A 93,859-nucleotide genomic window follows, 5' to 3' on the forward strand; every position below is an offset into this window, starting at 1 on the left:
GTTTGATAGCGGGCCAGCCGGGTACGGCCCGGTGTCGAATCATGGCAAAGGCGAGTAACAACAGTCCGGCTGTCGTATTTCGAAGGGCCATGAACAGTAGAGCTGGAAAACCTGCCACCCCTATACGGGCAGCCAGATAGGTAGTGCCCCAGAGGAAACAGACGGTAGCCAGAGCTACATACGCTTTTTGAGTGTTTCGCATCGTCGTAGTCAGGAAAGTACGCCGCAAAACTCGGTTTTATTTGCTAGTAAAAACAGATGCAGATTTTTAAATTACAAGCATAACAGATTTAATAATTTTCTTCGAAAGTCTGTTGTATTATTCTCAGTATGAAGCGTATACTTTTATTGGATAGCTTTTACCTTTGCCCTCGTAACCGATTACCATCGCTGTTATTCATTTTCATGGCGAACACATCACTGACCGAAGAATTTCTATATGTTCAGGTAGCTGAGCGATTGGAAAAGCAAATGGAAAGCCAGATACTCAAGACTGGCGATAAACTTTTATCCCTGCGAGCCCTGAGTCTGGAACAGGGCATCAGTTTGAGTACCGCTTATAAAGCGTACGTCGAACTGGAAAACAAAGGCCTGATCGAAGCCCGACCCAAATCCGGGTATTTCGTCCGTTATACATCCACGCGGGTACCGCAGCTCTTGCCTTCGCCGCCTATTGATCGTTCCCTGGAAAAGGTCAGCGTTGACGCCATGATTCGCCGGGTGTACGAAAATCTTTCGCAGACGGACGTAGTCAAATTATCCGTAGCGACCCCGGCTCTGGAACTCTTACCGGAAGCCAAACTCAACAAGGCCATGCTGGAAGCCCTCCGGCAAAACCCCAGCAGTTGTACCGCCTACGAAGAACTGCGAGGCAACCTAACCTTACGCAAGCAGATTGCCAAACATGCCTTTAACTGGAATGGCAACCTTACCGAACACGAGGTTGTCACTACGCAGGGTTGTATGGAGGCTCTGGTCTTTTGCCTGAAGGCCGTTACCAAACCCGGCGATACGGTAGCCATCGAAAGCCCGACGTACTTTGGCATTTTCAACGTCATGAAGAGTCTGGGACTACGGGTTCTCGAAATTCCTACGGATCCTACCGAGGGTATTCGAATCGATTTACTGGAACAGGCTCTGGAAAAAACGCCCATTGCTGCCTGCCTGTTCGTTCCTAATTTCTGTAATCCCCTGGGAGCTTTGATGCCCGATCACCGCAAGAAACAACTGGTTAAACTGCTGGCTTCCCGGGAAATTCCGTTGATTGAAGACGACATTTACGGGGAAATGTACTTCGGTAAAACCCGGCCTCGTACCTGCAAGAGTTTCGATACGCAGGGGCTGGTCATGCTCTGCTCGTCGGTTTCTAAGACGCTGGCCCCGGGGTATCGGGTGGGCTGGTGCATTCCGGGCCGTTTTCTGGAACAGGTGCTGAATGTCAAACTCATGCATACCGTTTCATCCGCTACGCCCACGCAGGCGGCCATTGCTATCTTTTTTGAAACGGGCCGGTACGATTTACACATGCGAAACCTGCGAAAAGCCCTGCACACGCAATGTCTGCGGTACTTGCAGGCCATCGCCGACTATTTTCCAAGAAGCACAAAAGTCAGCCGTCCGCAGGGTGGGTACGTTTTATGGATTGAACTGGAAGCAGGAATCGATGCTTTCGAGGTATACGAAAAAGCCTGGCTCGAAAAGATCAGCATTGCTCCGGGTCATATCTTCAGTACGGACGCCCGCTTTACGAATTACCTGCGAATTACGTTCGGGGCTCCGTATACACCAGAAATTGATAAAAGTCTGAAAAAACTGGGACGCCTGATTGATTCCTTTCGAAGGTAATGGTCGCTTTGTTATACGCCTTTTACCTTCTTTATTCCGTTCTGAGCTTAACCACTGGCAATAACTACTCAGGCGACTGGATTGCCTACGAATCGGAAAGCGGTGCCGACGAGCCTCAGCACCGCTTTATTGCATCCGAATTGCTATGGACTCAAATTTCGGGATGACTCAGGTTTCCTATTCTGCTACTAACGAAGATCCATCAACTAACCACTACTACAAAATTCCTCCGCCCAGCATCAGTCGCACGAAGGCTACGATCAACACCAGAATGTTCAGATTTCGGCCCGTCTTATTTTCCGAAAGAAGGCCAATCCCCATACCGATGAAAGCAATGGGAAGAGCAACCCAGTTAACGATTCCAACGAAGGGAATCAAACCGGCCAGAGCAATGACGAACGCTACAATGCCAATGAAGATGGAGAGGAGATTAAGCATAGTTTTAAGGGCTTTTACGAGAATGACTTACCCAAAGAGAAAGCATTTTGAGTAATACTGAAAGCCACAATCCACCATCGGATTCAGGGTCTGAAGGACGCATGAAAAACCGGATGATAAAAGAAAAGGATGACTTCGCCTGAACGAAATCATCCTTTTAAAGCAGGGTATCGTATTGAATTACTTAAGAGCTTCGGCGTAGTTTTTCGCAGCGGCCTCCCAGTTTACTACGTCCCAGTAAGCTTTGATGTAATCAGGACGTTTGTTTTGATACTTCAGGTAATAAGCGTGTTCCCATACGTCCAGACCAATCACGGGCGTACCGGGCGTTTCAGCCAGTGCCATTAAGGGGTTATCCTGGTTAGGCGTAGATACAACCGCCAGTTTTTTATCAGGGGTAACAATCAGCCAGGCCCAGCCTGAACCAAAGCGGGTCGAAGCGGCTTTGTTGAATTCTTCCACGAATTTATCGTAGCTACCGAATGATTTGTTAATTGCTTCGGCTAAAGCTCCTGAGGGCTTACCGCCACGCTTGGGACCAATAGTATTCCAGAAAAACGTGTGATTCCAGTGTCCTCCACCATTGTTACGAATGGCAGGAGCCGTGTTTTTATCAATTTTCTTTACCACCTGAAAAATCGTCATCGAAGCTTCAGGCTTGCCTTCAACGGCTTTATTCAGGTTATCTACATAAGCCTTATGGTGCTTGCCGTAGTGAATTTCCATCGTTTGCTTATCAATACTCGGTTCCAGAGCATCCGTAGCGTAAGGTAGGGGAGCCTGAGTAAACTGGGCTGAAACCTGAAAGGCTGAGGCCATTAGTCCGGCAACAAGGAGAGTTTTGAAGTTCATGGTTGATAAATGGTTTCTAAGGTAAAGATGCTGCGAAGCATGCAGTTGAGGGGGCAAAAATATCCCCGCTGTGCAAGGTCGCAAGGATTTCTTAAATAAAGATTACTTTTTAAATAGAATAATTCTACGAACCAGGGTTAGGCCCATTCAATCGAGCGAAAGCCCTAAAGTACCTTATGTCTTTAAAAATTCATGCCTAGTCGATTACTCAGACTATTTTACATAATCGAGTCTAGATTCAGTGCTTTAATTTAAACCCAATCCGTTTGGGGGTGTCAGATTCTAATAGTACTTCAAAAAGGTTTTTCTCCATTTTCTTCTTAACACATCGCGTTATGACTTGCCTCTATTATGTATGTTACTCGCCGAATGATCGATTACAAGCCAAAAGCTCCAACAGGAGTGATTAGTTTTTAAACGGCTGGGATTTCCGTTTTTGAGATAAATTGGGTTTTAATTTAAATTTTTCCCGAAAACCACTGGAAATGAGAAAGTCACTGAACTTTTACGCCGATCTTTTCTCTTGTTTTCTTATTCCAGGCCACATTCCCTTGTTTCGCAGGTATTTATTGATTCCGTGTTAGACACTACTTTCTCTTGTTATGTGGATTGTCCGATTAGCCTTACAGCGGAAATACACCATTGCGGTGCTAGCTCTGCTGATTCTGATTTTAGGGGTGGTGTCGATTCGCCAGATGCCCACCGACATTTTCCCCCGTATTAATATTCCCGTTATTTCTGTGATCTGGACCTATCGCGGCCTTTCAACCGACGAGATGGAAAAGATGATTACCAACTTCTCTGAAACGTCAGTTATTAACAACGCTTCGGATATTCAGCGGGTAGAATCACAGACCTATAACGGCGTAGCGGTGCTGAAAATTTTTTTCCAGCCGACCGTAAAAATTGAAGAAGCCCTGGCGGCTATTACCGGGATTTCGCAGACCATCCGGGTGCGGATGCCACCCGGAACCCAGCCGCCGATTATCGTTCGGTATAATGCTACCGACGTTCCCATTATTCAGTTAAGTATCTCTTCGGATAGTTTAACGGAATCACAGATTACCGACTACATTACCACCCGGATTCGTCCGATGATTTCGACCGTGCCGGGTAGTCGCCTTTCGCAACCCTTCGGGGGAAAGGCCCGTCAGGTAATGGTAGATCTTGATCCTGAGCTATTAACCGCTCGCGGCGTGTCTCCCGAAGATGTGGTAAATGCCGTTTCTGGCCAAAACCTTACCTTGCCTTCTGGACAATTACGTCTGGAAGATCGGGAGTATAACGTTCGTCTGAATACCAAACCCGATGCCATTATTGCCCTGAATGATATTCCCGTAAAGACGCTGCCCGGTGGCGTAGTGATTCACCTGCGGGATGTGGCGAATGTGCATGATGGTTCGATTGTGCAGACGAACATTGTCAAGCAGGATGGTCTTCGGGGGGTATTATTAAACATCGTGAAAACGGGTAATGCCTCGACCACGGAAGTAGTCGATAAAATCAGAAATGAAGTATTACCCGCCGTTCGTGGAGCGGCTCCGGCTTCTTTACGCATTACGGAGCTTTTCGATCAATCGGTATTCGTACGGGCCTCGATTCATGGGGTAGTGGTGGAAGGTCTGATTGCGGCTTTATTAACGGCGGCGATGATTCTGCTCTTCCTCGGAAGCTGGCGGAGTACGCTGATTGTAGCCATTTCAATTCCGCTTTCCATTCTCTGCTCGCTCTCGGTGTTATACCTGATGGGAGAGACGCTTAACATTAATACCCTTGGCGGATTAGCTCTGGCAATTGGGATTCTGGTGGATGATGCAACCGTAACCATCGAGAATATTCACCGAAATGAAGAACTGGGCTTGCCGTTGCGAAAGGCAATTATGGTCGGAGCCCAGCAAATTGCTACGCCCACGCTGGTCGCTACGCTGACGATTTGTATCGTATTCGTTTCCGTGTTATTCCTCGAAGGCCCGGCTCGATTCCTGTTTGGCCCGCTGGCGTTGTCGGTCGTATTTGCCATGATTGCCTCGTACATTCTTTCCCGTACGCTGGTGCCCACCCTGGCTGATTTATTACTCAAACACGAACCCCATCACGCTGCCGATTACCAGCAGAATGGACAGGCTCGTCGTCCGAATCTTTTTGCCCGGATGTATCAGAGCTTCAACCGGGGATTTGATCGTTTCCAAGGCCGTTACCTCAACGTCCTGCAATGGAATCTGAAACACCGGAAGTCCGTGCTGGTGGTATTTTTATTGGTGGTCGGAGTTACCGCTGCGATGATTCCATTCGTGGGTCGTGACTTCTTCCCGTCGGTAGATGCCGGACAATTTAAGTTACACATGCGAGCTCCGGCGGGGTCGCGTCTGGAGGCTACCGAACGTACGGCATCCGAAGTGGAGAAAGTCATTCGCAGTATTATTCCCAAGGAAGAAATCGAAACCGTCATTAGTAACATCGGTCTGACGAGCGAGAGTTATAACATGGTTTTTCAGGATAACTCGTCCTTAGGTTCGGCGGATAGTGAAATTCTGGTGGCTTTGAAAAAAGAAAAATCACATCCAACGGATTATTACACCCGGGCCATTCGGGCCAAATTAGCGGAGGCCATGCCGGAAGTTACCTTCTTCTTTCAGCCCGCTGATATCGTTACCCAGATTCTGAACTTCGGGCTGACATCGCCCATCGATATTCAGGTGATGGGTTTTGACCGCAAGAATAACCTTCGTATTGCCAAAGAAATTCAGGCGAAAGTAGCCGAGATTCCGGGAACGGTTGATGTGCATTTGCATCAGGTCATGAACTCCCCTGAATTATACGTGAATATCGACCGCGAGCGGGCTAATCAGTTGGGCTTGAACGAAAGTAAGGTGGCCAGCAACATGATGATTTCGATGAGTGGAACGACGCAGGTAAACCCGAACTTCTGGCCTGATCCGGTTACGGGTTTCCCCTACCTGATTGCCGTTCAGACGCCTCCGTATAAACTCAATTCGATTGATAAACTCATGCAGACGCCGCTGGTAACTCAAACGGGCGAGTTAACTCCGCAGTCGCTGGCAAACGTGGCTAAAATTGAACGTCGAGTTACGCCTATGGTCGTGAACCGTCTCAATACGCAGCCGATGTACGACGTCTATGCCTCCGTGGAACGGACGGATCTGGGAAGCGTGTCGAGTAAGCTGGAATCGATCGTAAAAGAATACCAGAGCCAGTTGAAGCCGGGTAATAAAATTGAAGTTCGCGGTCAGGTAGAAAGTATGAATTCGGCCTTCGTGCGTCTGGGCATTGGTCTGATTTTCGCGGCGGTACTGGTGTATATGCTGATGGTCGTGAACTTCCAGTCTTTCCTCTATCCCTTCATTATCATTACTGCCTTACCCGGAGCGATGTGCGGGGTGGTCTGGTTATTATTCCTGACGCAAACCACGTTCAGTATTCCTTCGCTGATGGGAGCGATTATGAGCGTTGGGGTAGCTACGGCCAACTCCATTCTGTTGGTAAGTTTTGCTCAGGAACAGGTATTCGATCTACACTTTACGCCTTACGAAGCGGCGGTAGAAGCGGGAAGAACCCGTCTTCGTCCGATCCTGATGACGGCCTTGGCGATGATCATCGGTATGTTACCCATGTCTTTAGGTTTGGGTGAAGGAGGCGAGCAAAATGCTCCGCTGGGCCGGGCCGTGATTGGCGGTTTATTATTGGCGACGTTTACGACCTTATTATTCGTTCCCGTCGTATTCAGTTACCTAGCCAAAAACCGAACCGAAGCAGAATTAGCCGAAGAAAAAGAACTAGCTGAAATGGAAGTATAATTGAGTTGTTAGTTTTCGGTTTACCGTTTTCAGTTTTTGTAAAAGAACATTCATTGAAAACAGTAAATCGAAAACTGAAAACCAAAAAAGACTGAAAACGGCAAACTGATAACTGTAAACTAGTAAGAACATGAAAAGACTTTGGATATGGCTGATTCCGGTGGGATTGTTGGCTTTATTCTTCTTCGTGGGCATATTACCCCGAATTAAAAATCAGCAGGAGTTACACGCGGAAAGTGATTCCCAAAAAAACCGCACGACCTTGGTAAATACCGTAGTAGTGAAACGAGCGGCTGACACGACGGGCCTTACCCTTCCTGGGCAGATTATGCCGTATCGCGAAACGCAGGTATACGCTCGGACCCAGGGTTTTCTGCGTCAACGCTTTGTAGATATTGGCAGTAAAGTTCGTCGCGGAAGCCTATTAGCCACGATTGATGCTCCCGAATTGGATCAGGATATACTGAAAGCTCAGGCCGACCTGAAACTGGCTCAGTCTAATCTGGATCGCGTGAAAAGTGCGGGGATTCCCGGAGCTGTTTCACAACAGGATATTGATAACCGTCAGGCGGGTTTCGAAGTAGGTCGGGCTACGCTTCAGCGTTTACAGGCGTTGAAAGGCTTACAACAGGTTCGGGCACCGTTCAATGGCATCGTAACGGCTCGTAACGCCGATGTAGGAGCTCTGATTAATACCGGTAATATCTCTCTGTTTACCGTTTCCCAACTCGACACGCTTCGGGTGTATATCGACGTGCCACAGACGTATTACCGCATGGTTGCCATTGGTTTACCCGCAACGGTAAAGATTCCAGAGTTAGGTAAAACCTTCACAGGAAAAGTCGTTCGGACCTCGGGAACGCTGCGTTCCTCTTCGCGGACGTTATTAACCGAAGTAGCCATCCCCAATCATTCGGGTGAATTGGTAGCGGGTCTATACGGCCAGGTAACGCTGGACGTTCGGGCCGAAAATCCTCCCGTTCGTATTCCGGCCAATACGTTATTAGTTACGCCGGAAGGGCCAAGGGTTATCGTGGTTTCGGCTAACCATCAGGTAAAATACCAGCCCATTACCATCGGTCGCGATTTTGGTACTAGTCTGGAAATTCTGGAAGGCTTACAGGGCGACGAACGTCTGGTAACTAACCCCTCCGACGGCCTAAAAGACGGCCAGATAGTGCGAGTGAAATAGTTTTCTGTTGACCGTTTTCAGTTTTCAATTATTGAAAAAGTAGATAAGGAGTTCTTAGATCTGAAAAATGTCAAAGCTAAAGATGGAGTGAGAAACGAGGTTGAAGCTGGATCAGTGGAACGTCATTCACTCATTCTATCATTCACTCATTCAAAATTGCCTAACGCTTCCCAAGTTTTACCGAACGTTATGAATTGTATTGTTAAAATCAGTGGATTGGTGTTGCTGGCGGTTAGTACGTTGCGGGCACAGACACCAGCGAGCCGACCTTTCGTTGATCCAGAATTAGATAAATTAATAGAGGCAGGACTGAGCTTCAATCCCGATGTAAAAAATGCCCTGAGCCGGGTAGAAGAAGCTCGCATCCGAATTCGGGTGGCCGAATCGTATCTGCATCCTACCGTTCGGGGTAATCCCGGTATTCAGACGCAAAGTCTTTCGCCTAATCGCCCGGTGCAGTTCGTGAACGTGCGGGCCCAGCGGGTGCAACTGACCACGTTTCAGATTCCGGTTGATGCCAGTTTTGAGCTGGATTTATTCCGCCGACTCAGGCAGGGCGTACGGTTAAGCGAAATACAAACGCAAATTACCGAAGCCGATGTGCAAATTACTCGGCTGGCCGTGGCTTCTGAAATTGCCCGGCTGTATGCCCTGGTGCGTGCGAATGATGCCGAACAAACAGTTTTTGATCGAACCCTGACCGCCCGTGATTCGGTACTGGCCGTCGTTCGCGAACGCTTTCGGATTGGATTAACCAGCGAAATTGACGTACGCCGGGCAGAAACGGAGATTGGTAATCTCAAAACCCAGCAGTCGGCCCTGCAACGCAGTCGCCACGAGCTGGAAAATGGTCTGGCGATTTTAACCGGGCAAAGTCCGGAAGCTTTACGCTGGCTAGATCTGTTTTACCGATGTATCCAACGCCTGTTTACGCTACAATTACGCCCGAGCTTTTGAAAAATCGTCCTGATATTCAACAGACGGATTTACAGATTTCTGCCGCGGATGTGAACGCAGATATTGCCAGCAAGGCATTGAAACCCCGGGTTATTGCTGCGGGCTCCGGTGGATTAATCAGCGGTCGGGTAGGAGATGTGTTTTTACCTTCAAGTTATACCTATACGGTAGGAGCAACGGCCAGCTTCCCGATTTATGAGGGTCGCCGAAACCGCGAGAATATTAACCTCGCCCGTCAACAGGTGCAAACGGCTCGAACGGTGATAGATCAGCGATTAGTAAATGCCCAGCGGGAAGCGGAAGTAGCTCTGGACAACATTCGCGATCTGGAAACGCAGATTGCCAATCAGCAAAATGTGATAGAAACGGCGGGTAAAACCGAGTTACTGGTAAGAGACGTTTATAAAAAAGGGTTAACTACGTATCTGGATGTGCTGGATGCTCAGCGAACTTCGCTCGAAGCAGAACGACAGCTAGCCCAATTACAAGGTCAACGCCTGATTTACGCCGTAGCTCTCTGGAAAGCGTTAGGTGGTCAGTAAAAGATTAAAAGGCAAAAGAAGACACGTTTTCACGTGTCTTCTTTTGCTACGCCGTGGTTAGTGTCTCACCAACCACGGCGGGTAGTTTCGAATACTTCCGATTTATAACCCCAAAGAACAGGCGATCATACACGTAGAGACGCGACTTTATCGCGTCTGGGGTAAAGGCGTTTCTACTATTGGTTCTCATTCCCAGCCAGATGCGATAAAGTCGCGTCTCTACAGGAAGATTATCCCTAATAGTTCGTAAGGGGGTATTCACCGCCGTTTGGAATAATAAATCCGAAGGGGCGATTTAAAGCCATTTCGGATAACTTTTACCCCTTGTGGGCATATAAAAGAAAACGGAGACAATCGAAGTTCATCACTTTACGTTGGTTGACTCGGGAATAGTAAATACTTTTGCAGCCCAGAAACACAATGACGTCCGGCAAAGGAACCATTGGTAATGTTCTAACGAAGCAAACTTCCCATCTCTGAAAAAATTATCTTCAACCCCTTGATAGATTAACTAGTGCAATGCCAATTCTTACCGTCTTTTACATTAAAGTAATCCTGAGTATTTTCCTGACCTTAGGTGTGATTTTGACCATCTGGAAACCGACTGTAATCGCCGGGTGGCAACAGAAAAATGATACGTTGGCCTTTAGTCTGGGTTTCCTGTTGCTGCGTCTGATTCCCTGGATTGTCATTTTCATCCTCTTCAATCATGACCCTCGGGGAGACGTTCCTTTTTTCTATTATAAAGCTCAGGCCGCAAAAGCGGGCGGTTTCGTATACCGCGACTTCTGGTCCTATCACGCTCCCTTATTCGCTTATATCATTAGTTTACCGCTATGGATCTGGCATAATTCCCGTTCCATTGTGCTGTTCATGGTATTGATGGAGACGTTGATTCTCTGGCTAACGTATCGAACCTATAAAAAGGAAAAATCTAATGCTCTTCAGGCAACGTTCATTTACTGGCTGATACCAGCTTCGTTCATGTACATTCTGATTGATGGTCAGGAAGAAGTCTGGTTCTGGGGACTGGCTTTATTAATGTGGCGGCACGTAAAGAAAAATCCCGTTGATTATGAAGTAGGTCTGGGCGTAATCTTTGCTATTGCCTTATTAACCACGAAAGCTACCTTCGTTTTCTTTCTGCCACCGCTCCTGGTAAGCGTTCGCAAACCCATAAAAATGCTGCTGGTTATGGCCGCTATTGGCCTGCCTGCTCTGGCCTTTTTGTACTGGCAAATTGGTGACAGGTTCCTGATGCCCATTCAGCATACCGAGCAGTTAATGACGCCGAACCTGTTCTCCATTACCCGGCCATTTATAGAATTATTCGTACACATCGATCAAAAGAATTCTACTGCCGTAAACTGGATTGGGTTAATCATTACGATGCTGCTGGTATCGTATCTGGCGTATCGTGGGCGAGTAAACCCGCTGAGTCACACCTTACCTTCCCTTTTTATCGCCACGTTTGCCTGTATGATGATTTTTCAGGCGAGTGCACCCGGAGCGTACCTGATTGCGTATGTACTGGCAGTAGTTTTTGAAATCGTTGACCTGAGAAATAACAAACATCTGTTAATCTTGTTAGTACTAAGTTGGTTGACCGTCGTGCAGCCTTTTGTCAATGTATGGATTAAACAGCCCGATTACATTAGCTTCTCAATGTTAGCAAATTCTGCGTATTTGGGTGAGTTAGCGTTACAAGTGATGAACGTGGCCTGTTTCTTTTGGATTGTTACGAAAGCCGCCATTAAGATTGTGACTCCTAATTATTTAAGATCGGCATGAGTGTTGTTCTAGCCAAGTTGATCATTAGTCTGCTTTGCATTTTGCTGGTAAGCGTTGTGCTCTATTTCAGACCCCAGATCACCCTTGGATTAAAAAATAAAAGCGTCGTTGGCGTCTTAGGCACCAGTTGGGTATTGCTCCGCGTGTTGCCTTTTCTCTTGATTTATCTGTGGGCTGACTATCAGCCTACTTCCGATGTGAACGGCTTCTGGGACGAGGGTAGCAAGGCCTCGCAGGGCATGCTGGTATACAAGGATTTCTGGTCCCCGTATTCGCCTTTATATGCCTATTACTTAGGCCTTTGGCTGAAAATCTGGTATAGCCCGAAAATGATTATCCTCACCATGGCCGCTATGGACGGCCTGGCTCTGGCATTAACCTATCAGCTTTTTCGCTACAAGACCACAAAAGAGGATCTGCTCTTTAAATCTTTAGTGTACCTTTTGTTACCAGGATCGCTAGTGCTTTGCATTGTGGGTGCTCAGGAAGATATCTGGATGTGGCTTTTTGTCGTAGGGGCTTACTTAACCCGCAAACGCTATGGCGTAGTTGGTTTTAGCCTGGTCATGGCTCTGGGAGTGTTGATGACAAAGGCCATTTTCGGTCTGGCTCTGTTTCCTTTGTTTCTGATTGAAAAAGAAAAAATTCGTTTCCTGATTCCTATTTCTATCGTTGGGGCCATTTCGGTTGTGGTTCTGTACCTGACGGTTGGGATGGAGTTCATGCAGCCTCTCGATGAAGCTAACGTATTGCGAGCACCCAACATTCTGTCGGTTATTAACCCCTGGGCTTTCAATTTGGTAGGATTGGGTGCCAAAGCCTGGAACTGGATCGGGCTGGTCATTACTATTAGTGCGGGCTGTCTGACAGCCTGGCGATTACGCAAGCATGAATACCCCGTTATGCTGGCTCATTTATGGGTAACCATGTACGGACTGATGATGATTGCCCAGCAAAGTGCCTACAGTAATTATCTGTTTCTATTCCTATTACCCATGGTTTTCGAAATCATCGACTGGAACAATCGAAAACAAATCTTCTTGCTTTTTGTATTTAATGTGCTGGCCGTTATTCACCCTTCAATGTGGTGGCGGCAGGGTATGCCGATTTACCTGAGTCCAACCGATATTTTTGCCATTCCTGATCGTACGATAGATTATTTCATTCAGTTAGGAATCGTTTGTGTGACACTTTATTTTGTTTGGGGATCGTTTCCCCGAAAAAAAAAGTAGCTCAGAACGAACCGGAATTAGTAGTGGCCTAAGTTATATTTATACATCCCGAAACTAGAAAAAACAGTAGTTGGAATCTACCGCAAACAAATGGCCTGCGGAGGAGCAGTCCTCTGCGAAAAAAGCAATTCAGAAACGGAATTTTCCTAACCTGAATGGAGTACGCTGCATCGCAGCTATGTCGGTATTGATTCACCATCTGGAGCAGGCTAAACATACGTATGGAGTAGTTAACATCTACGAAATAACGGTAGTGAAGCACGCCGGTCGTCTGGGGGTTGGTTTGTTTTTTGTGTTAAGCGGATTTCTGATTACGTATCTACTATTGCAGGAAAAAGGCAATTTCGGGGACATTTCCGCTCCAAAATTTTACCTGCGAAGAGTCTTCCGAATCTGGCCTATTTATTACGTCATGGTCTTGCTGGCGGTCTTCGTATTTCCTAACTTCTCAATCTTCTATTATCCGGGTGTAACCGAGTTATTACAACGTAATTTTACGGAACGGCTTTCGCTGTTGATGCTGGTCTTACCTAATTATGCCTTTGTACTTTATGGCATTCCATACTGGGCTGCTCAGGCCTGGTCTATCGGTGTCGAAGAACAGTTTTATTACCTATGGCCCTGGATTATCAAATACCCTAAAAAAACGATAGGTATCGTTGCCATTTTTCTAACGGCTACCGTTGGATTATTAGCGTTGGGCATTTATTTTCTGGATGCCCCTGAAGTTAGAAAGATAGATGGAGTTCTGACCTTCATTGGGCAGTTTCGCCTGTTAATCATGGCTTTAGGGGGAGCAGGGGCGTATGCAGTTTATAAAAATAATACCAGAATACTCAATGTATTGTATCGAAAAGATTTACAGATTGGCGTCTACATACTCTTCCTGATCTGTTTCTTTTCCGGCATTCACATTCCGGCTTTTATGGAAGTGTATTCGCTGTTTTTCTGCTTCTTTATCTTAAATGTAGCCACCAATCCCAACAGTATTATTTCTCTGGAAACCCCTATTGTTAGTTACCTGGGCAAGATTTCTTACGGCTTATACCTTTATCACGTCGTGGTTTCCATCGTATTCATTAATCTGTTACGAATGTATGCTCCCGAATTATCCACGACGGTTTATAACCTGATTTTATATCCCTGCGTCATTGGATTTTCAGTACTGGTCTCGGGCCTGTCTTACGAGTATTTTGAGAAGCCCTTACTTCGTTTTAAGGATGAACGGTACGGACGTTAATCTTTCACGTTAGGTAAGTCAGACATACGGTAAAATTTCAGGTTTAATTCCTGGGCCGTCGCCAGAATTTTCTCCAGAAAACTAATATCAAATCCGTATTGCTTCGCCGTTGGGGGTGCTGATAAGGGCTCATGCCCGAACAACAAAACGGCTTTCCCTTTCTCCTTTGCCTTCACTAAAGCATCTTTCATTTCTTCCTGAGAAAGATTCGCACTGTAATCAATCAGCAGAGCATCCACTACGCGTTCCTGATCGAAGTCATAGTAAATCTGAGGTAAGTATTGGGGCGGAATATGGTAGAGTTTAAAGCCTTTGTAATGACGTTCCGCCAGGGCTACATCACGTAAAATCTGAAAACCTGAAGTGAGTAAGACGGAATCGACGCGGGTGTTATGATTGCCGCCGGGGTGAGCATAAGAGGTGGGGTAAAAACCGGCTTTATTCAGGTAAGAAAGTCCGGGACGGATTTCAGTATTAAGATAACCTTCTACGCCTAAATCCTGAATCATTTGCGTAGAAACGCCGTGAATAGTACCGTGGTAACCAATTTCATGACCTTCGTTCCGAAGTTGCTTTAGTAAAGTAATGTCTTCTGCAGAAAGCGAATCCGGGCAGTTAATGAAGAAAGTAACTTGGGCATTGTACTTCCTGAAAAGCGGTATTAACGCGGCCCATTCCTTCAGAAAATGATCGTCGAAAGATAAGGCAACGCCGGCCCGTTCAGGATGTTTCGGTGGCGTATCACATCCGAACAAACTCATAAGCAGCAGGAAGAATACTAGTAATTTATGAAAAGGCATACGGCGAATTTAATCAGGAAATGGCCTGAAAGATAACAATTATAAAAAGTAAACAGGTGATTGAAATTGTCTGGATACCTGAGAGGTTGAATTCGTACATCATGCAGAGATACGAGTTCATCCCAAAGCGATCCTTTACGGATTGTTACCGCCTTTTAACGGTAACATAACATTCTCTTAAAGCCCTTCTTTCCCCGATAATCTACTTTTGTGGCCTGAAAACTCTGAAAATAATTCATTGATTTTCAGAGTTTTATTTTTTACAGAAAAATCATTTTCTTCCCAAAGTTTAGTCTATGAAAAACTTGAACTGTTTTTCAGGTCAGGTAAAGTATGTCCTTGCGGGGCTATTTCTACTGAATCAACTTCCACAACGGGTGGTGGCATCACCCCACCTGCATAGTGTTTCCCCGAAGGAACTAACCATTACCGGCCAGGTAACGGATGCTCAAACCCGTGAAGTATTAACGGGTTGTACGGTCATGGTAAAAGGTACCTCGGTTGGTACGACTACGGGAGCCGATGGAAAGTATAGCATCAAAGTTCCCAATACAGAAGCTATACTGGTCTTTCAATTTGTGGGCTATGAGCCCATGGAAATGCCTGTGGGTCGTCAGACGACCATTAACGTTGAACTGAAAAACGACGCAGCAGATCTGTCTCAGGTAGTTGTGATTGGTTACGGTAGTACAGTGAAAAAGGACATGACCGGAGCCATTACTTCGCTGAAAAGCTCAGAGTTTAACAAAGGGATCATCAACTCGCCCGAGCAGTTATTACAGGGCAAGGTTTCTGGGGTAAATGTTACTTCAGCTACTGGTGAACCCGGTGGGACTCAGAATATCACCGTTCGCGGTCCCGGAGGAATTCGTACAGGAAGTACGCCGCTGTTCGTAGTGGATGGTCTGGCTCTGGATAACAGTAGTACGGGTGGAGCAACGAACCCGCTGGTATTCCTCAACCCACAGGATATTGAGTCCATTGATGTATTGAAAGATGCTTCAGCTACGGCCATTTACGGTTCTCGTGGTGCCAATGGCGTAGTTTTGATTACCACTAAGAAAGGCAAAGCCGGTCGCTCGACGTTGACTTACAACGGAAATATCGGGGTCTCAACGCTGGCAAATCCTTTGAATGTATTATCTGCTGATGAATTTCGTACGGAAGTTCCCAAGCTGGGGAACAGTTTGGTGGACAAGGGTGGTAATACCAATTGGCAGAAAGAAATTTCCCGCCGGGCCATTACTCAAAACCACAATGTGGCTCTGAGTGGTGGTTCAGAAAAACTGACGTATTATGCCTCATTCGGGTTACAGGATCAGCAGGGAATCCTGAAAAATAGCAATCTAAAGCGTTATACGGGCCGAATTAATGCGACGCAGAAATTACTTGAAGATCGCGTAAGTGTTGATATTAATCTGAATGTGACGAATACGGTTAACCAGCGGCCCCCCATTCAAAGTCTCATTGGAGGAGCACTAGCAGCTAACCCTACCTATCCGGCCTATGATGCGGATGGCAAGCCTTTTCAGTATGTAGATGGTACCAACCCTCTGATTCCACTTTCCCTGGAAAAGGACCTTACCAAAACGAACCGGGTGATTGCGAGTATCTCACCTTCAGTAACCCTTATCAAAGGACTGGTCTACAAACTCAATTTTGCCGTTGATCAGTCGAGTGCTGCTCAGGACCTTCAGTCCTTGCCAAATGAAGTGCCCTTCCAGGAAGGTCGTCTTGAAACCACCAATACGTACAATACTAACCGATTGATTGAAAATTACTTAACGTATTCATTCAACCGCAATGAGCACAATTTCTCTGCTCTGGCGGGGCATTCGTATCAGCGTATTTTTCTACAGGGTCGTACGAATAGTATCAATAAATTTCCTATTTCGGACATTGAGCCCATCTACAATCCAGGGTTAGGGCAAGACCTGACGCTGACGAACAACCGTCCGACGGGTTACGCGACGATCAATGAACTACAGTCATTTTTCTCGCGGGTCAATTACCAATGGAAAGACAAGTATCTGGCGACCCTGACGGTTCGGGCGGATGGTTCGTCGAAGTTTGGAGCTAACAATAAATACGGTATTTTCCCGTCAGCCTCGTTGGGCTGGCGTTTATCGGAAGAACCTTTCCTGAAACGCATTCCTGCCATTACAGAGCTGAAAATCAGGGCTGGTTGGGGACAAACGGGTAATCAGGAAATTCCCTCTAAAATTACTCAGGCCCGGTTTTCTACCAGCGTAACCGGAACTACCACTTACCCTCTGAATGGCTCCAATACCTATCCTTCTGGAGCTACGTACAATCGCCTGGCCAACCCGGATATTCAGTGGGAAGTTTCTACGCAAAGTAACTTTGGACTTGATTTTGCCTTCTTCGACGGATCATTAAGTGGTTCATTGGATCTATTCCGTAAAGTATCCAACAATATTCTGCTCGAAGTAATACCTGCCGATCCCGTGCAGCCTGTCCGCACTTTATGGACGAACGTGCATGACATGAAGATTACGAATCAGGGCTTGGAAATTGATCTGAATTACCGCAAGAGCTTTGCTAATGGGCTACGTTACTCCATTGGTGGTAATGTTACGTTCATCGGTAATAACGTAACGAACTCACCTTATTCCGTGCTTACTTCAGGAACCGCTTCGGGTTCGGGGTTATCCTCCGCAACGATAAACGGCTACGTGAATGGTCAGCCCATCGGTACGTTTTACCTGAAAAATTTCATCGGCTTTGATGACAAAGGAATTAATAAGTTTCAGGATGTCGACGGCGATGGCATTATTACGGATAACGATCGGGTAGCGGCTGGTTCGGCTTTACCGAAAAAGATGTTCAACATTAATGGTAGCATTGCTTACAAAGGCTTTGATCTGACGGCTAACCTGAATGGCGTTTCGGGTAACAAAGTCTATGATAACACGGCCAATGCGATGTTTTATAAGTTACGGTTGTCGAAAGGGCTCAACGTAACCCCCGAGGCCCTTCAATACGCTAATGAATCGGTTAATAACTCGGCTCCGGTATCTACACGCTTCCTGAAAAATGGTCAATTCTTACGTCTGAATAACCTGAGTTTGGGCTATAACGTCAATACGGTAGGTCTGGGAATGGACAAATGGGTGTCCAACATTCGCTTGTCAGTAACGGGTCAGAATCTCTTCGTGATTACCCCTTACAATGGCTACGACCCTGAGGTAAACAATGACCGCTCGGTGAATGGAGTTTCATCGTACGGGATTGATTATCTGAGTTATCCTAAAGCTCGTTCCGTGATTTTTGGATTAACCATTAGCTTATAATTCAACGACAATGAAACATAAATTTTCTGTTCTACTAGTGCTGTCCAGCCTACTGCTGGTGAGCAATGCCTGTACTGATTTAAATGAAAACGTGTTGGACGAAAGCTTCAACCCGACTCTGACACCGCAAGAAACGGCAGATGGACTCATTGCTCCGGTATACGCTCTGTTACCCGAAATTTATAAGCATACCAACTATTTTGCTTTACAGGAAATTTCTACGGACGAGGCTATTTTACCCTATCGGGGCGGTACCGACTGGGGAGACAATGGAATTTACCTCAACCTGCACGCTCACACAACCACGAGCACGGACCCCAACGTACGCACTACCTGGGATAACCTGGCAACGTCTATATCCCGGAGTATTGTAGCTATTAATTCCCTGGCTACGCTGAACAGTGCCAATGCCAATATGTATAAGGCAGAAGCTCGGGGGATGCGGGCTTTTTATAACCTGCTGATGTTGGATTTATTCGGTATTGCTTTCGTAAAAGACGACCCGAGGGAATATTCCAAAATCATTCGTGGGGACGAAGCTGTAAAGTACATTGAGAGTGAGTTTTTGGCGGTAGAAAATGCATTACCCGCGAAGGCAAACGTAGCCGCTGGGCGACTGACGCAGGGAGCTGTTTGGGGATTATTAGCAAAATTGTACCTTAACGCGGCAGTTTATCGGAATCGTTACGCGGATCAGTTCACCTTTACGGCGGAGGATATGGACAAGGTGATTTCGTATACTGACAAGGTCATTGCCTCGGGGCAGTATCAGTTGTCGAATGATTACTTCGGAATTTTCGGCAATAACAACCATAATAACCCCGAGTTAATCTTTGCTGTAGATCAGCGTCCTGAATTAAACGGACATAACCGTTTGGCGTATTTCTCGCTGTCGGGTGATCAGTTCCCGCTCGCAGCCTATCCCAGTGCAAACGGTACGGATGGCCCCGCTATAACGCCTGATTTTTACCGTACCTGGACTCAGGCCTACGGGAACGAAGATCCTAAACGCGATCCTCGTTTTTATCAGGAAAACATGAAAATTTATTCGAACGCAGCGGATACCTGCGTTTCGGCGGCGGATTATAAGATCAACCGCGGGATTCTTCGGGGGCAGCAATATGGTCTACTTCGTGTAAACGGCGTTTTCTTGAAATGTGCCAACGGACAGTTTAAGGTTGGAAAACTCTATAACTCCAGCCGCAACCGTTCGGATTTACCCGTAAACTTCACGGAGCAGATCGATTTTACAACTGCCGGAAGTAATTACAGCACAGGGTATCGCGTGGAAAAATACGAATTCAGCTCGTCGTCCAATACGGGTCGTAACCGTGGAGAAGCTGATATTTCTATCATTCGTCTGGCGGATATTTACTTGATGCGGGCGGAAGCGAAGCTTCGCAAAAGCAATGACGCGGCGGCAGCTTTGGCCGATGTAAACACGGTTCGGGCGGCTCGTAGTCTGACGCAGGCCCCGCCAGCTTTGACGGCCATGAATCTGGATTTACTTTTCCGCGAGCGAGGTTTTGAATTTTACTGGGAAATGCTTCGCCGTACGGATATGATTCGTTTTAATAAGTACGAAGGTAGCTGGACTGAGAAGACCAACACGGATAAGCGTAAACGGATTTTCCCTATTCCGCAAACTGCCATTGACGGTGCCTCAAACCGGGCCGGTTACCTAATGCAGAACGAAGGTTACTAGAGACTTACAGCTAGTTTGAAAAGGTTAGATTTTGTTGGAGTGGATAAGGGCGTTTTCGTTCTCAAACACTCTAACAAAATCTAACCTTTCTAAACACTACTCAAACCTCTCAAACTTCAACTCATTTCTATGGTGTACGCTGGGAAAATCTCTACCTTTACTGGACGAGCTTATTTTCTTTCCCATGATAAAAACCGTGATTTTTGATATGGACGGGGTGATCGTTGACACCGAACCCGTGCACCGTTACGCCTTTTTCAAACATTTTAACGAGTTAGGCATTCACATTACTGACGAAGAATATTCGACGTTTACGGGTTTATCCACCCGAAATGTATATCAGGGTTTAAAAGCAAAATATAACCTGGCCGATGAAGTAGAGGCGATGATTCAGCGGAAGCGGTCTATTTTTAATGATGCTTTTGACGAAAAAGAGGACCTAGACCTGCTTGAAGGCGTACGTACATTGATTGAAGATTTACATCAGCATGATTTTCAGTTAATTCTGGCTTCGTCAGCTTCGAAAGTAACCATTGCCCGTGTCTTCAAACGCTTTGGCTTGTCTCCTTACTTTACGCATATTGTCAGCGGAGAAGATTTCCCAAAATCAAAGCCCGATCCGGCCATCTTCGAGTATGCGGCTTCGCTTTCGGTAGCCCCTAAATCGCAATGCATCATCATTGAAGATTCGACCAACGGTGTAAAAGCCGCCAAAGGAGCGGGGATTTACTGCGTGGGTTATAACAGTGAGCATTCCGAAATGCAGGATTTAAGTCTGGCCGACCAGGTGATTAATCATTTCTCGGAATTAAACGCCGAAAAAATACGAGCTATCGAACCGTAGATGTACAATTCATTACGTCTGTCAAATAACTTCCCGAAAGTTTCAAACTTTCGGGAAGTTCCATTTTAGCCAAAGCTATTTATGGTATGAACTATTAAAATCTAGGCCGTGGCTGGTGTCCTCACCAGCCGCCATCAAGTGTCTGGTGAGGACACCAGCCAGGCTTGAGGCTTGAAGAATTACAAAATACCCATTCTTAAAACCCGCGTATTCTTCACCAAAATCAAGGGGAACCCTTATTTTTGATGTATGAAACGCTTCATTCCCCTGTGTGCGGCTGTACTGGCTTCACTTACCTCTTACGCTCAAAAACCTTTTCAGACGGGTAATCAACACTGGGCCGATTCGGTTTTTGCCCGCCTGACGCTCGACGAGAAAATCGGGCAGTTGATGATGCCCCGTGCTAATTTTACTAATCAGGCTTACGACCAGGAAAAGCTGAAAGGCTGGGTTCGTGACTATAAAGTCGGTGGATTGGTATGGTTTGCCAATCAGCCCACGCGACAGACGGCCATGATCAACGAGTTACAGGCAATTTCAGCCGTACCGATGATGATGGGAGAGGATCTGGAATGGGGCCTTACCATGCGACTGGACAGTGCTGTTCGGTATCCGTACGCTCTGACGCTCGGAGCCATCCGGCAAAATGACGACTGGTTTTACCGTATGGGGAAACAGATTGGCGAGCAGTGCCGCCGGGCAGGCATACACATTAACTACGCTCCCGTGGCGGATGTAAATAATAATCCGAATAACCCCGTCATCGGTTTTCGTTCGTTTGGGGAAAATCGGGAAGAAGTGCTTCGCAAAGCCAAAGCATACATGCGGGGCATGCAGGATGCCGGGTTAATCACCTCGGCTAAGCACTTTCCTGGTCACGGCGATACGGATGTAGATTCTCACGCAGATTTACCCGTGATTAACCATTCCCGGACCCGACTCGATTCGCTCGAATTATATCCCTTCCGGGAGTTAATTAAGCACGGTCTGAATGGCGTGATGATTGCTCACTTGAGCATTCCTGCTCTTGACCCTACGCCTAATCAGGCTTCGACGCTTTCCAGACCCATCGTAACCGATTTATTACGGAAGCAAATGGGTTTTGAAGGACTCATTTTTACGGATGCGATGGAGATGCAGGGCGTAGCCAAACATTATCCTCCGGGCGTAGCGGGCGTAAAGGCCTTATTAGCCGGAAATGACGTGCTGGAAACCTTCACGGATGTGCCCGTTATGTTTCAGGCTATTAAAAAAGCTCTGGTTTCAGGAGAAATTTCCCAGGCCGATCTGGACGATAAAGTACATCGCATCTTGCGGGCTAAGGCTTGGTTAGGGCTGGATAAGTATCAGGCGGCTCCTTTAACTAACTTACTGCAAGACCTCAACAAGCCCACCGCCGAAGCTTTATCACGCCGAATGTCGGAAGCTAGTTTGACGGTATTGAAAAACGAAAATGGGACATTACCCATCAAAAATCTGGCTACGGCAAAAGTTGCCGCCATTAGTGTAGGAACGCCCGCCCAGGGACCTGTCAAACCAACGGCTTTTCAGGGCATGTTGATGAATTACCTGCCGGTAGATACCTTCCAGGTAGATATAAAATCGTCGGCTCAGCAATTACAAGCCATTAAGGACAAGCTGGCTAAATATGATCTGGTAGTGGTAGCTCTGCACAGTCCGTTTTTACGCTCAGCCAATGCCTGGCCAGAGGCAAATCTGAAGCTGGCTCAGTCGTTTGTAGGCTTACCCAATGCCGCTTATCTGTTCTTCGGAAATCCTTACGTGTTGAATAAGTTACCCGGCATTGAAAAGTCAAAAGCTTTGGTAGTTACCTATCAGGAAACGACAGTCATGCAAGAGTTGGCTGCTCAGTTAGTAGGAGGGGGTATTGGAGCCAATGGGCAACTTCCAGTTACCGTGAATCAGGAGTTTAAGTTTGGAAATGGCTTACGGGTTGAACCACTGGGTCGTTTCAAATATGGAATGCCGGAATTAGCTGGAATAGATTCAAAAATACTGAATACCAAACTGGATTCCATTGTCAATCAGGGGTTACAGGAGAAAGCCTATCCCGGAGCTTCGGTGGTGGTAGCGAAAAACGGAATGGTAATTTTTAAGAAAGCCTACGGAACGCAGACGTATGAAAGCAAACAACCCGTGCGGGAAACGGATTTATACGATCTGGCTTCGGTAACGAAAGTCAGCACGTCTATTCTGGCTCTGATGCGTTTGCAGGATGAGGGTAAATTCCGGCTGGATATGACGCTCGGCGAGTTTTTCCCGAAATGGAAGAACTCAAATAAGGGTAAGCTAAAAATGATTGACATCCTGACCCACCAGTCGGGACTGAAAGCCTGGATTCCGTTCTGGATGACGGCTAGAGATTCAACGCGTGAAAGTGGCTGGAAACCCCGGACGTTTAGTAATGAGCAGAGTCGTCGTTATCCCATCGCCATTGCCGACCATTTATTTCTGCACCGTCGGTATCGTCGGGAGTTAATGCGTCAGATTGAAGAGTCTCCCGTAAATCCAAAACAGGGGTACGTCTACAGCGATCTTTCGTATTATCTCTATCCGCAGATTGTTGAGAAGATTACCGGAGAAAAATGGGAGGATTATCTGAAGAATACTTTCTATCGTCCGATGGGGGCTACGACCTTAACCTATAATCCCCGTGAACTATATGCATTGGATCGAATCGTACCGACGGAATATGATTCTTTATTTCGGAAAGAACTGATTCATGGTCGCGTACATGATGAAGGAGCAACCTTAATGGGAGGTATTTCTGGTCACGCGGGCTTATTTGGAGACGCCAATGATCTGGCGAAGTTATACCAGATGTATCTGAACGGAGGTATATACGGTAACCAGCGTTTTATCAGCGAAAAGACCATCAAACAATGGTCATCGTATCCATTCCCGGTTGAAATTAATAGTCGTCGCGGCATTGGTTTTGATAAGCCTGATCGTAACAAACCCGGCCTCTCTGGACCTCCTTCTGCAAGTGCTGAAAGTTTTGGTCACTCAGGTTTCACCGGAACCTTTGTGTGGGTAGAGCCGAAAGAAAAGATGTTATACATTTTCCTGGCAAACCGGGTATATCCCACTCGTAACAACTCCAAAATCAGCAAACTTAATACCCGAACGCAGTTTGGTGAAATGATTTACGAAGCCATTCGTAAGTCGAACGTACCTGGATTTTAGAGGATAGTTAGGGCTTAATGATTAATAGAGCATCCCGAAGACTGTATGGTTTTCGGGATGTTTTTGTTTGAAGCCCTAGAAGAGAAGATGGATTGTAATCAGACTAATGCCTTTCGAGAAGTCTTACTGCCGCTGCCATCATAGTGCTGCCAGCGGAAAAGCTGGCAGCACTATGTTACGTCCTTTGGGAAATTGTAACCTATTGATTCACTAAATATTAGGTAAGACCAAGGCAAAATGCTGCCAGCGGAAAAGCTGGCAGTAATGGGATTCAGCTTTTTAAAACAGAAATCTCTATAACTAAGTCCCTACCATCATGGCCGGGCCACAGGGGTAGCGGAAAATAACAAGCTCTTGTCTCTACGAATGGGAAGCGAATAGTAACTTTAATTACAGTGAAGAAATCTGAAGCAAACTATAAAGTCGCTCTCTGCCATGTAGTCCAATCAGCTTTTGTGCTAGGGTAAAACACCACACACTCCCTCTAAAAAAGAACTTCCCGAAAGTTTCAAAACTTTCGGGAAGTTGATAAACAACTGACAACACTATTTCACAATCTGGCTGCTTAGTCGGTATAATTCAATTTCAGACACCTTGGCGTTATACTGAGCCTGTAAAAGTCGAATTTCGGCGGCTACGAAATTTCGCTGAGCTTCCCGTAATTCCAGTGGGGCAGCTACGCCAATTTTATACCGTTCCAGAGCAATGTTTACGTTCTGCTGAGCCGTTTTGGTGTTAATAGATTCGAGGTCGAGTAGATTAAGATTATTCCGGTAGTTTTCGTAAGCCTGCCGTAAACCCGACTCGACCTGTACTCGCAGATCTTCTTCCTGAAGCTTAATAATCTCCTCGTTGATTCGGGCTCCCTGAATGCGTCGATGCTGATTCAGCCCATCAAAAATAACGGCTGTTACCTGTACTCCTCCCGTAATGTTACCAACTGTACCACTTCTTACCCCGAAACCAGAACCGCCGTTTCGAAGTCGGTTATAAGTATATCCTCCCAGCAAATTTACATTGGGCCACAGCAGAGCCTTCTGGTTCTTCACGTCCAGATTGGCAATGGTGCTGTTATGACGAGCCAGCATCAACTGAGGATTTTGTGATAAGGTTTGCTCTTTAAGGGTTTCGTAAATGAGGTCCCTGTTTACCAGTAAGGTATCCTGTGGGTTAAAATTGATGTCCAGCGATCGGGCCAGTAGCTGATTAAGCTGGGTTTTGGTATTGGTAAAGGACAATTGCTGGGCAATCAGGGTGGCTGTGTCGGCGTTGAAATCAACCTGTGCGGTCAGGTATTCCACTTTTGAACCCTGACCAATATCGTAGCGGTCTTTAGCCAGACGACGACGCTCCCGAGAGATGACCAGTGCATCTTCTAAAAAACGGGTCTGCTGTCCTTGTTGCACGGCGGCATAATACGCATTCGTAACCTGAGCAATCGTACTTTCGATGGTTACCTGAGCCTGAGATTCCCCCGCCCGAACGAGTTCTTCCAACCGATCTTTCGTAATGTACATACTTAAGCCATCAAAGATGGTCCAGGTGGCCGTAAGATTGCCCTGAACGTTACGGTTGAAGACGCCCCGTTGGACAAGTGGAGGGCGTACCGCATCGAAAAATCGCTGATTCGTGTAGTTAATCAAACCATTGGGTTGTACCACAGCTGTGACCAGCGGAAGCATACCCGCATTACCTCTGGTATTGTCATTTTCAGCCAGACGAACCTGGTTTTTAGCTACTTTAATCGCGTAGTTTTTATCTAAAGCGATGGTAATAGCATCTTCCAGCGTAAGATTTTCGGATACGGTCTGAGCAAAGAGAGAGAAATTAATAGCAAAACAGCAGAGGAAATAGGCTATTCTTCGACGCATGGAATTTTAATAGATTCGGGGGTTTCCAGAACGGAAAATAGGTAAATTATTCCCGTTGTTGGTCTCAATTCTCGTATAAAATACGACTACTTCTTACGAAGGTAACCGGGCAATGAGGGCACTTCAGATAATCTGAGATAAATCATGCAAAAGCCGCGACGAAGAAACGAAGCTAAAGGCTGATGGCACAAGAACTTAACTTTCCCTTACCGGGCCATTCACAGTCCAATCAGGGTAGTGCTTTTTACCTCTTCCATCACGAACGAACTACTCATGTGCGAGACGCTGCTCAGGACGCTCAGTTTACTTTGATAAAAGGTGTTATACGCTTCCATATCAGCGACGATTACTTTCAGTAAATAATCGAAATTACCGGATACGACGCTACATTCCAGCACCTCGGGTAGTTTTCGAATCGCTTCATTGAATTCCTGGAAACTTTCCTGACGCTGTTTATCCAGGGTAACGAAGCAATACACCATCATCCCGCGACCAATCCGTTTCCGATCGACCAGAGCCACGTATTTTTCAATGATCTTCTGGTTTTCCAACTTCTTAATCCGGTCGTGAACGGGGGTAATACTTAAGTGAACACGTTCAGCTAATTCACGAACCGTGAGAAGAGCATTGTCCTGAAGAAGATTAAGTAACTGCCGGTCAATTGCATCCAGTTCCATGGCTTTTATAGATTTTGAAGGTTGAAATAAATGACTGTATTTTTAAAGTAAATCTCTACTGAAAAGTTATGAAATAACAAAAATGACCTGCATCTGCAATCTTAAAGTGAGAAATAAATGATTAATAGGAAGCAAATAGGGTAAAAATGAACGTGCCGCTTTAGGGATAGCTGATCGATGCTTTTAAAAAAGGGGTACTGAGGCACAGAAATTTTTTCGGTTTTTAAAAAGGAATAGCTTTGATAACAGTAAAATAAACGAAAATATAATAATAAATCAAAACAAATTTCTTATTTATTTGATGAATAGCGAAATCTATTCTGAATGCATGAATTTTGTAGTCACAACGGGTACTCGTTGCAGCATTCATTTCATTAGCAGACTTCCTCCAAATTAAACTTGTTACGATCATGATTATTGGTGTTCCAAAGGAAATCAAGAACAACGAAAACCGCGTCGCACTAACGCCTGCGGGAGTAGCCGAATTCAAAAAACACGGTCACGAAGTCTACGTGCAGGCTACGGCTGGTGTTGGTAGTGGTATCAGCGACGAGGAATACGTTCAGGCTGGAGCAACCATTCTTCCTACTATCGAAGATGTGTATGACATCGCCGAGATGATTGTGAAGGTGAAAGAACCCATTGCTGCCGAATATCCGCTGATCAAAGCAAATCAATTACTGTTCACCTATTTCCACTTTGCTTCTTCGGAAGAGTTAACCTACGCCATGCTGAAAAGCGGAGCGGTTTGTTTAGCTTATGAAACGGTAGAGAAAAACGATCGTAGTCTGCCCCTGCTCGTTCCGATGAGTGAAGTAGCGGGTCGTATGGCGATTCAGGAAGGTGCAAAATACCTCGAAAAACCAATGGGTGGTCGTGGTATTCTGCTGGGTGGCGTTGCGGGCGTAAAACCTGCCAACGTATTAGTTTTAGGAGGTGGTATCGTAGGAACGCAGTCGGCGAAAATGGCCGCTGGTTTAGGAGCAAACGTAACGATTGTAGACATTAGCCTGCCTCGTCTGCGTTACCTGGAAGACATCATGCCCGCCAACGTAGATACCGTTATTTCCAATGAATATAACATTCGTCAGTTAATCCAGACAACTGATTTGATCATTGGTGGTGTGTTGATTCCTGGAGCTAAAGCTCCTTCGCTGGTCACCCGTGATATGTTAAATCTGATGCGTCCCGGAACCGTAATGGTTGACGTAGCTATCGACCAGGGGGGATGTTTTGAAACGTCTCACGCGACTACTCACCAGGATCCTACGTTTGTTGTAGAAGGAATCGTACATTACTGTGTAGCAAACATGCCCGGTGCGGTGCCTTATACGTCTACCTTAGCCTTAACGAATGCGACTTTACCTTATGCAATTCAACTGGCAAATAAAGGCTGGAAAAAAGCCTGTCGTGAAAACGAAGAGCTGAAAAAAGGTCTTAACGTAGTGAATGGCAAGACGGTATACGCTGGCGTAGCGGAAGCCTGGAGTTTACCATTAACTCCTGTAGAAGATGTACTGGGGAAAGTTATCGTCGCTTAGTCTCACTTCTGGGTAAGAATAATAACAAATATCAACAACTGAAAACTGGAAACCGCTCAACGTTTTGAGCGGTTTTTTTATGCCTCAGACGGACGAAACGTATATAAACAAAATTACCGGCCCGCAAAGCAGGCCGGTAATCATCGTTCAACCTTCAACCTATCTGTCTTTTCTTTTTTTTAAGCTTTTTTCCGATTAAAACTTTGTTCAGTGACAGTAATCAAATCATGTACGTTTCGTACTGTCGACAAGGAATGATCGGGAATATTAATGTCGAATTGTTGTTCAATCATTACAACTAACTCGGTCATTTCTAAACTATTAAACCCAAAATCATTTTTAAAAGTTCGATTCAACTGAAAATATTCAGGGTTTATAAAAAAATGCTCCGTAACTACTTTTCGGATCGCCTGAGCGATTGCATTTGTGGTTTTCATGGCTCTATGGGCGACTCAGTTATATAACGTATCTCCTAAGAAAATAGTTTGTATACGTTACATCAAAATTTCATACCAGCGTTAATAACTGTTAAGTTTTGGGTTGTGAGTTTTGTGTTTAGAGTTCACTATAAAAATAGTGTGCTTCGATGAATAGAAATGATCAAATAACTCCCAACTCTAAACTCGCAATCCCAAAACTCTACTACCAGATTTTTGTGCCTAGCAGTCGGTTTACTTCTAAACGTGCCAGGGCCTGCTGATATTGGTACTGGATACGTTGAAATTCTGCTTCTTCCAGAGCCGTTTGTGCGGACTGAATTTCCAGTTGGGTAATGACTCCGTTCTGGAAGCGAACGTCCGCCAGTTTCAGACCATACTTGGCTTCTTCTAGCTGGGTTTCTGAAAGTCGCAGTTTCTCAGAGGTTGAACGTAATTCTGATCGAGCCTGATCCAGTTGGGACTGGACAGCCACGGAAGCCGCTTCCGTGCCGTACTGACTCATTTGAAGATTTTTGCGGGCGATGTCTTCCTGAATGATATGACGCTTGCCGGAATAAATCGGAGCGGATAAATGGAAACCCAGGCCACCATTGAAACGGAACTTATCAATTTCGGGCTGGAAACCGTTTTTAAAGCCCGTATTGCCTACGAATGAGAGCGAGGGTAACTTGGCAGCCTTCGCGGCCTCGATGTCCTTCTCAGCGACCATTTCCTTCGTTTTCGAAACCCGAATGTCCCAGTTATTGGCTAGCGAAACGGAATCTTGTGAAGTCAGAGTAGTCAAATCAAAGCTGCCCGTGGTAGGAATGTCAGCGTGAACATCTTTCCCCACCAAAGAACTCAGCAGAATGAATTGACGGTCCAGTTGGTTACGTAAATCAACAATACGGGTTCTTACGTTTTTGTAACGAACGTTCGTAGCCACCAAGTTATAGTCAATTTCATCCCCGCTTTTGATCCGGTTTTCAATAACCTTTGCCGTTTCGCTCACCAGTGACTCCTGGGCTAGCTGAACGGTAATGGCTTTTTGCAGATAGACAATACTGAAGTAAATCTGAGCAACCTGATAGGCTAGCTGATGAGTAGCCTGTTCTACGTTCTGCTCGGATAAAATGCTTTCGATACGAGCTTTATCAATGGCTGCATTCGTTTTTCCCCAGTCATACACGGTTTGACTCACGGAAACGCCTACATTATAGTTATTCCGGGGAGCAAACTGAATGGCATTGGAACCTAAGCCGGGAATTTCGAAAGCTACTTTCTGCAAAGGCCAGATGTACGTGTAGCTCGCGTCTCCGCTAACAGTGGGCTTATTACCCGATTCAGCTAATTGCGTGCGGCTCTGGCTCAGAGAAACGGCTTGGCGTTGTTGTTTCAGTTGGGGGTAATAGGCAATCGACTGACGAATGAGTCCATTCAGAACCTCGTCATTATTTTGTTGAGCAAAGGCCGCCGTACTCGTCAAAGCTACGAGGGCCAGTACTGGGAAGAATTTCATGATTAGTTTTCAGTTTTCGGTTGTCAGTTGTCAGTTTTTTTCTCGCAGGATTCGGTTTTAATTAACAGAAAACTGCAAACTAAAAACTGACAACTTTACTAATGGGCTTCGGCCATGGCGGCTGCGGCTGCGGCGATTTCTTCGGCTGATTTTTTCTTTTTCTGACGTAAGACTATCGTTAAGGGCAGAATAAGGATGAAGAACAGACCAACTACCCGGAACGTGTCCAGATAAGAAAGCAGATAGGCCTGCTTGTCAACGGCGAGTTCAAGCATTCGGTAAGCTCGCATAGTAGCTCCACCCATGGCCTGCAAACGTTGCGTCAGTAAAGGATTTCCCTCGTATAAATTGGCTACTAAATCCGAGCGGTGCTGAGCATAACGGATGGCTACGAAGTTGTTGGCCAGGGCTACACCGAAGGCTCCCCCTAACTGCCGAATCATGTTATTGATCGCGATGGCATTGGGGTATTCTTTTGGGGTAAGTCCGGCTACTGCCTGGTTAGTCAGGGGCAACTGAAGCAGAGAAATCCCGATTACCCGCATCATGTGAGCGGGGAAAAACTGCCATTGACTCGTGTTATCATCAAAAGTTCCGGCGTAAAAACCGAAGGCAATCATGAACAGAATACCCGTGATAATGAAGGGCAGGGGAGAAGCTCCCGCTGATAACCGTCTTCCTACAATCGGCATCATGAAGACCCCGATCAGCGTCGGCCAAAGTAATGACAAACCCGTCATCGTTGGGGTATATCCGTTAATCCGTTGCACCATTACGGGGTACACAAACATGGCCGTGAATAGACCAATACCCGCCACGAAGCTAAAGATTGTGGTTACTCCCAGTGTTCCTTTAGCCATTACCCGTAAGTCAACGACGGGGTGATCGGTGGTTAATTCCCGCCAGATGAATCCCACCATGCCAATGGTGGCGGTAATGGCTATCATCACAATAAGTCGGGACTCAAACCAGTCTTCTGATTCACCTTTTTCCAGCATAAACTGAAGGGAACCAATACCGACCATCAACAGAATAATACCGATGTAATCAATTTTAATTTGATCTTTCTTCTGGCCTTCGCCTTCTTTCTTATCAATGTAGAGCATGGTTAACACTGCCGCCAGAATACCGACGGGAATGTTCACTAGGAAGATATTGGCCCAGTGGTAATCTTCCACAATAATACCCCCTAATACAGGACCAAAGGTAGGGCCCATGATGATACCCATGGCAAAGATACCAGAAGCAATACCGCGTTTTTCGGGAGGGAAGGCATCAAAAATGATGGCCTGCGAGGTAGAAAGCAAGGCTCCACCTCCCACACCCTGAATGAAACGCCAGAATACTAACTCCCATAAATCCGTAGACTGACCGCAGAAATAGGAAGCAATGGTAAAGATGACAATGGAGGTGAGGTAATAATTTTTCCGGCCAAAGTACTCGGCCAGGAAGCCCGTCATCGGAATGATAATTACGTTGGCGATGGCGTACGAGGTCACTACCCAGGCAATGTCCTCGATGGTTGCTCCCAGCGATCCGGCCATCTGGTTCAATGCCACGTTCACAATCGTCGTGTCAATCAACTCCATGATGGCAGCGGAAATTGCCGTAGCAACAATAATAGCCCGCTTAAATCCGGTTGGATAGGTTGTTGCCATGTCTTTTGGTTTTCAGTTGACAGTTGTCGGTTTTCAGTTGCTCGTGATACTTAATCATTGACTAATAAAAATTGACAACTGTCAACTAGTTGGTTCTCAGTCTTCAGTTTATAATCTTCAGTTAGCCGTGATACGTTTTATCACTGACAACTAAAAACTGACAACCGAAAACTACTTGGTTTTCACGCTAACTTCCACGTTCATACCGGCACGGAGTTGCTGACGGTATTTGGGTAAGTCTTCAATTTCAATTTTCACGGGAATCTTCTGGGTTACTTTTACGAAGTTACCCGAAGCGTTATCGGGAGGTAACAGGGAGAATTTGGCACCGGTGGCTTCACTGAAAGAAACGATTTTACCTTTCATCGGCTGGTTAGGGAATGCATCTGCTGTGATGATTGCCTCAGCACCCATGCGTAAATGTTCTACCTGCGTTTCCTTGAAGTTGGCAACCACCCAAAGCGTACTATCCTGCACAACGGTCATTACCGTTTGTCCATTCTGAATATACTGGCCGGGTTCTACGCTCTTGCGGCCAATCCGGCCTGACGAAGTAGCGTATACTTTAGAATACGTCAGTTTCAGTTTTTGCTGGTCAATCCGGGCTTTCTGAACGTCCAAAGCAGCTTCGGCTTTGTGTAACGCTGAACGTAGTACGTCCAGCCGCGAACGGGAAGCCAGAATATCAGCCTGACCGGCTACATACTGTTGTTCAAGAACGTCCGCAGCGTTACGGCTGTCGTCCGACTGCTTACGGGTGATGGCTTTATCCGCTAATAGACGAGCGTCGCGTTCGGCGTCTGATTTTGATTTATCCCGACGTAAAGCCGTTGCTTTCAGGTTCGATTCCTGAGCCTTGATTGTCAGCTCGGCGTTGCGGAGGCTGGCTTTAGCGTTTTCTACGTCCGTTTCCATCTGACGATACGTAGCCTCCATTTCCGCCAGTTGCAGTTGATATTCATCAGAGTCAATCTCTAATAACAACTGTCCTTTTTCTACTTTGTCGTAATCATTGACGTTTACTGACTTTACGTATCCAGAGATACGGGGAAGCACGGGAACGAGGTAACTTTCAATCTGAGCGTTGTCGGTTTCTTCGTGTGTTTGAGCATGCTGGTAAGCGGAAAATCCGAACCACGCACCCACACCCAGTACAACGACCAGAATAACGCGGGGTAACATTTTGCGAAGTGAAGATTGTTCTGGCGTAGCCATAATTACATCTATTTATAAGTGGTTTTAAAATGGGATGCGGACCCGTATACTTTAATGAGATAGTCAACTAAATTGACAATGCAAATGTAAACTTAGTTGACTAAAAAAGTCAAGTAGGTTGACTATTATTTTTTTATAACTATTTTTGCATAGGATTTGTGCCTTAAAGACCAAAGTTCCTTAAAGACTACGGCATATAATGGCGATTATTATTATTAAATGATTGTAAATCAATTATTTGTGTTTTGGTGATTGATTTTGTAGAAAATGTTCCTGGAAACATAAATTGAAACCTATGATTTGTATTTTGTACTTTTTTAATTAATATTAAATTTACATTAAACTGAAAAAGAAAAGATTTTCGAATATTTTGAAATCTTTTCTGAGCATATAAAGTGATGGACAAGGAATTAAAAGAAAGGCTCGAAGCATTTAAAGCTCACCGGAACCGGATCATGGGACGGTTACTAAGTAGGGCTTTCAGAATAGTGGTGGATGTTTCAAGCCAGAAATTGGCGGAATCGGGCCATGAGTCGTATCGACTGGGACATTTGGTATTAATGGTACATATTGATTTGGACGGTTCGACTATTAATGAGCTAGCCGCCGTCCTGGGTATTACCAAACAGGCTGTTAGCAAGATTGTGAAGGAGTTGCAGGAGCAGGGATACGTAGAAACGGAAAAGCACCCCGACGATGCTCGTTCGGTATTAGTAAAAATTACCAATAAAGGAGCTCGTTTTACACTGGAATGGCAGTCATGCACGAAGGTGGTTGATCGAAAGTTCGAGGAAATTCTCGGAGCGGAACGATTGGAGATACTAAAGGATATTCTGGTGGATTTGGCTGATTATCACGAAAATAAAATCAAGGAAGAACTAACCGAAGCCTCTGAAGGTCGCCGGACGCAGTGGCTGGAAATATTGCAGCAAAAAACTGTAAACTACCCCCTGCAATCGGTGCCGAAGGGTGACAAGAAAAAATAAATCTTGAAGATTAACTTATGAAAGCGGCGTTTCAGCACTGAAACGCCGCTTTTGTATATACTTTACTTACTCAACCGTAAGTATGGCGATGCTGGTGCCGCCGATATGACGAAGCTTGCGGAATGTTAGATTTCCAGACAGATAGTAGTCATTGAGAGCCCGTCGAACGCCTTCCCAGTTGGTATAGTCATGCCAGAGAATCGTACCGCCTTTGCGAACGAGTTTGAGGGCATTTTCGGTGTCACTCAGTACGTATTCATACGCGTGCGAACCGTCGATAAAGACCAGATCCATACGATTATGATACGGCGAATAATCAAACGTAGCCGAGTCGCCGAACACCTGTGTAATTTTATACGCCTGTGGGTGGCCTTTGAAACGTTCGCCCGATCCTGATTTCTGTACGTACATTTCTTCCGTTTTTTCAATCTGCATTTGCGTGTTATTCAGGTCTGCGGGGGGCAGATCCAGCGTAATAATGCGGGCGTCTTCGGGACTGTTGAGGGCCATGTTCAGCGTAGTTCTGCCCTGAAAGGTACCAATCTCAAACATACACCGGGGCTGTAACTGGCTGACAAGCTGGCTAATTACTTTTACTTCGAACTCGGTAACGTGTCCGAAACCGCATTCGTTAACACCTTGCAGCGTAAGATTTTTGTCCAGGTTGGATAATTCAAGAATATCCGTTTTAGGTAATTTGTACGGATCTTCGGGTAATAGCGAAGCAGCGGCAGGTGGACTGTACAAAGCGTACAACTCTCCGAGTCGGTTGCGTTCATGAGCGTCAAATGGGCTCAGAGCAGCGGTTCGGGCCACGCGTTTCAATACTCCCAGATACAAGGTGAAGAGAGCGGTATTCATAAAGTAAAGAATTGGTTGTTAGTGTAGGTTATAAAAGGCAATAGCTAATCTTACGAACGGGCTTTCTGAAAATTAAAAGTCGTTCAGGTAGAGAGAATCAGTGAGGGCTTGAAAGAAGGCAATAGTTTGAGTGATAGTTAGTTAAAAGATAGGTGGCTGAAAGATAAAGACGATCGCAAAATAGAAAAAGCCGATTAATAAAAATCGGCTTTCGTAAGAAGTTACTCAAAAAAATCACTGTGAAAATTCACTAGAAACACTTCCAGGCTGGCCCGCGTCATGGCGGTATATAACCATCGGACAAAGTCAGCATTTACCTGTTCCAGTGTCAGGTAACCCTGATCAACAAAAACGGCACTCCACTGGCCGCCCTGCGATTTATGGCAGGTAAGAGCATAGGCAAATTTCACCTGCAAAGCATTCAGATAAGGGTCTTTCCGAATCTCCTGCATCCGCTCGCGTTTGGAAGCAATGTGTTCGTAATCGGCAGATACCCCATCGTAAAGCATTTTATTTTCTTCTTTACTCAACGAAGGTAAGGGACTGTCGAGGGTATTAAGGGTAATTTTGGCATCAAACGGAGGTTGATCGGGATAATCCGAAAGTTGCAGCAGACAATTGGCAAAACGTAGACCGTATTGTTCTTCGTAGCCTCTGATTTTCAGAACTTCCACGAAATCGCCATTGGCCAGAAAACCCGCTGGCGAATCTTCGTCCAGCACGGTATAATTATTCCGAACCACCATCAGCCGGTCGCCCGTTGAAATTTCATCTTCCTGATACTTGATCCGGGCTCGAATGTACCGATTATAAGCTACCGCCGTTTTGTTGGAGCGGGTAATGACAATGGTATTTTCCTCGCCGTATTTCCGATAAGCATAATTCAAACCGTCTTCCAGTTTCTCGCCCGTCATGCGGTAGCAGTCCCGGAAACCTTTAGTGATGAGACGAATTTCAGGAATTTTATCCCAGAGAATTTCCCGTAATCGGGTCGCATTGGCCAGAATTCCCGAATCGTTATCCTGACGCATAACCTCCGTCATTTCCACTTCCATCACGGACATGTGAAAGTTGTCTCGTAAATAGGAAGCATCCAGAGCCGGACTATCATCTTTACCCACGGGAGGTAACTGGGCCAGGTCACCCACAAAGACCAGTTTGTTAGGGTCTCCTTCTTCATTACCAAACGTGTATTCCACCAGGTCAGTTAACAAACCCTGCATGCCGCCAAAATCAGCTTCGTCAGCAATCATGGAGGCCTCATCAACGATGAAAACCGTATTGGTATGGTAGTTATTCTGACGACGAAATTCCAGGCCGCCGCTGTATTTATTGGTGACCTGACGATAGATTTTTTTGTGGATCGTCGTGGCTTTTTTTCGGGAGTACGTCGCCATGACCTTGGCTGCTCGTCCGGTAGGAGCTAGCAATACCGTTCGAAAACCCAGTTTAGGCAGACTTTTCACCAACGTGCTGATGAGCGTGGTTTTCCCCGTACCCGCATAACCTTTCAACAGAAAGGTCTGAGCATCGTCATTGGATAGAAATTTTTCCATCAAATTAAAAAGCTCCAGCTGACCTTTGGTGGGCTGAAAAGGGAACTTCTGCCGAAGCAGAAACGCGGGCGTTGGGGTATCAGATTTCGGTGTATTCACAAAAACAAAGATAAGAAATTTGGGTCGGAAGAATAGGGGACCTTACCAGTACAGACGCGATTAATCGCGTCTGGTCGGGGAATGAAACTACTTTCAAATCAATCAAAATGTCTTTTACCCAGACGCAATCAACCAGTCTCTCTACTGGAGGCCGTAACCACCGGGTTGAAGTAAGGCTTCCAGCGACTGATATTTATGGAAAATGGAATGCACATGATCAGCAGGCAGGGCTTTCAGTTCTGACCAGGATAACCAGGCAGCTTCTTCCATAATCTGTTGGGTAAACTCTGGATCATGGCCCAGTAATAAGTTTCCCGAGATAACAGAAACGCGGAAAAATAATTCCAGCGTATGCAAAGGCGAACGGATAAACTCATTCACGAAAAGTAGCTCTCCTGCTTCAACGGTTAACTGCGTTTCTTCCTGAAATTCACGGATTAACGCTTCTGGAATGGACTCCCCAAATTCCAGACTACCACCCGGCGGCGACCAGAATGGACCGTCATGAAATAAGGCTTTATGTTTGATGACCAATACTCGATCTTCCTGCACGGCAATGCCACACACTCGCACCCGCACGTAACCGCCGAATTTTTCTAATACTTCTGTACTCATGATACCTAGCTCAACTTTTTGGACAATATACGTGTTTGAATAGTATAAAGGAAAGCTCAGGAGGTTGCTGGTAGGATTTCGGAAAGAAAGCCTTGAATGTCGCTGGCTAGGCCACGCTGGCAGCGATTCAGTAGAGAGGATATTCACCCGAAAACCTCAGGGAAGCTTTCTAAAAACCGCCTGAAAATCCGTACCTTTGCACTTTGAAAACCAGATACTAGATGCTATCAGTAAGTAATATTTCGCTCCGCTTCGGAAAGCGGGTTTTATTTGAAGACGTAAACTTAAAATTTGTTCCGGGTAACGTGTATGGCCTGATTGGTGCCAACGGAGCTGGAAAATCTACCTTTGTAAAAATCCTTTCGGGGGAAATTGAACCCACCACGGGCTCGGTAACGCTGGATCCCGGTGAGCGGATGTCGTTTCTGAATCAAAACCAGAATGCCTATGATGATCAGACCGTCCTGAACACGGTAATCATGGGTAACGACAGGCTGTATAAAGTAATGATTGAAAAGGATGAAATCTACGCAAAAGCAGATTTCACCGAAGAGGACGGTAACCGGGCGGCTGATCTGGAAGCAGAATTTGCCGAAATGAACGGCTGGGAAGCCGAGTCCGATGCAGCTGCTTTATTATCCGGTCTGGGTATCAAAGAAGACACCCACTACACGCTGATGGCTGACATGAACCCTTCCGAAAAAGTGAAGGTGCTGTTAGCTCAAGCCCTGTTTGGTAACCCTGATATTCTATTACTCGATGAGCCTACGAACAACTTGGACATTGATTCCATCCTGTGGCTCGAAGAATTTTTAATGAACTTCAAGAATACGGTAATCGTAGTCAGCCACGACCGTCACTTCCTGGATAACGTTTGTACGTATATTGCTGACCTTGACTTTGGTAAAATCCAGATTTATGGGGGTAACTACACCTTCTGGTACGAATCAAGTCAGTTGGCCGCTCGTCAGAAAGCCGATCAGAATAAAAAGGCTGATGAAAAGCGTAAAGAATTGGAAGAGTTCATCCGCCGTTTCTCGGCCAACGTGGCGAAATCTCGTCAGGCAACGGCTCGTCAGAAGATGTTGGATAAACTTCAGGTGGATGAAATCAAGCCTTCCAGCCGTCGGTATCCTTACATCGGTTTCAAACCCGAACGTGAAATTGGCGATCAGGTATTAAGTGTAGAGAACCTGAGTTATGTACTAGAGGACGGTACGACCCTGTTCAAAAATCTGTCCTTTAATACCCTGAACGATCAGAAAATCGCTTTCCTGAGTAAAGACGGTCTGGCCGTTTCGGCTCTGTTCGACATTCTGATGGGCGAGCGTAAACCCACCACCGGAACGTTCAACTGGGGAGTAACCACCACGCAAAGTTACCTGCCTAACGATAACACGAAGTACTTCTCAGACGGAAGCCTGAACCTCGTGGACTGGTTACGTCAGTATTCGGCAGAAAAAGACGAGACGTTTGTGCGTAGCTTCCTGGGCCGGATGCTCTTCTCGGGCGAAGAAGCCCTGAAGAAGTCGACCGTATTATCCGGGGGTGAAAAACAACGTTGCATGTTCTCGAAAATGATGCTCTCGGGAGCGAACGTACTCTTACTCGATGAACCTACCAACCACTTGGACCTGGAGTCAATTCAGGCCCTGAACAAGGGAATGGAAGACTTCCCTAGTGTGATGTTGTTTGCCTGCCATGACCACCAGTTAACGCAAACCGTAGCCACCCGGATCATCGAGTTAACGCCTAAAGGTTGTCTGGATAAACTCATGACCTTCGATGAGTACTTAACCGATAACCGCATCAAAGAACAACGCGAAGCCCTCTACGGCGAGAAAGTATAATTTTGGGGTTGGTTGTTGTTGGTTGATAGTTGTTAGTAAAACAAAAGACTATCAACCAACAACAACCAACTAACAACTAAAAAAAGATGGCAAAGAAGAACTATACCGGCGTAGTGTATTCAACAGATCCTGATTTTCAGTATCAGTCTGATGAAGCTTCGGAGGCGGCTACCTTGCCACCCCAGCAGCAGAACCTGAAAGTGCAACTGGACAAGAAATTACGCGGGGGTAAACAGGTAACTTTGGTAACGGGTTTCGTTGGAACGGAAGATGATTTAGCGGATTTAGGCAAGAAACTAAAAACGCTTTGTGGCGTAGGCGGTTCGGTCAAAGACGGCGAAATTATCGTGCAGGGAGACCAGCGGGACAAAGCCTTGAAATGGTTACTTGAAAAAGGATATAAAGCCAAACGAGTAGGTTAATCTACCTTTTATAAGTCTTAGAGATCAATTAATAAAAAGCTGTTGATGCAAATCGACAGCTTTTTTAGTTTTGGTAATACGCTATCTATTGGTTTTATAGAATTTGTATTTATAGCCATAATAAGGGTAGGTAAAGAATTGATTAAGATTTTAGGTAGAGTAGTAATGAGCTTGGTATGAATGGATTTTCCAAGGGCTGTTATTCTAGTAAATAAGAAAAATGATTTTGTGAGTATAGGGACATGATGAAACGAATCGAGGGTTATTTTTTGCCGACAGTCCTATTAGTAATGGTTAGTACTGTTCAAGAGAAATACTTAATTTATACATTTGCTTGTATAATTGTTCATTAATACGTGTTTACCTAATTTCTCTAGTTATGAAATACATTTTACTTTTTGCCTTACTCGTTTGGAATCAGGTTCAGGCCCAGTCTGTTTATAGAATTTTTTATACGAAAGACGGAGAAGAAGTTCAAACCGAAAACGTAGCTCAGTATTATCGGGATATTACTAAAATGAATGACACTACGTATCGGGTTATTCAATATTCAAAAAATAATGTGCTACAGTCAGAAGCCTATGTAAGAAATATATTACCCTTCGTTTTTCATGGGAAATATGTAAGTTATTACGATAATCAACAGATTGAATCTGAGGGTTTTTATGAGAATGGCCGCCAACAAGGTTATTGGAAAAGATACCATTCTAATGGTCAGCTAAAAGAAGAAGGTAACTACGTAACTCAAATAGTTAAACATAAAGAATATACAAATCAGTATCAGGAGTTTATAGTAGATACCTATAAAGATTCAACAGGTAATATACTGGTAGAAAATGGTACGGGAGATTTCAGAACTTTCTTTGAAAACGGAGAAGTAAAAGAAATAGGGCGTTACGAATCAGGTGAGAAAGTAGGTGTATGGAAAGCGTTCAGAAAGAGCAGACATCCCTTATACGAAGAGCAGTATACGAAAGGCATTCTTGATTCTGGTATAAGTTATGATTCGCTAGGAAAAGCATATGCGTATAAAGTCATAGAAGAATCGGCCGAGTTTAAAGGTGGTGTTAAAGCGATGTATTCATTCCTATCTAAAGCTATGAGGTATCCTGTTGAAGCTCAACGGTCGCGTATGCAGGGCAAAGTATTTACTTCATTTATTATTGATTCGAAAGGCGGTATTTCAGACATTAAAGTATTAAAAAGCCCGGGTAACCCTTTGTCCTATGAAGCCATACGCGTCATTGAGTATATGGCTGGCAAGTGGGAGCCGGGCAAGCAAAGAGGGCAGGCGGTTAAGTCAAGATATAATCTTCCACTTAGTTTTATGCTTGACTAAGGTTAGAGAGATTTTCTCTTACTTCATTTTACTGGTGAATGATGAAAAATACCAACTATCTAAACAGCTTAAGTGTTTGGATAGTTGGTATAACTTACACATTATCCGTACTCTTCAAAGCCCAATACACCAGTAGAGGTTGGAATAACAAACGGACCAATCGTTTATTGTCAGTATCGAGTCCGAAGGCATCACGAGAGTGAGTGTATTGAGCGATATTACCCGGGAAAACAGCCGTAAAGAAGGACGCAGCAATTTTACCAACGGCCTTTTTATTTTTCTTATTCGTTAAAAGAAGGCTGGCCCCTAAAGCAATTTCGGCGTAACCCGAATACACTACCGTATCGTCTTTTTTGAGAGGAACCCAGTTAGGCACCTGAGCTTTAAAATCTTTTCTGGCAAAGGTTAAGTGACTGATTCCGGCGAAAACGAGGGAACCTCCCAGAAGTAATCGAGCTGCTGTTGTTAATTTTTCTTTTTCCATACTAGCGTTGATAAGAGTGAGTATGCGTATAAATCAATAAAAAAACGGGCCTCAGTTCAGTGGCTGAGACCCGTTTTTAGGTAGCATATTGGTAATGAGTAAATTACCGCTATAGAGGATTGATTAAAACCTAGGTAATGAAAGGATCGTACGGGGTGTTCTTTAGACGGTATGTAACTTACAATTGCAATGAATACGCCATCTTTTCATCAATTTTATCAAGCTTGAAACTGAACGTAGTTCCTTTGTCAACGCGACTCATCACGGTAATTTTCGATTTATGAGCATTGACAATGTGCTTTACAATGGCCAGCCCGAGTCCGGTGCCGCCTTTTTCTTTCGAACGTGACTTTTCTACGCGGTAAAAACGTTCGAAAATGCGATTCAGGTGTTCGGGAGGAATGCCTGGGCCGTCATCTTTTACCTCGATGGTCCAGTCCTTTTTATCTTCGGTAAATGTTACATCCACCTTTCCTCCATCGCGACCATACTTAATGGCATTGTCAATCAAGTTGGTCAACGCTTGTGAAATGCGGTAGGCATCGGCCTTGACAAAGATCTGATTATGAAACGTATGAAGCTTTACCTTGATGTTTCGCTGATTGGCTCGCGGTTCCAGCTGTTCAATTACCTCCTGCGTAACCTTAATCACATCTACGCGTTCGCGGTGCATTTTAATTTCACCCGCTTCAATTTGAGAAAGGGTTAACAGGTCAGCTACCAGTACATCCAGGCCATCAAGACTTTTCGCGGCTTTTTGCAGGAATTTATCCCGAACGCGTTCGTCGTCTTTGGCTCCGTCAATTAACGTATGAATGAAGCCCTGAGCGGCAAAAATGGGCGTTTTTAATTCGTGTGAAACATCGGCCAGAAACTCCCGGCGAAATTGTTCCATTCGACGGAGTTCGTCAATTTCCCGCTGCTTCTTAGCGACGTAAACGAAGATGTCGTTGTTAAGCTTTTTCAACGGATTGACGCTCTTGGCTACCTTCTTTTTCGAAAAGCTAAAATCACTGAGTTTCAATCGCTGAATCGTGTCGTAGATTTTATTGATTTCTTCGAAAATCAGATAATCCAGCACGTAAAAAACCAGAATGAGTGTAGCAAAGAAAGAAGTGGCTCCGGCAATGAAGATCGTGCCGCCGGGCGTACCGGGAACGAACCAGAGAAACCCGCTGGTAATCGCCGAAATCAAAACGGCCAGCAGCAAAGAAATTACCTTAGGATTTAGGGGGGACATTCTTTTTAGTTTTCAGTTTTTAGTTTACTGTTTTCAGTTCTTGCTAGGAAGGTTCATGAAGAAGATTAACCACAGAGCTGCTCAGAGTTTAGCACAGAGTAACTCTGCGTAAAACTTGGTGAAACTCTGTGGTTAACAGCAATGGAAAACTGAAAACAGCAAACGGAAAACTAGCCTTATTCGCCCTCGGCGTTGAACATGTAGCCTACGCCTTTTAGGGTTTTAATGTAGGTTTCACCAATTTTTTCGCGGAGCTTTCGAATGTGTACGTCTACGGTACGTTCCAGCACATAGATGTCGGCACCCCAGATGCGTTGCAGTAACTCTTCCCGATTGAAAACTTTGTCTGGGTGCTGAGCCAGGAAAAACAGCAGTTCAAATTCTTTTTTAGGCAGAACCACCGAACCAAAGTTACCCGTCACCGTATAGTTTTGTCGGTTAATGGACAAACCAGCCGTTTCGATGCGATCACCGGGATCGGTTTTCTGAGCTTCCCGGCGGAACAGGGCCTTAATCCGGCTCATCAGAGCCCTGGGTTTGATGGGCTTGGTGATGTAGTCGTCGGCTCCAATTTCGAAGGCCGCAATTTCTGAATACTCCTCCGAACGGGCCGTCAGGAAAAGAATGTAACTGCCCTTCATTTCGGCCAGCTCACGCAACTGGCGAGCGGTTTCGATGCCATCCTGCTGGGGCATCATGATATCTAACAATACAAGGTCTGGAGAAAAATTTCGGGCAATTTCAACGGCTTTTTTGCCATCGTAGGCCGATTCAATGTCGTATCCCTCTTTTTCAAGATTATATTGAAGTAATTCAATAATGTCGGGATCATCGTCCACCAAAAGGATTTTGTAGGCGGGCGTAGTGCTCATGGGGAAGTATTTTTAGCTCCATACAAAGTTAAATGAAATTTATGGCTTTAAAAGAGTGTTATCCTTTCATGAAAATTACTTTAAGGTAAGATTAATAATTCCATAACATACGCTTTATGTAATGGTAACAAACGATGATTATCCTTCGTATTTATTCATTGGTAAAGCCTGATTTGATCCCTTCATTACTTTTGAGGGTAAAAATATAAATACCTGATTCACTGATAATAAATTCCACCTAGTCCTATTTGTAAACATAGCTTTTATTTCATTAATGATTTCAACGAAAGAGCAGGTTCTCAAGCAATATTTTGGTTACGATCAGTTCAGACCCCTTCAGGCTGATATTATCGATACGGTTCTGACGGGAAAAGATTGTCTGGTACTGATGCCCACGGGTGGTGGAAAGTCGGTTTGTTACCAGGTGCCGGCAATGGTGCTGGACGGTCTGACGATTGTCATTTCTCCGCTCATTGCTCTCATGCAGGATCAGGTGCAGGGGCTGGTGGCGAATGGCATTCCGGCGGCTTTTCTGAATTCTACTTTGAGTAACTCCGAGCAGGAATCGGTCATCTGGAAAGTAAAGCTTGGCGAGTTGAAATTATTATACGTTTCTCCCGAGCGTTTGTTCGCCGGTAATTTTCTCAACTGGCTGAAAGAGCAGAAAATAAGCCTGTTTGCGGTGGATGAATCACACTGTATTTCCTTCTGGGGGCACGACTTCCGGCCAGAATATACGCAGTTACATCGCATTAAAGAAAGTTTTCCCGAAGTACCCATTATTGCTCTGACAGCCACTGCCGATAAGGTTACCCGGAAGGATATTCTTCATCAATTGGGTATTCCCGACGCTCCTACGTTTCTGGCTAGTTTTGACCGTCCGAATTTGAGTTTGACCGTATTGCCAGGACGTAAACGCCTGCAACAAATTCAGGATTTTCTGGACGAACACCCCAATCAGCCCGGAATTATTTATTGCCTGAGCCGGAAGTCAACCGAAACCGTGGCGGCGAGCTTGCAGAAGGAGGGGTATCAGGTAAAGTATTACCATGCGGGTTGCGATGCAGCTTACCGAACGCAAACCCAGGCAGAGTTTCTGAAAGATGACATTCAGATTATCGTAGCGACGATTGCCTTCGGCATGGGCATTGATAAATCGAACGTACGCTGGATCATTCATTACAACCTGCCCAAAAATGTCGAAAGTTTCTATCAGGAAATTGGCCGGGCGGGGCGGGATGGGTTACCTGCCGATACCGTACTTTTTTATAGCTACCAGGACGTTGCCCAACTGACCGAAATGATTATCAAATCGGAACAGAGTACGGAGCAGAAAGACTTGCTCAAAGCAAAGCTGGATCGCATGAAGCAATACGCTCAGGCGGACATTTGCCGACGCCGGATTCTGATTAGTTACTTTAACGAAACTGTTGAAAAAGACTGTGGCAATTGCGATGTATGCCGGAATCCGAGAACGCTCATTGACGGAACCGTTATTGCCCAGAAAGCACTTTCAGCCATTGCCCGAACGGATCAGAAAATTGCGATGGGAATGCTCATTGATATTCTGCGAGGTAGTCACAATCAGAATATTCTTCGTCATGGGTATGATCAGTTGAAAACCTATGGAGTCGGACGGGATTTGAAGACGGAGGAGTGGGTGGAATACATCGGGCAGTTACTCAATTCGGGGATCATTGACATTGCCTACGACGAAGGCCATGCCTTTAAACTGAATGAGATGAGTACGCAGGTATTACGTGGGAACCGGCCCGTTTCTCTGGTGCAGTTTGTGCCCTTTGAAAAACGTAAAAGTCAGGAAATAGAAGCCGAAGAAAAAGCTTCTAAAACCAAACGCGAAGTGGTTCGGGATGCCCTGTTCGAACGCTTACGTACACTCCGTAAACAAATAGCCGATTCACTGGGAATGCCGCCTTTCGTGGTTTTCAGTGATGCTACTTTATCAGATATGGCTCAGAAGCGTCCCCTGAACCACGCTCAGTTCTTGCAGATTTCGGGGGTAGGCGAGCAGAAAGACCGGCAGTTTGGCGAGGTTTTTATTAACGAAATTCTGGCGTTTATTCAGGAAAATCCGCAGGCCGTTCGAACCGAGAAAGGGCAAACCTATGCTTTGACCCTGGAGTTATACAAGCGGAATTTATCCATTGAAGAAATGGCTGAGCAACGAAGCCTGGCCATATCTACCATTTTTAGTCACTTACAAAAACTAAAAGCGGAAGGTGAAACCATTGATTTAACGAAGTTTATCTCCGAGCGGACGAAAGAAACCATTCTGGAAGCGGCTCGTCAGCTAGGGATTCCCATTGCTGAAAATGCTCCCATTGGGCCCTTACTTGAAAACTTTGGCGATACCTATCAATCCTGGCAGTTACGTCTGGCCTTTCTCATTGCCGGGGAAGGCGTTCGGATGGATGTGGAAGCCTGGCGGGAAGAACGCGGCTTACCGCCACGTCCGGTAAAAGAATAGGGATTTTTAAGAAAAATTAGGTTATTTACGGCAAACAAACATTCGTGGAAGTGAATCAGACGGTTGTAGCTCAACAGAATACCGTATCTAAAAATCAGACCACTAGGGGAGTCAAAATCATTGGTATTGGTGGAGCGGGATGCTCGGTTTTAAAAAAACTGGCTACGCTGAATTTGCCCGGCGTGGAGCTCATTCCCTGTCATACTGATTTTTCAATGCTGAAGGGTTTCGACCGAACCTTACCGCTCGGTACCATCGGAGCCGGGTCAGGCCTGAACGATCAGCAGGTACGTCAATGGGCTTCTACTCAGAAACCCGCCATTCGGGAATTACTGGATAGCTCCACTGGGGCAGTGATACTCGTGACGGGTTTGGGGGGTGGTACGGGTTCGGGGGCGGCTCCGATTATTGCCGAAATTGCTCGTCAGCAGGATTTGTTGACGGTAGCCTGCGTTACCATGCCCTTTTCTTCGGAGGGGTACGAAACCATTCAGGCTGCCGAAGTTGGCCTAAAACATCTGGTGCTTTACTGCGATTCGGTCGTTGCGTTTTCGCTCGATAATCTGGAGAAAACCTTTGCGGATGACTTAAGTATTACCGAATTCTACGCCGCTGCCGATGATTTAGTCTTGCAGGCTGCCCGGATGATTCCCGACATCGTCATTACTTCTGAAGAAATCAATACTGATTTGAACGATGTTCGGGCCGTATTAAGCAAAAGCGGCCCTGCTTTCTTTACGCAAGTAGTCATTGATTCGCCCACGCGTCTGGACACATGTCTGTCACAGCTAAACCAGACCTTTGAAGGCAGTCGTTCACAGCCCATTCGTCGTATTCTTCTCCTGATCAAAAGCAGCTCTAAAAAGCCCGTGACCATGTTGGAAACTCGAAGCATTGTTCAGGCATTAACGCAACTAATTGGTAGAAAAGCCGAGTTATTTAAAATTGCGTTGGTTACGGATGAAAGTCTGGAAGAACGTCTTCAGTTAACGATTCTCACGGGTGGTTTTATTGAATTGGACGAATTGAAGTAGAAGTAGGATAAATAGGCTTTTATGCTTAATTTTAATAAAGATTAATTTAAGGGATTATAGCATAAAATATAATGTTTAGGGCTGGAAAATTTGAGTGATTTTCTATAGTTTTACGGCACTTACTTTTCTCCCCATAACTTTATATTTTACGGCTCTATGTTTCCCATAACTCAGAAGCGTCAGTGTCCTTACTGTCGCTCGACGTCCATTGAACGTCAATCACGACCCGTACTCGTCCGTTTCTTATTCTTTTTCACCGATGCCCGTTATTATCAATGTGAGCGGTGCCGACGTTATTTCGTGAAAGTGAACAATAAAAATTCTAAGCGGGAGTCCAGTCTGAGTCAGTAGACCCTTCTTAAATCGTATATTAGGAAAAACAAGGGTATAAGTTATTTCTTTCGTTAGTCGTTATTTTTTTGGAAATAAGAAAACCGACGTTTAATTACGTAGGGTAGTGAATCGATTTCCCTTTCAATGCATTTTGAAAGGGAAATCTTTATTTTTACTCCCGACGTTTCATTTTTTAGGGAAATCCATGTGTATTAAAAAACTCTTTATACTTCTTCTGTTCTCCTCCCGTGTTTGGGGGCAGTGGCAGGTTCAACCCTCGGGAACTGACGCCAGCTTTAGGGCTGTCTGTGCCATTTCTGCCCAAGTATGCTGGGTAGGAGGTACCAAAGGGCAGGTGTTGCGAACCCAGGATGGAGGTCAGAGTTGGGAAATACATCACGTTCCCGGAGCAGAATCTCTGGATTTTCGGGACATACACGCTTTCGATTCGGAGGTAGCTGTTGCGATGAGTGCTGGAGATGCTGATAAAGGAGCGGCCCGGATTTACCGAACGGAAGATGCCGGAAAAAGCTGGAAAATGGTTTATCAAACCAATCAGAAAGGGGCTTTTCTGGATGGAATCGAATTCTGGGATAAGGATCGGGGTATTTGCTTCGGCGATCCCATTGACAAAAAATTCTTTGTATTAACCACTACCGACGGCGGCAAAAGCTGGCATGAAGTTGCTCGGGATCATTTTCCTGCCATTCAGGACGGCGAAGCGGCTTTTGCAGCCAGCGGTACGTCAATGGTCATTGCTGGCAAAGGCTGGGCCTGGATTGGTACCGGCGGTTCTCATCATGCCCGGGTCTTTCGCTCGAAGGACTATGGTCTTTCCTGGGAAGTCACAGAAACCCCTCTGAACGCCGGGAAAACCTCGGGTATTTTTGGCCTTCATTTTTATAATCGGCTACGGGGCATTGCCGTTGGTGGTGATTATCTGCATGTGAGTGATTCTACTCAAAATGTAATGACTACTCAGGACGGCGGTAAAACCTGGCAGTTGTTAAACTCAACAACGCCCCCCGGCCTAAAAGAAGCCGTCACAGTTTTTCGGCAGGAATACCGCGGCATAGGTGGTGAAGCAACGGGTAATGCCCTTGTAGAACGGCTCATTGCCGTTGGGCCTTCTGGCACGGGTTATTCCATGAATGGCGGAAAAAGCTGGCGAAAGCTGGACGATTCTCCCTTTCATGCCGTTAGTTTTGCAGGAAAAGATGGCTGGGCGGTAGGAGCCAAAGGTCTGATTTCCAAATTTGAAGGCTTTCGAACGACGGACCTCAAGAAGAATGCTGGATCAAAAAAGAAGTTCGTTAAGCCCAGAAGATAGTTTTAATAAGCAGGATGAAATGAAGAAAGTAGCGGTGTTTTGTGGAGCCAGTTCCGGCTCCGATCTGATTTATCGGGAGGTAGCAGCAGCGTTGGGCACTTATTTGGCAAATCGTCAACTTACTTTAGTGTACGGAGGAGGAAACGTGGGGTTAATGGGTATAGTGGCAGATGCTGCTCTGGCTGCCGGAGGCGAAGTGATTGGGGTTATTCCTGATTTCCTCAAAAAATGGGAAGTAGGTCACGAAGGAGTAACTGAGCTGATTGTTACCGAAAACATGCATGAACGCAAAGCACGCATGGCTGAACTTTCGGACGGATTTATTACCCTTCCGGGTGGTTTTGGTTCGATGGATGAGTTGTTTGAAATTCTGACCTGGAAGCAATTACAAATCCATAAAAAACCGGTAGGATTACTGAATATTAATGGATTCTATGATCTGCTTATTGCTCAGATGGATCGCATGGTGGAAGCCGGATTCCTTCGGGATTCGAATCGGGATTTATTAGTAATTGCTGATTCCATCGAAGAATTGATAGCCTTGATGCAAACGCACGAACCCATCGTAGCCGAAAAGTGGGTAGATCGGAAGAAAATCTAAGCCTCATTGATGATACTTTCGCGGCTTGTCTTTCGTTCATTTACCTAAGTCTACCGAGCCAGCCCCAATCATACCTAATGAAACGTCTTTTCCCTGCTTTTATACTTTTTATTCTTCATAACTCCGTCTGGGCTCAGGCTCCGGAAAATCTGGGCGATCGAATTAATTCAGAGGTTGCAGAAATACAGCCGGTTATTTCTCCAGATGGTCGTACGCTATATTTCAGCCGGGTTAACCATCCTCAGAACGCTTCACAAAAAAAAGGCAGTCAGGATGTCTGGATGGCGGTTTCCTTATCACCTACGCTCTGGACAAACGCCAGTCGTATGCCTAGCCCGGTAAATGGGGAAGAGCATAATGTCATTTACAGCATCACGCCGGATGGGAATACGATCCTGACGCATTGGGTGGAAAAGGAGGGAGAGGATTTAAGAATCCGTGGTTTTGCGACCATGAAAAAGAATGCCACGGGCTGGGATCGTCCCAAAAAACTGGATATTCCCGGGTTGGAAGGGATGAACAAAGGTTATTATCAGTATGGGTACCTTGCCAACGACGGTAAAACCTTATTGCTGGCCTTTTCAGAGAAAAAAATAGCCGAGAATCCGATCTTTATGTTAGTCTCCAGGATCGCAGCGGAAAGTGGACGCGGCCTGCTTCATTGGGTAATGACATAAACACCAGCGGTGACGAAACAACGCCCTTTCTGGCGGCAGATGGCGAAACGCTTTATTTTTCAAGTAACCGCGAAGGTGGGTTAGGCTCAAATGACATCTGGATGTCTCGTCGGCTGGACAAAACCTGGAAGAAATGGAGCAAGCCCCAAAACCTGGGAGAGTCAATCAACACTCCTGAATTTGATGCGTACTTCACCATCCCTGCTTCCGGCGAATGGGCGTATCTGGTGACGGCTACGGGTGGAAAAGGGAAAGCGGATATTGTGCGGGTGAAATTCCAGTCCCAAACCCCACCGCCAACGCAGGTTCCTCCTACGATTGCGGAAACTACTGGTCAGCCCACGCCTCCCCAAACGGCTCAGGTTTCGCCTCCACAGCCCACGGCTAAGTCAAACTCGGTGGTGTTATTACAGGGAAAACTGCTGGATGCCAAAACTGGGAAAGTGCCCGAAAACGCTCGTATTATCTACGAAAGTTTACCCGATGGAACGGAACTGGGAACGGCCACACCGGACCCAAATACGGGAGAATACAAGATTGTGTTACCCTACGGTAAAAAATACGGAATTCGCCCTGAGATTGATGGATACGTAGGTAAAGCTCAAAACCTGGATTTAAGCAAGCTGGGAAATGGGGGATATCTGGAACTGAAAGATCGGGATTTAATGGTGACGAAAATCGAGCAGGGAGCGAAAGTGGCTCTGAATAACGTATTCTTCGAGACGGCCAAAGCAACCCTGCAAACCGAGTCTTTCCCGGAACTTAACCGGGTGGTAGAGTTAATGAATAAGCAAAAAGCGATGATCGTTGAAATTGATGGTCATACCGACAGCGACGGAACCGAGGAGGCTAACCAGAAGCTGTCTCAGGATCGGGCTGAGTCCGTGCGGACGTACCTGATTTCCAAAGGTATTCCCGAAAATCGCGTCGTTGCGAAAGGCTTTGGTGAAAGCCGACCCATTGCTACGAATGATACGCCCGAGGGCAAGCAGCAAAACCGTCGCGTGGAGTTCGTGATCTTAAAAAATTAATTTGATAAGCAAAGGTTTTTAAAACACTTTAGCTTTGTTCAGCAGTATTAACTTCCGTCAGCATCGACGATGTTAATACTGCTTTTTTATGAACCATCCGAAGAAATAAACAGCATCCATGAATCTCGAAACCCTAGCTATACAAGTCACCCGCTTTCACGACGCCAATGCTTCCGCCGTTACCACGCCGATTTACCTCAGCACTACCTACGAACGAGACTCGGAAGGAAACTTGCCCAAAGGATTCTTATATGCTCGTGGGAATAACCCCAATCGTGATTTACTCGAAAAAAGTATTGCTGTGCTTGAAGGTGGGGCCGTGGGTTTCGCTTTTGGTTCCGGTATGGCTGCTATCGCAGCTTTGTTTCAGGCTCTGAAACCCGGCGACCACGTCATTACCACGCCTTTTGCCTATTACGCAGCTCAGCGATTATTAGTAGACGTGTTTGAACCCTGGGGGCTGGAATTCACACTGGTTGATACTTCTAGCATTGAAGAAGTTGAAAAAGCCATTCGCCCCAATACAAAGCTATTCTGGCTGGAAACGCCAAGTAACCCTTTATTACACCTGACGGATGTAGCAGCTTTAGCGAGACTGGCTCATTCCGTGGGAGCAATGTGTGCAGTGGATAATACCTGGGCTACGCCCGTGCTACAAAACCCGATTGCCCTGGGGGCGGATGTGGTGATGCACTCCACCACCAAATATTTCGGGGGGCACTCTGATGTTCTGGGGGGAGCTCTGGTATTGGCTCAGGAAGGAGAATTATCTCTGAAACTTCGCCAGATTCAGAACTTGACGGGTGGGATACCTTCGCCATTTGATTGTTGGTTAATTACCCGGGGAATTCAAACCATGCCTTTGCGGGTAAAACGCAGTCGGCGAGTGCCTTACCTATAGCTCAGTGGCTGGAACAACACCCTGCTGTCGAGCGAGTGTATTACCCTGGTCTGGAAAGTCACGCTCAGCATGAACTGGCGGTATCGCAAATGAAGAATGGTTTTGGAGGGATGCTGTCTTTTGAAGTAAAAGGGGGCTTACCCGGAGCAAAAAAAGTAGCGGGAGCTTTGAAGGTATTCACGCAGGCGACGAGTTTGGGAGGGGTGGAAAGCCTGATTGAGCCCCGGAAAATATATGAAGGTCCTGATAGCCCTACACCTGACGGATTATTACGGGTATCTGTAGGGTTAGAGCATACTCAGGACCTGATCGACGATCTGGAACAGGCCCTGGCTCAGGCGTAGGATGCAGAAGTGTTAATAAGTCCTAAAATACTGGATTATAGGCTACGATGCTGTTTCTCTGACAATTTCAGGGGAACAGCCATCGTTTTTTTAGTGTTCTATTTATGAATCAAATTGGATTCAAACGCTAAGAATAGGATTCCTTTTAAGCCAGTTGTTTAGATATATGAAAACAGTAAGCAAACTTTTGAGTGCGGTGGCCCTGGTAGGTATGTTGGCTTCCTGTGCTCCTTCCGTGATGGTGCGTTCAGATTATGATCGGACGGCCAATTTTTCAAAATATCGTACGTACGCCATTGCTCCAGTAGCCAACGGTAATAATGACCCAGTAATGGGTAGCCAGTTAATGCAAAAGCGAATTAGCCAGGCTCTGGACGTAGAAATGCAGGCTCGCGGGTATAAAAAAGTGGAAAAAAATGCAGACCTGATTGTGAAATATGACACCGATGCCCGCAATCTTCAGCAAATTCAGTCGAATAACATGGCTCCCATGTGGGGTTGGTGGTGGTACGGTCCCAATAATAACGTCAGCTCGCGTAATTACGAAGAAAACCGACTGATTGTCAACCTGGTGGATGCCCGAAATAATGAGTTAGTCTGGCAGGGATGGGCAAAAGGAGAATTAAACGCTCGTCGTAAAAATCGGGATGAGCTCATTCAGAAAACAGTAACCAAAGTAATGGCCGAATACCCCTATCGAGCCGGATTAAACCAAACGGAGTTAATCTCCAATGGTGAGTAGTTGAATTAATTTCCTGTTTGCAAGAGTGATGAAAAAGAGGTCGAGCTGTTTCGACCTCTTTTTTGTTGGGACTCTCCGATCGTATTACTTTAGCCCTTAATAAAGAGTTGCGATGGAAAATTTTCTAAAGTCATTCCAGGTATTAACGGAAGCAGAAATTGACCAGTTTCTAAAACTGGGGCAGCATAGAGTACTAAAAAAAGATGAGTTTTTTATTCAGGAAGGACAGGTGTGTAAGAAAGTAGGCTTCGTTACCTCTGGTCTGCTGCGGTCTTTCTATTACAATTCTGCGGGTGAGGAAATTACCTATTGCTTTACCTTTTCAAATGATTTTGTGACGGCTTATTCCTCTTTTATAACTCAAAACACCGCCGCCGAAAGCATCCAGGCCTTAACGGATGTCGAATTATTCATCCTCACCAGAGAAGATATTACTCAACTGGAAGAATCGAGTCTGAACTGGATGAAGTTTTCTAAGATGATGGCCCAACAGGAATACATGACCTTAGAAAAACGAATGTTTCTCTTACAAAAAGAAACCGCCGAGCATAAATACAAAGATCTGCTTGAAAATTATCCCGATTACCTGAAACTGATTCCATTGAATTACTTGGCCTCTTATTTGGGAATTACACAGCGTCATTTGTCGAGAATAAGAAAATCATATCCAGCATAGACATTTGTCCTTTCAGCGGCTCATCACTGACTTTTTCTTTGTAATAAAAAAAGAGTGAAGAAAATCCTGATTATAAACGGACATCCAGACCGGGATAGCTATAATTATGCTCTTTCGGAAGCTTATCGAACCGCGGCCATTCGTGCGGGAGCCGAACTTACGCAAATTAATATTGCTGACTTACAATTTGATCCTAATCTACGGTTTGGTTACCGAAAACGAATGGAACTGGAGCCAGATTTAGTAGAAGCCCTGCAAAAGATAAAAGAAGCTGAGCATATCGTGTGGTTTTTTCCGATGTGGTGGTACAGTTATCCGGCAGTCATGAAAGGTTTCGTTGATCGCTTATTTCTGCCGGGAATAGTGATGAAATTCATAGAAGGAAAACCTTTTCCTGAAAAATTACTAAAGGGAAGAACTGCCCGAATCGTCATTACAGCGGATACGCCCTCGTGGTACGATCGTTTTTTATGGGCCGTCCAGCAATTAATCAATTCAAAAAAGGAACGCTTGAATTTTGTGGGATTCATCCCGTTTCAGTAACCTATATCGCAACCATTAAAGCATCCAGTGAGCGATTCAGAGAAAAGTGGTTGGCAAAAGTATCTGCACTAGGTTCCGCTTGTAAATAATTGCTTATTATCAATGGTTTAGAGAGAAAATAGGTTCTCAGCTTTGCCGTAGTGAAGCCATATCTTACCAATAGAACTAACCAGCATCATGAGCTAGACCTCAAAAATTGCCTAATAAACTTATTATATTGAGTATAGGTAAAACTAAGGCAATTAAGCTACTACAATACTTAATTACCAATCAAAAAGTAATTAAGTATTGTAGTAGCTTAAGAATGCAAAGGAGTATAGGTAATTGTAAGTATAATATTCGAATGTATATGACTTGCGTTTAATTATATTTTTTTGTTAGTGTACGATTTATCTTCAGTAAAGTACTAATGTTTAAGCGTTTTTTTCTAGTCATCACATTTTGTTTTTTATGTAATCTTATAGAAGGTAATTCGATGAAATGATGAATACATGAACACAAAATAAGTAATGGCAAAACACAACTTACAATGACTAATCCATAAGCAGTGTCAGATAAATATTTAGTTTTATCAAAACCTAATAAAAATTTAAATACGACGTAAATAAAAAATCCATGGAATAAATAGATAACATATGTACATTGACCTAAAAATAACGAAAAAGATCTGGTTAATAATCCAAAAATGTCGTTTCCCAAAGCAATAAGGGTAAATACTATTGAAAGTAAAAGTAAGGTGGTCAATGGGTTGGGATTCCTTAGAGAAATAGCTGCTCCGTAGCATCCAAGAATTATAAGTGTGGCTAGCTTACTCCTAGCGAATAGTTTAAATTCAGATTTTTTTACTAAATATACTGCTGGAAGTCCCATAAGAAAGGCAGCTATCAGAACATAGTCAACGTAGTGGGTAGCAGCTATTGAAATGCTTAATCCGGTTGCTAAAATTAGTACTACTCGTGGTACATTAACCTTGAAAAATAGAAATCCAATTAAAGGTAGCATACTATAAAACAACCACTCATAAACTAAAGTCCAGGTTACCCCTGCTAAAATGAGCAGAGTATCATGAACCTGATTAATATACGGAGCTTCATAAAGTGTAAAGAGAACCCAGTTTACACATTGAGTAGTTACACTAAAAAAGGAATCATGAAGTTCCCCTTGAGATAGGAATGCAACTAATAGGAAGAGAAAACTTATTGCTAAAAGATACACAGGACCTAATCTAAGTAGCCGCCCCTGATAAAAATGAAACCAGTTTATAGATTGCCTTTTACTATCTTTTAGTTTAGAAAAAAATAAAAAGCCTGTTATCATGAAAAAAAGCATGACACTATGGGCTCCTAAGCCAGCGAATAATCTGGACTCAGGAATTTGCCATTGTCCTTTTTGGAGGTAAACTCGCCAACAATAAGTATGATGTAAGAAAACAGAAAAGGCTAGGTAACCTCTTAACCCATCGATGGACTGATATCGCCCGCTTTCCTGTGAAGAAGGAAACCAACGCTGAATGATCCAGGCCGTAGTAATAGCCGTAAGTAAAGCGTAGAAAATAAATAATAGTGGAGACTGGAACATAAGGCTAGGCGGATAAAACAGGTTTTTTAAAATGAGAAAAGAGCTTAAGCCACTCCCATTTAAAAATAAAGTTATTGGCTGTATAACAGATGTTAGAGCGTTAGATAAGGCTAATGACGGAAAGCCTAATAATAATTTATGAGGATGTTAATGAAGGTTACAAGAGGAATGTATCAAATATGGATTTAGAGGTAGATAATCAGGGTTTGGCATGATCAGTAGATTAGAATATGCAATTAAACAAGACTTGAATAATTAACATATACAGAGGTTAATAGGCTGAAAATTGCACGAAAGTAATGCATAAAGAAGAGCTAATACCGATGTGTCTGGTAATCTTGCTTAATCAAGAAATAGCATTTAACCCATGATTATTACGCCAGGGTTGAAACCAGCACAGGCCCATGTAAGATGGATGACCTCTCATAAAAATACAGTTTAGCTAGGTATATTGATACAATAATACAGATTTATATGAAGATAAAAAACAGCAACTGCTAAGTAATTAAAAATGAATACAATTGCTTATTATTATGTGCTATATAATGGAAATTTATACTTAAGTTATAAAAAGGCTGAAGAAATTTTTCTAGTTCCAACTAAAAGTTAACAAATGGGTAGTAGTGAACTTTCAAAACTGCAGTCAATTAGAGCCTGGCTAGTAGGATAACGTATTTAAAGATGGACTACGCTCTCTATACGTCTGGGCTGAATGATCGAAAAAGCTGGTTTACTCATGCAGATTATAGGTTCTACCAAATCTTTAGGCCATCGATGAAAGGGTTATGGTTATACTTCCGTTGGTATAGAAAGGGGCAATGCTGATCCTCTAAAAGCAATACCCTCCTTATAAAACAAATAGTGATTTTATAAGGAGGGTATTTATGAATGAATAACTAACTAAATGATTAACATTCACCTGAACCTAAATCACAGCTATCAGCCTGAGCAATAACTTGTGGTTTAGACTCTTCGATTACCTGCCGTAGGGCATTTACGAACGTTTCGCTGGGCTGAGCCCCTGATAAAGCGTATTTATTATTGAGAATAAAAAAAGGAACCCCTGTCACGCCTAACTGACGAAAATAATTCATTTCCTGTTCTACAGAATCACGGGCGATGTCTGATTTTAAAATCTCCAGGGCTTCTTTTTTGTCCCAACCCGCCGACTCCAGCACCTGTAATAAAACGGCTTCCTGGGTTAAATCAATTCGGTCTACAAAATAGGCTTTCAATAAAGCTTCTTTGGTTTCTGCCTGATTGCCGCGTTCGTATGCTACGGTTAATAAACGGTGCAGATCAAACGTTGAAATGGCTTTAGGAAGCTGACTGAAATCAAAATCAAGACCTACTTCATTGGCAACCTGTTCTACGCGTTGAAACATACTTTCGGAGCGTCCCGGACCGAATTTCTTTTCCATGTGTTCTGAAAAAGAAATACCTTGTTTAGGAACACTCGGATCAAGTTCGTAAGGGTGATAAACAATTTCTGCCTTTACCTCTTCGCCCAGGGTTTGTAAGGCTGACTCCAGCCTTCTTTTTCCAATATAACACCAAGGACAAACAACATCAGAGACAATATCAATACGAATAGGAAGAGCCATAATCGGTTTGTTTATTTTTTAAATATATGCCGTTACACAAAATAATTTTAGACTAATTTCTTAACTTATTAGTGCTGAAAATAATTCCGATTAATCGCATAACTTGGTATCTAGTTCACCCCAACGGAAAACCTTATCCATACCCGCTAATTATATGATTACTGTACCCGCCTGGCTGGAAGAAATGCTTAATTCCACGTATGAGCTTTCTCAAGAAGACTGGATTTTTTTAGCTACCCATTTACAGAGGGTGACGTTCAAAAAGAAGGAAATTATTCTGGAATACGGGCAGATGGAACAATACATGTATTTTCTAGAAAAAGGGCTGGTTCGCCTATTTACAGAAAAAAATGACCGTGAAGTTTGTCTGGACTTCATTTTTGAAAAGCAGGCATTTAGCTCTTTTATCTCGCTTTCCACACAGAAGCCTTCTACCTTATGTATACAAACCTTAGTACCTAGCACGGTGATTCGTTTACCCCTTGGAGCAATGCGGCAGTGGCTAGAGGGTTCCGATTCCGCGGAAAGCTGGTGCGTCGACTGATTGAAAATCGTCTGGTTGACAAACTTCAGAAAGAAATCAAAATGTTAACCATGACAGCAGAAGAAAATTATGAAAGCTTGTTGAACGAATCACCCAATATTGTTCAACAAATACCTATTAAAGACATGGCTTCTTATCTGGGTATTCATCCTGATAGCTTAAGTCGAATTCGTAAGCGGACGATGCTTCCCTGAAATTGAAAATTGGCACTTTTCTGACAATAATCAGAAATTTACTCTGAAGAAATGCTCATTTTTGTGCCTGGCTTTTTTGTAAAGAAAAGCTTTTTGAACACGAGAGGTGGCGGCCTCCCGTGTTTTTTTATTCTACAATTCGCAGTTTAGCGAAGCTGAGTAATAACGTTTTCTCTCCCTGACTATCAAACTGAATGACGGCCTTCGCTCCGTTCTGATCGTTGGAAATTAATTTTACTACGCCAAAACCGAATTTTTGATGTTCTACCCGCTGACCAGAAGCTAGGTTTCTAGGATCTGAAGCTTTAAAATCACTGCTCGGTACGTGCGTTGAAATAGGCGTATTAGAACGGGTAGGAGGTGTTTTAGCCTGAGAACCCCCGTTCTGAGCCGCCCGATTGGCTACATTCCGAAGGAAAGCTGCTGGGGTTGGGCGATCGGAATTTCGCTGAGCCTCGGCCATACGCCGAGCGGCCTGCCGACTGATGCGAACGTATTTTTCATCAATTTCATCCATGAACCGGCTAGGCTCACAGGGTTTCAGTCGACCGTATTGGTAGCGGGTTTCAGCATAACTCAGATACAGACGTTTTTCGGCCCGGGTGATCGCTACGTAAAACAAACGCCGCTCTTCTTCCAGATCCTCGCTTGACTGTAACATCATCTGGCTGGGAAATAAATCTTCCTCTAAACCAACAATGTAAACGACTTTGTATTCCAGTCCTTTCGCTTGGTGAATGGTCATCAGCGTTACCCGATCACTATCACCGTCCTCGTCTTCCTGATCAGCGTTGGTTAACAAAGAAACGGTCTGTAGGAACGCTCCGAGCGATTTATCTTCGTTTTCGGGATTGTCTACGAACTGTTTAATGGAGTTCAATAATTCCTGTACGTTTTCGTAACGGCTGAGCCCTTCGACGGTTTTATCATCATATAACTCCTTCAACACGCCTGATGCTTTCGCGACGTGACTAGCCACTTCGTAAGCATCCTTGGTATCAATGAGCAACTTAAATGACTTAATTAGATCGGCGAAGCCTTCAATAGCCGAGCCCGAACGGCCCGTGTTATACTGCTGAATATTAGCGACAACTTCCCAAACTGGAATAGCCTGTTCGGCAGCGGTAACGGCAATTTTCGCAATGGTCTGATCGCCGATGCCACGTTTGGGCAGATTAATGATTCGTTTGAAGGCTTCTTCGTCACTCTGGTTGAGCGTGAAGCGAAGATAGGCCAGTAAGTCCTTGATTTCCCGACGCTGGTAGAAGGATAATCCACCGACAATCCGGTATTTGATATTCAGTTTGCGAAGCGATTCCTCGAACGAACGCGACTGCGAGTTAGTGCGGTAGAGAATCGCGAAATCGTTGTTACTGAGACCGTGATTCAGTTTTTCTTCGAACAGGGATGTGGCTACCAATCGACCTTCCTCTACGTCGGAAGCGGCTTTAATAACCTCGATGAGATTACCGTTTTCATTTTCTGTGAAAACTTCCTTGCGTAACTGCCGTTTGTTACGGGCAATGACCGAGTTCGCTGCTTCAACAATAATTTTCGTCGAACGATAGTTCTGTTCCAGACGAATCGTAGTCAGATCCGGGTAATCTTTCTCAAAGTTGAGAATGTTCTGAATGTTGGCTCCCCGGAAGGCATAAATTGACTGAGCATCGTCACCCACCACGCAGATATTCTCATGAATGGCTGCTAGTTTCCGGGTAATCAGGTATTGAGAAACGTTGGTATCCTGAAACTCGTCCACCATTACGTACTTGTAACGGTGCTGATACTTATTAAGCACCTCCGGGAAATCCCGAAAGAGAACATTGGTATTGAATAACAGATCGTCAAAGTCCATGGCATTGGCCTTGAAGCAACGATCTACGTATAACTTATACAACCGACCAATTTCAGGCAAGCGGGCTGCCGCGTCATCCGCCTGAATAATAGGATCAGCGATGTAGGCATCCGCCGAAACCAGCCGGTTTTTGGCCCCGGAAATTCGGTTAAAAACGACGTTAGGTTTATAAATTTTATCATCCAGCCCTCGTTCCTTAATAATGGATTTGAGCAAGGACTTGGAGTCATCTGTATCATAAATTGAAAAGTCGGAGGTATAACCCAGCGACTTCGCTTCAAAACGCAGAATCTTCGCGAAGACACTGTGGAACGTACCCATCCAGATGCCCCGAGCTCCAGTTCCTACTACCTTTTCAATCCGGGCCCGCATTTCTCCGGCGGCTTTGTTGGTGAAGGTCAGGAGTAGAATGGAAAAAGGATCCACCCCCTTTTTGATGAGATGAGCCGTACGCTGGGTAAGTACCCGAGTCTTGCCCGAACCTGCTCCGGCAATAATCATCAGGGGGCCTTCGGTATGTAAAACAGCCTGAGCCTGAGGCTCATTAAGGCCTTTCGTGATATCTTCGAACATGGCAATAAGGAAAAAAGAGGGAACGAACTAAGTCCGTTCCCTGAAAGCATAGTCAAAGATAATAAATTGTTGGGGGCTATGGAAGTAGCTGAGGGATTAAAAGCCGTTGTAAGTAATGCCGAAGGAAATAGTTTTAGGAGGATTGCCAAAGCTGGTACGATAATGATAGAGATCTCTGGAAGTTCGATTCAATAAATACTCTCTTTTACTCCCTAATTCGTATTGTCCGTAAAAACCAAATTTCTTATAGCCAGCATTTAAGATCAAACCGTATTTGAAAGCTTTATTATATTCGTTGCGAAGAGTATAATCAATGCCCTCCGATTTAGCAATAAGCCGATCCTTAATAGCTACCTGAAAACCTGCATAAAATCCAAAGCCGTAAGAATAATTAAGCTTTCCTGAGGAATCATAAAACCTTATGGTTGGGACGATAGGAGCCTGAAGCGTACTGATATTGGTGGTGATTTTATTTACAGGTTGCGTAAAGGATCGATTCCAAAAATACCGTTTTATGTCAACTTCTGCCCCCCATCGTAAAACGAAGGACCAATCCTTTTTCTGAATTAAACCTGAATACATAGATACACCAACGGCGTAGTTATAAGATCGACTCAATTGACTTTGATACATCGTTTGATATAATCCAAACCAAGAATTCGGCCTGTCTGCGGGAATGTTGGCAAAATCGGCGAAACCAAAGCGGAAGGAGAGGGACTGAGCAATAAATTCAAGGTTGCTTTTCAACTTTTTAGTAGTAACCAAAGCTGCCTGATCACGTTCCTGCTGACTCACCTTAACCAACGAATTGACACTTCGCAAACTACTGTCACTTAGAAAACTCTTTCCACTCAAATCAATGTAATGCTGGCGAGGTTCGGATCGCGTCGTTTCAGATAGGCGGGCATTGAGGTCTTTAAGAATGGTATTCCAGTCATAATTTTCCAGCTTTTTTAATTCTTCTCTACTGGGACTGTAAAATAATACTTTTGATTTGGGACCAATCCGAACCAGAATGGAATCTACGGGAGTAGCGAGAGTAGGTAAGGAGCATAGCAGTCCCAGTACCATTGTAAGAAATGGACGTTTCATGATAGAAAAAGGGCGTGAGTTAAGGTTTGATTTTTGAGGAATCGACTTTAGCTTTTCCGAGAGCAGCCGGAGATTTGAAGTCTTTCCACTGCGGACGTTGATCGGATTTTTTCTCCGAACCGAAAATGCGGGCCAGGATGGATTTTTTCCGAAGCTGCGTTTCCTGCTGAGGCTCGGGAATAGTCAGGGTAACGGTGGCTTCAAAGCTTTCTGCCTGATTTTTCTGAACAATAACGGGTACATCTGTGGATGGAATAAAAGTTGAAGGTTGAACTACAGGCAGCGAATCTAAAGTAATAGGAATCTCAAAATTGATTTTTTGAGTAATTTGAGCCTGTTGGGTTACAGGAGCTTTTTCAATAATTTCAGTTGTAGTATCTACGGATGGAATGGGGGGAACTTGCGTTTTTTCAGGCGTACGAACCGGCTCTTTTGGAGTAATTGTAACGGTTGCTTCCTGCGAATGATGTTTTTCAATGGGTTGATGAATAAAATAGCCCATACAAATTCCCAACGCTGCCGCCACGCCTATGCGAATGGGCCAGTACCATTTCTGAGAAGATTTTGGCTCTTCTATACGCTTCCAGACCCCTTCCAGATCAAAAGAATCATCGGATAAATCTTCCAGCCGCCGCCGGATCTGCTCATCGAGTTTGTGCTGCATAACCAAGGGCTTGAAGTTTTTTCTGTAATAATTGACGGGCTTTATTTAATTGCGATTTCGATGTTCCTTCCGAAATCTGAAGCTGCTTGGCCACTTCCATGTGAGTATACCCTTCGAGGGCTACTAAATTGAAAATCGTTCGATAACCAATGGGTAACTCCGTTATGAGCTTCTGAATCGTTTCAGCGGCTATTTCTTCGATGATGCTATAGGTAAAAGTTTGCTCAGCGGCTTCATTTTCAGGCACCATTGTAAAATTGGCCGAGCGTCGTAGCTCCATCAGACACTGATTCACCAGAATGGTTTTCATCCATACCCAGGTGGCGGCTTCGTCTTTGTATTCAAACTTTTTCAGATGTTCAAAAATTTTCTGAAAGGCTGAAACCAGCATATCTTCCGCCTCCATCCGATCCTTCATGTATCGCTGAGCGACCCGAAACAGCCGACCTGCGTAGCGTTCATATAACAAACGCTGAGCTTTGACATCGTGAGCCCTGCACCGGGCCAGCAGATCAGATAGATGCATGGGTGGTTGATTTACACAGGGCGAAATGCGGAATATACGTGAAGGGTTGCCCGGCTGGTGAAAAATTTCGAAATTACCTGCCAATTCTTAGCGATCAATGCCATGACTCATTATACACGAACCCTGTTCAGCGTAGGTTTTCTTTCCATAACCTCCTTCACTGCCTTCGCTCAGTCACCTGAGTTGGGGCTAAGAACTACTCAACAGTCTCAGGTAACTTCCGTTAAAAATCAGGGAGGAACAGGTACTTGCTGGTGCTTTTCGTCAACAGCAATGATCGAATCGGAGTGTCTGCGGAAAAATCTCGGCGAATTTGATATTTCGGAGATGTTTACCGTTCGGAATATTTACCTTGAAAAAGCTCGTAATTACGTGCGTCGGCAGGGAAAAGCTCAGTTTGATGAAGGGGGGCTGGGTCACGATGTGCTGAACGCCATTACTTTATACGGTGCCGTTCCTGAATCGGTGTATTCCGGTTTGAAAAATGGCGAGACGAATCATAGCCATGGGAAACTGGTAAAAGATTTGAAAGCCTATCTGGCAGAGGTCATGAAAAAGTCACCCATTGACCCGAACTGGGAAGAGGGCTATACGAAGATTCTGGATGAAAAATTCGGAACAGTGCCTGCCTCATTTGACTATAAAGGAAAAACCTATACGCCCCGCGAATTTGCGGATCAGGTATTGCAGTTTAATCCCAACGATTACGTTAGCCTGACCAGCTTTACGCATCATCCTTTTTACAAGTCTTTCGTACTGGAAATTCCCGATAACTGGGCTAACCAACGTTACCTGAACGTACCGCTGGAAGACTTAACTGCCGCAGTAAAACAGTCGCTCAGTCAGGGGTATACCATCATGTGGGATGCTGATATTAGTAATCTGGGTTTCAAACAAGACAAAGGTTTTGCGGTAGCCGTAATTGATAAAAGTGACAAAGCCGATTCGCCGGATGTGAGCGAGAAAAAAATTGATCAGTCGTTTCGTCAGCAGTTATTCGACAGTCAGATTACCGTGGACGACCACCTCATGCAAATTGCCGGAATGGGCACTAACGCAACGGGAAAGAATTTCTATTTAGTGAAGAATTCATGGGGTGACAAAACAGGACCCTACAAAGGATACATCTACGTTTCTGAACCCTATTTTGACCTGAATACCATCAATGTTATTCTGCCGAAAGCGTCCTTGCCCGAGGCTATCAAAAGCAAAGTGAATCTTTCAGAATAAGTAGTTGATAGTTGTTAGCAACTGCCGCTACGGTTGTCAGGAGTTGGATTGACAGGTAATATTTTACAACAAAAAAGTATATTATTCTCTTATTACAAGAACTTAAAAGGAACAAAATCACCGGATTTTGTTCCTTTTTTTGAATGAGGTATTAGTAAGATATATCTTTTGTACTGCTTGCTGCCAGCCAAACACATTCAGTTTTGCTGAAGAGGTAGTTCGCTTATGCCGCTGGCAGCGGTAAACTAGAGACTTTTTTGAGGAATAAATTTATTTGATAAACAACTAACAACTAACAACTAACAACTAACAACTAACAACTAACAACTAACAACTAACAACTACTTACCCCTTAAAACGTTCGTTCCCAGAAGTCAACCGTTTTGCCTAATACATCGATATAAGTAATCGAACTTTCTTCGTCTCCGTATTTCCGAATTTCGGGTAAAGGTGTATGACCGACAATCTGGTGAAAACCTGATATATAATGCCCTGCCGTCTCCCGCTGGTCGGCCCAGACTAGCCCGCTCGTAGCACCCGGATTTCCGCCGCGAATGGCTCCGCACTCAAACAAGGCTTCCCGACCCGCAGCCGTTTCCTGTAAGGCATTCAAGGTATCTGCTAAATGGTCGCCTTTAATACCATGCTTACGGGCCCAGAGACGGGATACCCCCGCGTGCGTAAACAAATAATGATCAAGCTGGTAAGCGACCTGAAAAGCCGACTGATGCTCCCGGTAAAAAGCCGTCCATTTCTTTTGCATGTAAAACCGAAAACCCGAGCAGGGATGTTCTGGATAATGGAGATAAGCCACGTCGTGATTTCCCAGTAACAGCACAAACTTCTCCGGTTCGGCTTCTTTTAAAGCTACAATTTGCTTTAAAACCTCATCCGTCTGTTCATCCGAAAACTCTTTGGAATCAACGTAATCGCCCATGAAAATGACCTTATCCGCTGCGGCTATTGGGGCTTGTTGCCAGTTGGTTCGTCCGTGAATATCACCAATCGCTAATACATTCATGAAAGCATAGTAGAAAAGGATGTTCCACTACTTCTTTTTGCGTTGCTCTTTCTGGCGTTTGCGATTATTGTCCAGCAATTTTTTTGCCTCGGCTCGCTGAGACGTTTTCTTGTCCGCAAAACGGATCACTTTTTCGTAATAGTGCTTCGCTTCCTCCAGATTTCCTTCGCCATCAGCAATTTTTCCGAGGTTCAAGAGAGCCGACGTATGGTAACCCGATTCGGTAGCTCCATTCATTTCCGCAAAAGCAATTGTGCGTTTGTAATACTCTTTTGCTGCCGGAATATTATGATAGAAAAAGTGATTGTAATACGCCAGAATATACGCGGCATAACGACCACTGACAGGCTCGTAGCCAAACTGACGGTTGTCATAGCGTTCCAGGATGGCTTTCGATGCCACATCGGCTTCGTTAATATGCCCCGTTACGAAACATTCGCGGGCATACATGCGGTGAAAATAGGGATTCCAGGGATAGGTGATGTGCAGATAACGAGCCAACTGATACCCCTTTTCGTGCTGATTTTCAGAAGCATAAATCTGAAGTAAAAAGTATTGAGCTTCTGTTCGGCTGTAAAAGGCATTGCGAGAAACCCATTCCAACTGACCGATTCCTTTTTTCTTATCACCCTCGTGGAAAAACCAGAAAATGGGTTTTAAAGCCGAGTAATTTTCCGGTACCCATTGTCGGTAATAATTATACAGACCGTCGCCGAAGGCCATTTCGGGAGAAAAATCTTCGTGACCTTTACATTTTTCAAAATACTTCAATGCGTTTTTTCCGGCATTACTCGCTTTAAGCCATTTTTTCCGCTCAGCGTACATTCGGGATTTGAAGGCATACGAGGCGGCTAGAAAGAAACTGGCTTCAATTTCCTGATTCCCACCCTGATCATACAATTTTTCGGCTTTTTCAATGGCTTCGTCCATGAATAACTCGCACTTCGCATCGTACATATCGTTATCCGTGTTCGGAACGATTTTCCACCATTCTGCCAAGCCAAACAGGAAATAGGGGAGCGGATGCTCAGGGTAACGAGCCCGCAGGTAACCAAACTCCTTCAGGGCTTCCGGAAAGTTATAGTTATACATAGCGTTAATCGCGTCGGTCGCTTCGATCTGCACTTCGGTGCGTTTCAGCAGCATTCCACCCGAGCGGGCCTGCTCATTTTTCTCCGCCGTTTCAAACCAGGATTGTGCCGAAGAAGTAAGGGTAATTAGGACTAAGAAAAAGGTTACTAAATTGATTTTCATGGCTTTGAAAAAAGCTCTCACGGGATTGTACGTTACAGAGTAGCTGTGGTAAGATCAACGGCAATTATTAAAAAGTCGTTTAAATTTAATCTGAATTTTTTTCGTTTTGACACTTACAAAGATAGGAAAGCTAATTTTGGGTTTTCAATGAATGAAAAATTGACTTTTCCTTTGAAGATCAGCGAGCCTTCAGGTAAAGGAAAGCGTACGGTTTTATTGGTTTCTCCCTGAAGTAATTCTTGTTTGCCCCGTGGAAAGGCAGTCTTTATGTACTCAAACTTTCAAACGAAAGCAAACCTGAAACGTACTTCCCTAATCCCAACTCAAGTGATACAGATTCACGATAAACATTTTGACATTTTTATTGATCAGGAAACGCTGGAAGCACGAATTGCGAAGCTAGCCGAGCAGATTGATCACGATTATGCGGGGCGGTGTCCCTTATTGATTGCCGTGCTGAATGGCTCGTTTCTGTTTGTGGCCGAATTGATGAAAAACATCAGGATCGATTGCGAAATTACGTTCATTCGCCTTAATTCCTACGAAGGTACAGGCACGACGGGAAAAGTGAAGCAGATCCTGGGTTTAAGCGAAGAAATCAGCGGTCGTGATGTAGTTATTATCGAAGACATCGTAGATACGGGTCATACCATGGCGGAGTTACTGGGTCAGGTAACGGCGAAAAAGCCCCGTTCCATTGAAATTGCGACAATGCTTCACAAGCCCGAAGCGACCCGCATTCCGGTAACGTTGAAGTATGTAGGCTTTGCGATTGAAAATAAGTTCGTGCTGGGCTACGGACTGGATTACGACGGTCTTGGCCGGAACCTGCCCTGTATTTATCAACTGGCGGAGTAGATAGAGTGCTTAGTGATGGGTTGAGGGTTGTTAGGAACTTTACTGTGGTCTGTGATTGGTTTCACAGGCCACTTTTGTTATAAAGCAAATGGTAATGAGAGTTGTTAGTCATTGGTTGCTGGTTGTTAAAAAGTACGTAATGCGATGTCATTTTATCTCTAAAACGAACAACTAATCACTAACAACTAAATCACCAGCGTCTTGCCCGTTTGGTAAGGAGCCAGAAGACTGGATTCGGGCGAAAGTTCGGTAACCAGGTAATCGATTTCTCGCAGATCTGCCACTTTCATGGACATAACACTGTTCATTTTCTCAGATATTGCAAGAATTGCAATCTTTTCGGAGGCACGAATCATGGCTTTCTTGGCCTGTACTGTTTCCCAGTTTGAATCGGTTAGCCCTTCTTTAGCGTCTAATGCGTTGGTTCCCATGATACACAGGTCTACGCGAATCTCTGACAATCGTTGATATACGTCGCCGCCCACGGCCATCTGGCTGTAGCGGGAAATGGGGCCGCCAATCATTATAATTTCCAGATTTGGCTTATCCAGTAATTCTACGGCTGTTAATGGATTGACCGTTAGGAAAGTAGCTTTCAGCTCATTCGGGATCATCTTGATAAACTCCCGAATGGTCGTACCACCGCCCATCAAAACCAGCATTCCGTCTTTTAATAAGGAAACTGCTTTTTCTGCAATGAGTTTTTTGCTGTCATGGGCGTAACTCTCTACGGGTTGCGAAGAGTAGTGATAAGCCTTAGACATCGCTCCACCCCGTATTTTAATCAATTTTCCCTCGTCGGCCAGGTCATTAATATCCCGGCGAATGGTATCCTCCGAAACATTAAGGGTATTGGCTAAATCCGTAAGGGTGATACGGGTATGAAGGTTCACTTGGTTTATAATCAGATCCTTACGGTCTTCTTTTAAGAAAACGACTGACATTCGTTAAGTGGATTACTGTTGAATAAACAAAGGTAAAAAAAATCAGCAGGGAGTGGCTACCGTTTGCTGGCTACTAGTGAAATTCCTGAATCTTAAAAAGCATTAATAGTATTGTAATATATCTAAAAATGCATGTTTTGCAATTAATAATGCTGTAAAAGTAATATTTTATGATTGATAATGCATGATAATGGTCGTTTTGTAAAATTTTATTTGCAAAGTCGATAAATAAGTGCCTATATTTCGCAAAAAATGCAAATAGCTTGCAAGTTATGCGGATTAACCTGGCAAGTCCATTTGGAAAATCCTTATCCTGTACTTCTATGAAAATTCTACCCTCCTGTTTTCCTGGCCGTTTCGGAAGGCTCTTTGCTTTCTTCTGGCTCATCGGAATTCCTGCGATAGCCCAGACTATCACCGGAAAAGTAACCAATGCTGGTGACGGAGCTCCGTTACCCGGCGTTACGGTTGTCGAGAAAGGTTCTACCAAAGGAACTGTTACTGACGCTCAGGGACAGTTTACCCTGATGGCGGCTGAAAATGCAACATTAGTATTCTCTTATGTAGGATTTCTGTCACAAGAAGTAGCCGTTGGCGGACGGACGAATCTGGAAGTGGCCATGAAAGAAGATACCAAAAGCCTGAACGAAGTAGTCGTAACGGCCTTAGGTATCCAGCGGGATAAAAAAGCTCTGGCTTATTCGGTAACGGAAGTGAAAGGCTCTGAGTTTACCCAGGCTCGTGAAAACAACGTAGCCAATGCCCTTTCTGGTAAAATTGCCGGGGTGAATGCCACAGGTCTTTCGACAGGACCTGGCGGGTCGAGCCGTATTATTATTCGTGGGAATGGTTCATTAACGGGAGCGAACCAGCCCCTTTATGTAATTAACGGGATGCCGATTGATAACACTACTCCTGGTGGAAGTGCGACAGCCAACGGTGGGCAGGGTAACGTGGACCGCGGCGATGGGATTGGCGGAATTAACCCCGACGATATTGAAAGCATGAGTGTTTTGAAAGGTGGTACTGCGGCTGCTTTATACGGCTCACGGGCTGCTAACGGGGTTATCTTGATTACCACCAAGAAAGGGCGTGCTCAAAAAGGCATTGGTGTCGACTTCAATTCAACGTTCACCACAGAAAGCATCGCCGTTGTGCCTGATTGGCAGTACGAATACGGACAAGGAGACGGAGCAGCAAAACCAACTACGCAGGCTCAGGGCATTGCCTGGGGTCGTCGTTCCTGGGGTGCTAAAATTGATGGTTCTGATTTCGTAGCCGCTGATGGCTTAACTCATCCTTACGTTGCCCAGCGGAATAACCTGAAAAACTTCTATCAGACGGGTAAGACTTTTACTAATACGTTAGCCGTCAATGGTGGAAATGAGAATGTTAACTATCGATTCTCCGTATCTGACCTGGACGCTAAAGGAATATTGCCAACGCAGACTTATAATCGTAAAACGGGTAACCTGAACTTGAATGGCCGATTTGGACCTAAAATTGCGGTAGAGGCCTTGGCTCAATACACCATCGAAGCTAACAACAACAAAACGGGAGCGGGGGATGCTTTGGGAAATCCCAACTGGACTCCTTATATGATTGGTAATACCTCAGATATTCGCTGGCTGGCTCCAGGGTATGATGCAAACAATAATGAAATTGCCTGGAATGATGCTTCCATTGCTTCCAATAGCTACTTCGTTATCAATAAATACAAGCAGAACGATACGAAGAACCGTTTTATCGGTCAGTTTGGTTTGACTTACAACATTCTGGATAACCTGTATGTGAAGGGAACGGTTAGCCGCGACTTCTTCAACTATCAGTATAAATACATCCTTCCGACTGGAACTTTATACGTTCCTAACGGCGAGTATAACGAACTGAAGACCGACGTAAGCGAAACCAATGCAATGGTAACGGCAAACTATAATACCAAGATTGCTTCTACTATTGGTCTGTCGGCTCTTGTTGGAGCAAACCGTCGTGATTATAACTACAACCAAATCAATATTGCGGGTAGTAACTACGTACTTCCTTACTTCTACAGCTCTACGAACTTAAGAACGATCACTACTACTCCGCTGAATCAGAGAGTACGTACGAACTCGGTATTTGGATCATTAGATTTAGATTACAAAGGCATTGCGTTCTTAACCATGACGGGTCGTCAGGATTGGTTCTCTACTTTGAGTCCTAAAAACAACTCCATTTTTTACCCATCCATTGGTGGTAGCTTCGTTCTGTCGCAGGCAGTAGAATTACCCCGGGCGATTGACTTTGCCAAGATTCGGGCTTCCTGGGCTCAGGTAGGGGGGGCTACGCCTGATCCTTATGCCATTAATCTGACGTATTCAATGGTACCTAGTTCAGGACAACCCTTGCAGAACGTAACCAGTACGGCTATTACCAATGCAGGGCTGAAACCTTTGACTTCTACCACTTATGAAGTGGGGGTTGACTTACAATTCCTGAACCGCCGGGTAGGGTTAGACCTGACGTATTATAACCGTTCTACTACCAACGACATCGTGCAGACGAGCATCAGCGAAACATCTGGCTATAATTCGGTGTACATGAACGTAGGTAAGATGAGTAACAAGGGTATTGAAGCCTTAGTAACGTATAGCCCTATTCGTCGGAAAAATTTCGGTTGGGACATCAGCTATAACGTAGCCTATAACGACAGTAAAGTAATCAAACTGGCGGATGGTATTACGTCTTTACAAATGGCTACATCGGTAGGAAACTGGGCTTACATCAACTCGATTGAAGGCCGTTCGTACGGAACAATCGTGGGTACGACTCGTCAGCGGGATGCGAATGGTAACATTATCTACGATCCAACGACGGGTTATGCTTTAAAATCAAATCTGCATGAATTAGGCAAAGGGGTACCTCCGTTAACGATGGGATTAACTAACGAATTTCATTACAAAAACTTCTCGTTTAACTTCCTCCTTGATGGTAAGTTCGGTAACAAAATCTTCTCTGTATTAGAGGTATATGCGAACCGAATGGGTAAACTGAAAAGAACCCTTGACGGTCGTGAAAATGGCTTGACGGTAACGGGTGTGACGGCAAGTGGAGATGCCTTTACGAAGACGATTGCTAAGGAAAATCTGCGTCCTTATTATGACAATGATAAAAATTACACGGAACTTTTCCTGCATGATGCCAGCTTTGTTAAGCTTCGTCAGGCCATGGTGAGCTACAACATTCCGGTAAAAAACTTCAAACTCCTGAAACTTCAGTCAGCCAGCATCTCATTTGTTTCACGGAATATTCTGACGCTGTATAAGAACACGGACAATTTTGACCCTGAGCAAAGCTTTACGAACAGTTCGAACCAAGGTTTTGAATCGATTGGCTTGCCCAGAACCAGAAGTTATGGTTTGAATCTTCTCTTGAAATTCTAATTACCGACTACGATGAAAAAAAGATTCTATAAAATATATGCCTGTTTACTGGTATTGACCGCATTGCAAAGCTGCGACAAAGGCTTTGAGGCCTTGAATACCAACCCGGATGCTTCCAGTACGATCAACGGAGATTATGTATTTACGAAAGCTCAGTATGATGCCGTAGGAAACATGATCACGGGTTTACAAGGCACCATGCAATACACGACCAGCTACAATGACGTGGCAGGTTGGGGCTCTAAATACATTTTTAATCAGGGAACGGCCCCCTATGCGGTATTTAGTAGTGCCTATACGAAAGAGCTCAATGAAATGGGCGAAATCGTACGAGCTTTTGAGAAAGATCCAGCTCTAGTTAATAAACTGGCTATTGCTAAAATCTGGCAGGTGTACTGTTTCTCAAAAGTTACCGACTTATACGGTGATATTCCTTATAAAGAGGCTGCTCTTGGTTACGTATCGAGTAATTACAAGCCCGTTTACGATTCACAACAAAGCATCTACACCGATCTTCTGGCTCAGTTAGAAACAGCAGTAGGCATGTTTGATGCGACGAAGACGACGTTTGGTGCCGCCGATATGATTTATGGTGGAGACCTGACGAAGTGGAAAAATTTGCGTACTCTCTGATGTTACGCATGGGTATGCGAATGACTAAAGCCAATAGTACGCTGGCTGAGACCTGGGTGAAGAAGGCGATTGCAGGTGGCGTTATTCGTGATGATGCGGATCTGGCTAAAATCTCGTATCTGGCTTCTGGACAGATCATTAATCAAAATCCGTTGGCTTACTGGATGTTGAACAGTGATTATATCCTGGCTAATGGTAATAGTAACCCTGAAGGGGGCAAGTACGATAAGGTTTTTATTGATTACCTGAAAGCAACGAATGATCCGCGTTTGCCCGTAATTTCCGTGGTATACGTGAATGGAAAAGCCAGTAATGACCCCTCCATTCAGAAAGGTATGGCTCATAACATTGCCAACACAAAACCTAGCGATTTCGTGACCTACTCAGAGCCTAACCAGAATACGCTTCTGAAGTTAAGTGCTCCTATGTTGGTATTAACCAATGCAGAGGTAAATTTCTATCTGGCAGAGGCAGCACTTCGGGGTTGGTATACTACTGAAACGGCAGCAAACCTGTATGCTTTAGGAACTCGGGCAGCGTTACGTCAGTGGTCGTTGTATGGTAGCGATGGTGTTATCTCTGATGCAAACATTAATGCTTATGTAACGGCACAAGCTCTGAAAACGGGCACTGTGGCGGCTCAGATGGAACAAATTCATACGCAGTTCTGGGTATCCGTATTTCCTAACTCTCAGGAAGTATTCCTCAACTGGAGACGTACGGGTTACCCCGCTCTGGTGCCGAATAACTACGCGGGTAATATTACCGGAGGACAAATTTTCAGACGAATGTTATACCCCGCAACGGAAGAAAACCTGAACGCTGAAAACTATTATAAAGTAGTGGCAGCCCAGGGAACCAATGAGTTTATGACTCGAATCTGGTTAGATAAGCAGTAATAATTTTGAAGGAGTGAATGATAGAATGAGTGAGTGAATGTAGGCAGCGTATTACCTTGAGGCCTCACTCATTTGAATAGTTCAGGAATGAAATACCTAGTAACCATAGTACTTTTCTTCATTGGTTTTGGAAATGGGTTCGCTCAAAGCGGGCTCATTCCTCAACCGGTAGCCTATCACCGGAACTCGGGCGAATTCACGCTTACGGCCTTAGCGAAACTTTCGTCCGATTCCGGTGTGCCGGCTGCTTTACTGAAACTGACCCAGGAGCAAATCCGCTCGTTGACCGGATTTACCTTGCCTGTGTCCTCTACAAATGCCTCTATTTCCCTGAAAATTGATTCGCTGAAGGTGTCCCAGCCGGAAGGTTATCACCTGCGAATTCAACCCAAAAGCATTGAATTGATCGGGCACGATCAGGCCGGACTGTTCTATGGCGTACAATCGCTCGTTCAGTTGATTAGTCAGTCTTCCGACCTGCGATTACCTGCCTGTAGTATTAAGGATTATCCCCGGTTTTCGTACCGGGGTATGCACTTGGATGTCAGCCGCCACTGGTTCCGGGTGCCTTTTATTAAAAAGTATATTGACCTGCTGGCTCAGTATAAGTTCAACACCTTTCACTGGCACCTGACGGACGATCAGGGCTGGCGAATCGAGATCAAGCGTTACCCACAATTGCAGGAAACGGCGGCCTTCCGCAGTCAGACGCTGATCGGTCATAAACGCGAACTTCCTCACCGTTTCGACGGCAAAAAATACGGCGGCTATTACACGCAGGATGAAGTCCGCGAGGTCGTTCGTTATGCGGCCCAACGCCACATTACCATCATTCCCGAAATCGAAATGCCCGGTCACGCACTGGCGGCGTTGTCGGCTTTCCCGGCTCTGGGTTGCACGGGCGGGCCTTATCAGGCTGCTACCTTCTGGGGGATTTTCGATGACGTGTATTGTGCAGGAAACGACAGCACATTCACTTTTTTACAACATGTTCTGGACGAAGTTGTCGAGTTATTTCCTTCAAAGTACATCCACATCGGTGGTGACGAATGTCCGAAGACCCGCTGGAAAAGCTGTCCGAAATGCCAGGCCCGGATGAAGCACGAAGGGCTGAAAGATGAGCACGAGTTGCAGAGTTATTTCATACAACGAATGGAGAAATACCTGTTGACGAAAAACCGTGAAATCATTGGTTGGGATGAAATTCTGGAAGGGGGCTTATCGCCCGGAGCGACCGTAATGAGCTGGCGGGGAACCGAAGGAGGTATCGAGGCCATGCGTCAGAAGCATAAGGCCATTATGACACCCGAAATGTTTGTCTACTTCGATTTCTACCAATCTTTATATCCTCAGGAACAAGTAGCCGCTGCCTGGTATACGCCGTTAAGTAAGGTCTATAGTTACGAACCCGTTCCTGATTCATTAACTCAGGAAGAGGCCTCGTATTTACTGGGCGTTCAGGGAAATGTCTGGAGTGAATACTTATCGACAGATGCCAAAGCCGAATACATGATTTTTCCACGGGCACTGGCCGTAGCCGAAATAGCCTGGTCACCGAAAACGGGACGAACGTACACCGATTTTTTAAGACGCTTACGGAAAAATGAATCTTTACTTAAACGACTGAAGGTAAACTATGCGAAGGTTTTCGACGAAATTACGGACACCGTTTTAGTGACGGCACCGGGGAAAATTCAGCTTCGGTTAAAGACCACTTTACCCCAGGCAACCATTCGGTATACCACCGACGGAAGTGAGCCACAAGCGACGAGTTCGATCTATACTTCAGCATTACCCATCCCGAAAACGCAGACGATCAGAGCGGCGGTTTTTCAGGGTAAAGTTCAGCAGGGCCGGGTGTTCGAAAAATCATTCACCATTTCCAAATCCACAGGTAAGCCCCTTTTGCTGGCGACGGCTCCGAAGGGTAACTTCATTCCCTCCAGTTCACTCGTAGCGGTCAATGGTGTTCAGGGAACGGCTCGTTACAACACTGGCGAGTGGTTAGGATTCTTGGGTGAGAATGCTGAGTGGAGGCTGGATTTACAGAAAACGGAAACGGTTTCTGTAATCAGCATCAACGTTTTAAAATACCACTGGCAGCGGTTTTGGGAACCTACGGCCCTGCACATGCTGGTTTCAGAAGACGGAAAAAATTACCGGGAAGTGTATCAGCACAAAGACTTCCCAATAAACGGAATCAACGAAATCAAAGGACAGTTTCAGCCCACCAGAGCCCGATTCGTCAAAATCAAAGCGGAGAATAAAGGAATTGTCCCCGCAGGCGAATACGGAGCCGGTAATAAGGCCTGGCTTTTGATGGATGAACTGATTGTGAATTGAGTTTAGAGTTTTGGGTTTAGGGTTACTGCCAGTGCAGTTTTGAGTTATTCAGAAAACGGAATAGTAACCTTGACAAATCCCCAACACAAAACTCTAAACCCTAAACCCTAAACTAATAATGCGTCGATTATCCTGCTTCCTCTTCCTGTTTTTATTTGCCCTGGCTGGTTACGCTCAGGAAACTGAGAATTTTGGTGCCAACCATAACAAGCCCGAACGTGAGGAGTGGCTGAAAGATGTGGGCTTTGGGATGTTTATTCACTGGAACGTGGATACACAGCTTGGCGTCGTCATCAGCCACTCGCTCGTGGGAGCTTCACCGGATTATGTGGAGCGTTACATCAAGGAACTGCCTCAAACCTTCAATCCCAAAGACTGGGATGCTGAAAGGATCGTGATGCTGGCAAAAAATGCGGGCATGAAGTACATCATGTTCACGACCAAACACCACGCCGGATTCTGCATGTGGGACACCAAAACCACGGATTTCAACGTGATGAATACGCCTTACAAAAAGGACATCGTAAAGCAATACGTGGACGCTTGTCGGAAGTGGGGGCTAGCCGTTGGTTTTTATTATTCGCCCGAAGATTTTGTTTTTGCCTACAAGAATGGCATGAAAGACATTACCCGCGATGACCACTGGGAGAAGGCGAAGCCCTTTCAGGCTCAGTACAAGAAATTCGTAGTGGAACAGACGAAGGAATTAATGACCAAATATGGTCCGGTAGACCTGTTCTTTATTGACAGTGATGTGTTGAAAGAAGAGGTTAAAGAAACGGTCTGGAAATACCAGCCGAACTGTCTGATTACTCGCGGAGCCTTACCTACACCTGAGCAGTATTTACCTGGAGAGACGTTAGTGACGGCCTGGGAAAGCAACATGACGATGGGAACAGCCTGGAATTACAAGCCTACCAATGAACACTATAAATCAGGCACGGAGTTACTGAACATTCTGATCGAATCACGGGCAAAAGGGGGTTCTTATCTACTCAATGTAGGACCTACTCAATGGGGCAATCTGAACGAAGGTCAGGAAGGTCGTTTGATGGAAATTGGAGCCTGGCATTTCATTAATCAGGAAGCGGTGCATAACGTTCGCCCCTGGATTGTTCGCACGGAAAATGACATCTGGTTTACGAAGAAGAAAGACGAAAATACCGTTTATGCGTACTTAACGAACATGCCCGATTGGCCTCGCGGCGAGCGTCGGGAATTCTTGATTCGTTCGGTAAAAGCAACGGCGAATACGGAAGTTTCAGTATTAGGACAAACGGGTAATATCGTGGAATATAAACCTAACGTGGATGGTCGGGCTCGCTTCGAGCAAACGCCGGAAGGGTTGAAAATCTCAGTTGTTCGGGCTCAGCGGATTTATAATAATCACAAGTGGCCTAATCCCATCGTAGTAAAACTCAAAAATGTAGAAGCGGCTCTGACGCCCATGCAGTTCCGTACGGTAAGTGCTGAAAAGTTGAAAAACGGTAACCTGAAATTGACGGCAGATGTCGTAAGAATGGGTTCAGGAAAAGAGTATCGCATTGGCTTCGAGTATCGTCCCGTACAAAGTTCGCTGAACGAAGAATTCAATGAAAAATGGAAGTCAACGGATATTTATCCCGTAACCAATACCGGCAAAATGACGCTGGAATTAGTGAAAGGTAATATTCAGTCTTACAACGAAATTGAATACCGGGCGGTGGTCTATCAGGACAACATGCGAATTGAAGGCAATACTCAGAAGATCAGTACCCTGCGGCTGGAATAGTGAAAATTGCACTGGCGGGTTTTAAGTGCCGATTACCGCTGCCATCGTGGCCAGGCCAGCTTTTCCGCTGGCAGCAAAAGCCGGGACTTAGGCTTGGTTGGTAGGAATGGAGTAGTGCTGCCAGCGAAAAAGCTGGCAGCGGCATCAATAACCTTGATTGTGCTGTTAGCATCTATTCGTTGCCAGTAGGAACAACGGTTAAATAATAAAGAGGTCGCTTAAAAACTAAAGGTTACGTTTTCACTGAAAACAGAAAACCGCAAACAGAAAACGGATCGAATGCTTAGTGTTGCTGCCTGTATTGTTTTACTAGTGTTACTTATTGTTTGGGCCAAAGTCAATCCCTTTTTAGCCTTTCTGCTAGTTTCGGTTTTAGCGGGCTGGTTATTAGGTATTCCTCTGATAAAAATCGGACAATCCATACAGAAAGGAGTTGGTGATACCCTGGGTTCGCTGGTATTAATCATTGCCCTCGGAGCCATGCTGGGAAAACTGGTGGCCGAAAGCGGAGCCGCTCAGAAAATTGCCTCAGTGATGATGGGGTTGTTCGGCGAAAAATATATTCACTGGGGACTAGTCTGTACGGGGTTTATCATCGGGATTCCTCTGTTTTACGGCGTTGGCTTCGTGTTGATGGTGCCACTGATTTTTTCGGTAGTGTACCAATACCGTTTACCCGCCGTGGCCATTGGGTTGCCTATGTTGGCGTCTCTGTCAGTGGCTCATGGGTTTTTACCGCCACACCCTTCGCCAGCGGCCTTAGTTGGCCAGTTTCACGGGGATATGGGACTGACCTTAGTATACGGATTAATCATTGCTGTACCCACTATTATCCTCGCTGGTCCGGTTTATGCTTTAACCCTGAAAGGCATTCATTCAGAGCCATTAGTAACTTTTCAGGCCAGTTTTATTCCTGAAGAAGAGTTACCCAGCGGCTTTAGCAGCTTTTTTACATCGTTACTCCCCGTTGGCTTATTAACCCTGACCACGCTGTCGCATTTTTATCCGGGTAACCCCTTCGAAGGCGTCTTAGGCTTCATCGGAGACCCGACGATTGTGATGTTGATTTCTGTAATCGTAGCCACTTTTACGCTTGGAATCAGTCGGGGAAAAAGCATGACCGGAGTCATGAAAACCTACGAAACTGCCGTTAAGGACATCGCCATGATTGTCCTAATCAGTGGTGGAGCGGGAGCCTTAAAGCAGGTATTAACTGACAGCGGGCTGAGCACCGAAATTGCCAGTCAGCTCCAAAGTCTGGAAATGCCACCGTTATTTTTAGGCTGGCTTATTGCAGCCATCATTCGAGTCTGTATTGGTTCAGCTACGGTCGCCGGACTAACCGCAGCGGGCATTATCGCTCCGTTGATGACTCAGCAGGCGATTAATCCTAACCTGATGGTATTGTCCATCGGAGCGGGAAGTTTAATGTTTTCGCACGTGAATGATCCGGGGTTCTGGATGTTCAAAGAATACTTTAATTTATCCGTCAAAGACACCATTCGTTCCTGGTCCATGATGGAAACCCTCGTCGCCATTGTAGGTTTAGTGGGGGTATTACTTTTGAATCAAATCATATAGCAAATGCCGTTTTGAGTTTAGGGTTGTGAGTTTGGGGTTATTAAAAACGAACTCAAAACTCACAACCCTAAACTCAAAACATCAAAAACTAATAACTAAATTTTAATCTCATGAGCACAGCCGCAACAACTGTTGAATTACTTAGCCCTGAAGCTGCCTTTGCTAAATTAGGACTTTCGTTACCCCCCGCCCCTACGCCGCTAGGGGTTTATAAGCCTTACCTGATTGACGGTAAATACCTTTACGTTTCTGGTCACGGACCCGTGCAGGACGACAAGAGTCTGATCATTGGCCGGATTGGTCGTGAAATTGATGCTGAAGCGGGTAAAATGGCCGCTCGTCAGGTAGGATTAACCATTCTATCCACCATCAAAACGCACGTTGGTAGCCTTGACCGTGTCAAGCGGGTAATCAAGGTATTGGGCATGGTCAACTGCGTTTCCGAATTCGAGCGTCATCCTTATATCATCAACGGTTGCAGTGAGTTATTTGCTCAGGTTTGGGGTGAAGAAAACGGCATCGGCGTTCGCTCCGCCGTAGGTTTCGGCTCCCTCCCCGACAACATCCCCGTCGAGATCGAGGCTTTGTTTGAATTAGTTTAATTTTCCGTTTTCGGTTTACAGTTTTCAATTTTTATTACTTATCAGTAATTCAATCACAGGGTTTCACTAAGTTTTACTCAGAGTTACTCCGTGCCTAACGCCGTGAAACCCTGTGGTTCATTGAAAACTGCAAACTGCAAACTGACAACCGAAAACTGAAGATGTTCATTTTTGATGCTCACCTGGATTTGAGTATGAATGCGATGGAGTGGAACCGCGATTTGCGATTACCCGTCGAGCAGCTCAACGCCAGAGAAAAAGGCTTAACCGATAAGCCCGACCGGGCGAAAGCAACGGTTTCCTTACCCGAACTTCGGAAGGGAAACATTGGAATCGTCGTAGCCACGCAGATTGGTCGTTACGTAGCTCCCGATAACCATCTGCCGGGCTGGCATTCGCCCCAGCAGGCCTGGGCCCAGACGCAGGGCCAGGTTTCGTGGTATAAAGCCATGGAAGATGAGGGTGAAATGACGCAGATTACCGACTGGGCTGGGCTGGAAAAGCATCTGGCTCTCTGGAACGATGGAACTCCCAACGACCAAAAGCCGGTAGGGTATATCCTGAGTCTGGAAGGAGCTGACTCCATTGTTACCATTGACCATGTGGAGCGAGCCTATAACTACGGCCTTCGTGCCATTGGTCCTGCTCATTACGGGCCGGGACGTTACGCTCAGGGAACCGATGCCACGGGCTTCATGGGCAAAGCCGGACAGGACTTACTCAAAGAAATGGAGCGTCTCAACATTATTCTGGATGCAACCCACCTGTGTGACGACAGTTTCTGGGAAGCAATGGATCACTTCAACGGGCCGGTTTGGGCAAGTCATAACCTGTGCCGGACGCTGGTGAACCATAATCGTCAGTTCAGCGATGATCAGATTCGTGAACTTATCAGTCGCGGAGCGGTTATTGGCGGTGCTTTGGATGCCTGGATGATGGTGCCTAACTGGGTCCGTGGCGTGTCTACGCCCGAAGGCATGAACTGTAATCTGGACGTATTAATTGACCACCTCGATCATATCTGTCAGATTGCTGGCAATGCCGACCACATTGGCATTGGAACGGATCTGGACGGAGCTTTCGGTCGGGAGCAGTGTCCGTATGATCTGGAAACGATTGCCGATTTGCAAAACATTCCGGGCTTACTGGCCAAGCGGGGGTATAGCGAAGAAGATATTAAGAAGGTAATGCACGGAAACTTCTTACGTTTCCTGAAGAATGCCTGGAAATAGAAATAGGTTAAGAATACTGTTTTGTTGAAAAGCTCTCACCTGTTAGGTTTGAGCTTTTTTGTTTTACTGCCGTTCCAGCATAAACTCACCCGTTTGTAACGTTCGGTTATCAGTTACTGGATTTAAAATCAGTCGGTTATTATCCAGAAAAGTTGTCTTAAATAACTTGCCACTCAGCGAAGACATGCAGGGAGCTTTGATTAACAAATAGGAATCTTCCAGCGTGAACGTACCATTTCCGCAACCCAGAAAGGCATAATGAATAGGAAGGGTATTCTTGTATTCTTCCTTGAATTCTCCCTTTTGATTGAGATTAAGCAGAACGATTTTATCGTTCGGGACGGCCATGGGCGTGCAGGTTGAGTCAGTCTTAGGCTGGCAATAGGAAATTAGCCGCCAGCTTCCCTGAATGGGCGAGACGGCCTGATGGGAACAGGACATTAACGCCAGTAAAAAGAGGGCAAGCAGCAGCCCATTCAGAGACAGTCTGACGTTTACCATTTTTTGAAGATAAAAAACACGGCAATAACCAGAAAGATAAAGCCTACAAGGTGATTCCAGGCCAGTTTATCCGTTTTAAAAAGGTACACGGCCATGAGTGTAAATACCGTTAGCGAAACGACTTCCTGAATGATTTTTAGCTGAAAAAGGGTGAAGGGGCCACCCGTTTCTTCAGAGCCAATGCGATTGGCCGGAACCTGAAAAACGTACTCAAACAGAGCCAGGCCCCAGCTTAGAAAAATAACGCCAAAGAGTGAAAGTTTGGCTAACGAAGGCCATTGTTTGACCTGAAGGTGACCGTACCAGGCCAGCGTCATGAAGACGTTGGAGACGATTAAAAGCAAAATGGAATAAATGCCACGCATATAGAAAGAGAGAACCAGCGAAAGGTTAGGCCAGCTATCTCTTGCGAAAATAAAGAAGTTTTACGGAGAAACGAATGACAGAGTTATACAGCTTTAGTCAATCGGGCTGATTAGCTTTCCAATTGGATTTAATGCTTATGGGAGTAACTGAAGCAATCTACACTTCATAAAAAATGCCCCCAAGTAGTAGCTAACTTCTTGGAGGTATTTTAACCCTGCGACTCATTTTATAGAGTCACAGGGTTAATAAAAAGATAGGTTGAAATTTTTAAAAGATGTATTCTTTGTTCCACTACTTCACGTAGGAGGTCATGTTAACAGTAATGGTATTTGAGCCTGCATCATACGTTACATTTCCTTTGACATCTTTATCATTAATGGTCATCGGTAATTTACTTGGATCGAACGTAATGAGCGTTTGCTGCCATTTTTTATCGTAGTAAGCACCTACACTGTAGGTCCCATTCTTAATGATCTGACTTACCCCGTTTCCGGTGTTAACGTACATGTTCACATTAGTTCCGGGCTCCCACCAGTTACCCGTAGTTTTGTTCATATAAACCCATCCTGAAGGTTTGGTTAATATTTTACTACTTGAACTGTATACAGAAAAATTGAAGGTCAGATTTACAAAAGTTGGAGGAGCCGGAGGGTTTACATTTACGGTTACATTATCAATTGAACAAGGATTAAATAAATTCGTTTGTCCAAGCTGCTTAGATCCCCACATATCATACACTACAATTTTTACTTTACTATAAGCTGGAGATTGGGGAAGGGTAACACTAAGCCCATCGTATACCTCTTGACTATGCAAGCCAGCTAAATAGGCCCCGTATTCGGTCTGAAGCTGTACTTCGTAAGTGTTTCCTCTGGTCTTAATTGTATTTGATTTAAAATTTATGGTTAGTTTTTTACGCTTACAATCTTTCATACCATAAAACAATCCCCAATCCAAATTCCAGAATGATAAGTGAGCTGCTTTAAACTGAGCGGTTAATTTTCCGTCTGAGCCAGCACTAATGGTGGCAGTGCCTTCTTCTTTCCATTCGCCCGTTTCTTCATTCAAACTCCAAACGGGTACAATTTCTCCCGCTTTTATGGATTCACCAGTCGTTGGATTAATCAGACTTTCATCTAACCCAATTTTAACGTCTACTGGTTTGGAGAATTTTTTAACTTCGGTACTTCCTGCAAACATATCAACCGCCACAAAACCAGCCGTGATGAAGGTTACTGGATCGGTTGCCTGTCCATTGGCATCGACTACGTTTTCAGCGATAAATCCTCCAGGAAAAGCAACGACTGACTCCTGAGAAGAGGGGGTGTAATGGACGACATTCATCTGAACCTGACCCGAAGGAACGGCCTTTCCTGTCGCATCCTGCATTTGGGTGCCTGGAGCAATGCTAATCGTTGCTACGTCGGGTTTCGTTGCGGTTTGCGGGGCCGTAATGGTTACGGTTGATGACGTTGATCCATTGGCATCAAGATTGGTTTTAACAACTGCGGCAGAGGTACCCTCGGCTGGATTGGCAAACTCCACCAATGGAATCTGAATGGTACTTGCATTGTCATCGGTTAACGTGACGTTGTACGATACGGGGCTAAATCCCGGAACAGTTGCCGAGATTGTAAATTTCAGCGGTGCATCGGCGGTGGGCTTCACTTTCGAACGCATCCCCAGGGGTAATAATCCGTCCGTCACTTTATAATTTTGGGAGCCATCACTCATAAATACTACGCTGGAGTTAGGACCTTCAATAGTTACATTGAACGAGGTAGGCTGGTTGACGGCATCCACATTCGCATTTACGAACTTAATCATCACCGGAGCCACGAAGGGATCTGCGTTAATGGTGAATTTTACGTCTTTTAACGGATCAAGACTCATCATGTCTTTTAAATCCTGACAGGCTATCGCAATACCTCCGATGAACAGCATGCCTAAGCTTCCCCGTAGAAGACGATTCTGTAGAAAAATAGATTTGAAATTCATAACTAGGCGGTTAGTTATTTAATAAGGGGTTATTTATTTAAACGGTACGAAAGACCAAAAACCAGCACTGGATAGTACTTCAGAGGCTGTAGGTTTTTTTCAATGACAGGACCCTGATCTTCAGAAGGCTGGAGCATTTTAGTAGCAACCAGCGAAATCATGGGTGATTGTTGATAAAAGAAGCCTATATCAGCATTGAACTTCAGGCGTTTTCTTAAAAAGGGTTGCCCGAATCCGAAGCCTATGTAAGGAGCAACTTTGCTGAATTCAGCTTTACCGGACAGAGAGCCAACTTCCTCTACTGTAAATGATAAGTCTTTAAATTTGACATCTCTGGTGGGAGCACCATCGAAGTTTACTTGATTTAAGTTTACCATTAATCCCCCGGTAAGGCGTAACCCCACTCGTTTAAATGGATAGTAGTCAAGTAATGCGTTGATCGTATTTAATTTGATTTTACCATTCAATCCAATCTGGATGTCATCCGTAGCAGAACCTGATACAAAACGAGCATTATAATTGAATGCACTTATCCCCAGACGTGCATCAAAGCGTCGATTGATGGATCGATAAATATCCAATCCCACACCGCTAGTTCCTACCTTTAAGCCCACAGCGAAGCCATTGGTATATTTAGGCAAAGGACGTTCGGGCTCCGGTTGGTCTACGGTCTGCCCCCAGCTTTGAAATGCTATGATTATCATAACAGGAAATAAAATTTTTCTCATGGACAATGATTAGGTTTAATGGGGTGATAATTGGGAATAAATTAAAATAAACGCTGGCGGTTAAATCATATAGTGGGTTTTGATTTGATTTTTATTAAACTAATGATAGATGAAAATATATAATTACGTGAGTAATGGCGAGGGTTTTATGTATGCTTATTAATTTATTTGACTTGTTAAATAAGTAGGTTTTTATTAAATGTTATCTGTATTTGGTAATTAAAAAAACATTATTAGTATGACAAATGTGTTACTGTATCTGCGTAGATACGTTAACTGACATCGTTTTATATGAATGATAATTAGCTTTCGAAATATTAGGTTTTATGCTATACTGCTGCTGGAATTAATAGTGATTTTATACTAAATGAATTGTAGTATAATGTTCTGTTATTGAGTTGTTTATGATGCAAGGTATAGGTCTCGTATAAATATATAAATACCCATAAATGGGGGTTGATTTTTATTTAAATATTTATATATAAGTAAAAAGATATCATTGGTTAATATTTAATATTTTGAATTTTGTTATATATAATATTTAATAGCATTTTTATATAAATCATATGTTTACATATTATTTATTATTTGAGAATTGTACAGATAATAATTCTGTTTTTTTAAACTAAATTATTTACTGATAATTTGTTCTTGATTTTTGATTATATATGTCGTGTATAAGTCGATATTATCTATGATTTGTACTGTTATCGATCTATAATATTATTTCAATAAAGTAAAATAGTATAATGGAAATGTATGGTTTTCAAGTAGTAAAAAATCGATTAATAACCTTTTAAAAGAGTAGGGATGGATATGAAAAGCTAAAGTAGAAGGTAAATCAGAAAGGTATTTTAAAGCCTAATTTCAAAAAGTTCATTAGTGAGAGAGACTAATGCTGAGAGACGCATTTTGTTGAGGCAAGAAGGTTCTAATGAAAAAAACGTCCCGAAAGTAAGATGCTTTCGGGACGTTAAATAAACCAGAAGGAACAATAAACCTATAATAAATCAGGCTGATAAACCTTAACGGTTCCGTCGCCTTCGCTGCTTACAACCAGCATGCTACGGCCATTCGGGCTCTTATCTGCTGAAATGAATAAAACACCTTCGGGAGCATCACCCGTGGCAATGAGTTGCAGGAATTTCGGAGCTGTAGGATTGGTTACGTCGTACACCGCGATGGCATCCGCACGTTCCAGACCAACGAAAGCAATCGTCTTCCCATTTACGATACCTATTGTAACGCCTTCAGGTTCAACACCTTTATCGTCTGAACGAGAATCGTCGTATTTGCCTGCTTTGATTACTTCTTCTTCCAGAGCTTTACCAATCTCGAAGACCTGCTGACCCGTTGAAGCGTTGAAAATACTGAAACCACGCCCCCCAAAGCCGTACAGTTCTTCGTACAGACCTGCACTGTTTTTTCCCGCAGTCGTCGTAACATTCAAACGGCCCAGGTTTTCATTCTTCTGTAATTCAGTCGCATTCGGGAATTTTGATGGATCAAGTTTCAGCGTGCTGACGCGAGCTTCTTCCTTGAAAGCCGTGTAATCGCGAGCGTCGCCTTCATTGGCAGTAATCAGGTAACCCGTTCCACCGATTTTGAAGTAAGAAATGGCATCGGGCATGTAATAAGATTTTACCGGCCAGGTTTTTAGCTCGATTTTTCCATCTGCATTGGACGCATCAATGGCGTTCATCGCTACGCTATAATCCTTCGTCCCTAGGGGATTGATTTTTAGAATTGTACCCGAAATCAGATCAACCTCAGCAATAGCATTGTTTTCCTGAAGCGTAACCCAGGCCTTTTTAGAATCTTCTGAAATGGCTACGTATTCAGGCTCAATATCTTTAGAAAAATCGCCCGCATTGGGGCCAAATGTACGGAAGCCACCAGCCACTAACTGTGACTGAAGGCTGGCGAAAGCTGTGAAGTTAACGGTCTTTACGCTGTAATTATTCGTAACGTCAATGATCGAAACAGAACCTTCAGGATCGTTCGTGTAAGCTGCGTTTGGTTCTCCTTCGTTAGCCGTAACGATGTATTTCCCATCGGGGCTGAAGGTTACCATGTCGGGTAGGGCACCTACCGTAATTTGTTTGAGTTCAGTCAGCGTGTTGGTATTGATAACAATCACCTTACCATTGGCCTGCTTGTTGGTTGCTTCCAGAGCAACGGCCAGTTTACCATCCGAAATGGCTACGCTATTGGCTACGCCGCCCAGAGTAGAAATATCGATAGATTGAATTTTCTTAGCGGGGAAGGAAGAGAAGTCGAGAACGTCTACAAGAGCTTTGGAAGCGTTGTTAACTGTAAACAAACGCTTCGTAGCGGGATCATAAGCCGAAATCTCAGCGGCGGCCTCACCACCTAGGGTTGTGGTAGAAACCTCACGAAAGGCGGCGGCGTTTTCGGAAAGAACGGGCTGAGGGTTGTGGTCTTTAATACAGGCGTTTAAAGCCATAGCAAGGACGCCTAAAGCCAGCGTCCATTTGTTCCGTATCATATTCGTTTATAGTTAAGAATTAAACAAAAATAGATGACGGAACTCTGCTTATTCGGGCTGTGAATAAGGGTAATAATTATTTAATAAATAGCCTCTTTTCGTAATAAATGGGTAATAGAGTTTGGAGCGGCCGCCGCTGCGGTTTGGAGTTTGGAGTTTGGAGTTTGGAGTTTGGAGTTTGGAGTTTGGAGTTTGGAGTTTGGAGTTTGGAGTTTGGAAAGGGAGAAACCCATAAAGGTAGGCAAGACTTTTTGAAATGGGAGGCATAACCCCGAAGTGGTTGAATATGGATAGCCCCGGTCTGGATGGACCCAGGCTGGATAGCCCCGGATGATAATCCGGGTGTTAACCGAGGAGTCCTGTGTTTCCTATGATCCGCAGGTAGGAATTTGAAAAAGGGAAGAACTCTGTAAAATGGAGAAGACGTTTTGAAATGGAAGTAACAACTTCATCTCCCTGCCGTGGCTGGTGTCCTCACCAGCCGTTACTAAAAGCCTATCGTTTGGTGAGGAAACCAACCACGGTGGATGAAAAGTCTTGATTTTAAAATATCCTCAAAACCGCCTCTTTCCCAGACGCGATAAAGTCGCGTCTGGGAAAGAGGCGGTTAATACCGTCCCTCGGCTAAGGCAGTTTTGATCTGTTTGATCCGTTCGTTGAAGGAAACGTTAGGATAGTCCACACCTTCTACGGTGGCTATTTTCAAAAAATGGGCAATGTCCTCCTGATGCGTCATGCGTTTGCCATTCAGAACAGAAACGTATTTCATCGTGGACCATAATACATTTTTCAATTCCGTCTTATTCTCATTCGTCATCACGTATTCCGTTACCATCGTATCATCATCGTAATAAATGATACTGGCAATGATGGTCACCCATTCACTGACGCGAGCGGGACGGACGTAACCAATCTGATGGTTGTACACTACCCAGGCAGATTGATACTTGCGGAAAGGGTAATCTATCGTGAAACCGTAAATCGAAAAAAGCTGGTCTTCGCGGGCGTGAAGTAATAATCCAGATACTTGGCATTATTCAGATGCTGCATTGGGTCGCAATCCTGAAAACGAATAAGGGAATGGGATTCAGTTTTTTTAGGGTAATTACGGTCGGGGTCGAGTTGAAACATGAGATATTTTGGGTTTTGAGCGGCCGCCGTTGCGGTTTAGCGTTTTGAGTCAAGGCATATACTTAACTCAAAAGGCCAGCCTTCGGGGAGTTATAGCATACAAACCAAGCTAGACCCAACTAAGTTATAAACGTCAAAAGAGAATTCACCAGCAATAACTGAAAATTCCCTACCGGGGCATGGATCGTCAAGAACTATAAATAATTGTGGCTGGTGTAGACACCAGCCACGGTAAATGAAGAACAATAATAACACAAAACCCTACCGATCTACCTCGCCCATTACCAAATCCAGCGAACCAATGATGGCTATTAAATCAGCCATTAAAGCTCCGCGACTGATTTCTGAAATAACCGAAAGATTATGATACGAAGGCCCGCGTGACTTCATACGAATGGGAACGTCCGATTTTCCGTCCGTACGAATATAGAAACCTAGTTCACCTTTGGCTCCTTCGCCGCGAGCGTAGAAATCCATAGCTTTCGGACGAATCTTCTTTGGAACAACCGCTTGAGGATCAAAGTCTTTGGTACGAGTATACTTGCCCGTTAGCTGTTCCAGACATTGGTCAATGATTTTAACGGATTCCCAGCATTCCAGCACCCGAACGTAATTCCGATCCCAGCAATCACCGACGGTACCCATTTTTCCCTCACCAATGGGAATATCGAAGTCCAATTCTGGATATACTGAATAGTTATCCACTTTCCGTAAATCCCAGCGTAAGCCCGAACCGCGAAGAACGGGCCCGGTACAACCGTAATCAATCGCTAACGGCAGAGGCAATACCCCTACCTTAGCCGTACGGCGAACGAAGATTTCGTTTTCAATTACCAGTTGCTGTAGCTCAATCAGTTTAGGCTTTACGTAGGTAATAAACTCGCGGCAGCGATCTTCAAAACCCACGGGTAAGTCGTAAAACAAGCCTCCAATCCAAATATAGTTGTAAAGCATGCGGGCACCCGTCGTCCATTCCAGCATTCGCTGAATGTGTTCGCGGTCCCGCATGAGCCAGAGAAAAGGCGTATAGGCCCCAATATCCAGAGCATACGTACCGATGGCGACAAAATGCGAAGCCAGACGGTTCATTTCCGCCACCAAAACCCGGATGTATTCCACCCGCTTCGGAATATCGTTTTCAATGCCCAGCATTTTTTCGATACCCATCACGTAGACGTGTTCGGAATTCATTGCCGCCAGGTAATCCATCCGATCCACAAAGGGAATGGTCTGGTTAAAGGGCAGGTTTTCCGCGTGTTTTTCAAAGCAGCGATGTAGGTAACCCAGGTGAGGAACCACATCGACGATCACTTCGCCATCACTGATGACTTCAAGACGCAGTACCCCGTGAGTAGAAGGGTGCTGAGGCCCCAGACTCAAAATCATTTCTTCCGATCGCAAATCCTCCAGTTTGTACTTGTTGGGATCAGAGCGAAGGTGATTGTCTGGTTTGTATTCGTATTGGATAGATGACATAACGGGAAGGTCAATACAGGATTCTTCAAAATTAGAAGGAAAGCCCGGAATCATGCCGAAAAAATCCCAGAAAGCAGTAACGTTTTATTGGGTTTGATTTAGTTAGAAAAGGGTTCAACGTTCGTTGAATTCTTTTTCTACTTTCAAACGCCTCAAACAAAATCAAACTTCAAACCCTTCTAACCACCTCAAACGTTACTCTAATGACCCCATGACGACGCCTTTTCGGCCTGTTTTTTCACGTACCACTGTTTACCTTCGGGATAGTCCTGTTCCAGAAATTCCTCTACCTTACTGACAATTTCTTCCACACTTAGGTTCGAATCAAAACGAATAGGTTCTTTAAAAGTAACCGAAAGCTGAGTGCCCCGTTTTTTGAGCAATAATCCCTTTTTATCGAACGCCCGGCGGAAACCATTAATCACCACCGGAACCACGATGGGATTGTGATCTTTAATCAAATGACCCGTACCTTTTCGGATTGGGGCGTAAGGGCTGGTGGTACCCTGGGGAAAGCTAATAACCCAGCCATCCGAAAGAGCTAAGCCGATTTTGTCAGTGGCCGAATGATCTACCTCTCGTTTGACATCCTGTCCTTTGGCCCGCCAGGAACGGTTAATGGTAATAGCCCCGGCCTGAGCAAAGATCTTTGGGATCAGGCCGCTGTCTTTCATCGTTTCTGATGCCGCCACGTAATACATCCGGGCCCGTGGAGCGAGTAGGTAAATGGGGAGGCCAATCCAGTTCCGAAAGCCCCACTTTACACTACAAAAGATGTGATAGAGGCAGGTTGCATCGGCAAAGTAGGTTTGATGGTTGGACAAAAACAGAACGCCGTTTTCGGGTAATTTTTCGAGGTATTCTGTTCCTTGAATTTTGGTTTTATTTACCCACATCAGCCGACTCCAGGTTAGGGAACCCAGGCTGGCGATGAGCAGACGTTTGGTGAAAAAGAGGTTTCCGAAAGGATCACGTTCGAAAAATCCGAACACGTCGACCATCTTCAGAAATTTCCGAATAATAGATTTCATAGGTTCAGATGACGGAATGGATTAATGTTTTCCGGGCAAAGGTGTACATAAAAACTGTATAAGTCCGTGCCAGTTACTCAGGCAGCGGCGATTTACTTGTCTGAAAGCAGGCGTCTAAATTAATTTCAGATTGTTTCCAGAATTTGAACCCAATTTTAAGCTTTAATTCCAATCCAATGAAACTATTATTGATCGAAGACGAGCCCGGACTGTATCAGACGATTTCCAGTTTTTTAATCAACGAAGGTCACGTCTGTGAGCTTGCCACGACCTATGAGGAAGCCGAGGAGAAAATCGGTGTCTACGCCTATGATTGCGTTTTGATTGATATTATGCTTCCCGGCGGTAGTGGGTTGGACTTACTCAAAGAGCTAAAGAAGTTACACAAAACCACGGGAGCATCGTCATTTCGGCTAAAGATTCACTCGATGATAAACTAAAGGGACTGGATTTGGGAGCAGACGATTACTTGCCTAAACCCTTTCATCTATCGGAGTTGAATGCTCGTTTGCGTTCGGTGTTACGTCGTTTAAAATTTGAAGGGTCGGATGAAATGCAGGTCGGTAGTTTAACGATTGATACTACTGCCCGAACCGTTTTTTATGAGGGAAAAGAAGTGATTCTCAATCGTAAGGAATTCGATCTATTACTCTTCTTCGTGACGAACCAGAACCGGGTTATTAAAAAATCAGCACTAGCCGAACACGTTTGGGGCGATAACATCGACCAGGCCGATTCGTATGATTTTATTTATTCACAAATCAAAAATCTGCGTAAGCGTTTTAGTCAGATGGGTTATGAGTTAAATATTCAGACGGTATATGGGATTGGTTATAAATTTTCGCCCCAGTAAAACATAGAGACGCAATGGATCGCGTCTGATCCCCTACGATTACCTGTAAACGAGTTCCAATAGCTACCCGAACGCAATCAATCGCGTCACTACAGAGATTTAATATGCGACTATTAACCCGTAGTAATCTGATTAGTACCCTTGTTTTGCTAATGGCTTTGGTTATTAGTGGGCTATATATTTACGATCAGGTAAGCGAAGAAGTACGGGATGAAATTGATGAAGAGCTACAGAACCGAAAGCTGGAAATTCTGGCAAGCTTACCTGCTTCGGGTTACTCTGAAAATTCAACTTTGAAAGCTGATTTTCGCATTAACCCGATTAGTCCTTCAGAATACAAAAAGCTAAAAGAGCATTACGAAGATATTGAAGTCTACGAACTGGTTGAGACCGAAATTGAGCCTCATCGGCAGCTCGTAACCAAATTTGAGCATCAGGGGAGGTATTACCAATTACAGATTGAAACGTCATTGCTGGACTTGGAGGACATGGGTGAGGTGATTACCCGTAGCACAGCCTGGGTTTGTTTAGGACTGGTTCTGTTAGCGTTCATAGTGAATCTTCTCCTGCAAAAAAGGCTTTGGCGATCGTTTTACCAGACGCTTGAGCAACTGAAAAACTTTCGCGTGGATCATCAGGATCATCTACTATTACCCCAAAGCTCAATCTATGAATTTCAGGAATTAACGCAAACCGTAAGCACGCTGGTCGAGGTAAACCGGAAGTCTTACCAGCAACAGAAACAGTTTGTTGAGAATGCTTCTCATGAGATTCAGACGCCTCTGGCGATAGCTCTGAATCAAACGGAACAGTTAATCCAAAACCCTGATTTAAAAGAAGAAGATGCCTTAACAATTGGGTTATTAACCGAACAACTCGAACGTTTATCAGCTTTAAATAAGGCTTTGTTATTAATAACGAAGATTAATAATCAGCAGTTTGGGGAGCAGGAATCCGTAGAAGTTAACCCCATGGTGATTCGTCTGATTAATGAATATGAATTTCTGGCGGAAGATAAACAACTGGATATTCAGGTAACGGATGAGCAATCAATCATTGTTCAGGCTAACGAATATCTGATTGAAATTCTGATTCGAAATCTTATTCGTAATGCCTATTTGCACACGCCGGAAAGTGGTTTTATTAAAGTTCAGTTGAGTCCTAATAAACTGGAAATTCGGAATTCTGCCAGGGCCATTGCTGGTAAAACAGAAGATTTATTTAACCGATTTACCAAGCAAAGTACGCATCGACAATCGTTGGGATTGGGTTTATCCATCGTCAAATCCATCTGTGATGCGTACGGCTATCAGCCCAAAATTTCTTCAGATTATGAAAAATTTATGATCAGTATTCAATTCTAGAATTTATTCCAGATTCGTTCCAGAAATGGGTCTGAGCTTTGGCGGTATAATCGACAAAGCCATGAAAAAGCTACTGACCTTCTTCGCTATCCTTTTTGCCTATCATACCCAAGCTCAAACTTCGGATTCCAGCCGGGTATTACCACCGGTAAAACCCGTTAAAGTCTCCCACGCCGAACCTCTATATCTGGATTTGGTGCGTGATTTAGGAGCCCGCAAAGGCGAACGGGAATGGAACGTAGGAACCTCCTTCAGCAAGCACGGCGGGGCGGCTCACTGGCATCCTTTCGTCGAATATGAATTTGCTCCCATTAACCGGCTGGGCCTGGAAGTAGAAGTGCCGCTACAGGCTCAGGTACCCATGGCAGACGATATCCCGAGCAGTAGTTTGAATATGAAAAGTCTGAAAACTTCCCTGCAATGGACGTACGCGGTGATAGAGCCTGGCAAACTTCGCTGGCGGTGGGTTATACCAATGAGTTATTAATCAATCACGAGTCGGGAAAGTTGTTTTCGGCTGAATTAGGCTTTCCGTTTATGGTTGCGGCCAAAAAGTGGGGATCGCAGGTACACACGCTGGTATATGCGGCTCTGGGTGGGGAGAAAAAATGGGGGAAATCACTGGAGCCAACGGGGTATGAAGTAAACCTGGCTTTGCATTACGTTATTCCGCATAGCAAGGCTTTTGTTGGCGTAGAGTTATACCATAGTCAGAATGGTCCCGTCTATGAAAACGCGATTCGTCCGCAGGTACGCGTTGCTCTGAAGAATAATCTATTGGTAGGGTTTGTAAGCAGCTTCTCGCTGAAAAATTCCGATCCGGTAAGTTCTTTCATTCGGATCATCTACGAGCCAAAGAAACGGAAGTAGGGCAGAAAAAGTGGAGCGTTGTAATAAGTCATCTATTCCAGCCTGTTGTCTCGAACGAAGTGAGAGCACTTACTAAGGTTGTGAAAAGTGACTTACTGATAACAAAGGTGCTACTAAAAACAATAAGGTTCTTCGCTTTGCTCTGAATGACAGAGAGGGGGCTTATACTGGTAAAAGAGCTGCGATAAACGAATAACAAACAACCACAAACTAATCACTAACGAATGGCTGAAACAGGCAAAGTAGGAGCCTGATGCCATTCGATCATAGCATTGAAAAGGCGGATTTCTTTAAAATAACGCAAATCGTCAGCGGCGAGTCGTTCAGGAATGATAATTCCGCTGGCTAACAGAGCTGCCCGCCGTGTTCCTAACAGTAGAGGCTGGTGCGGCGTATACCATTCCTGCCCGTCGGATAAAGCAATATTTGTGTAGCTCGTATCGGTAATCAAACCATTTTTTATAATTAACACTTCATCAGCTTTGGCCTGAGCAGTTAACGCGTTCAAAGAGGTACGATCAGAAAATTTGTAGTTATACTCCAAGGCATCAGCGGTAACTAATTCCAAACTTTGAATGGAGCGGATGGTGTAAGGAATGAATTCAACCAGCGTAATACCCTCTGACCCGTAAATCACCCGGCACCGGTAAGTCCCTTCAACATCAAGATTTTCAGGAATGGGAATCATCTCCTCTAAATCCCAGCGATCATTCAGACCAAACAATTCCTTCCGACTCCGATGAATCCGTTGCTGGTGGTAATACAGATTTTCCAGTTCTCCCTGATGAAAGCGAATGGTTTCTAGAAGCATTTAGGGTTTAGGGTTTAGGGTTTAGGGTTTAGGGTTTAGGGTTTAGGGTTTAGGGTTTAGGGTTTAGGGTTTAGGGTTTAGGGTTAGGGTTTAGGGTTTAGGG

75 protein-coding genes and 3 pseudogenes are annotated in these 93,859 nt (G+C 44.8%); 43 read left to right on the forward strand and 35 right to left on the reverse strand.

Annotation, left to right across the window (positions count from 1 at the left end):
- Positions 1-229: EamA family transporter (locus BWI96_RS17820; protein ID WP_232793791.1), on the reverse strand; the 229-nt coding region annotated here is incomplete at its 3' end.
- 101 nt (positions 230-330) lie between these two features.
- Between BWI96_RS17820 and BWI96_RS17825 the strand changes: the two genes are divergently transcribed.
- Positions 331-1,845, forward strand: a complete 1,515-nt coding sequence (locus tag BWI96_RS17825; protein ID WP_232793792.1) for a PLP-dependent aminotransferase family protein — start codon at positions 331-333, stop codon at positions 1,843-1,845.
- Entirely contained in the window at positions 1,845-2,012 is a 168-nt protein-coding gene (locus BWI96_RS21700; protein WP_157830424.1) for a hypothetical protein, read from the forward strand. Before BWI96_RS17825 ends, BWI96_RS21700 begins: the two co-directional genes overlap by 1 nt.
- 49 nt (positions 2,013-2,061) lie before the next feature.
- Here BWI96_RS21700 and BWI96_RS17830 read toward each other — a convergent pair whose 3' ends face one another.
- Positions 2,062-2,283, reverse strand: coding sequence for a hypothetical protein (locus tag BWI96_RS17830; RefSeq protein ID WP_106637887.1), 222 nt, complete (start codon positions 2,281-2,283; stop codon positions 2,062-2,064).
- Between the two features lie 180 nt (positions 2,284-2,463).
- Positions 2,464-3,135 (reverse strand): superoxide dismutase, encoded by a 672-nt coding sequence (locus BWI96_RS17835; RefSeq protein WP_106637888.1) that lies wholly within the window; start codon positions 3,133-3,135, stop codon positions 2,464-2,466.
- A 602-nt stretch (positions 3,136-3,737) separates the two neighbouring features.
- Here BWI96_RS17835 and BWI96_RS17840 point away from each other — a divergent pair.
- The 7 genes from BWI96_RS17840 (at position 3,738) to BWI96_RS17870 (ending at position 13,904) form a co-directional block, all read left to right on the forward strand.
- Positions 3,738-6,950, forward strand: a complete 3,213-nt coding sequence (locus BWI96_RS17840; RefSeq protein WP_106637889.1) for an efflux RND transporter permease subunit — start codon at positions 3,738-3,740, stop codon at positions 6,948-6,950.
- Between the two features lie 130 nt (positions 6,951-7,080).
- A complete protein-coding gene (locus BWI96_RS17845; RefSeq protein WP_106637890.1) occupies positions 7,081-8,142 on the forward strand; it encodes an efflux RND transporter periplasmic adaptor subunit in 1,062 nt (353 codons plus the stop codon).
- 189 nt (positions 8,143-8,331) lie between these two features.
- Positions 8,332-9,099 (forward strand): TolC family protein, encoded by a 768-nt coding sequence (locus BWI96_RS17850; RefSeq protein WP_106637891.1) that lies wholly within the window; start codon positions 8,332-8,334, stop codon positions 9,097-9,099.
- Positions 9,096-9,641: a TolC family protein gene (locus tag BWI96_RS17855; protein ID WP_157830425.1), complete on the forward strand. Its 546-nt coding sequence runs from the start codon at positions 9,096-9,098 to the stop codon at positions 9,639-9,641. The genes BWI96_RS17850 and BWI96_RS17855 overlap by 4 nt, the downstream gene beginning before the upstream one ends.
- A 519-nt stretch (positions 9,642-10,160) precedes the next feature.
- Positions 10,161-11,432 (forward strand): hypothetical protein, encoded by a 1,272-nt coding sequence (locus BWI96_RS17860; RefSeq protein ID WP_106637893.1) that lies wholly within the window; start codon positions 10,161-10,163, stop codon positions 11,430-11,432.
- Positions 11,429-12,664, forward strand: a complete 1,236-nt coding sequence (locus tag BWI96_RS17865; RefSeq protein ID WP_106637894.1) for a hypothetical protein — start codon at positions 11,429-11,431, stop codon at positions 12,662-12,664. Before BWI96_RS17860 ends, BWI96_RS17865 begins: the two co-directional genes overlap by 4 nt.
- Before the next feature lie 70 nt (positions 12,665-12,734).
- On the forward strand, positions 12,735-13,904 hold the full coding sequence (locus BWI96_RS17870) for an acyltransferase (RefSeq protein WP_232793793.1): 1,170 nt from the start codon (positions 12,735-12,737) through the stop codon (positions 13,902-13,904).
- On the opposite strand, the gene BWI96_RS17875 is transcribed toward BWI96_RS17870, so the two are convergent.
- Entirely contained in the window at positions 13,901-14,704 is an 804-nt protein-coding gene (locus BWI96_RS17875; protein ID WP_106637895.1) for a polysaccharide deacetylase family protein, read from the reverse strand. The genes BWI96_RS17870 and BWI96_RS17875 overlap by 4 nt on opposite strands.
- A 296-nt stretch (positions 14,705-15,000) precedes the next feature.
- On the opposite strand from BWI96_RS17875, the gene BWI96_RS17880 reads away from it, so the two are divergent.
- From BWI96_RS17880 to BWI96_RS17895, 4 genes are all read left to right on the forward strand, one after another.
- Complete coding sequence (locus tag BWI96_RS17880) at positions 15,001-18,018, forward strand: TonB-dependent receptor (protein WP_106637896.1); 3,018 nt, start codon at positions 15,001-15,003, stop codon at positions 18,016-18,018.
- Between the two features lie 10 nt (positions 18,019-18,028).
- Positions 18,029-19,723, forward strand: coding sequence for a RagB/SusD family nutrient uptake outer membrane protein (locus BWI96_RS17885; RefSeq protein ID WP_106637897.1), 1,695 nt, complete (start codon positions 18,029-18,031; stop codon positions 19,721-19,723).
- A 184-nt stretch (positions 19,724-19,907) separates the two neighbouring features.
- Positions 19,908-20,567: an HAD family phosphatase gene (locus tag BWI96_RS17890; protein ID WP_106637898.1), complete on the forward strand. Its 660-nt coding sequence runs from the start codon at positions 19,908-19,910 to the stop codon at positions 20,565-20,567.
- A gap of 249 nt (positions 20,568-20,816) precedes the next feature.
- Complete coding sequence (locus BWI96_RS17895) at positions 20,817-23,774, forward strand: glycoside hydrolase family 3 N-terminal domain-containing protein (protein WP_106637899.1); 2,958 nt, start codon at positions 20,817-20,819, stop codon at positions 23,772-23,774.
- A 545-nt stretch (positions 23,775-24,319) separates the two neighbouring features.
- Here the strand turns inward: BWI96_RS17895 and BWI96_RS17900 are convergent.
- Together BWI96_RS17900 and BWI96_RS17905 are read right to left on the reverse strand one after the other, a co-directional pair.
- Complete coding sequence (locus BWI96_RS17900; RefSeq protein WP_106637900.1) at positions 24,320-25,645, reverse strand: TolC family protein; 1,326 nt, start codon at positions 25,643-25,645, stop codon at positions 24,320-24,322.
- Between the two features lie 218 nt (positions 25,646-25,863).
- The gene (locus BWI96_RS17905; RefSeq protein ID WP_106637901.1) at positions 25,864-26,322 is read right to left on the reverse strand and encodes an Lrp/AsnC family transcriptional regulator; all 459 of its coding nucleotides are present in this window, start codon (positions 26,320-26,322) and stop codon (positions 25,864-25,866) included.
- Between the two features lie 410 nt (positions 26,323-26,732).
- Between BWI96_RS17905 and ald the strand changes: the two genes are divergently transcribed.
- Positions 26,733-27,863, forward strand: a complete 1,131-nt coding sequence (gene ald, locus BWI96_RS17915; RefSeq protein WP_106637903.1) for an alanine dehydrogenase — start codon at positions 26,733-26,735, stop codon at positions 27,861-27,863.
- 179 nt (positions 27,864-28,042) lie between these two features.
- Here ald and BWI96_RS17920 read toward each other — a convergent pair whose 3' ends face one another.
- The 4 genes from BWI96_RS17920 to BWI96_RS17935 form a co-directional block, all read right to left on the reverse strand.
- Positions 28,043-28,300 (reverse strand): acyl carrier protein, encoded by a 258-nt coding sequence (locus BWI96_RS17920; protein ID WP_106637904.1) that lies wholly within the window; start codon positions 28,298-28,300, stop codon positions 28,043-28,045.
- 205 nt (positions 28,301-28,505) lie between these two features.
- Positions 28,506-29,801 carry a TolC family protein gene (locus BWI96_RS17925; RefSeq protein WP_106637905.1) on the reverse strand — a complete coding sequence of 432 codons (1,296 nt, stop codon included), beginning with the start codon at positions 29,799-29,801 and terminating at the stop codon, positions 28,506-28,508.
- A gap of 98 nt (positions 29,802-29,899) precedes the next feature.
- Positions 29,900-31,459 carry a DHA2 family efflux MFS transporter permease subunit gene (locus BWI96_RS17930; protein ID WP_106637906.1) on the reverse strand — a complete coding sequence of 520 codons (1,560 nt, stop codon included), beginning with the start codon at positions 31,457-31,459 and terminating at the stop codon, positions 29,900-29,902.
- A gap of 171 nt (positions 31,460-31,630) precedes the next feature.
- Positions 31,631-32,674: an HlyD family secretion protein gene (locus tag BWI96_RS17935; RefSeq protein WP_106637907.1), complete on the reverse strand. Its 1,044-nt coding sequence runs from the start codon at positions 32,672-32,674 to the stop codon at positions 31,631-31,633.
- 398 nt (positions 32,675-33,072) lie between these two features.
- Between BWI96_RS17935 and BWI96_RS17940 the strand changes: the two genes are divergently transcribed.
- The gene (locus BWI96_RS17940; protein WP_106637908.1) at positions 33,073-33,660 is read left to right on the forward strand and encodes a MarR family winged helix-turn-helix transcriptional regulator; all 588 of its coding nucleotides are present in this window, start codon (positions 33,073-33,075) and stop codon (positions 33,658-33,660) included.
- 66 nt (positions 33,661-33,726) lie between these two features.
- Here the strand turns inward: BWI96_RS17940 and BWI96_RS17945 are convergent, their stop codons facing one another.
- The 3 genes from BWI96_RS17945 to BWI96_RS17955 all read right to left on the reverse strand — a co-directional run bounded on the left by BWI96_RS17945 (position 33,727) and on the right by BWI96_RS17955 (position 36,791).
- Complete coding sequence (locus BWI96_RS17945; protein WP_106637909.1) at positions 33,727-34,521, reverse strand: class I SAM-dependent methyltransferase; 795 nt, start codon at positions 34,519-34,521, stop codon at positions 33,727-33,729.
- 221 nt (positions 34,522-34,742) lie between these two features.
- Complete coding sequence (locus BWI96_RS17950) at positions 34,743-36,176, reverse strand: ATP-dependent RecD-like DNA helicase (protein WP_106637910.1); 1,434 nt, start codon at positions 36,174-36,176, stop codon at positions 34,743-34,745.
- Between the two features lie 141 nt (positions 36,177-36,317).
- Positions 36,318-36,791 carry an NUDIX hydrolase gene (locus tag BWI96_RS17955; protein ID WP_106637911.1) on the reverse strand — a complete coding sequence of 158 codons (474 nt, stop codon included), beginning with the start codon at positions 36,789-36,791 and terminating at the stop codon, positions 36,318-36,320.
- Positions 36,792-37,012: 221 nt separating this feature from the next.
- On the opposite strand from BWI96_RS17955, the gene BWI96_RS17960 reads away from it, so the two are divergent.
- From BWI96_RS17960 to BWI96_RS17970, 3 genes are all read left to right on the forward strand, one after another.
- Positions 37,013-38,641 (forward strand): ABC-F family ATP-binding cassette domain-containing protein, encoded by a 1,629-nt coding sequence (locus BWI96_RS17960; RefSeq protein ID WP_106637912.1) that lies wholly within the window; start codon positions 37,013-37,015, stop codon positions 38,639-38,641.
- 86 nt (positions 38,642-38,727) lie between these two features.
- On the forward strand, positions 38,728-39,063 hold the full coding sequence (locus BWI96_RS17965) for a translation initiation factor (RefSeq protein WP_106637913.1): 336 nt from the start codon (positions 38,728-38,730) through the stop codon (positions 39,061-39,063).
- A 379-nt stretch (positions 39,064-39,442) separates the two neighbouring features.
- Positions 39,443-40,402 (forward strand): energy transducer TonB, encoded by a 960-nt coding sequence (locus tag BWI96_RS17970; RefSeq protein WP_106637914.1) that lies wholly within the window; start codon positions 39,443-39,445, stop codon positions 40,400-40,402.
- A 94-nt stretch (positions 40,403-40,496) separates the two neighbouring features.
- On the opposite strand, the gene BWI96_RS17975 is transcribed toward BWI96_RS17970, so the two are convergent.
- The 3 genes from BWI96_RS17975 to BWI96_RS17985 form a co-directional block, all read right to left on the reverse strand.
- Complete coding sequence (locus tag BWI96_RS17975) at positions 40,497-40,886, reverse strand: hypothetical protein (RefSeq protein ID WP_106637915.1); 390 nt, start codon at positions 40,884-40,886, stop codon at positions 40,497-40,499.
- A 178-nt stretch (positions 40,887-41,064) separates the two neighbouring features.
- Positions 41,065-42,126 carry a cell wall metabolism sensor histidine kinase WalK gene (locus BWI96_RS17980; RefSeq protein ID WP_106637916.1) on the reverse strand — a complete coding sequence of 354 codons (1,062 nt, stop codon included), beginning with the start codon at positions 42,124-42,126 and terminating at the stop codon, positions 41,065-41,067.
- A 176-nt stretch (positions 42,127-42,302) separates the two neighbouring features.
- The gene (locus tag BWI96_RS17985; protein ID WP_106637917.1) at positions 42,303-42,998 is read right to left on the reverse strand and encodes a response regulator transcription factor; all 696 of its coding nucleotides are present in this window, start codon (positions 42,996-42,998) and stop codon (positions 42,303-42,305) included.
- A 274-nt stretch (positions 42,999-43,272) separates the two neighbouring features.
- Between BWI96_RS17985 and recQ the strand changes: the two genes are divergently transcribed.
- From recQ to BWI96_RS18030, 10 genes and pseudogenes are all read left to right on the forward strand, one after another.
- On the forward strand, positions 43,273-45,486 hold the full coding sequence (gene recQ / locus BWI96_RS17990) for a DNA helicase RecQ (protein ID WP_106637918.1): 2,214 nt from the start codon (positions 43,273-43,275) through the stop codon (positions 45,484-45,486).
- 50 nt (positions 45,487-45,536) lie between these two features.
- Entirely contained in the window at positions 45,537-46,520 is a 984-nt protein-coding gene (locus BWI96_RS17995) for a hypothetical protein (RefSeq protein WP_232793794.1), read from the forward strand.
- 538 nt (positions 46,521-47,058) lie between these two features.
- Positions 47,059-48,183, forward strand: a complete 1,125-nt coding sequence (locus BWI96_RS18000; RefSeq protein WP_198555295.1) for an oxidoreductase — start codon at positions 47,059-47,061, stop codon at positions 48,181-48,183.
- Between the two features lie 19 nt (positions 48,184-48,202).
- On the forward strand, positions 48,203-48,784 hold the full coding sequence (locus BWI96_RS18005; protein ID WP_106637950.1) for a TIGR00730 family Rossman fold protein: 582 nt from the start codon (positions 48,203-48,205) through the stop codon (positions 48,782-48,784).
- Positions 48,785-48,861: 77 nt separating this feature from the next.
- On the forward strand, positions 48,862-49,461 hold the full coding sequence (locus tag BWI96_RS22590; protein WP_232793795.1) for a hypothetical protein: 600 nt from the start codon (positions 48,862-48,864) through the stop codon (positions 49,459-49,461).
- Complete coding sequence (locus tag BWI96_RS22595) at positions 49,446-50,492, forward strand: OmpA family protein (RefSeq protein WP_232793796.1); 1,047 nt, start codon at positions 49,446-49,448, stop codon at positions 50,490-50,492. Before BWI96_RS22590 ends, BWI96_RS22595 begins: the two co-directional genes overlap by 16 nt.
- Before the next feature lie 118 nt (positions 50,493-50,610).
- Positions 50,611-51,737, forward strand: a pseudogene (locus BWI96_RS18015) (PLP-dependent aspartate aminotransferase family protein).
- A gap of 166 nt (positions 51,738-51,903) precedes the next feature.
- The gene (locus BWI96_RS18020; protein WP_106637920.1) at positions 51,904-52,479 is read left to right on the forward strand and encodes a DUF4136 domain-containing protein; all 576 of its coding nucleotides are present in this window, start codon (positions 51,904-51,906) and stop codon (positions 52,477-52,479) included.
- A 112-nt stretch (positions 52,480-52,591) separates the two neighbouring features.
- Positions 52,592-53,155, forward strand: coding sequence for a Crp/Fnr family transcriptional regulator (locus BWI96_RS18025; protein WP_106637921.1), 564 nt, complete (start codon positions 52,592-52,594; stop codon positions 53,153-53,155).
- A gap of 54 nt (positions 53,156-53,209) precedes the next feature.
- The gene (locus BWI96_RS18030; protein WP_232793797.1) at positions 53,210-53,698 is read left to right on the forward strand and encodes an NAD(P)H-dependent oxidoreductase; all 489 of its coding nucleotides are present in this window, start codon (positions 53,210-53,212) and stop codon (positions 53,696-53,698) included.
- Between the two features lie 360 nt (positions 53,699-54,058).
- On the opposite strand, the gene BWI96_RS18035 is transcribed toward BWI96_RS18030, so the two are convergent.
- A complete protein-coding gene (locus tag BWI96_RS18035; protein ID WP_106637922.1) occupies positions 54,059-55,276 on the reverse strand; it encodes an acyltransferase in 1,218 nt (405 codons plus the stop codon).
- Between the two features lie 908 nt (positions 55,277-56,184).
- Positions 56,185-56,880 (reverse strand): DsbA family protein, encoded by a 696-nt coding sequence (locus BWI96_RS18040; RefSeq protein WP_106637923.1) that lies wholly within the window; start codon positions 56,878-56,880, stop codon positions 56,185-56,187.
- A 154-nt stretch (positions 56,881-57,034) separates the two neighbouring features.
- Between BWI96_RS18040 and BWI96_RS18045 the strand changes: the two genes are divergently transcribed.
- Complete coding sequence (locus BWI96_RS18045; protein ID WP_106637924.1) at positions 57,035-57,424, forward strand: Crp/Fnr family transcriptional regulator; 390 nt, start codon at positions 57,035-57,037, stop codon at positions 57,422-57,424.
- A complete protein-coding gene (locus BWI96_RS18050) occupies positions 57,412-57,618 on the forward strand; it encodes a hypothetical protein (RefSeq protein WP_106637925.1) in 207 nt (68 codons plus the stop codon). Before BWI96_RS18045 ends, BWI96_RS18050 begins: the two co-directional genes overlap by 13 nt.
- 127 nt (positions 57,619-57,745) lie before the next feature.
- Here BWI96_RS18050 and BWI96_RS18055 read toward each other — a convergent pair whose 3' ends face one another.
- The 4 genes from BWI96_RS18055 to BWI96_RS18070 all read right to left on the reverse strand — a co-directional run bounded on the left by BWI96_RS18055 (position 57,746) and on the right by BWI96_RS18070 (position 62,328).
- Positions 57,746-60,046 carry an ATP-dependent helicase gene (locus BWI96_RS18055; RefSeq protein ID WP_106637926.1) on the reverse strand — a complete coding sequence of 767 codons (2,301 nt, stop codon included), beginning with the start codon at positions 60,044-60,046 and terminating at the stop codon, positions 57,746-57,748.
- A 96-nt stretch (positions 60,047-60,142) separates the two neighbouring features.
- The gene (locus tag BWI96_RS18060; protein WP_157830427.1) at positions 60,143-61,138 is read right to left on the reverse strand and encodes a hypothetical protein; all 996 of its coding nucleotides are present in this window, start codon (positions 61,136-61,138) and stop codon (positions 60,143-60,145) included.
- Between the two features lie 19 nt (positions 61,139-61,157).
- Complete coding sequence (locus tag BWI96_RS18065; RefSeq protein ID WP_106637928.1) at positions 61,158-61,802, reverse strand: hypothetical protein; 645 nt, start codon at positions 61,800-61,802, stop codon at positions 61,158-61,160.
- Positions 61,783-62,328: an RNA polymerase sigma factor gene (locus BWI96_RS18070; RefSeq protein WP_106637929.1), complete on the reverse strand. Its 546-nt coding sequence runs from the start codon at positions 62,326-62,328 to the stop codon at positions 61,783-61,785. Before BWI96_RS18070 ends, BWI96_RS18065 begins: the two co-directional genes overlap by 20 nt.
- A 102-nt stretch (positions 62,329-62,430) precedes the next feature.
- Between BWI96_RS18070 and BWI96_RS18075 the strand changes: the two genes are divergently transcribed.
- The gene (locus tag BWI96_RS18075) at positions 62,431-63,558 is read left to right on the forward strand and encodes a C1 family peptidase (protein WP_106637951.1); all 1,128 of its coding nucleotides are present in this window, start codon (positions 62,431-62,433) and stop codon (positions 63,556-63,558) included.
- Positions 63,559-63,910: 352 nt separating this feature from the next.
- On the opposite strand, the gene BWI96_RS18080 is transcribed toward BWI96_RS18075, so the two are convergent.
- Together BWI96_RS18080 and BWI96_RS18085 are read right to left on the reverse strand one after the other, a co-directional pair.
- Complete coding sequence (locus tag BWI96_RS18080; RefSeq protein WP_106637930.1) at positions 63,911-64,579, reverse strand: metallophosphoesterase; 669 nt, start codon at positions 64,577-64,579, stop codon at positions 63,911-63,913.
- A gap of 27 nt (positions 64,580-64,606) precedes the next feature.
- Positions 64,607-65,833: a hypothetical protein gene (locus BWI96_RS18085; RefSeq protein WP_106637931.1), complete on the reverse strand. Its 1,227-nt coding sequence runs from the start codon at positions 65,831-65,833 to the stop codon at positions 64,607-64,609.
- A gap of 327 nt (positions 65,834-66,160) precedes the next feature.
- Between BWI96_RS18085 and hpt the strand changes: the two genes are divergently transcribed.
- On the forward strand, positions 66,161-66,691 hold the full coding sequence (gene hpt, locus BWI96_RS18095; protein WP_106637952.1) for a hypoxanthine phosphoribosyltransferase: 531 nt from the start codon (positions 66,161-66,163) through the stop codon (positions 66,689-66,691).
- Between the two features lie 185 nt (positions 66,692-66,876).
- Here hpt and BWI96_RS18100 read toward each other — a convergent pair whose 3' ends face one another.
- Entirely contained in the window at positions 66,877-67,635 is a 759-nt protein-coding gene (locus tag BWI96_RS18100) for a DeoR/GlpR family DNA-binding transcription regulator (protein ID WP_106637933.1), read from the reverse strand.
- Positions 67,636-67,958: 323 nt separating this feature from the next.
- Here BWI96_RS18100 and BWI96_RS18105 point away from each other — a divergent pair, with 323 nt between their 5' ends.
- The 7 genes and pseudogenes from BWI96_RS18105 (at position 67,959) to BWI96_RS18135 (ending at position 80,118) form a co-directional block, all read left to right on the forward strand.
- A complete protein-coding gene (locus BWI96_RS18105) occupies positions 67,959-71,057 on the forward strand; it encodes a SusC/RagA family TonB-linked outer membrane protein (protein WP_198555296.1) in 3,099 nt (1,032 codons plus the stop codon).
- A 174-nt stretch (positions 71,058-71,231) separates the two neighbouring features.
- A pseudogene (locus BWI96_RS21995) lies at positions 71,232-72,589 on the forward strand (SusD/RagB family nutrient-binding outer membrane lipoprotein).
- 87 nt (positions 72,590-72,676) lie between these two features.
- On the forward strand, positions 72,677-74,932 hold the full coding sequence (locus tag BWI96_RS18115) for a beta-N-acetylhexosaminidase (protein WP_106637935.1): 2,256 nt from the start codon (positions 72,677-72,679) through the stop codon (positions 74,930-74,932).
- Between the two features lie 118 nt (positions 74,933-75,050).
- Complete coding sequence (locus tag BWI96_RS18120; protein ID WP_106637936.1) at positions 75,051-76,703, forward strand: alpha-L-fucosidase; 1,653 nt, start codon at positions 75,051-75,053, stop codon at positions 76,701-76,703.
- A gap of 279 nt (positions 76,704-76,982) precedes the next feature.
- Positions 76,983-78,284, forward strand: a complete 1,302-nt coding sequence (locus BWI96_RS18125; RefSeq protein ID WP_106637937.1) for a gluconate:H+ symporter — start codon at positions 76,983-76,985, stop codon at positions 78,282-78,284.
- 110 nt (positions 78,285-78,394) lie between these two features.
- A complete protein-coding gene (locus BWI96_RS18130) occupies positions 78,395-78,886 on the forward strand; it encodes a RidA family protein (RefSeq protein ID WP_106637938.1) in 492 nt (163 codons plus the stop codon).
- 161 nt (positions 78,887-79,047) lie between these two features.
- Positions 79,048-80,118 carry a dipeptidase gene (locus BWI96_RS18135; protein WP_106637939.1) on the forward strand — a complete coding sequence of 357 codons (1,071 nt, stop codon included), beginning with the start codon at positions 79,048-79,050 and terminating at the stop codon, positions 80,116-80,118.
- 63 nt (positions 80,119-80,181) lie between these two features.
- On the opposite strand, the gene BWI96_RS18140 is transcribed toward BWI96_RS18135, so the two are convergent.
- From BWI96_RS18140 to BWI96_RS18175, 9 genes are all read right to left on the reverse strand, one after another.
- The gene (locus tag BWI96_RS18140) at positions 80,182-80,619 is read right to left on the reverse strand and encodes a hypothetical protein (RefSeq protein WP_106637940.1); all 438 of its coding nucleotides are present in this window, start codon (positions 80,617-80,619) and stop codon (positions 80,182-80,184) included.
- Entirely contained in the window at positions 80,613-80,984 is a 372-nt protein-coding gene (locus tag BWI96_RS18145) for a DMT family protein (RefSeq protein ID WP_106637941.1), read from the reverse strand. The genes BWI96_RS18140 and BWI96_RS18145 overlap by 7 nt, the downstream gene beginning before the upstream one ends.
- Positions 80,985-81,276: 292 nt before the next feature.
- Entirely contained in the window at positions 81,277-82,983 is a 1,707-nt protein-coding gene (locus BWI96_RS18150) for a hypothetical protein (RefSeq protein ID WP_106637942.1), read from the reverse strand.
- A 29-nt stretch (positions 82,984-83,012) separates the two neighbouring features.
- Positions 83,013-83,711, reverse strand: a complete 699-nt coding sequence (locus BWI96_RS18155) for a hypothetical protein (protein ID WP_106637943.1) — start codon at positions 83,709-83,711, stop codon at positions 83,013-83,015.
- 1,000 nt (positions 83,712-84,711) lie between these two features.
- The gene (locus BWI96_RS18160) at positions 84,712-86,220 is read right to left on the reverse strand and encodes a choice-of-anchor I family protein (RefSeq protein ID WP_232793798.1); all 1,509 of its coding nucleotides are present in this window, start codon (positions 86,218-86,220) and stop codon (positions 84,712-84,714) included.
- Between the two features lie 607 nt (positions 86,221-86,827).
- On the reverse strand, positions 86,828-87,148 hold the full coding sequence (locus BWI96_RS23435; protein ID WP_369804212.1) for a hotdog domain-containing protein: 321 nt from the start codon (positions 87,146-87,148) through the stop codon (positions 86,828-86,830).
- Between the two features lie 35 nt (positions 87,149-87,183).
- The gene (locus tag BWI96_RS23440) at positions 87,184-87,351 is read right to left on the reverse strand and encodes a hypothetical protein (protein WP_369804213.1); all 168 of its coding nucleotides are present in this window, start codon (positions 87,349-87,351) and stop codon (positions 87,184-87,186) included.
- 261 nt (positions 87,352-87,612) lie between these two features.
- Entirely contained in the window at positions 87,613-88,827 is a 1,215-nt protein-coding gene (locus BWI96_RS18170) for an NADH-quinone oxidoreductase subunit D (RefSeq protein WP_106637954.1), read from the reverse strand.
- A gap of 200 nt (positions 88,828-89,027) precedes the next feature.
- Positions 89,028-89,858 carry a 1-acyl-sn-glycerol-3-phosphate acyltransferase gene (locus tag BWI96_RS18175; protein WP_106637944.1) on the reverse strand — a complete coding sequence of 277 codons (831 nt, stop codon included), beginning with the start codon at positions 89,856-89,858 and terminating at the stop codon, positions 89,028-89,030.
- Positions 89,859-90,034: 176 nt separating this feature from the next.
- Here BWI96_RS18175 and BWI96_RS23445 point away from each other — a divergent pair, with 176 nt between their 5' ends.
- From BWI96_RS23445 to BWI96_RS23455, 4 genes and pseudogenes are all read left to right on the forward strand, one after another.
- The gene (locus BWI96_RS23445; RefSeq protein ID WP_369804214.1) at positions 90,035-90,298 is read left to right on the forward strand and encodes a response regulator transcription factor; all 264 of its coding nucleotides are present in this window, start codon (positions 90,035-90,037) and stop codon (positions 90,296-90,298) included.
- A gap of 11 nt (positions 90,299-90,309) precedes the next feature.
- Positions 90,310-90,711, forward strand: coding sequence for a response regulator transcription factor (locus BWI96_RS23450; RefSeq protein WP_369804215.1), 402 nt, complete (start codon positions 90,310-90,312; stop codon positions 90,709-90,711).
- A 104-nt stretch (positions 90,712-90,815) separates the two neighbouring features.
- Entirely contained in the window at positions 90,816-92,075 is a 1,260-nt protein-coding gene (locus BWI96_RS18185; RefSeq protein ID WP_106637945.1) for a HAMP domain-containing sensor histidine kinase, read from the forward strand.
- A gap of 61 nt (positions 92,076-92,136) precedes the next feature.
- A pseudogene (locus tag BWI96_RS23455) lies at positions 92,137-92,945 on the forward strand (HAEPLYID family protein).
- Between the two features lie 217 nt (positions 92,946-93,162).
- Here the strand turns inward: BWI96_RS23455 and BWI96_RS18200 are convergent.
- Positions 93,163-93,756: an aminotransferase class IV gene (locus BWI96_RS18200; protein WP_106637948.1), complete on the reverse strand. Its 594-nt coding sequence runs from the start codon at positions 93,754-93,756 to the stop codon at positions 93,163-93,165.
- Positions 93,757-93,859: the final 103 nt, after the last annotated feature.

The sequence above is a fragment of the Siphonobacter sp. SORGH_AS_0500 genome, assembly GCF_002838835.1.
In the GTDB taxonomy this organism is placed as follows: domain Bacteria; phylum Bacteroidota; class Bacteroidia; order Cytophagales; family Spirosomataceae; genus Siphonobacter.

What these genes read in the sequence shown, in the direction of transcription:
- BWI96_RS18060 (WP_157830427.1), bottom strand. Translation starts at nt 61,138, where the DNA reads ATGAAACGTCCATTTCTTACAATGGTACTGGGACTGCTATGCTCCTTA.
- BWI96_RS17845 (WP_106637890.1), top strand. Translation starts at nt 7,081, where the DNA reads ATGAAAAGACTTTGGATATGGCTGATTCCGGTGGGATTGTTGGCTTTA.
- BWI96_RS18100 (WP_106637933.1), bottom strand. Translation starts at nt 67,635, where the DNA reads ATGTCAGTCGTTTTCTTAAAAGAAGACCGTAAGGATCTGATTATAAAC.
- BWI96_RS18200 (WP_106637948.1), bottom strand. Translation starts at nt 93,756, where the DNA reads ATGCTTCTAGAAACCATTCGCTTTCATCAGGGAGAACTGGAAAATCTG.
- BWI96_RS17970 (WP_106637914.1), top strand. Translation starts at nt 39,443, where the DNA reads ATGAAATACATTTTACTTTTTGCCTTACTCGTTTGGAATCAGGTTCAG.
- BWI96_RS17840 (WP_106637889.1), top strand. Translation starts at nt 3,738, where the DNA reads ATGTGGATTGTCCGATTAGCCTTACAGCGGAAATACACCATTGCGGTG.
- BWI96_RS22590 (WP_232793795.1), top strand. Translation starts at nt 48,862, where the DNA reads ATGAAACGTCTTTTCCCTGCTTTTATACTTTTTATTCTTCATAACTCC.
- BWI96_RS17865 (WP_106637894.1), top strand. Translation starts at nt 11,429, where the DNA reads ATGAGTGTTGTTCTAGCCAAGTTGATCATTAGTCTGCTTTGCATTTTG.
- BWI96_RS17920 (WP_106637904.1), bottom strand. Translation starts at nt 28,300, where the DNA reads ATGAAAACCACAAATGCAATCGCTCAGGCGATCCGAAAAGTAGTTACG.
- BWI96_RS17825 (WP_232793792.1), top strand. Translation starts at nt 331, where the DNA reads ATGAAGCGTATACTTTTATTGGATAGCTTTTACCTTTGCCCTCGTAAC.
- BWI96_RS17890 (WP_106637898.1), top strand. Translation starts at nt 19,908, where the DNA reads ATGATAAAAACCGTGATTTTTGATATGGACGGGGTGATCGTTGACACC.
- BWI96_RS17965 (WP_106637913.1), top strand. Translation starts at nt 38,728, where the DNA reads ATGGCAAAGAAGAACTATACCGGCGTAGTGTATTCAACAGATCCTGAT.
- BWI96_RS18130 (WP_106637938.1), top strand. Translation starts at nt 78,395, where the DNA reads ATGAGCACAGCCGCAACAACTGTTGAATTACTTAGCCCTGAAGCTGCC.
- BWI96_RS17860 (WP_106637893.1), top strand. Translation starts at nt 10,161, where the DNA reads ATGCCAATTCTTACCGTCTTTTACATTAAAGTAATCCTGAGTATTTTC.
- BWI96_RS18045 (WP_106637924.1), top strand. Translation starts at nt 57,035, where the DNA reads ATGATTACTGTACCCGCCTGGCTGGAAGAAATGCTTAATTCCACGTAT.
- BWI96_RS18085 (WP_106637931.1), bottom strand. Translation starts at nt 65,833, where the DNA reads ATGAAAATCAATTTAGTAACCTTTTTCTTAGTCCTAATTACCCTTACT.
- BWI96_RS18175 (WP_106637944.1), bottom strand. Translation starts at nt 89,858, where the DNA reads ATGAAATCTATTATTCGGAAATTTCTGAAGATGGTCGACGTGTTCGGA.
- BWI96_RS18005 (WP_106637950.1), top strand. Translation starts at nt 48,203, where the DNA reads ATGAAGAAAGTAGCGGTGTTTTGTGGAGCCAGTTCCGGCTCCGATCTG.
- BWI96_RS17850 (WP_106637891.1), top strand. Translation starts at nt 8,332, where the DNA reads ATGAATTGTATTGTTAAAATCAGTGGATTGGTGTTGCTGGCGGTTAGT.
- BWI96_RS18075 (WP_106637951.1), top strand. Translation starts at nt 62,431, where the DNA reads ATGACTCATTATACACGAACCCTGTTCAGCGTAGGTTTTCTTTCCATA.
- BWI96_RS18080 (WP_106637930.1), bottom strand. Translation starts at nt 64,579, where the DNA reads ATGAATGTATTAGCGATTGGTGATATTCACGGACGAACCAACTGGCAA.
- BWI96_RS18125 (WP_106637937.1), top strand. Translation starts at nt 76,983, where the DNA reads ATGCTTAGTGTTGCTGCCTGTATTGTTTTACTAGTGTTACTTATTGTT.
- BWI96_RS17940 (WP_106637908.1), top strand. Translation starts at nt 33,073, where the DNA reads ATGGACAAGGAATTAAAAGAAAGGCTCGAAGCATTTAAAGCTCACCGG.
- BWI96_RS17930 (WP_106637906.1), bottom strand. Translation starts at nt 31,459, where the DNA reads ATGGCAACAACCTATCCAACCGGATTTAAGCGGGCTATTATTGTTGCT.
- BWI96_RS18055 (WP_106637926.1), bottom strand. Translation starts at nt 60,046, where the DNA reads ATGTTCGAAGATATCACGAAAGGCCTTAATGAGCCTCAGGCTCAGGCT.
- BWI96_RS17875 (WP_106637895.1), bottom strand. Translation starts at nt 14,704, where the DNA reads ATGCCTTTTCATAAATTACTAGTATTCTTCCTGCTGCTTATGAGTTTG.
- BWI96_RS18135 (WP_106637939.1), top strand. Translation starts at nt 79,048, where the DNA reads ATGTTCATTTTTGATGCTCACCTGGATTTGAGTATGAATGCGATGGAG.
- BWI96_RS18185 (WP_106637945.1), top strand. Translation starts at nt 90,816, where the DNA reads ATGCGACTATTAACCCGTAGTAATCTGATTAGTACCCTTGTTTTGCTA.
- BWI96_RS18140 (WP_106637940.1), bottom strand. Translation starts at nt 80,619, where the DNA reads ATGGTAAACGTCAGACTGTCTCTGAATGGGCTGCTGCTTGCCCTCTTT.
- BWI96_RS23445 (WP_369804214.1), top strand. Translation starts at nt 90,035, where the DNA reads ATGAAACTATTATTGATCGAAGACGAGCCCGGACTGTATCAGACGATT.
- BWI96_RS17905 (WP_106637901.1), bottom strand. Translation starts at nt 26,322, where the DNA reads ATGGAACTGGATGCAATTGACCGGCAGTTACTTAATCTTCTTCAGGAC.
- BWI96_RS18020 (WP_106637920.1), top strand. Translation starts at nt 51,904, where the DNA reads ATGAAAACAGTAAGCAAACTTTTGAGTGCGGTGGCCCTGGTAGGTATG.
- BWI96_RS18115 (WP_106637935.1), top strand. Translation starts at nt 72,677, where the DNA reads ATGAAATACCTAGTAACCATAGTACTTTTCTTCATTGGTTTTGGAAAT.
- ald (WP_106637903.1), top strand. Translation starts at nt 26,733, where the DNA reads ATGATTATTGGTGTTCCAAAGGAAATCAAGAACAACGAAAACCGCGTC.
- BWI96_RS17945 (WP_106637909.1), bottom strand. Translation starts at nt 34,521, where the DNA reads ATGAATACCGCTCTCTTCACCTTGTATCTGGGAGTATTGAAACGCGTG.
- BWI96_RS18155 (WP_106637943.1), bottom strand. Translation starts at nt 83,711, where the DNA reads ATGAGAAAAATTTTATTTCCTGTTATGATAATCATAGCATTTCAAAGC.
- BWI96_RS17830 (WP_106637887.1), bottom strand. Translation starts at nt 2,283, where the DNA reads ATGCTTAATCTCCTCTCCATCTTCATTGGCATTGTAGCGTTCGTCATT.
- BWI96_RS17980 (WP_106637916.1), bottom strand. Translation starts at nt 42,126, where the DNA reads ATGTCCCCCCTAAATCCTAAGGTAATTTCTTTGCTGCTGGCCGTTTTG.
- BWI96_RS18035 (WP_106637922.1), bottom strand. Translation starts at nt 55,276, where the DNA reads ATGTTCCAGTCTCCACTATTATTTATTTTCTACGCTTTACTTACGGCT.
- BWI96_RS18105 (WP_198555296.1), top strand. Translation starts at nt 67,959, where the DNA reads ATGAAAATTCTACCCTCCTGTTTTCCTGGCCGTTTCGGAAGGCTCTTT.
- BWI96_RS18120 (WP_106637936.1), top strand. Translation starts at nt 75,051, where the DNA reads ATGCGTCGATTATCCTGCTTCCTCTTCCTGTTTTTATTTGCCCTGGCT.
- BWI96_RS18170 (WP_106637954.1), bottom strand. Translation starts at nt 88,827, where the DNA reads ATGTCATCTATCCAATACGAATACAAACCAGACAATCACCTTCGCTCT.
- BWI96_RS17880 (WP_106637896.1), top strand. Translation starts at nt 15,001, where the DNA reads ATGAAAAACTTGAACTGTTTTTCAGGTCAGGTAAAGTATGTCCTTGCG.
- BWI96_RS21700 (WP_157830424.1), top strand. Translation starts at nt 1,845, where the DNA reads ATGGTCGCTTTGTTATACGCCTTTTACCTTCTTTATTCCGTTCTGAGC.
- BWI96_RS17925 (WP_106637905.1), bottom strand. Translation starts at nt 29,801, where the DNA reads ATGAAATTCTTCCCAGTACTGGCCCTCGTAGCTTTGACGAGTACGGCG.
- BWI96_RS18145 (WP_106637941.1), bottom strand. Translation starts at nt 80,984, where the DNA reads ATGCGTGGCATTTATTCCATTTTGCTTTTAATCGTCTCCAACGTCTTC.
- BWI96_RS18150 (WP_106637942.1), bottom strand. Translation starts at nt 82,983, where the DNA reads ATGAATTTCAAATCTATTTTTCTACAGAATCGTCTTCTACGGGGAAGC.
- BWI96_RS17835 (WP_106637888.1), bottom strand. Translation starts at nt 3,135, where the DNA reads ATGAACTTCAAAACTCTCCTTGTTGCCGGACTAATGGCCTCAGCCTTT.
- BWI96_RS18040 (WP_106637923.1), bottom strand. Translation starts at nt 56,880, where the DNA reads ATGGCTCTTCCTATTCGTATTGATATTGTCTCTGATGTTGTTTGTCCT.
- BWI96_RS17895 (WP_106637899.1), top strand. Translation starts at nt 20,817, where the DNA reads ATGAAACGCTTCATTCCCCTGTGTGCGGCTGTACTGGCTTCACTTACC.
- BWI96_RS23440 (WP_369804213.1), bottom strand. Translation starts at nt 87,351, where the DNA reads ATGTTTCAACTCGACCCCGACCGTAATTACCCTAAAAAAACTGAATCC.
- BWI96_RS17975 (WP_106637915.1), bottom strand. Translation starts at nt 40,886, where the DNA reads ATGGAAAAAGAAAAATTAACAACAGCAGCTCGATTACTTCTGGGAGGT.
- BWI96_RS18070 (WP_106637929.1), bottom strand. Translation starts at nt 62,328, where the DNA reads ATGCATCTATCTGATCTGCTGGCCCGGTGCAGGGCTCACGATGTCAAA.
- BWI96_RS17960 (WP_106637912.1), top strand. Translation starts at nt 37,013, where the DNA reads ATGCTATCAGTAAGTAATATTTCGCTCCGCTTCGGAAAGCGGGTTTTA.
- BWI96_RS18065 (WP_106637928.1), bottom strand. Translation starts at nt 61,802, where the DNA reads ATGCAGCACAAACTCGATGAGCAGATCCGGCGGCGGCTGGAAGATTTA.
- recQ (WP_106637918.1), top strand. Translation starts at nt 43,273, where the DNA reads ATGATTTCAACGAAAGAGCAGGTTCTCAAGCAATATTTTGGTTACGAT.
- BWI96_RS17900 (WP_106637900.1), bottom strand. Translation starts at nt 25,645, where the DNA reads ATGCGTCGAAGAATAGCCTATTTCCTCTGCTGTTTTGCTATTAATTTC.
- BWI96_RS17935 (WP_106637907.1), bottom strand. Translation starts at nt 32,674, where the DNA reads ATGGCTACGCCAGAACAATCTTCACTTCGCAAAATGTTACCCCGCGTT.
- BWI96_RS18160 (WP_232793798.1), bottom strand. Translation starts at nt 86,220, where the DNA reads ATGATACGGAACAAATGGACGCTGGCTTTAGGCGTCCTTGCTATGGCT.
- BWI96_RS18025 (WP_106637921.1), top strand. Translation starts at nt 52,592, where the DNA reads ATGGAAAATTTTCTAAAGTCATTCCAGGTATTAACGGAAGCAGAAATT.
- BWI96_RS17885 (WP_106637897.1), top strand. Translation starts at nt 18,029, where the DNA reads ATGAAACATAAATTTTCTGTTCTACTAGTGCTGTCCAGCCTACTGCTG.
- BWI96_RS17985 (WP_106637917.1), bottom strand. Translation starts at nt 42,998, where the DNA reads ATGAGCACTACGCCCGCCTACAAAATCCTTTTGGTGGACGATGATCCC.
- BWI96_RS18000 (WP_198555295.1), top strand. Translation starts at nt 47,059, where the DNA reads ATGTGTATTAAAAAACTCTTTATACTTCTTCTGTTCTCCTCCCGTGTT.
- BWI96_RS17955 (WP_106637911.1), bottom strand. Translation starts at nt 36,791, where the DNA reads ATGAGTACAGAAGTATTAGAAAAATTCGGCGGTTACGTGCGGGTGCGA.